102 protein-coding genes and 1 tRNA gene (1 of these 103 only partly in view) are annotated in these 113,760 nt (G+C 66.5%); 55 read left to right on the top strand and 48 right to left on the bottom strand.

The window, feature by feature from the left end:
• Together ACN5W5_RS09900 and ACN5W5_RS09905 are read left to right on the top strand one after the other, a co-directional pair.
• Positions 1-517 carry the 3' portion of a Bug family tripartite tricarboxylate transporter substrate binding protein gene (locus ACN5W5_RS09900; RefSeq protein ID WP_420048372.1) on the top strand. It extends 458 nt beyond the left edge of the window, so the window shows 517 of its 975 coding nt (coding positions 459-975); its start codon lies off the left edge, out of view; the stop codon is at positions 515-517.
• Positions 498-1,751, top strand: coding sequence for a CaiB/BaiF CoA transferase family protein (locus ACN5W5_RS09905; protein WP_420048373.1), 1,254 nt, complete (start codon positions 498-500; stop codon positions 1,749-1,751). Before ACN5W5_RS09900 ends, ACN5W5_RS09905 begins: the two co-directional genes overlap by 20 nt.
• Before the next feature lie 3 nt (positions 1,752-1,754).
• Here ACN5W5_RS09905 and ACN5W5_RS09910 read toward each other — a convergent pair whose 3' ends face one another.
• The 4 genes from ACN5W5_RS09910 to gcl form a co-directional block, all read right to left on the bottom strand.
• Positions 1,755-3,086, bottom strand: coding sequence for a glycerate kinase type-2 family protein (locus ACN5W5_RS09910; protein WP_420048374.1), 1,332 nt, complete (start codon positions 3,084-3,086; stop codon positions 1,755-1,757).
• A gap of 114 nt (positions 3,087-3,200) precedes the next feature.
• Positions 3,201-4,109, bottom strand: a complete 909-nt coding sequence (glxR, locus tag ACN5W5_RS09915; protein WP_420048375.1) for a 2-hydroxy-3-oxopropionate reductase — start codon at positions 4,107-4,109, stop codon at positions 3,201-3,203.
• 34 nt (positions 4,110-4,143) lie between these two features.
• Entirely contained in the window at positions 4,144-4,941 is a 798-nt protein-coding gene (gene otnI, locus ACN5W5_RS09920) for a 2-oxo-tetronate isomerase (RefSeq protein WP_420048376.1), read from the bottom strand.
• A gap of 17 nt (positions 4,942-4,958) precedes the next feature.
• Positions 4,959-6,749, bottom strand: coding sequence for a glyoxylate carboligase (gene gcl, locus ACN5W5_RS09925; RefSeq protein WP_420048377.1), 1,791 nt, complete (start codon positions 6,747-6,749; stop codon positions 4,959-4,961).
• Between the two features lie 125 nt (positions 6,750-6,874).
• Between gcl and ACN5W5_RS09930 the strand changes: the two genes are divergently transcribed.
• The 3 genes from ACN5W5_RS09930 to ACN5W5_RS09940 are packed head-to-tail and all read left to right on the top strand — an operon-like array spanning position 6,875 to position 10,840.
• Positions 6,875-7,780 carry a LysR family transcriptional regulator gene (locus tag ACN5W5_RS09930; RefSeq protein ID WP_420048378.1) on the top strand — a complete coding sequence of 302 codons (906 nt, stop codon included), beginning with the start codon at positions 6,875-6,877 and terminating at the stop codon, positions 7,778-7,780.
• Position 7,781: 1 nt separating this feature from the next.
• Positions 7,782-9,236: an 8-oxoguanine deaminase gene (locus tag ACN5W5_RS09935; protein WP_420048379.1), complete on the top strand. Its 1,455-nt coding sequence runs from the start codon at positions 7,782-7,784 to the stop codon at positions 9,234-9,236.
• Positions 9,237-9,259: 23 nt separating this feature from the next.
• The gene (locus tag ACN5W5_RS09940; protein WP_420048380.1) at positions 9,260-10,840 is read left to right on the top strand and encodes an MFS transporter; all 1,581 of its coding nucleotides are present in this window, start codon (positions 9,260-9,262) and stop codon (positions 10,838-10,840) included.
• A gap of 110 nt (positions 10,841-10,950) precedes the next feature.
• On the opposite strand, the gene ACN5W5_RS09945 is transcribed toward ACN5W5_RS09940, so the two are convergent.
• Together ACN5W5_RS09945 and ACN5W5_RS09950 are read right to left on the bottom strand one after the other, a co-directional pair.
• The gene (locus ACN5W5_RS09945; protein WP_420048381.1) at positions 10,951-11,649 is read right to left on the bottom strand and encodes an alpha/beta hydrolase; all 699 of its coding nucleotides are present in this window, start codon (positions 11,647-11,649) and stop codon (positions 10,951-10,953) included.
• A 148-nt stretch (positions 11,650-11,797) separates the two neighbouring features.
• A complete protein-coding gene (locus tag ACN5W5_RS09950; protein ID WP_420048382.1) occupies positions 11,798-12,502 on the bottom strand; it encodes an alpha/beta hydrolase in 705 nt (234 codons plus the stop codon).
• Between the two features lie 93 nt (positions 12,503-12,595).
• Between ACN5W5_RS09950 and ACN5W5_RS09955 the strand changes: the two genes are divergently transcribed.
• The 5 genes from ACN5W5_RS09955 to ACN5W5_RS09975 all read left to right on the top strand — a co-directional run bounded on the left by ACN5W5_RS09955 (position 12,596) and on the right by ACN5W5_RS09975 (position 17,164).
• Positions 12,596-13,396 carry a 2-keto-4-pentenoate hydratase gene (locus ACN5W5_RS09955; protein WP_420048383.1) on the top strand — a complete coding sequence of 267 codons (801 nt, stop codon included), beginning with the start codon at positions 12,596-12,598 and terminating at the stop codon, positions 13,394-13,396.
• Positions 13,397-13,552: 156 nt separating this feature from the next.
• The gene (locus ACN5W5_RS09960; protein WP_420048384.1) at positions 13,553-15,244 is read left to right on the top strand and encodes an AMP-binding protein; all 1,692 of its coding nucleotides are present in this window, start codon (positions 13,553-13,555) and stop codon (positions 15,242-15,244) included.
• 239 nt (positions 15,245-15,483) lie between these two features.
• On the top strand, positions 15,484-15,819 hold the full coding sequence (locus ACN5W5_RS09965) for a hypothetical protein (protein ID WP_420048735.1): 336 nt from the start codon (positions 15,484-15,486) through the stop codon (positions 15,817-15,819).
• A 12-nt stretch (positions 15,820-15,831) separates the two neighbouring features.
• Entirely contained in the window at positions 15,832-16,353 is a 522-nt protein-coding gene (locus tag ACN5W5_RS09970; protein WP_420048385.1) for an RNA polymerase sigma factor, read from the top strand.
• A 13-nt stretch (positions 16,354-16,366) separates the two neighbouring features.
• Positions 16,367-17,164, top strand: a complete 798-nt coding sequence (locus ACN5W5_RS09975; RefSeq protein WP_420048386.1) for an anti-sigma factor family protein — start codon at positions 16,367-16,369, stop codon at positions 17,162-17,164.
• 6 nt (positions 17,165-17,170) lie between these two features.
• Here the strand turns inward: ACN5W5_RS09975 and fghA are convergent, their stop codons facing one another.
• From fghA to xdhC, 5 genes are all read right to left on the bottom strand, one after another.
• Positions 17,171-18,037 (bottom strand): S-formylglutathione hydrolase, encoded by an 867-nt coding sequence (fghA, locus tag ACN5W5_RS09980; RefSeq protein ID WP_420048387.1) that lies wholly within the window; start codon positions 18,035-18,037, stop codon positions 17,171-17,173.
• Positions 18,038-18,066: 29 nt separating this feature from the next.
• Positions 18,067-18,975 (bottom strand): alpha/beta fold hydrolase, encoded by a 909-nt coding sequence (locus ACN5W5_RS09985; RefSeq protein WP_420048388.1) that lies wholly within the window; start codon positions 18,973-18,975, stop codon positions 18,067-18,069.
• Positions 18,976-19,000: 25 nt separating this feature from the next.
• The gene (locus ACN5W5_RS09990) at positions 19,001-20,107 is read right to left on the bottom strand and encodes an S-(hydroxymethyl)glutathione dehydrogenase/class III alcohol dehydrogenase (RefSeq protein WP_420048389.1); all 1,107 of its coding nucleotides are present in this window, start codon (positions 20,105-20,107) and stop codon (positions 19,001-19,003) included.
• A gap of 72 nt (positions 20,108-20,179) precedes the next feature.
• Positions 20,180-21,376: a urate hydroxylase PuuD gene (locus ACN5W5_RS09995; RefSeq protein WP_420048390.1), complete on the bottom strand. Its 1,197-nt coding sequence runs from the start codon at positions 21,374-21,376 to the stop codon at positions 20,180-20,182.
• A 193-nt stretch (positions 21,377-21,569) separates the two neighbouring features.
• The gene (xdhC, locus tag ACN5W5_RS10000) at positions 21,570-22,403 is read right to left on the bottom strand and encodes a xanthine dehydrogenase accessory protein XdhC (protein ID WP_420048391.1); all 834 of its coding nucleotides are present in this window, start codon (positions 22,401-22,403) and stop codon (positions 21,570-21,572) included.
• Between the two features lie 188 nt (positions 22,404-22,591).
• Here xdhC and ACN5W5_RS10005 point away from each other — a divergent pair, with 188 nt between their 5' ends.
• On the top strand, positions 22,592-23,149 hold the full coding sequence (locus ACN5W5_RS10005) for a hypothetical protein (protein WP_420048392.1): 558 nt from the start codon (positions 22,592-22,594) through the stop codon (positions 23,147-23,149).
• 206 nt (positions 23,150-23,355) lie between these two features.
• On the opposite strand, the gene uraH is transcribed toward ACN5W5_RS10005, so the two are convergent.
• Positions 23,356-23,709, bottom strand: coding sequence for a hydroxyisourate hydrolase (uraH, locus tag ACN5W5_RS10010; protein ID WP_290974175.1), 354 nt, complete (start codon positions 23,707-23,709; stop codon positions 23,356-23,358).
• A gap of 69 nt (positions 23,710-23,778) precedes the next feature.
• Here uraH and ACN5W5_RS10015 point away from each other — a divergent pair, with 69 nt between their 5' ends.
• From ACN5W5_RS10015 to ACN5W5_RS10040, 6 genes are all read left to right on the top strand, one after another.
• Entirely contained in the window at positions 23,779-24,444 is a 666-nt protein-coding gene (locus tag ACN5W5_RS10015; protein ID WP_420048393.1) for a GntR family transcriptional regulator, read from the top strand.
• A 118-nt stretch (positions 24,445-24,562) separates the two neighbouring features.
• Positions 24,563-25,516: an allantoinase PuuE gene (gene puuE, locus ACN5W5_RS10020; protein ID WP_420048394.1), complete on the top strand. Its 954-nt coding sequence runs from the start codon at positions 24,563-24,565 to the stop codon at positions 25,514-25,516.
• Positions 25,517-25,524: 8 nt separating this feature from the next.
• Positions 25,525-27,309 carry a 2-oxo-4-hydroxy-4-carboxy-5-ureidoimidazoline decarboxylase gene (gene uraD / locus ACN5W5_RS10025; protein ID WP_420048395.1) on the top strand — a complete coding sequence of 595 codons (1,785 nt, stop codon included), beginning with the start codon at positions 25,525-25,527 and terminating at the stop codon, positions 27,307-27,309.
• A gap of 7 nt (positions 27,310-27,316) precedes the next feature.
• On the top strand, positions 27,317-28,570 hold the full coding sequence (locus ACN5W5_RS10030) for a M20 family metallopeptidase (protein WP_420048396.1): 1,254 nt from the start codon (positions 27,317-27,319) through the stop codon (positions 28,568-28,570).
• Positions 28,571-28,661: 91 nt separating this feature from the next.
• A complete protein-coding gene (locus ACN5W5_RS10035; RefSeq protein ID WP_420048397.1) occupies positions 28,662-30,959 on the top strand; it encodes an NADP-dependent malic enzyme in 2,298 nt (765 codons plus the stop codon).
• Positions 30,960-30,977: 18 nt separating this feature from the next.
• Positions 30,978-31,850, top strand: a complete 873-nt coding sequence (locus ACN5W5_RS10040) for a hypothetical protein (RefSeq protein ID WP_420048398.1) — start codon at positions 30,978-30,980, stop codon at positions 31,848-31,850.
• Position 31,851: 1 nt separating this feature from the next.
• On the opposite strand, the gene ACN5W5_RS10045 is transcribed toward ACN5W5_RS10040, so the two are convergent.
• Together ACN5W5_RS10045 and ACN5W5_RS10050 are read right to left on the bottom strand one after the other, a co-directional pair.
• Positions 31,852-33,120: a glycosyltransferase family 2 protein gene (locus ACN5W5_RS10045; RefSeq protein ID WP_420048399.1), complete on the bottom strand. Its 1,269-nt coding sequence runs from the start codon at positions 33,118-33,120 to the stop codon at positions 31,852-31,854.
• Positions 33,121-33,180: 60 nt separating this feature from the next.
• Entirely contained in the window at positions 33,181-33,918 is a 738-nt protein-coding gene (locus ACN5W5_RS10050) for a hypothetical protein (RefSeq protein ID WP_420048400.1), read from the bottom strand.
• Positions 33,919-34,467: 549 nt separating this feature from the next.
• On the opposite strand from ACN5W5_RS10050, the gene ACN5W5_RS10055 reads away from it, so the two are divergent.
• The 7 genes from ACN5W5_RS10055 to ACN5W5_RS10085 all read left to right on the top strand — a co-directional run bounded on the left by ACN5W5_RS10055 (position 34,468) and on the right by ACN5W5_RS10085 (position 42,224).
• Complete coding sequence (locus ACN5W5_RS10055) at positions 34,468-35,949, top strand: nucleobase:cation symporter-2 family protein (protein WP_420048401.1); 1,482 nt, start codon at positions 34,468-34,470, stop codon at positions 35,947-35,949.
• A 241-nt stretch (positions 35,950-36,190) separates the two neighbouring features.
• Entirely contained in the window at positions 36,191-37,222 is a 1,032-nt protein-coding gene (locus ACN5W5_RS10060; protein ID WP_420048402.1) for an ABC transporter substrate-binding protein, read from the top strand.
• 68 nt (positions 37,223-37,290) lie between these two features.
• The gene (locus ACN5W5_RS10065) at positions 37,291-38,124 is read left to right on the top strand and encodes an ABC transporter ATP-binding protein (protein ID WP_420048403.1); all 834 of its coding nucleotides are present in this window, start codon (positions 37,291-37,293) and stop codon (positions 38,122-38,124) included.
• 10 nt (positions 38,125-38,134) lie between these two features.
• On the top strand, positions 38,135-38,896 hold the full coding sequence (locus ACN5W5_RS10070; protein ID WP_177136246.1) for an ABC transporter permease: 762 nt from the start codon (positions 38,135-38,137) through the stop codon (positions 38,894-38,896).
• A 118-nt stretch (positions 38,897-39,014) separates the two neighbouring features.
• Positions 39,015-39,488 carry a nucleoside deaminase gene (locus ACN5W5_RS10075; RefSeq protein ID WP_420048404.1) on the top strand — a complete coding sequence of 158 codons (474 nt, stop codon included), beginning with the start codon at positions 39,015-39,017 and terminating at the stop codon, positions 39,486-39,488.
• A 104-nt stretch (positions 39,489-39,592) separates the two neighbouring features.
• Entirely contained in the window at positions 39,593-40,423 is an 831-nt protein-coding gene (locus tag ACN5W5_RS10080) for an urease accessory protein UreD (protein WP_420048405.1), read from the top strand.
• Between the two features lie 82 nt (positions 40,424-40,505).
• Complete coding sequence (locus ACN5W5_RS10085; RefSeq protein WP_420048406.1) at positions 40,506-42,224, top strand: response regulator; 1,719 nt, start codon at positions 40,506-40,508, stop codon at positions 42,222-42,224.
• 131 nt (positions 42,225-42,355) lie between these two features.
• Here ACN5W5_RS10085 and urtE read toward each other — a convergent pair whose 3' ends face one another.
• The 7 genes from urtE to ACN5W5_RS10120 form a co-directional block, all read right to left on the bottom strand.
• Positions 42,356-43,048, bottom strand: coding sequence for an urea ABC transporter ATP-binding subunit UrtE (gene urtE / locus ACN5W5_RS10090; protein ID WP_420048736.1), 693 nt, complete (start codon positions 43,046-43,048; stop codon positions 42,356-42,358).
• A 25-nt stretch (positions 43,049-43,073) separates the two neighbouring features.
• The gene (gene urtD, locus ACN5W5_RS10095) at positions 43,074-43,949 is read right to left on the bottom strand and encodes an urea ABC transporter ATP-binding protein UrtD (RefSeq protein WP_420048407.1); all 876 of its coding nucleotides are present in this window, start codon (positions 43,947-43,949) and stop codon (positions 43,074-43,076) included.
• Positions 43,946-45,067, bottom strand: a complete 1,122-nt coding sequence (urtC, locus tag ACN5W5_RS10100; RefSeq protein WP_420048408.1) for an urea ABC transporter permease subunit UrtC — start codon at positions 45,065-45,067, stop codon at positions 43,946-43,948. The genes urtD and urtC overlap by 4 nt, the downstream gene beginning before the upstream one ends.
• Positions 45,068-45,072: 5 nt before the next feature.
• Entirely contained in the window at positions 45,073-46,698 is a 1,626-nt protein-coding gene (gene urtB / locus ACN5W5_RS10105; protein WP_420048409.1) for an urea ABC transporter permease subunit UrtB, read from the bottom strand.
• Positions 46,699-46,838: 140 nt separating this feature from the next.
• Complete coding sequence (gene urtA, locus ACN5W5_RS10110) at positions 46,839-48,101, bottom strand: urea ABC transporter substrate-binding protein (protein ID WP_420048737.1); 1,263 nt, start codon at positions 48,099-48,101, stop codon at positions 46,839-46,841.
• A gap of 159 nt (positions 48,102-48,260) precedes the next feature.
• Positions 48,261-49,298, bottom strand: coding sequence for a response regulator (locus ACN5W5_RS10115; protein ID WP_420048410.1), 1,038 nt, complete (start codon positions 49,296-49,298; stop codon positions 48,261-48,263).
• A complete protein-coding gene (locus ACN5W5_RS10120; protein WP_420048411.1) occupies positions 49,295-52,915 on the bottom strand; it encodes an ATP-binding protein in 3,621 nt (1,206 codons plus the stop codon). Before ACN5W5_RS10120 ends, ACN5W5_RS10115 begins: the two co-directional genes overlap by 4 nt.
• A gap of 91 nt (positions 52,916-53,006) precedes the next feature.
• Between ACN5W5_RS10120 and ACN5W5_RS10125 the strand changes: the two genes are divergently transcribed.
• The 11 genes from ACN5W5_RS10125 to ACN5W5_RS10175 all read left to right on the top strand — a co-directional run bounded on the left by ACN5W5_RS10125 (position 53,007) and on the right by ACN5W5_RS10175 (position 62,006).
• A complete protein-coding gene (locus ACN5W5_RS10125; protein WP_420048412.1) occupies positions 53,007-53,870 on the top strand; it encodes an SHOCT domain-containing protein in 864 nt (287 codons plus the stop codon).
• A gap of 58 nt (positions 53,871-53,928) precedes the next feature.
• Positions 53,929-54,231 (top strand): urease subunit gamma, encoded by a 303-nt coding sequence (locus tag ACN5W5_RS10130; RefSeq protein ID WP_420048413.1) that lies wholly within the window; start codon positions 53,929-53,931, stop codon positions 54,229-54,231.
• Between the two features lie 152 nt (positions 54,232-54,383).
• Positions 54,384-54,545: a hypothetical protein gene (locus ACN5W5_RS10135; RefSeq protein ID WP_420048414.1), complete on the top strand. Its 162-nt coding sequence runs from the start codon at positions 54,384-54,386 to the stop codon at positions 54,543-54,545.
• 9 nt (positions 54,546-54,554) lie between these two features.
• Positions 54,555-54,860: an urease subunit beta gene (locus ACN5W5_RS10140; RefSeq protein ID WP_177136236.1), complete on the top strand. Its 306-nt coding sequence runs from the start codon at positions 54,555-54,557 to the stop codon at positions 54,858-54,860.
• Positions 54,861-54,878: 18 nt separating this feature from the next.
• The gene (gene ureC / locus ACN5W5_RS10145) at positions 54,879-56,597 is read left to right on the top strand and encodes an urease subunit alpha (RefSeq protein WP_420048415.1); all 1,719 of its coding nucleotides are present in this window, start codon (positions 54,879-54,881) and stop codon (positions 56,595-56,597) included.
• Between the two features lie 23 nt (positions 56,598-56,620).
• Positions 56,621-57,190 carry an urease accessory protein UreE gene (gene ureE, locus ACN5W5_RS10150; protein WP_420048416.1) on the top strand — a complete coding sequence of 190 codons (570 nt, stop codon included), beginning with the start codon at positions 56,621-56,623 and terminating at the stop codon, positions 57,188-57,190.
• On the top strand, positions 57,177-57,899 hold the full coding sequence (locus ACN5W5_RS10155) for an urease accessory protein UreF (RefSeq protein ID WP_420048738.1): 723 nt from the start codon (positions 57,177-57,179) through the stop codon (positions 57,897-57,899). Before ureE ends, ACN5W5_RS10155 begins: the two co-directional genes overlap by 14 nt.
• 50 nt (positions 57,900-57,949) lie before the next feature.
• Positions 57,950-58,633 (top strand): urease accessory protein UreG, encoded by a 684-nt coding sequence (gene ureG / locus ACN5W5_RS10160; protein WP_420048417.1) that lies wholly within the window; start codon positions 57,950-57,952, stop codon positions 58,631-58,633.
• A gap of 66 nt (positions 58,634-58,699) precedes the next feature.
• A tRNA-Ser gene (locus tag ACN5W5_RS10165) sits at positions 58,700-58,787 on the top strand.
• A 298-nt stretch (positions 58,788-59,085) separates the two neighbouring features.
• Positions 59,086-60,045, top strand: coding sequence for an RNA polymerase sigma factor RpoH (gene rpoH, locus ACN5W5_RS10170; RefSeq protein ID WP_420048418.1), 960 nt, complete (start codon positions 59,086-59,088; stop codon positions 60,043-60,045).
• Positions 60,046-60,209: 164 nt separating this feature from the next.
• Positions 60,210-62,006, top strand: coding sequence for a sensor domain-containing diguanylate cyclase (locus ACN5W5_RS10175; protein WP_420048419.1), 1,797 nt, complete (start codon positions 60,210-60,212; stop codon positions 62,004-62,006).
• Between the two features lie 113 nt (positions 62,007-62,119).
• On the opposite strand, the gene ACN5W5_RS10180 is transcribed toward ACN5W5_RS10175, so the two are convergent.
• The 10 genes from ACN5W5_RS10180 to ACN5W5_RS10225 all read right to left on the bottom strand — a co-directional run bounded on the left by ACN5W5_RS10180 (position 62,120) and on the right by ACN5W5_RS10225 (position 73,739).
• Positions 62,120-63,157, bottom strand: coding sequence for a metallophosphoesterase (locus tag ACN5W5_RS10180; RefSeq protein WP_420048420.1), 1,038 nt, complete (start codon positions 63,155-63,157; stop codon positions 62,120-62,122).
• Positions 63,158-63,170: 13 nt separating this feature from the next.
• Positions 63,171-64,718, bottom strand: coding sequence for a lysine--tRNA ligase (gene lysS, locus ACN5W5_RS10185; RefSeq protein WP_420048421.1), 1,548 nt, complete (start codon positions 64,716-64,718; stop codon positions 63,171-63,173).
• Between the two features lie 70 nt (positions 64,719-64,788).
• Positions 64,789-65,505 carry an ABC transporter ATP-binding protein gene (locus tag ACN5W5_RS10190; protein WP_420048422.1) on the bottom strand — a complete coding sequence of 239 codons (717 nt, stop codon included), beginning with the start codon at positions 65,503-65,505 and terminating at the stop codon, positions 64,789-64,791.
• A gap of 12 nt (positions 65,506-65,517) precedes the next feature.
• Positions 65,518-66,288: an ABC transporter ATP-binding protein gene (locus ACN5W5_RS10195; protein WP_420048423.1), complete on the bottom strand. Its 771-nt coding sequence runs from the start codon at positions 66,286-66,288 to the stop codon at positions 65,518-65,520.
• Positions 66,289-66,303: 15 nt separating this feature from the next.
• Positions 66,304-67,389 (bottom strand): branched-chain amino acid ABC transporter permease, encoded by a 1,086-nt coding sequence (locus ACN5W5_RS10200; RefSeq protein WP_420048424.1) that lies wholly within the window; start codon positions 67,387-67,389, stop codon positions 66,304-66,306.
• 17 nt (positions 67,390-67,406) lie between these two features.
• On the bottom strand, positions 67,407-68,336 hold the full coding sequence (locus ACN5W5_RS10205; RefSeq protein WP_226463432.1) for a branched-chain amino acid ABC transporter permease: 930 nt from the start codon (positions 68,334-68,336) through the stop codon (positions 67,407-67,409).
• 227 nt (positions 68,337-68,563) lie between these two features.
• Positions 68,564-69,859 (bottom strand): replication-associated recombination protein A, encoded by a 1,296-nt coding sequence (locus ACN5W5_RS10210; protein WP_420048425.1) that lies wholly within the window; start codon positions 69,857-69,859, stop codon positions 68,564-68,566.
• Positions 69,860-69,887: 28 nt separating this feature from the next.
• Positions 69,888-70,538, bottom strand: a complete 651-nt coding sequence (gene lolA / locus ACN5W5_RS10215) for an outer membrane lipoprotein chaperone LolA (RefSeq protein WP_420048426.1) — start codon at positions 70,536-70,538, stop codon at positions 69,888-69,890.
• A 44-nt stretch (positions 70,539-70,582) separates the two neighbouring features.
• Positions 70,583-72,937 carry a DNA translocase FtsK gene (locus tag ACN5W5_RS10220; protein ID WP_420048427.1) on the bottom strand — a complete coding sequence of 785 codons (2,355 nt, stop codon included), beginning with the start codon at positions 72,935-72,937 and terminating at the stop codon, positions 70,583-70,585.
• Positions 72,938-73,064: 127 nt separating this feature from the next.
• Positions 73,065-73,739 (bottom strand): Crp/Fnr family transcriptional regulator, encoded by a 675-nt coding sequence (locus ACN5W5_RS10225; RefSeq protein ID WP_177136163.1) that lies wholly within the window; start codon positions 73,737-73,739, stop codon positions 73,065-73,067.
• 159 nt (positions 73,740-73,898) lie between these two features.
• Here ACN5W5_RS10225 and trxB point away from each other — a divergent pair, with 159 nt between their 5' ends.
• The 3 genes from trxB (at position 73,899) to rpmG (ending at position 75,474) form a co-directional block, all read left to right on the top strand.
• On the top strand, positions 73,899-74,846 hold the full coding sequence (gene trxB / locus ACN5W5_RS10230; protein ID WP_218179461.1) for a thioredoxin-disulfide reductase: 948 nt from the start codon (positions 73,899-73,901) through the stop codon (positions 74,844-74,846).
• A gap of 211 nt (positions 74,847-75,057) precedes the next feature.
• A complete protein-coding gene (gene rpmB / locus ACN5W5_RS10235; RefSeq protein WP_177136162.1) occupies positions 75,058-75,291 on the top strand; it encodes a 50S ribosomal protein L28 in 234 nt (77 codons plus the stop codon).
• 12 nt (positions 75,292-75,303) lie between these two features.
• Positions 75,304-75,474, top strand: a complete 171-nt coding sequence (gene rpmG, locus ACN5W5_RS10240; protein ID WP_068173845.1) for a 50S ribosomal protein L33 — start codon at positions 75,304-75,306, stop codon at positions 75,472-75,474.
• 188 nt (positions 75,475-75,662) lie between these two features.
• On the opposite strand, the gene ACN5W5_RS10245 is transcribed toward rpmG, so the two are convergent.
• Both ACN5W5_RS10245 and ACN5W5_RS10250 read right to left on the bottom strand, forming a co-directional pair.
• Positions 75,663-76,889, bottom strand: coding sequence for a DesA family fatty acid desaturase (locus ACN5W5_RS10245; RefSeq protein WP_420048428.1), 1,227 nt, complete (start codon positions 76,887-76,889; stop codon positions 75,663-75,665).
• Between the two features lie 165 nt (positions 76,890-77,054).
• Complete coding sequence (locus ACN5W5_RS10250; RefSeq protein WP_420048429.1) at positions 77,055-78,323, bottom strand: RsmB/NOP family class I SAM-dependent RNA methyltransferase; 1,269 nt, start codon at positions 78,321-78,323, stop codon at positions 77,055-77,057.
• Positions 78,324-78,357: 34 nt separating this feature from the next.
• Here ACN5W5_RS10250 and ACN5W5_RS10255 point away from each other — a divergent pair, with 34 nt between their 5' ends.
• A complete protein-coding gene (locus ACN5W5_RS10255) occupies positions 78,358-79,977 on the top strand; it encodes a peptide chain release factor 3 (RefSeq protein WP_420048430.1) in 1,620 nt (539 codons plus the stop codon).
• A gap of 138 nt (positions 79,978-80,115) precedes the next feature.
• On the opposite strand, the gene purN is transcribed toward ACN5W5_RS10255, so the two are convergent.
• A complete protein-coding gene (gene purN, locus ACN5W5_RS10260; protein ID WP_420048431.1) occupies positions 80,116-80,712 on the bottom strand; it encodes a phosphoribosylglycinamide formyltransferase in 597 nt (198 codons plus the stop codon).
• A gap of 14 nt (positions 80,713-80,726) precedes the next feature.
• Here purN and ACN5W5_RS10265 point away from each other — a divergent pair, with 14 nt between their 5' ends.
• From ACN5W5_RS10265 to ACN5W5_RS10275, 3 genes are all read left to right on the top strand, one after another.
• Entirely contained in the window at positions 80,727-81,455 is a 729-nt protein-coding gene (locus ACN5W5_RS10265) for a YceH family protein (RefSeq protein ID WP_420048432.1), read from the top strand.
• Positions 81,456-81,533: 78 nt separating this feature from the next.
• The gene (locus tag ACN5W5_RS10270; protein ID WP_420048433.1) at positions 81,534-82,715 is read left to right on the top strand and encodes an acyl-CoA dehydrogenase family protein; all 1,182 of its coding nucleotides are present in this window, start codon (positions 81,534-81,536) and stop codon (positions 82,713-82,715) included.
• A gap of 10 nt (positions 82,716-82,725) precedes the next feature.
• On the top strand, positions 82,726-83,841 hold the full coding sequence (locus ACN5W5_RS10275; protein WP_420048434.1) for an acyl-CoA dehydrogenase family protein: 1,116 nt from the start codon (positions 82,726-82,728) through the stop codon (positions 83,839-83,841).
• Positions 83,842-84,194: 353 nt separating this feature from the next.
• Here ACN5W5_RS10275 and ACN5W5_RS10280 read toward each other — a convergent pair whose 3' ends face one another.
• Positions 84,195-84,752: an HNH endonuclease gene (locus ACN5W5_RS10280; protein ID WP_420048435.1), complete on the bottom strand. Its 558-nt coding sequence runs from the start codon at positions 84,750-84,752 to the stop codon at positions 84,195-84,197.
• A 153-nt stretch (positions 84,753-84,905) separates the two neighbouring features.
• Here ACN5W5_RS10280 and ACN5W5_RS10285 point away from each other — a divergent pair, with 153 nt between their 5' ends.
• The 6 genes from ACN5W5_RS10285 to ACN5W5_RS10310 all read left to right on the top strand — a co-directional run bounded on the left by ACN5W5_RS10285 (position 84,906) and on the right by ACN5W5_RS10310 (position 93,421).
• The gene (locus ACN5W5_RS10285) at positions 84,906-85,979 is read left to right on the top strand and encodes a bifunctional riboflavin kinase/FAD synthetase (protein WP_420048436.1); all 1,074 of its coding nucleotides are present in this window, start codon (positions 84,906-84,908) and stop codon (positions 85,977-85,979) included.
• 130 nt (positions 85,980-86,109) lie between these two features.
• On the top strand, positions 86,110-89,001 hold the full coding sequence (gene ileS, locus ACN5W5_RS10290) for an isoleucine--tRNA ligase (protein ID WP_420048437.1): 2,892 nt from the start codon (positions 86,110-86,112) through the stop codon (positions 88,999-89,001).
• Positions 89,001-89,507, top strand: a complete 507-nt coding sequence (gene lspA, locus ACN5W5_RS10295; RefSeq protein ID WP_420048438.1) for a signal peptidase II — start codon at positions 89,001-89,003, stop codon at positions 89,505-89,507. The genes ileS and lspA overlap by 1 nt, the downstream gene beginning before the upstream one ends.
• Positions 89,508-89,580: 73 nt before the next feature.
• Positions 89,581-91,239: a Na/Pi cotransporter family protein gene (locus ACN5W5_RS10300; RefSeq protein ID WP_420048439.1), complete on the top strand. Its 1,659-nt coding sequence runs from the start codon at positions 89,581-89,583 to the stop codon at positions 91,237-91,239.
• Positions 91,240-91,300: 61 nt separating this feature from the next.
• The gene (locus ACN5W5_RS10305; protein ID WP_420048440.1) at positions 91,301-92,452 is read left to right on the top strand and encodes an aminotransferase class V-fold PLP-dependent enzyme; all 1,152 of its coding nucleotides are present in this window, start codon (positions 91,301-91,303) and stop codon (positions 92,450-92,452) included.
• Between the two features lie 12 nt (positions 92,453-92,464).
• Positions 92,465-93,421: a lytic transglycosylase domain-containing protein gene (locus ACN5W5_RS10310; RefSeq protein ID WP_420048441.1), complete on the top strand. Its 957-nt coding sequence runs from the start codon at positions 92,465-92,467 to the stop codon at positions 93,419-93,421.
• An 18-nt stretch (positions 93,422-93,439) separates the two neighbouring features.
• On the opposite strand, the gene ACN5W5_RS10315 is transcribed toward ACN5W5_RS10310, so the two are convergent.
• Complete coding sequence (locus tag ACN5W5_RS10315; protein WP_420048442.1) at positions 93,440-94,432, bottom strand: quinone oxidoreductase family protein; 993 nt, start codon at positions 94,430-94,432, stop codon at positions 93,440-93,442.
• Positions 94,433-94,553: 121 nt separating this feature from the next.
• Between ACN5W5_RS10315 and ACN5W5_RS10320 the strand changes: the two genes are divergently transcribed.
• The gene (locus tag ACN5W5_RS10320) at positions 94,554-95,489 is read left to right on the top strand and encodes a DMT family transporter (RefSeq protein WP_420048443.1); all 936 of its coding nucleotides are present in this window, start codon (positions 94,554-94,556) and stop codon (positions 95,487-95,489) included.
• A 3-nt stretch (positions 95,490-95,492) separates the two neighbouring features.
• Here the strand turns inward: ACN5W5_RS10320 and ACN5W5_RS10325 are convergent, their stop codons facing one another.
• From ACN5W5_RS10325 to ACN5W5_RS10355, 7 genes are all read right to left on the bottom strand, one after another.
• Positions 95,493-96,290 (bottom strand): SDR family oxidoreductase, encoded by a 798-nt coding sequence (locus tag ACN5W5_RS10325; RefSeq protein ID WP_420048444.1) that lies wholly within the window; start codon positions 96,288-96,290, stop codon positions 95,493-95,495.
• 23 nt (positions 96,291-96,313) lie between these two features.
• Positions 96,314-97,234: a DMT family transporter gene (locus tag ACN5W5_RS10330; RefSeq protein ID WP_420048445.1), complete on the bottom strand. Its 921-nt coding sequence runs from the start codon at positions 97,232-97,234 to the stop codon at positions 96,314-96,316.
• A 77-nt stretch (positions 97,235-97,311) separates the two neighbouring features.
• The gene (locus ACN5W5_RS10335) at positions 97,312-98,031 is read right to left on the bottom strand and encodes a Crp/Fnr family transcriptional regulator (RefSeq protein ID WP_420048446.1); all 720 of its coding nucleotides are present in this window, start codon (positions 98,029-98,031) and stop codon (positions 97,312-97,314) included.
• Between the two features lie 201 nt (positions 98,032-98,232).
• Entirely contained in the window at positions 98,233-100,053 is a 1,821-nt protein-coding gene (locus ACN5W5_RS10340) for a GspE/PulE family protein (protein WP_420048447.1), read from the bottom strand.
• A gap of 6 nt (positions 100,054-100,059) precedes the next feature.
• Positions 100,060-100,842, bottom strand: coding sequence for a spermidine synthase (locus tag ACN5W5_RS10345; RefSeq protein WP_420048448.1), 783 nt, complete (start codon positions 100,840-100,842; stop codon positions 100,060-100,062).
• A gap of 291 nt (positions 100,843-101,133) precedes the next feature.
• The gene (locus tag ACN5W5_RS10350) at positions 101,134-101,628 is read right to left on the bottom strand and encodes a DNA-deoxyinosine glycosylase (protein ID WP_420048449.1); all 495 of its coding nucleotides are present in this window, start codon (positions 101,626-101,628) and stop codon (positions 101,134-101,136) included.
• Entirely contained in the window at positions 101,625-102,479 is an 855-nt protein-coding gene (locus tag ACN5W5_RS10355; RefSeq protein WP_420048450.1) for a TatD family hydrolase, read from the bottom strand. Before ACN5W5_RS10355 ends, ACN5W5_RS10350 begins: the two co-directional genes overlap by 4 nt.
• Positions 102,480-102,554: 75 nt before the next feature.
• On the opposite strand from ACN5W5_RS10355, the gene ACN5W5_RS10360 reads away from it, so the two are divergent.
• Positions 102,555-103,001: an META domain-containing protein gene (locus tag ACN5W5_RS10360; RefSeq protein ID WP_420048451.1), complete on the top strand. Its 447-nt coding sequence runs from the start codon at positions 102,555-102,557 to the stop codon at positions 102,999-103,001.
• Positions 103,002-103,005: 4 nt separating this feature from the next.
• Here ACN5W5_RS10360 and lolD read toward each other — a convergent pair whose 3' ends face one another.
• Both lolD and ACN5W5_RS10370 read right to left on the bottom strand, forming a co-directional pair.
• Positions 103,006-103,680 carry a lipoprotein-releasing ABC transporter ATP-binding protein LolD gene (gene lolD, locus ACN5W5_RS10365; protein WP_420048452.1) on the bottom strand — a complete coding sequence of 225 codons (675 nt, stop codon included), beginning with the start codon at positions 103,678-103,680 and terminating at the stop codon, positions 103,006-103,008.
• Positions 103,673-104,929 (bottom strand): lipoprotein-releasing ABC transporter permease subunit, encoded by a 1,257-nt coding sequence (locus ACN5W5_RS10370; RefSeq protein ID WP_420048453.1) that lies wholly within the window; start codon positions 104,927-104,929, stop codon positions 103,673-103,675. Before ACN5W5_RS10370 ends, lolD begins: the two co-directional genes overlap by 8 nt.
• A 46-nt stretch (positions 104,930-104,975) precedes the next feature.
• Here ACN5W5_RS10370 and ACN5W5_RS10375 point away from each other — a divergent pair, with 46 nt between their 5' ends.
• Both ACN5W5_RS10375 and recJ read left to right on the top strand, forming a co-directional pair.
• Positions 104,976-105,983: a phosphoglycerate mutase gene (locus tag ACN5W5_RS10375; protein ID WP_420048454.1), complete on the top strand. Its 1,008-nt coding sequence runs from the start codon at positions 104,976-104,978 to the stop codon at positions 105,981-105,983.
• Positions 105,980-107,716, top strand: coding sequence for a single-stranded-DNA-specific exonuclease RecJ (recJ, locus tag ACN5W5_RS10380; protein ID WP_420048455.1), 1,737 nt, complete (start codon positions 105,980-105,982; stop codon positions 107,714-107,716). Before ACN5W5_RS10375 ends, recJ begins: the two co-directional genes overlap by 4 nt.
• Before the next feature lie 316 nt (positions 107,717-108,032).
• Here recJ and ACN5W5_RS10385 read toward each other — a convergent pair whose 3' ends face one another.
• On the bottom strand, positions 108,033-108,776 hold the full coding sequence (locus ACN5W5_RS10385; RefSeq protein WP_420048456.1) for a LytR/AlgR family response regulator transcription factor: 744 nt from the start codon (positions 108,774-108,776) through the stop codon (positions 108,033-108,035).
• 36 nt (positions 108,777-108,812) lie between these two features.
• Complete coding sequence (locus tag ACN5W5_RS10390) at positions 108,813-109,874, bottom strand: sensor histidine kinase (RefSeq protein ID WP_420048457.1); 1,062 nt, start codon at positions 109,872-109,874, stop codon at positions 108,813-108,815.
• 122 nt (positions 109,875-109,996) lie between these two features.
• Between ACN5W5_RS10390 and argH the strand changes: the two genes are divergently transcribed.
• Both argH and ACN5W5_RS10400 read left to right on the top strand, forming a co-directional pair.
• Positions 109,997-111,448: an argininosuccinate lyase gene (gene argH / locus ACN5W5_RS10395; RefSeq protein WP_420048458.1), complete on the top strand. Its 1,452-nt coding sequence runs from the start codon at positions 109,997-109,999 to the stop codon at positions 111,446-111,448.
• Positions 111,449-111,584: 136 nt separating this feature from the next.
• Positions 111,585-112,709 carry an HDOD domain-containing protein gene (locus tag ACN5W5_RS10400; protein WP_420048459.1) on the top strand — a complete coding sequence of 375 codons (1,125 nt, stop codon included), beginning with the start codon at positions 111,585-111,587 and terminating at the stop codon, positions 112,707-112,709.
• Position 112,710: 1 nt separating this feature from the next.
• On the opposite strand, the gene ACN5W5_RS10405 is transcribed toward ACN5W5_RS10400, so the two are convergent.
• The gene (locus ACN5W5_RS10405) at positions 112,711-113,055 is read right to left on the bottom strand and encodes a DUF805 domain-containing protein (protein ID WP_420048460.1); all 345 of its coding nucleotides are present in this window, start codon (positions 113,053-113,055) and stop codon (positions 112,711-112,713) included.
• Between the two features lie 150 nt (positions 113,056-113,205).
• Between ACN5W5_RS10405 and ACN5W5_RS10410 the strand changes: the two genes are divergently transcribed.
• Entirely contained in the window at positions 113,206-113,712 is a 507-nt protein-coding gene (locus ACN5W5_RS10410) for a bacteriohemerythrin (protein WP_420048461.1), read from the top strand.
• The last annotated feature ends 48 nt before the right edge of the window (positions 113,713-113,760 follow it).

A 113,760-nucleotide genomic window follows, 5' to 3' on the forward strand; every position in this document is an offset into this window, starting at 1 on the left:
TGGACTGACCTGCGGCAGCGGCAACGCCGTCACCCAGGTGGCCTGCGAGGTGTTCCGCCTGCAAGCCGGCTTGCCGATGACCAACGTGCCCTACAAATCCAACCCCAACTCGCTCATCGACGTGGCCGGCGGACAGATCTCGTTCGCATTCTCGGACGCTGGCGCTGCCCAGCCCCTGCTGGAGGGCAAACGGCTGCGACCGCTGGCGGTGGCGGCAACCCAGCGGCATGGAACCTACCCCGACACCCCCACCTTCGAAGAGCTGGGCGTGCCGCACTTCGAGTTCACCGGTTGGACCGCGGTGTTCGCGCCGGCCGGCACGCCGGCGCCGGTGATCGAGAAGCTCCACCCGGCGATCCAGAAAGCGATGACCTCGCCCGAAGCCAGGCAGTTCCTGAAGCGCTCGGGCGGCGTGGCCAAGACCATGAGCCTCGCGGAGAGCCGCCATTTCGCGGCCGGCGAAGTGACTCGCTGGACCCGGTACATCAAGGAATCCAATGTCCAACCCGAACAGTGAACTGACCGCCGCACAGGGCCCGCTGGCCGGGCTGCGGGTGATCGACTGGACCCATGTGCTCGCCGGCCCGTTCACCGGCTACCAGCTGGCGCTGCTGGGCGCCGAGGTGATCCGCATCGAACGGGCCGACGGTGACGACATGATCCGCACCAAGTCGCTCGACCCGCACCTGGCCGCCCAGGGCCTGGGCGATACCTTCGTGGCGCAGGGCGGCGGCAAGCAGTCGCTGGCCATCGATGCCCGGGACCCGCGGTTGCAGCAGGCGCTGCACGCGCTCATCGCGTCAGCCGACGTGCTGGTAGAGAACTTCCGCCCCGGCAAGCTGGCGTCGCTGGGTTTCGATCCGGCGGCGCTGATCCGGCGCCACCCTCGGTTGACCGTCTGCTCGATCACCGGCTTTGGCCCGGGCTCTGACCAGCGGGCCTACGACCACGTGATCCAGGCCGCCAGCGGGCTGATGCAGGCCAACGCTTCGGCCGACGGCACACCACAGCGCATCGGCTTTCCACTCGTCGACTACGCCGTCGGCCAGCAGGCCGCGCTCGCCATCATGACCGCGCTGCTGCGCCGCGAACGCACCGATCCGGCGCGGCGCACGCAGGGTGAATGGCTGCAGGTGAGCATGCTCAACGCCGCGCTGACGCTGATGGCCCCGGTCTACGCCAACGAGCTGGTCAGCGGGCACAAGGTCCCGCGCAGCCGCTCGACCGCGTTCTCCGGCAGCCCGCTGTCGGGGACCTTTGCGGTGCGCGACGGCCACCTGGCCATCGTGTGCAACGCCCGGGAACAGACCCTGGGCCTGCTGGCGGCGCTGCGCGATGCGGGTGTGACCGAAACGGACCTGCAAGGCCTGGCCCGCGTGGCAGGTGAGGGCCTGGTGGACGAGGCACAACAACTGCTCGGCAGCTGGCTCGCGCGGGACAACAGCGCGAGCTGGCTGGACCGGCTGTCGCGCCACGGCGTGCCGGCGGCCATGGCGATCGACGCGATACAGGCGGTGCGCGCGGTGTGCCACGACTGGCCCGAGATCGAGCTGCCGACCGCCGAGGGCGGCACACGGCGGGTGCGCGTGCCGGGCATTGGCTTTGCTTCGACCGAGCCGGTGACCATCGGCCTGCGGCCACCACCCCGTCGGGGCGAGCACAGCCGGCAGTGGCTCGAATCGGCCGGCCTCCAGAAAGACGACATCGACCGGCTGTTCCAGGAAGGCAAGGTGCACAGCAGCAACGCCTGAAGCTCAGACCACGAGCACGGCCCGGAAATCGTTCACGTTGGTGTGGGTTGGCCCGGTGATGACCAGGTCACCCAGTGGCTCGAAATAACCGTAGGCGTCGTTGCGGGCCAGGTGATCGGTGACCTTCAGGCCCAGCGCGGCGGCGCGGGCCAGGGTGTCGGGCGCGACCAGCGCGCCGGCGTTGTCTTCCACGCCGTCGATGCCGTCGGTGTCGGCGGCGAGCGCCCACACACCGCCCTGACCGCCCAGCGCGTGGGCCAGACCCAGGCAGAACTCGCCGGCCCGGCCGCCGCGACCTTTCTTCCGGCCTTCGGCGCGCGGGCGCACCGTGACGGTGGTTTCACCGCCGCTGAGGATGACGCAGGGTTTGGCGAAGCTGCTGCGGCCGAGCGCCGTGGAGCGCGCCAGCGCGGCGTGCACCTTGCCGACCTCGCGCGACTCGCCTTCGATCTCGTCGCTCAGCACATAGACATTAAGGCCCAGCGCGCGGGCGGCTTCGGCGGCGGCGTCCAGGCTTTGCTGGGGGGTGGCGATGAGGTGGGTTTCAATGCCGGCGAGCGAGGCGTCGCCGGGCTTGGGTGTTTCAAGCGCGCCGCTCTCCAGCTTCGCGCGCACGGCGGGCGGCACCTCGATGGCGTAGCGGCGCAGGATGTCCAGCGCTTCGGCGCAGGTGGACGCGTCGGCCACGGTGGGGCCGCTGGCGATGACGCTCACGTCGTCGCCCGGCACGTCGCTGATGGTGAGCGTGACCACGCGGGCCGGCGCGCAGGCCGCGGCCAGGCGCCCGCCCTTGATGGCGGACAAGTGCTTGCGCACGGTGTTCATCTCACCGATGTGGGCACCGCTTTCCAGCAGCTGGCGGTTGATGCGCTGCTTTTCTTCGAGCGTGAGGCCTTCGCAGGGCAAGGTGAGCAGCGACGAACCGCCGCCCGAAACGAGGCACAACACCAGGTCGTCGGCGGTCAGGCCCTCGGTGAGTTTCAGGATGCGCTGCGCGGCTTCGAGGCCGGCGGCGTCGGGCACGGGGTGCGAGGCTTCGACCACCTCGATGCGCTCGGGCACGCCCGCTGGGCGCGGCGGGATGTGGTGGTAGCGCGTGACCACCAGACCCGAGAGCGGCGCGTCGGCCGGCCACAGCGCTTCGACCGCCTGCGCCATCGCGCCACCGGCCTTGCCGGCGCCGAGCACCAGGGTGCGTCCCTTGGGCGGCGACGGCAGCCAGGCGGCGGTGTTGTGCAGCGGCAGGGCGCGCTGAACGGCCACGTCGTACAGGTGGCGCAGCAGGGCGCGGGGGTTGGCCAGGCTGGGGGCGGCGTGGGATGTGGTTTCGGTCATGGGCGGGAAGTGTAGAGATATGACCGGTGTCTGGCTGCCGTGTTGTTACGTAGGCGATGACCCTCACACCAGCCCTCTCCCGCGTGCGGTGGACGGTGGAGCCTGTCAGGCACTTCAGGCTGCGGGGGTGGGGGCGATCTGGTGATTCGCCATCAGTTCAAGACTGCGACACAGCGCCGAATGGTCCAGACCGGCCCAGCCGTGCGCGGCACAACTCTGCATCAGCTGCGCAGCGCTCGCCGTGTTGGGCAGGCTCACGCCCAGCTCTTTCGCGCCCTGCAATGCGAGGTTCAGGTCCTTCTGGTGCAGCTCGATGCGGAAACCCGGGTTGAACGTGCGCTTCACCATGCGCTCGCCATGCACCTCCAGGATGCGGCTGGCCGCGAAACCGCCCATCAGCGCCTGGCGCACCTTGGCCGGGTCGGCACCGGCCTTGCTGGCGAACAGCAGGGCTTCGGCCACGGCCTCGATGTTGAGCGCCACGATGATCTGGTTGGCCACCTTGGTGGTCTGGCCGTCGCCGTTGCCGCCCACCAGGGTGATGTTTTTTCCCATGGCTTCGAACAGGGGCTTGACGCGCTCAAAAGCCGCTTCCGGACCGCCGACCATGATGGTCAGGCTGCCGGCCCTGGCGCCCACCTCGCCGCCGCTGACCGGCGCGTCCAGGTAGTCACAGCCCAGGGCGTTGATCTGCTGTGCGAACTGTTGGGTGGCCATCGGGCTGATGGAGCTCATGTCCACCACGGTCTTGCCGGCGCTGAGCCCCTTGGCCACGCCGTTCTCGCCGAACAGCACGTCCTGCACGTGCGGCGTGTCGGGCACCATGGTGATGACCACGTCGGCCCGCTTGGCCACCTCGGTGGCGTTGGTGCAGACCGTCGCACCCGCCTCGGCCAGCTCGGCCGGGATCTTGCTGCGGCTGCTGACGAACAGCCGGTGCCCGGCTTTGATGAGGTTCAGCGCCATGGGCGTGCCCATGATGCCCAGGCCGATGAAGCCGACATTGGTGCCGCTCTTGGTCATTCTTGGTCTCCTTTTTGCGGGGGTTTGCGCGGACTCAGACGGCCGCGTCGTGGCAGGTCATCCAGCCCAGGCCCCGATCGGTGCCGCCGGGCGATGAGTCCTTGGGTTTGTATTCGCAGCCGATCCAGCCGCGATAGCCCAGGGCGTCGACGCAGTGAAACAGGAAGCGGTAGTTGATCTCGCCGGTGCCCGGTTCGTGGCGGCCGGGTGTGTCGGCCAGCTGCATGTGGGCGATGCGCGGCAACAGGTCCTGGATGGTGTTGCACAGCTCGCCTTCCATGCGCTGCGCGTGGTAGATGTCGTACTGCAGGAACACGTTGTCGGCACCGACCTCGTCCATCAGCGCGATGGCCTGGCGCGGGCGGTTGACAAAGTAGCCCGGCATGTCGAAGGTGTTGATGGGCTCGATCAGCAGCGGGATGCCGAGCTTCTTCGCCTCGGCCGCGGCGTAGCGCACATTGGCCACCCAGGTGGCGCGCGCCTGGGCTTCGCTCACGCCGGCGGGCGTGAGCCCGGCCATGCAGTGCCAGCGCTGCACGCCGATCACCGGCGCGTATTCGGCGGCCTTCGCCACGCCGGCGCGGAACTCGGCTTCGCGCCCGGGAATGCAGGCGATGCCCCTCTCGCCTGCGGCCCAGTCGCCGGGCGGCAGGTTGTGCAGCACGAGTTCCAGCCGGTGCTGCCTCAGCAACTGCGCGATGGTCTCGGCCGGGAAGTCGTAGGGGAACAGGAACTCCACGGCCTTGAATCCCGCTTTCGCGGCAGCTTCAAAACGGTCGAGAAAAGGCAGCTCGTTCCAGAGCATGGAGAGGTTGGCGGCGAAACGTGGCATGTTGGTGTTCTTTCAGTTCATTCGAGCAGACCTGCGGCAATCAAGCCCTCTCGGCCTTCGGGATGCAGGCATTCGATTTCTTCAAATTCGTTGATCGCGTTGATTTCGGTGCCCATGGCGATGTTGGTCACTTTCTCCAGGATCACCTCCACAACCACCGGCACACTGTACCGGCGCGCCATCACCTGTGCCTCGCGCAGGGCGCCCTGGATGTTGGCCGGATCGGTGACGCGCAGCGCCTTGCAGCCCAGTCCCTCGACCACGGCCTGGTGGTCCACGCCGTAGCCCTTGAGCGTGGGGTCGTCCACGTTCTGGTTCTCGAAGGCGAGCTGCACGCAGTAGTCCATGTCGAAGCCGCGCTGGGCCTGGCGGATCAGGCCGAGGTAGCTGTTGTTCACCAGCACCTGCACGTAGGGAATGCGGAACTGCGCACCGACCGCGAGTTCTTCCACCAGGAACTGGAAGTCGTAGTCGCCCGAGAGGCCGACCACGGTCTTGGTCGGGTCGGCCGCGGCCACGCCGAGGGCGGCGGGGATCGTCCAGCCCAGCGGGCCGGCCTGGCCGCAGTTGATCCACTGGCGCGGGCCGTAGACGTGCAGGAACTGCGCGCCAGCGATCTGGCTCAGGCCGATGGTGGACACGTAGACCGTGTCGCGGCCGAAGGCGGCGTTCATTTCTTCGTAGACGCGCTGCGGCTTGATCGGCACGTTGTCGAAATGGGTCTTGCGCTGCATGAGCTTCTTGCGCTCGGCGCAGCGGGCGGCCCAGGGGCTGAAGTCTCTCAGCTGCCCGGCTGCCTGGCGCTCGCGCGCCACCTGCACGAAGAGCTCGAGCGCGATCTTCGCGTCGGACACGATGCCCAGGTCCGGGTTGAACACGCGGCCGATCTGGGTCGGCTCGATGTCCACGTGCACAAACGTGCGACCCTGGGTGTAGACCTCGACCGAGCCAGTGTGGCGGTTGGCCCAACGGTTGCCGATGCCGAGCACGAAGTCGCTCGCGAGCATCGTCGCATTGCCGTAGCGGTGGCTGGTCTGCAGGCCGCACATGCCGGCCATCAGCGGGTGGTCGTCGGGGATCGCGCCCCAGGCCATGAGCGTGGGAATCACCGGCACGCCGGTGAGCTCGGCCAGCTCGACCAGCAGTTCGGAAGCATCGGCGTTGATGATGCCGCCACCGGCCACGATCAGCGGCTTCTCCGCCGCGGCCAGCATGTCCAGCGCCTTCTCGATCTGCTTGCGCGTGGCGGCGGGCTTGTAGACCGGCAGCGGTTCGTAGGTGTCGATGTCGAACTCGATCTCGGCCATCTGCACGTCGATCGGCAGGTCGATCAGCACCGGGCCGGGGCGGCCCGAGCGCATGAGATGGAAGGCCTGCTGGAACACGCGGGGCACCAGCGCGGGCTCGCGCACCGTCACGCTCCATTTGGTGACCGGCTTGCTGATGGCTTCGATGTCCACCGCCTGGAAGTCTTCCTTGTAGAGCCGGGCGCGCGGCGCCTGGCCGGTGATGCAGAGGATCGGTATCGAATCGGCGCTGGCCGAATACAGGCCGGTGATCATGTCGGTACCGGCCGGGCCGCTGGTGCCGATGCACACGCCGATGTTGCCGGCGCGTGCCCGCGTGTAGCCCTCGGCCATGTGCGAGGCGCCTTCCACATGCCGCGCCAGCACGTGGGCGATCGTCTGGCGCTCGCGCAGCTGGGCGTAGAGCGGGTTGATGGCGGCGCCGGGCACACCAAAGGCCTGGGTGATGCCTTCCTTTTCCATCACGAGCACGGCGGCCATCGCGGCCTTCATCTTCGGCATGTCTGTCTCCGGTTGGGTTGAATCACTGGAGCCGATGCTATGGACGTCATACCGTCTTGAGAATGCCATTGGGGGTACTTTGATTCGATACTCCAGGTATGGAATCTCCCGGATAACATGCCGCCATGGACCGCTACAAAGAGATCGAAGCCTTTGTGCAGGTGATGGAACACGGCAGCCTGGCCGCGGCCGCGCTGCACGCGGGCATCACCCCGGTGATGATGGGCCGGCGCATCGACGCGCTGGAAAGGCGCCTGGGCACGCAGCTGATCCACCGCTCCACGCGGCGGCTGGCGCTGACCGAGCAAGGCGCGAACTTTCTGGACGAATGCCGCGCGCTGCTGGTGCAGTGGGCGCAGGCCGAGGCCACCGTGTCGGCCCAGAAACACAGCGCCAGCGGCCACCTGATCGTCTCGGCCCCGGCGGCGTTCGGGCGGCTGCACGTGGCGCCGCATGCGGCGGCGTTCCTGAAGGCCAACCCGGCGGTGAAGCTCTCGTTCAACCTCACCGACCGCGTGGTCGATCTGGTGCGCGATGGCTACGACCTGGGCCTGCGCATCGGCGGCGTGATCGATCCGAACTTCGTGGCGATCAAGCTGGCCACCAACCAGCGCGTGGTCTGCGGCACGCCGGCCTACTTCCGCAAACACGGCAAGCCCAAAACGCTGGACGACCTGAAGGCCCATAACTGCCTGGCCTTCAACCTGCAAGGGGGTCAGCAACGCGGCTGGTATTTCCAGGACGGCGGCAAGACGGTGACGGTGCGCGTGGACGGCAACCTGGACTGCAACGACGGCGAGCTGCTGCACCGCTGGGTGAGCGAAGGCATGGGCCTGGGCTGGCGCAGCACCTGGGAGATCCAGGCGCAGCTGCAGCGCGGCGAGCTGGTGACCGTGCTCGACAGCTTCGCCCTGCCGGCCTATGACATCCTGGCCGTGTACCCGCAGCAAAGGCATTTGCCGGCCAAGGTGCGGTTTTTCATCGAACACCTGAAGAAAATCTATTCAAAGCCCGGCTACTGGTTGAAATGACATGAACACCCTGCTGATCCACAACGCCACCTGCATCGCCACCTTCGACCACGCCGACCCATCCAGGGGGCGGGAAATCAAAGACGCATCGCTGTTCGTGCGAGACAACGTGATCGAGTGGATCGGCCCGACAGCCGAGCTGCCGCGCGCCTTGCTCGAATCGGCGGGTGAAACCATCGATGCGCGCGGCCACCTCGTCACACCCGGTCTGGTGAACACGCACCACCACATGTACCAGTCGCTCACGCGGGCCATCCCCGGCGTGCAGGACGCCGAGCTGTTTTCCTGGCTGCGCGGCCTCTACCCGATCTGGACCGGGCTCACGCCCGAGATGGTGCAGGTCTCGACCCAGGTGGCGATGGCCGAACTGCTGCTCAGCGGATGCACCACCAGCAGCGACCACCTCTACATCTACCCCAACGGGGTGCGGCTGGAAGACAGCATCGAAGGGGCACAGCAGATCGGCATGCGCTTCCTGGCCACGCGCGGCAGCATGAGCGTGGGGCAGAGCGCGGGCGGGCTGCCACCTGACAGCGTGGTGGAAAACGAAGACGCCATCCTCAAGGACGGCCAGCGCCTGGTCGAGACCTGGCACAGCGCCGCGCACGGCGCCATGGTGCAGGTGGCACTTGCGCCGTGTTCGCCGTTTTCGGTGAGCCCCGATCTGATGCGCCAGAGCGCCCTGCTCGCGCGCAGCTTCAAGGGCCAGGGCGTGCGCCTGCACACCCACCTGGCAGAGAACGACCATGACATCGCCTACAGCCGCGAGAAGTTTAACCAGACCCCGGCGCAGTACACGCAGGAACTCGGCTGGCTGGGCGACGACGTGTGGCACGCGCACTGCGTGAAGCTGGACGACGAAGGCATTTCGCTCTTCGCCGCCAGCCGCACCGGGGTGGCGCACTGCCCCTGCAGCAACATGCGCCTCGCCTCCGGCATCGCCCCCATCCGCCGCATGCTGAACGCGGGCGTTCCGGTGGGTCTGGGTGTGGACGGCAGCGCCAGCAACGACGCGGCGCACATGGTGAACGAAGCGCGCCAGGCGCTGCTGCTGGCCCGCGTGGGCCGCGCGCTGATGCCGCCCGAGACCCGCAGCGGCAAAACTTTCTTCGGCTGCGACCTCGGCCCGGCCGAGATGACCGCGCGCGACGCGCTGCACATGGCCACGCGCGGCGGTGCGATGGTGCTGGGCCGCCAGGACATTGGCCACCTGTCGGTGGGCATGTGTGCCGACTTCGCGCTGTTCGACCTGCGCACCCTCGGCTTTGCCGGTGGCGCGGTGCACGATCCGGTGGCCAGCCTGCTGCTCTGCGCCAGCCCGCCCGCGGCCTACACCATCGTCAACGGCCGGGTGGTGGTGCGCGAAGGCCAGCTCACCACCGTCGATCTCGGGCCGCTGGTGGAACGGCACAACCGGCTGGCCAGGGTCTTGGCTGAAACGGCACGCACGGCCTGAGCCGCTGCGGGACAATGGACCCGATGACCCCTTCCCACTCCATCTGGAGCCCCCTGCGACAGCCCGCTTTCCGCGGGCTGTGGCTTTGCGGCGCGGTCTTCTTCATTGGCGCGGGCATGCAGACCATGGCGGCGGCCTGGCTCATGGTCGAGCTCACCGGTTCGTCCTTCCTCGCCGCGCTGGTACAGACCGCCGTGTTCCTGCCGATGTTCCTGCTGGCGCTGCCCGCGGGCGTGCTGGCCGACACCACCGACCGCCGGCGCCTGATCTCGGGCGCGCTGATCGCGCAGGTGGTGGCCTGTGTGCTGCTGGCCGGGCTGGTGCTCGGCGGCTGGGGCGGGCCGGCGTCGGTGCTGTTCCTGGTCTTCGTGTGCGGCTGCTGCACGGCCGTGCTGACCCCGGCCTGGAACTCGTCGGTGATCGACCCGGTCCCACGCGACGAATGGCCACAGGCGATCACGGCCATCGGCATCGCCTACAACGCGGCGCGCGCGATCGGCCCCACGCTGGCCGGCCTGCTGTTCGCCTGGATGGGCGCGGGCTGGGTGTTTGTGGTCACGGTGTTCACCACGGGGGTGATGTGGGAGTCGATCCGCCGCTGGCCCCCGAAAGCGCACCCGCCCTCGCGCCTGCCGGCCGAACGCCTCTGGGGCGGCACGCTGAGCGGCCTGCGTTTCGCCTGGCACTCGCGCATCATCCTGGCCCAGCTCGTGCGCGTGATGGCGTACAGCGCGGCCGGCTCGGCGCTGTGGGCGCTGCTGCCGGTGATCGCGCAGCGCCAGCTCGGCACCGGGGCGCAGGGCTTCGGCCTGCTGATGGGCTGCATGGGCACCGGCGCGGTGGCCTCGGGCCTGGTGATCGGCCGCCTGCGCAGCCGCTTCGGGCTCGACGCCATCATCGCCGCGGCCTGCGTGGCGTTTTCCCTCGTCATGCTGCTGGCCGCCTGGGTGCGTGTGCCGCTGCTGGTGTACGCCGCCATGGCGGTGGGCGGCGCGGCCTGGATGGCGGCGATGTCCACCTTCAACACCGCCACCCAGGCCAGCGCCCCGCCCTGGGTGCGCTCGCGCGCGGTGGCGCTGCACATCGTGGCCTCGCTCGGCGCGTTCGCCATCGGCTCGGCGTTCTGGGGCGCGGTGTCCGACATCGCCGGCCTCACCGCCGCGCTGGTGGCCGCCGGGGTGCTGATGGCCGCGGGCCTGCTGCTGGCGCGCCCGTTCCCGCTGCGCGTGGGCGAGGCGCACGAGGTGACCCAGGGCACACCGTGGGACGAGCTGTTTGTGAACGACGAACCCAGCCCCGAGGCCGGCCCGGTGGCGGTGGAAGTGGGCTACCGCATCCGCGCGGGGGAAGACAAGGTCTTCCTCGACACCATCAGCCGCATGAAGGCGCCGCGCCGGCGCGACGGCGCCACCTTCTGGCGCATCTACCGGGACCTGGGCGAACCCTCGCGCTACGTCGAACGTTTCATCGTCACCTCATGGGCCGACTACCTGCACCAGCGCGCCCGCGCCACCGTGGCCGACCACGCGCTCGAAGCCGAGGTGCGCGAGTTCCTGGCGCCCGGCGAGAGTGCGCACATGTCGCACTACATCGCTGAGAGGTGACCCCGTAGCGCTTCGCGCTGCCGCCCAGGGCACCGCCGGGCCGGCTTTGCCGGACGGCCAGTGCCGCCCCCTGGGGGGGTAGCGCGAAGCGCTGCGGGAGGGGGGGCAAGTCAGACCACGCTCAGAACCCCGATCAGCCAGGCCTCCACATCGGCCAGCTCGGTGTCGCTCACCTCGTGGCCCATGGGGTAGCTGTGCCACTCCACCAGGTGGCCCATGACCTGCAGGACGGTGCGCGCGGCCCGGGCGCGGTCAATCGGCACCACCTCGTCGTACTCGCCATGCGCCAGGAAAATGGGCAGGCGCTGGTTGGCGGAATGGGACTCGCTCTGGAGGGTGCGGGCGCCCAGGGGCAGGTAGCCCGAGAGCGCCACGATCGCGGCCAGGCGCTGGGGCGCTCGCAGGCCGGCGTGCAACGCGAGCACGGCACCTTGCGAGAAGCCCATGAGCACGATGCGCTCGGACGGCATGCCCTGGGCTGCTTCCTGCTCGATCAGCGCCTGAACCAGGCTCTGCGAGGCGCGCAGGCCCCCCTCGTCCGCCGGCAGCGGCGCATGGCGCGGTGCGTCGGACGGCGCGGCGTCGTACCAGGCGTGCATGTCGCTGCCGTTGAAGCTCACGGTGCGCAGGGGCGCATCGGGAAACACGCAGCGCACCGGGCCCACGGCGGCCAGGTTCATGCTGCGCAACAGGGGGATGAAGTCACCGCCCGTGGTGCCCAGGCCGTGCAGCACGATGAGGCTGGCCACGGGCGTGGCGGCCGGATCGCGCCCGGTCACGAAGGTCTGCGGCCGAAGGGTCTGGTTCAATGAAAGATCTTGCGCGTACATGCGGCCAGCATAAGCGCCCGCGCGCACCGATGAAACGAAAACAGTCCTTCAGCGGCGCCGCGGTTGCATCCGGATGCAGACTTCACAAACAAAAGCGAAGTCAACACCCGTCAAGGTGGTGGCTGGCTCAGCCCGACGCCAGCACCCGCAGCAAAAAGGCGTTGAGGTCGGCCACCTCTTCGGCGCAGACCGAGTGCCCCATCGGGTAGCTGTGCCAGGCCACGGCGTATCCCAGCGCGGTCAGTGCGTCGCGTGCCGCGGTGCCGCGCGACATGTCCACCACATCGTCTTCTTCGCCGTGGGCCAGGAAGATGGGCGTGGCGCGGTTGGCGGCGTGCACTTCCGATGCGGTGCGATCGGCCAGGGCGAGGTAGCCCGAGAGCCCCACCAGCCCGGCCAGCCGCTGCGGCGCGCGCAGCCCGGCCATGAGCGCGACCACACAGCCCTGCGAAAACCCCATCAGCACGGTGCGCTCGGCGGGCACGCCGCGCCCGGCCTCGCGGTCGATCAGGGCCTGCGCGATGGTCTGGGCCCGGCGCAACCCGGCTTCGTCTTCCCGGCGCGGGACAGCGGGGTCGGCGCCCGGCGGGTAGATGTCGTACCAGGCGCGCATCTCGTAGCCACCGTTGATGGTGACCGGCTGCACCGGCGCGTTGGGAAACACGAATCGCACCGGGCCGATGGCGCTGAGGTCAAGCTCCTGCGCGATCGGCACGAAGTCGCTGCCGTCGGCACCGAGGCCGTGCAGCACGATGATGCTGGCCGCGGGCTGGGCGGCGGGGTCACCACCGGTGACGAATTCGCGAAGCTGGATGGACGGGTTCGGGCTCATGGCACCAGCATAACGCGGTGCGGTCACCCGAGGGCCTGACACGGGGGCCGCGCCAGCCTATGATGCCGAACACCCCGTTTTCAGGCCGCTGCCATGTCGCCTCAGGATCTGCTCACCCACCTCGACCAGGCCCGGCTCTGGAGCGCCCCGCCCAGCGCCGACCCCGCCTTCGATCTGCCCACCGCCTACGCCCGCGCGCTGGCAGTGCGCGCGCTTCGGCAGGCGCGTGGCGAAGTGCCCCGCGGCTACAAGGTCGGTTTCACCAACCGCACGATCTGGCCCCGCTACAACGTGTTCGAACCCATCTGGGGCACCGTCTACAGCAGCACACTGGCCTTCTGCGAGGGCGAAGGCACGGTCTCGCTGGCGGCCACCTGCCAGCCCCGGCTGGAGCCCGAGATGGTGTTCGGCCTGCGGGCCACCCCGGCGCCCGCTGCCACGCTGGCGCAGCTGTTCGATGCCATCGCCTGGGTCGCCCCCGGCTTCGAGATCGTGCAGTCGCACCTGCCGGACTGGAAATTCCAGGCCGCCGACACGGTGGCCGACGGCAGCCTGCACGCGCGCCTGCTGGTCGGGCGCCAGACCCCGGTGCACGAACTGGCCGCCAGCGCCGCCCAGCTCGACGCCCTGCTGGCGCAGACCCTCGTCGTGCTGGACCGGCAAGGTCAGGCCGTTGAACAGGGCCAGGGCGCCAACGTGCTCGACAGCCCGCTGCGCGCCCTGCACGATTTCATGAACACGCTGCGCGCCTGCCCGGGCGCGCCCGACCTGATGCCCGGCGACGTCGTGACCACCGGCACCTGGACCGACGCCTGGCCGGTGCAGCCGGGCGAACACTGGTCGGCCACCTTTTCCCTGCCCGGGTTCAGCCTCTCGGCCACGTTCACGGTCTGATCCCTGCGCAGGCCGTTTGAGCCTGATCAACGATGACCGTCACGCGGCGGTGCATGCTGGGCAATGGCAGGGAAAACCCACTGACCCAAACGCCTGTGACCGGGTAGCTTCCCCGGAGGCGATACGCCCTAGACCAGAAAAACAGGAGACCCCACCATGAGCCTCGTCGCGCCCGAACTGCTGTCCCTGCAACGCCTCTACCATTGGGAGCAGACCGCACCCAACCGCGTGGCCCTCACGCAACCCCTGGGCAGCGGTGCGGTGCAGGACTTCACCTGGGGCCAGATCGGCGACCAGGTGCGGCGCATGGCCGCGCACCTGCAGTCCCGGGGCTGGGAGCCGGGCTCCAAGGTGGCCATCCTGTCGAAGAACTGCGCCTGGTGGATGATGAGCGACCTGGCGATCTGGATGGCCGGCCATGTGTCGGTGCCGCTGTACCCCACGCTGGCGGCCGAGACGGTGCGCCAGATCCTGACCCACAGCGAAGCCAAAGCCTGTTTCATCGGCAAGCTCGACGGCTGGGAGGGCATGAAGCCCGGCGTGCCCGACGGCCTGCCCTGCATCAGCTATGCGCTCTCGCCGCTGGACGCGATCGAAAGCTACGAAGGCTGGGACGCGATCTGCGGCCGCCACGAGCCCCTGCAGGGCACACCGCTGCGCCAGGGCGACGAGCTGGCCACGCTGATCTACACCTCGGGCACCACCGGGAACCCCAAGGGCGTGATGCACAGCTTCGAGAATTTCGCCTGGGCGCTCGACTCGGGCCTCAAGCGCATCCCCATGTCGGCCGACGACCGCATGCTGTCCTACCTGCCGCTGGCGCACGTGGTCGAGCGCATGCTGGTCGAACACGGCTGGCTGCGCACCGGCATGCACGTGTATTTCGCCGAGTCGCTCGACACCTTCGCCGCCGACCTGCAGCGCGCGCGCCCCACCATCTTCTTCTCGGTGCCGCGGCTGTGGGTGAAGTTCCAGCAGGGCGTGCACCACAAAATACCGCCGGCCAAGCTCAACCGGCTGCTGGGCATCCCCATCCTGGGCGGCATCGTGCGCAGGAAGGTGATGAAGGCGCTGGGCCTGGACCAGTGCCAGTTCGCCGCCGGGGGCGCTGCCCACATGCCGCTGGCCCTGCTGCAGTGGTACAGCCGGCTGGGCCTGCACATCAACGAGGGTTACGGCATGACCGAGAACCTCGCGCTCTCGCACATCACCGAGCCGGGCAAGAACCAGCAGGGCACCGTGGGGCCGGTCTACGAGGGCGTCGAGCACCGCATCGACCCGGCCACGGGCGAGGTGCAGATGCGCAGCCAGGCGCTGATGCTGGGCTACTACAAAGACCCGGAGAAGACCCGCGAGGCCTTCACGGAGGACGGCTGGCTCAGGACCGGCGACAAGGGCGAGATCGACGCCCGGGGCCTGCTGCGCATCACCGGCCGGGTGAAAGACCTGTTCAAGACCGGCAAGGGCAAATACGTGGCGCCCGCGCCGATCGAGGACAAGCTGGTCGAGCACGAAGCGGTGGAAGCCTGCGTGGTGACCGGCGCCAACCTGGGCCAGCCGCTGGGCATCGTGATGCTCAACCCCGAAGCCGTGGCCCGCGCGGCCCATCCCGGCGCACGCGCCGAACTCGAAAGCTCGCTGGCGCAACACCTCCAGCGCATCAATGCCACCCTCGACCCGCACGAACAGCTGCAATGCATCGTGCTGGTGACCACCGCCTGGACGGTGGACAACGACGTGATCACGCCAACCTTCAAGGTCAAGCGCAACCGCATCGAAGACCTGTACGCGAAGCACTACGAAGCCTGGGAAAACACCGGCAGCAAGATCATCTGGTCCGATTTCTGAGCCCGGACGCCAAAAAAACAGTTGGGTCATCGGGAATAAACGGGCTCGCTGTGGTGTTCACCGCATGTCAGTCCCTGTTTAACCTCTGTTCAAGGAGCCTGCTCATGCAACGCCGATCCCTCCTGTTTTCAACATCTGCCACCCTGCTGCTGGGCGCCGCCCTGCTGGTGGGCTGCGCCGGCCCCCGAGGCATGGGCGGGCCCGGCTACCACGGCATGATGCAGCGCCCCGGCTACGGCATGGCCCCGGCGGCTGCGGCCTCCGCACCCGCGGGTGCGCCGATGATGGCCAATGGCATGTTGACGGGCCCCAACGGCATGACGCTCTACACCTTCGACCGCGACATGGCCGGCAGTGGCAAGAGCGTCTGCAACGGCCCCTGCGCCGCCAACTGGCCGCCGCTGATGGCCGGCAACGCCGCAGCCGCGGGCGACTACAGCGTGATCACGCGCGATGACGGTGGCAAACAGCTGGCCTACAAAGGCAAGCCGCTGTACTACTGGGTCAAGGACACCAAGCCCGGCGACAAGACCGGCGACGGGTTCAACGGTGTCTGGCACGTCGTCAAGCCCTGAAGGCGGCCAGGTTTGGGTCCGGAAGGCGCGCTGACCCACATTCCCCGACTGCGGCGCTATGCGCGCCTGCTCACGGGGGATGCCAGCCGTGCCGACGACCTGGTGCAGGACACGCTGGAACGGGCCTGCCACAAGTGGTCGCTGTGGCGCCCGCGCGAAGACGGCAGCGGTCTGCGCGGCTGGCTGCTCTCGCTGATGCACAACCTGCACCTGAACCAGGTGCGCGACCAGGTGCACGAGCGCCAGGCGGTGGAACTGGACGAGGGCAACGAGCCCAGCCACGACCCGTTCCGGTACACGCCGGAGCGCATGGACCTGGAGCAGGCGCTGCACCAGCTCAGCCCCGCGCTGCGCGAGGTGGTGTTGCTGGTGTGTGTGGAAGAACTGCCCTACGCAGAAGCCGCCCAGGTGCTGGGCGTGCCGGTGGGCACGGTGATGTCGCGGCTGTCGCGCGGACGCGAACAACTGCGCCACCTGATGGACGGTGGAGCCCCGGTTCAGACCCGGACACCCCGTTTGAAGATCGTGAAATGAAAACGCATCGCGCATGACCACCGACAACCCCACTCCCGTGACCGACGCCGAGCTGCACGCCTGGGTCGACGGCCAGTTGCCCCCCGGGCTTGTCCCTGCGGTGTCGGACTGGCTGTTGCAAAACCCCGACGCCGCTGCCCGGGTCCAGGCCTGGCAGGTCCAGCGCCTGGGCCTGCAGGCGCTGCAGCGCGGTGTGCTCGACGAACCCGTGCCGCTGGCACTGGTGCGCGCCACCCGGCCGCGCCGTTCGCGGCCCTGGTTGCAGGGCCTGGTGGCCAGCCTGATGCTGGGTCTGGGCTTCGCGGGCGGCTGGTGGCTGCGCCCGGTCGACGCGCCGCTCGCCGGCGCTGGTGAACCCGGCTTCGTGCAGGAAGCGCGCGTGGCGCACGCGGTGTATGTGCCCGAAAAACGCCACGCGGTCGAGGTCGGTGTGCAGGAGCAGGCGCATCTGGTGCAATGGCTGTCGCGCCGCCTGGGCACGCCGCTGAAGGCGCCGCTGCTGGAAGATCAGGGCTTCGGGCTGATGGGCGGGCGCCTGCTGCCCGGCCAGGCGGGTGAACCGCGCGCGCTGTTCATGTACGAGAACCCCGCGGCCGGGCGCATCACGCTGCATGTCTCGGTGCTGCCGGGTGACGCCGCCCCGGCGCCGGCGGCGTTCCGCTTCGCGCGGGTGGGTCAGACCGAAACCTTTTACTGGGTCGAGGGTTCGCTCGGCTACGCGCTCAGCGGCGATCTGCCCCGGGAACGGCTGGCGCAGCTGGCCGAAGTGGTCTACCGGCAGCTGCAGCAGCCCGGCGCCCTGCCCGGCTGAGACCGCTCAGGCTTGCGCCAGCGCCTGCGCGTGGTGGCGCAGGTGGTCTTCCATGAAGGTGCCGATGAAATAGTAGCCGTGGTCGTAACCCGCGTGGCGGCGCAGCGTGAGCGGCTGGCCGGCCTGCGCGCAGGCGGCTTCAAAGGCTTCGGGATACAGCTGCTCGGTGAGGAATTTGTCGGCCAGGCCCTGGTCGATCAGGATGCCGCCAGGGTACGGTGCGGTCTTCTGCGCGGCCATGAGCAGGCTGGCATCGTGTTCCGCCCAGAGGCTTTCATCCTGGCCGAGGTAGCCGGTGAAGGCCTTGTGGCCCCAGGGGCACTTCGTGGGCGCACAGATGGGCGCGAAGGCCGAGAGGCTGCGGAACACACCCGGGTGGCGCAGCGCCAGCGTGAGCGCACCATGCCCGCCCATGGAGTGGCCAAACAGACCCAGGCGTTCACGGTCCAGCTGGAACTCGGCGGTCACCGCTGGCTGCAGTTCTTTCAGCAGGTAGCTCTCCATGCACCAGTGGCCCGACCACGGCGCCTGCGTGGCATCGAGGTAGAAGCCGGCACCGACACCGAAGTCCCAGTGGTGGTCTTCGCTGTCCACACCGGTGTTGCGCGGGCTGGTGTCGGGCATCAGCAGCGCCAGGCCGAGCTGGGCGGCCAGCCGCTGCGCACCCGCTTTCATGGAGAAGGTTTCTTCGGTGCAGGTCAGGCCCGCCAGGAAAGTGAGCAAGGGCACTTTTTGCCCGGCCAGCGCCTGCGGCGGCAGGTACAGCGCAAAACGCATCGGCAAGCCGATCTCGCTCGATGCGTGTTTGTAGAAACGCTGCACGCCGCCGAAGCAGCCGTGTTCGCTGACCAGTTCAAGGCGCTCAAAACCCATGGTGTTTTTCTCCGTGAGGGTGCCCGCCCTCAACGGCGGATCAGTTCCAGTATGGCGTCGGCAAAGACGCGCGGCGCTTCCTGCGGCAGGTTGTGACCCACACCAGGCAGGATGCGGTGCGAGCGCGGCCCGGTGAAACGGTGGGCATTGGCTGGCGCCAGCTCGGCCGGCCGCACGCCGTCTGCCTCACCGTCCAGCGTGATGACCGGCACGCCGATCACCGGCTGCGCGGCCAGGCGCCGCTCCACCGCGGCCACCGCCGGGTCGCCCGTCACGAGGCCGAAGCGGTGGCGGTAGGAGTGGATGACCACCTCAACGAAATCGGGGTTGTCGAAAGCGGCAGCGCTGCGCTCGAAGGTGGCTTCGTCGAAGACCCAGGTGGGCGACCACATCTGCCAGAGCAGCTTGCAGAGCGCGCGCCGATCCTGCTGCAGCGCGGCGCGGCCGCGCTCGCTGTGGAACAGGTACTGGTACCAGAGCCGGTGTTCATTGGCCGGCGTGTCCGGCACCATGGCGCGCGCGATGTTCTGGATGTTGTAGCTGTTGACCGAGACCAGCCCCGCGCAGCGTTCGGGCCACAGGGCCGCCACCACGCAGGCCGCGCGGCCGCCCCAGTCGTAGCCGGCCAGCACCGCGCGATCTATGTGCAGCGCATCGAGCAAGGCCAGCAGATCGGCCCCCAGCGCCGCCTGCTCGCCGGAGCGGGGCGTCGAAGCTTCCAGGAACCGCGTGGCGCCGAAACCGCGCAGGTACGGCACCACCACGCGGCAGCCGGCGTTGGCCAGCATCGGCGCGACGTCGACGTAGGCATGGATGTCGTAGGGAAAGCCGTGCATCAGCAGCACCGGCGGGCCGTCGGCGGGCCCGGCCAGGTGGCAGGCCACCTCCAGCACGCCGGCGCGCACGCGGGTGTCAGCGTTCAGGGTGGGCAGCGCCATGGCGGGCTCAAAGGCAGATGGTCTCTTAGAACTCGACCACCGAACGGATCGACTCGCCGCTCTTCATCAGGTCAAAGCCCTTGTTGATGTCTTCCAGCTTGAGCTTGTGGGTGATCAGGTCGTCGATGTTGATCTTGCCTTCCATGTACCAGTCCACGATCTTGGGCACGTCGGTGCGGCCGCGCGCGCCGCCGAAGGCCGAGCCTTCCCACTTGCGGCCGGTCACGAGCTGGAACGGGCGCGTGCTGATCTCGGCACCGGCCTCGGCCACGCCGATGATGATGCTGCGGCCCCAGCCCTTGTGCGTGCACTCCAGCGCGTCGCGCATCACCTTCGTGTTGCCGATGCACTCGAAGCTGTAGTCGGCGCCGCCGTCGGTGAGCTGCACGATCGCATCGACCACGTTGGCATGGTCCTTGGGGTTGATGAAGTGCGTCATGCCGAACTTGCGGGCCATGGCCTCGCGCGCGGGGTTCAGGTCGACGCCGATGATCTTGTCGGCGCCCACCATCCTGGCGCCCTGGATCACGTTCAGGCCAATGCCACCGAGGCCGAACACGACCACGTTGGCGCCGGCCTCCACCTTGGCCGTGAAGATCACGGCACCGATGCCGGTGGTGACGCCACAGCCGATGTAGCAGACCTTGTCGAAGGGTGCATCCTCGCGGATCTTGGCCAGCGAGATCTCCGCCGCGACCGTGTAGTTGCTGAAGGTGCTGGTGCCCATGTAATGAAAGAGGGGCTTGCCGTCCATGCTGAAGCGGCTGGTGGCGTCGGGCATCAGGCCCTTGCCCTGCGTGCCGCGGATCAGCTGGCAGAGGTTGGTCTTGCGGCTCAGGCAGAACTTGCACTGGCGGCATTCGGGCGTGTAGAGCGGGATGACGTGATCGCCTTTCTTGAGCGAGGTCACGCCCGGCCCCACGTCCACCACGATGCCCGCGCCTTCATGGCCCAGGATCGCCGGAAAGATGCCTTCGGGGTCGGCGCCACTGAGCGTGTAGTAGTCGGTGTGGCAGATGCCGGTGGCCTTGATCTCGACCAGCACTTCGCCGAATTTTGGCCCCTCGAGGTCCACGGTTTCGATGGTCAGGGGCTGGCCTGCTTTCCAGGCGACGGCGGCTTTGGTTTTCATGGTGTGGGGGGTGGTGTTGTGACGGCGGCACCGAGGTTACCGCAGATCAAACACGCCCGCCGGGCCGGGCCTTCACTCGGTTTTTGCGCCGTCCATGAACCACTGCGCAAACAGGGCACGCTCGGTGTCGGTGATGCCTGTGGCGTTGTTCATGGGCATGGCCTTCATGAGCACCACCTGCTGGTAGATCATCTGCGCGTGCTGCTTGACGGCGGCTGGCTGGTCCATGCGCACCCCCTTGGACTGCAGGGCTTCGCCGTGGCACATGACACAGCGCTGCTCGATCACCGGCTTGAGCTGCGCATAACTCACCGTCTCAGGAATCGCCACCGCAGCCACCGGCGCGGGCTTGAGCCAGACGATGAGCGCGAGCAGCGCCACCACGCCCACCGCCGCGTAGGGCCAGGGGTGGGCGTTGCGGCCGAGCTTGAAGCCGTGGCGCATGACGAAAAACTGGCGGATGGCGGCACCGGCAAACATCATGCCGATGAGGATCAGCCAGTTGTGTTCGTTGGCGTAGGTGAAACTGTAGTGGTTGCTCAGCATGGCGAACAGCACCGGCAGCGTGAAGTAGGTGTTGTGCACGCTGCGCTGCTTGCCGCGTTTGCCGTGGATCGGGTCCACCGGGCGCCCGGCTTTGATGTCGGCCACCACGGTGCGCTGGCCGGGGATGATCCAGAAGAACACGTTGGCGCTCATCGAGGTGGCGAGCATGGCGCCCATCAGCAGGAAGGCGGCGCGCCCGGCAAACATCTGCGTGGCTGCGTAAGCCGCGATGCATACCAGCACCAGCACCAGTGCGCCGACCTTGGCGTCGCCGTTGTCGGTCTGGCCCAGCGTGCGGCAGATGGCGTCGTAGAGCAGCCAGAACACCACCAGGAACGCCAGCGCCGCAGCAATGGCGCCGGCCGGGCTCCATTGCATGATGTTGGGATCGATCAGGTAGACGCTCGGGCTCCACAAGTATGAAATGAGGAACAGCGCAAAGCCCGAGAGCCAGGTGGAATAACTTTCCCAGTAGAACCAGTGCAGGTGCTCGGGCAGCCTGGGCGGCGCGCCCGAGAACTTGACCGGGTGGTAGAAACCGCCACCGTGAAGCGCCCAGAGCTCGCCGGAGACGCCGTCTTTTTTCAGCTGCTCGTCTTCGGGCGGTGTGAGGCTGCTGTCGAGGAAGACGAAATAGAAGGAGGAGCCGATCCAGGCGATGGCGACGATGACGTGCAGCCAGCGCAACAGCAGGTTGGCCCAATCGAGCAGATAAGTTTCCATGGCACCTCAACACGACGACGGACACCCGCCAGGGTTTGCGACTCACCACCGCGGGCGCTCTGAGCCGACTGAGGGCCGCGTTTGAGCGTCGATGCTGTTGAACGACGCCCGCTCCGCTGCGACCAGACCGTCAAAGTGTATACACTTTTTGCAAACAGTCGACTGCGTGATAACCCGCAGATCCCGCCCCGTTTCAGCCCTTGACGGCCCCGGACCGGACTAGCAACAACTGCGCCACAACCGAGGCCGCGATCACGGCGGGCTCCTTGCCGGTGATGCCCGGCAGACCGATCGGACAGGTGACCCGGGCCAGCTCGGCATCGCCGAAGCCGCGCTCGGTCAGGCGGTGCCGGAAGGTGGCCCACTTGGTGTGGCTGCCGATCAGGCCCACGAACGGCAGGTCGGCCGTGGTGCGCTGGCGCTGCAGGCAGGCCGCCACGATGTCGAGGTCTTCGGCGTGCGAAAAGCTCATGATCAGCACCAGCGAACCCGGAGCGAGATCGCCCACGGCCGCCTGCACCGGGTCGGAATGCTCCGCATGCACCTGCGGCGGCAAATCGCCGGGAAACACCTCGTCGCGGCTGTCGATCCAGGTCACCTCAAAGGGCAGAGGTGCCAGCGCCTGCACGATCGCCCGCCCCACATGACCGCCGCCGAACAGGGCCAGCGGCGTCAGCCGGGGGCTCAGGCGCTGGCGCAGGGAGTCGTGGTCCGCCGCCTGGACCGGCTCGAACCGCAGGCGCATCCGGCCGCCACAACACTGCCCGAGGCTGGGCCCCAGGGCCACCTCAAGCTCCCACGCGCTGCCTCCCGCTCGGTCGCCGGGCAACGCCAGCCGTTCTCGCGCCTGGCGAACAGCGCTCCATTCGAGTTGGCCACCACCGATCGTGCCCACCAGGGCATCGACAAACACCGCCATCCAGGCGCCGCGCTCGCGCGGCACCGAGCCGCGCGTCTCCGACACGCTGACCAGCACCGCCGGCGCTTGGGCCAGGTGCCGAAAAAAACCATCCAGCTCGGGGGTCATGTGTGGTGCGTTTGCCTACAGAAACTGTGTGAATACGTAACGCACGGAGCGTGCTGCGAAGTATCACCGCGACCAGCAATCACGCCCAGGCGAAAGCCACATACACTTCATCAGATTGTCCGTATGAGCCCGACATCGCCACCCCCGCTGGCAGCCCGTGCGGACCTCGCATCAGGAGACCTGGCACCATGAACGACACCACCCCCGCCCACCTGGGACCGGTCGGCCCCGAAAAGACCGACTCCAGCCGCCTGCGCAGCGTCTGGGGATCGCTCGCGTTGTGCGCCGCTGCCCTGTTGGGCGCCTGCGCTTCGCCAGTGGCAGCCCCCCCCACAACACCACCGGCCGTCGAACCCATTGCCTTGCCAACGCCCCCAGCCGAGGTGCCCCCGAGCTTGGTGTCGCAGGCGGACAATCCGCGCGCCTACCGTCAGGACGGGGCCCGCCACATTTATGGGAAAAACGCCCACCGCATCTTCAAAGGCCAGCTGCCGCCGCTGATGCACGCCGTTGGTGTGCTGCAGGTGGATCTGGACAACCGCGGCAACGTTCGGCGCCTGAACTGGATGCGTGCCCCCTCCCATGCCCCCGACGTGGTGCGCGAGATCGAACGCACGGTGCACGAAGCGGCCCCGTTTCCGGCACCGGTACAGCTGGGCAGCGTGATCTACACCGACGTCTGGCTGTGGGACAAGAGCGGCAACTTCCAGCTCGATACGCTGACCGAAGGACAACGCAGCAAGTAGCTGGAGTCACCCCCGCGCCGCCTGCGGCGTCACCCCCCCAGGGTGCAACGCGGTGCGGCCCGGCAAAGCCGGTTCCGCCGCGTTCTGGGTGAAGACACGTCGCACCGGAGGGGGAGTTTGCCCAGGGCACCGCCGGGCCGGCTTTGCCGGACGGCCAGTGCCGCCCCCCTTGGGGGTGACGCCGCAGGCGGCGCAGGGGGCCAGCGTCAGCTGCCTCTGTATGTGGAATAGCTCCACGGACTCACCAGCAGCGGCACGTGGTAGTGCTGGTCGGTGTGCGCCACGCCGAAGTCCAGCGCCACGCGGTTGAGGAAGTTCGGCTCAGGCAGCGCCACACCCCTGGCCGCGAAATACCCCTTCACATCAAACACCAGCCGGTAGGTGCCCACCTTCAGGCTGGCGTTGTCGTAGAGCGGGCCATCGGGGTTGCGGCCGTCGGCGTTGAGTTCGAAACGCTTGACCAGCGTGGCCTGCTCGCCCTCGGTGGTGTAAAGCTCCACGGCCATGCCGGCGGCCGGACAGCCATGCATGGTATCCAGAACGTGTGTACTCAAACCCATCGCAGATCCTTTCAATTGCAGTCGACTGAAAGTGTATACACTTTTTGTTTTTCTGGATATGATGACCGCATGGAAACCTCCAGCACGCGCCAGATCGTCGAGTCCCTCACCAAGGCCATCGTGGAGCACCGGTTGCATCCGGGCACCAAACTGGCCGAGCAGAAACTCGCCGACCACTTCGGCGTCTCGCGCACCTTGGTGCGCCAGGCGCTGTTCCAGCTCTCGCAAAACCGCCTGATCCGCCTGGAGCCCGCGCGCGGCGCTTTTGTCGCGGCGCCCTCGGTGGAGGAAGCCAAACAGGTGTTCGCAGTGCGCCGCATGCTGGAGACCGAAATGACGCGTGCCTTTGTTCGCCAGGTCACGCCAAGCAAGATCAAGGCCCTGCGCGAACACGTGGCGCAGGAAAAGCGGGCCGTGGACAACCAGGATGTGCCGGGCCGCACCGAACTGCTGGGCGATTTCCACGTGCGTTTGGCCGAACTGATGGGCAACCAGGTGCTGGCCGAACTCTTGCGCGAGCTGATCTCACGCTGCGCCCTCATCACGCTGATGTACCAGAGCACCAACGCGGCCGAGCATTCCAACGAAGAACACGTGGACATCGTCAAGGCGCTGGCCGCCAAAGACGAAGAAACCGCCGTGCGCCTGATGAACGAACACCTGATGCATGTCGAAGAAAACCTGACTTTCGACCGCAAGCTCCCGAGCAACGACATCTCCCTGGCGCTTTCTTAGACCACCCCCATCGCTTGCTCGCTTCGCGTAGCCGCTCCGCCCCTCCAGGGGCAACACCAGCGGCCTGGCAAAGCCAGTTCCGCGGTGTTCCTGGACAAGACACTTCGCTCCGACTGACATGACGATTTACGACAGCACCGCCCCCTACCCCCGCGATCTGGTCGGCTATGGCCGGGACGTGCCGCACGCGTGCTGGCCGAATGGCGCGCGCATTGCCGTGCAGTTCGTGCTGAACTACGAAGAAGGCGGCGAGAACTGTGTGTTGCACGGCGACGCGGGCTCGGAGCAGTTCCTCTCGGAGATGTTCAACCCGGCCTCGTTCCCGGAGCGCCACATCAGCATGGAAGGCATCTACGAGTACGGCTCGCGCGCCGGCGTCTGGCGGTTGCTGCGCGAGTTTGAAAAGCGCGGCTTGCCGCTGACCGTGTTTGGCGTGGCGACCGCGCTGGAAAAACACCCCGAGCTGACCGCCGCGTTCCAGGAACTGGGCTACGACATCGCCTGCCACGGCCTGAAGTGGATCCACTACCAGGCCATCGACGAAGCGACCGAGCGCGCCCACATGGCCGAGGCGATGGCGATCATTCAGCGCCTCACGGGCGAGCGCCCGCTGGGCTGGTACACCGGCCGCGACAGTCCGAACACGCGCCGCCTCGTGGCCGACTTCGGCGGCTTCGAATACGACAGCGACTACTACGGCGAAGACCTGCCGTTCTGGATGAAGGTGAAGAAAACCGACGGCAGCGACGCGCACCAGCTCATCGTGCCCTACACGCTGGACTGCAACGACATGCGCTTCGCGCTGCCCCAGGGATACTCTCACGCCGACCCGTTCTTCCAGTACATGAAGGACACTTTCGACGCGCTCTATGCCGAGGGCGACCCGGATGGTTTGGACCGACCCAAGATGATGAGCATCGGCATGCACTGCCGCCTGCTCGGCCGCCCAGGGCGCATCACCGCGTTGCAGCGGTTTCTGGACCACATCCAGTCGCACGACAAGGTCTGGGTGGCGCGCCGTCTGGACATCGCGCGGCACTGGAAGGCCACCCACCCTCTTCTCGCTTCCTGAGCACAGCCATGCCCATCACCCTGGACCAACTCAACGCCGCACCGCTGGCAGAGGCCGCGCTGATGCTCGACGGCCTGTACGAACACTCGCCCTGGATCGTCGAGGCCGCGCTGAAACAACGTCCGTTCGCCTCGCTCGCCGCACTGAAACACGCCATGGTGCGCGTGCTCAATGAAGCCGGCGTCGAGCCACAGCTCGCCCTGATCCGCGCCCACCCCGAGCTCGCGGGCAAGGCGATGGTCAGCAAAACACTGACGGCCGAGTCCACCAACGAGCAGTCGAAAGCGGGCCTGACGAACTGCACGCCCGAAGAATTCGCGCACATCCAGCGGCTCAACGCCGACTACAACGCAAAGCACGGTTTCCCGTTCATCCTGGCGGTGCGCGGCCCGCGTGGCACCGGCCTCAGCAAGGCGGAGATCATCGCCACCTTCGAGCGCCGCCTGCACAACCCGGTGGACTTCGAGCGCGCCGAATGCCTGCGCAACATCCACCGCATCGCCGAGATCCGCCTGAACGACAAGTTCGGCTTCGATCCGGTGCTGGGCAACGCGGTGTGGGACTGGCACGAAGACCTTGCGCGCCACACCGACCCGGGCTACGCCGAACTCGGCCAGCTCACCGTGACCTACCTGACCGATGCGCACCGCACCTGCGCAGCGCAGCTGCAGCGGCAGATGCTTGCGCTGGGGTTTGACGAAGCGCACATCGACGTGGTGGGCAACGTGGTGGGCCGATACCACGGCAACACGCCCGATGCGCCCGCCTTGCTCACAGGCAGCCACTACGACACCGTGCGCAACGGCGGCCGATACGACGGGCGGCTCGGCATCTTCGTGCCCATGGCCTGTGTTCAGCAGTTGAAGCAGGCAGGCCAGCGCCTGCCGTTCGCCATCGAGGTGGTGGGTTTTGCCGAAGAAGAAGGCCAGCGCTACAAAGCCACTTTCCTGGGCTCGGGTGCGCTCACCGGCCATTTCAACCCGGCCTGGCTGGACCAGCAGGATGCCGATGGCATCACCATGCGCGCGGCCATGCAAAACGCCGGCCTGCCCGCAACGCTGGAAGCCATCACAGCGCTGCAACGCGACCCATCGAAATACCTCGGCTTTGTCGAAGTGCACATCGAACAGGGCCCTGTGCTCAACGAGCTCGACCTGCCGCTGGGCGTCGTCACCTCCATCAACGCCAGCGTGCGCTACCTGGGCGAAGTGATCGGCATGGCCAGCCACGCCGGCACCACGCCCATGGACCGCCGCCGCGACGCCGCCTGCGCCGTGGCCGAGCTCGCGCTCTACGCCGAGCAACGCGCCGCGACCGACGGCGACTCGGTGGCCACCATCGGCATGCTGCAGGTGCCCAATGGCTCCATCAACGTGGTGCCGGGCCGCTGCAGCTTCAGCCTCGACCTGCGCGCGCCCAGCGATGCGCAGCGCGATGCGCTGGAAACCGATGTCCTGGCGCAGCTGCAAGCCATCTGCGCGCGCCGCGGTGTGCGCCACACGCGGGAAGAAACCATGCGCGCCGCCGCCGCGCCCAGCGCTCCCGCCTGGCAGGCGCGTTGGGAAGCGGCTGTGAACGCGCTCGGCGTGCCGCTGCACCGTTTGCCCAGCGGCGCCGGCCACGACGCCATGAAGCTGCACGAAGTGATGCCACAAGCCATGCTGTTCGTGCGCGGTCTCAACAGCGGCATCAGCCACAACCCGCTCGAATCCACCACCAGTGACGACATGGACCTCTGCGTGCGCGCCTTCGCGCACCTGCTTGAACAACTCGCCGCCGAACACCCCAACTGAACACCCCATGACCACACCACAACAGCAACTCGACGCCTGGATCGACGCCCACTTCGACGAAGAAGTGGAGTTTCTTCAGGAGCTCGTGCGCGTGCCCACCGACACACCGCCCGGCAACAACGCGCCGCACGCCGAACGCACGGCCGAGCTGCTGGCCGCCATGGGCCTGACCGCCGAAAAGCACGCCGTGCCCGAAGACGAGGTGAAGGCCGCCGGCCTGGAGACCATCACCAACCTGATCGTGCGCCGCCGCTTTGGCGATGGTGGCAAGACCATCGCGCTCAACGCGCACGGCGACGTGGTGCCGCCCGGCGAGGGCTGGACGCACGACCCCTACGGCGGCGAGATCGTGGACGGCAGGATCTACGGTCGCGCCACCGCGGTGAGCAAGTGCGACATCGCCAACTTCACTTTCGCCATACGCGCGCTCGAATCGCTCGGCGCCCCACTCAAAGGCGGTATCGAACTGCACGTGACGTATGACGAGGAATACGGCGGCGAAGTCGGCCCGGACTGGTTGCTCAAGAACGGTCTGACGAAACCCGACCTGATGATCGCCGCCGGCTTCAGCTACCAGGTGGTGGTGGCGCACAACGGCTGCCTGCAGCTGGAGGTGACGGTGCACGGCGACATGGCGCACGCCGCCATTCCCGACAGCGGCACCGACGCGCTGCAGGGCGCGGTGCACATCCTCAACGCGCTCTACGCACTCAACGCCGACTACCTGAAAGTCACATCGGCCGTCGAAGGCATCACCCACCCGTACCTCAACGTGGGCCAGATCAGCGGCGGCACCAACACCAACGTGATCCCCGGCAAGGTGGTGCTCAAGGTGGACCGCCGCATGATCCCCGAAGAAGACCCGGCCGAGGTGGAAGCGGCCCTGCGCCGCACCATCGAGGCGGCCGCCGCCAGCTACAGCCCGCCACGCGGCGGACGCACCATCAGCGTGGACGTGAAACGCATCCTGCTGGCGCGTGCGCTCAAACCCCTGCCCGGCAACCAGCCGCTGGTCGAAGCGATCCAGAAACACGGCCAGGCCGTCTTCGGCGAGCCCATTCCCGCCGTCGGCACACCGCTCTACACCGACGTGCGCATCTACGGCGAACACGGCATCCCGGGCGTGATCTACGGCGCCGGCCCGCGCACAGTGCGCGAGTCGAACGCCAAACGCGCCGACGAGAACCTGCTGCTCGAAGACCTGCGGCGCGCCACCAAGGTGGTCGCCCGCACCCTGCTGGATGTGCTGCAGGCCGCCTGAGCCACCTGTGGAATGTCCCAGCAGATGGCTGGCCGCCTGCGTGCCACAATGACCGCCCGCCCACGCCGGGCGGCCCGATTCTGGAGACAACATGACCCCCGCTGAACAAGCCCTGCGCGACGCCGCGTTCGAATACCACCGCTCGCCCGGCAAGGGCAAGATTTCTGTCCAGCCGACCAAACCGCTGTCCAACCAGCGCGACCTGTCGCTGGCGTATTCACCCGGCGTCGCCTACCCCTGCCTGGCCATCGAGGCCGACCCGTCCCTGGCTTCCGAGTACACCGCGCGCGGCAACCTGGTCGGCGTCATCACCAACGGCACCGCCGTGCTGGGCCTGGGCGACATCGGCCCGCTGGCGAGCAAGCCGGTGATGGAAGGCAAGGGCTGCCTGTTCAAGAAGTTCGCCGGCATCGACGTGTTCGACATCGAACTCGCCGAACGCGACCCGGACAAGCTGGTCGACATCATCGCCGCGCTGGAGCCCACGCTGGGCGGCGTCAATCTCGAGGACATCAAGGCGCCCGAGTGCTTCTACATCGAGAAGAAGCTGCGCGAGCGCATGAAGATCCCGGTCTTCCACGACGACCAGCACGGCACGGCCATCATCTCCAGTTCGGCTCTGATCAACGGGCTTGAACTCGTTGGCAAAGACATCGGCCAGGTGAAGATGGCGGTGTCGGGCGCCGGCGCCGCCGCCATCGCCTGCCTGGACCTGATGGTCAACCTCGGTGTGAACATCGAGAACATCCTCGTCTGCGATTCCAAGGGCGTGATCCAGACCGAGCGCGCCGACGCGCTCGCCGGCAAGCTCGACGAGTCCAAGCAGCGTTACTGCCGCACCTCGTCCGCCCGCACGCTGGCCGACGCCATGAACGGCGCCGACGTGTTCCTGGGCTGCTCCGCCGCGGGTGTGGTGGACGCCGACATGGTGAAAAGCATGGGCACGCAGCCCATCATCCTGGCGCTGGCCAACCCGGAGCCCGAAATCCGCCCCGAAGTGGCCAAGGCCGCGCGGCCCGACTGCATCATCGCCACCGGCCGTTCGGACTACCCGAACCAGGTCAACAACGTGCTGTGTTTCCCCTACATCTTCCGCGGTGCGCTCGATTGTGGAGCGACCAAGATCACGGAAGAGATGAAGATGGCCTGCGTGCGCCAGATCGCGGACCTGACCAAGAGCGAGATCAGCGACGAGGTGGCCGCCGCCTACGCCGGGCAGGAGCTGGTGTTCGGCCCCGACTACATCATCCCCAAAGCCTTTGATACGCGCCTGATCCTCAAGATCGCACCCGCCGTGGCCCAGGCCGCGGCCGACTCCGGCGTTGCCACGCGGCCCATCGCCGACATGGAGGCCTACAAGGAGAGCCTGGGTCGCTTCGTCTACCAGACCGGCATCCTCATGCGGCCGATCTTCAACGCGGCCAAGGCCCTGCCCGACAACCGGAAACGCGTGGCCTTTGCCGACGGCGAAGACGAACGCGCACTGCGTGCTGCCCAGATGGCCATCGACGACCACCTTGCGGTGCCGATCCTGATCGGGCGCCCGGCCGTGATCGCCGCGCGCATCGAAAAAGCCGGCCTGCGCATGCGCCTGGGGGTGGACGTGCAGAACACCAACCCCGAAGACGACCCGCGTTTCCGCCAGTACTGGGAGCACTACCACAAGCTCATGGCGCGCAACGGTGCCACGCCCGAGGTGGCCAAGGCCGCCGTGCGCCGCTCCAACACCATCATCGGCTCGCTGATGGTTTCGCTGGGCGATGCGGACGCCCTCATCTGCGGCCTGGTGGGCAGCTACAACACCCACCTGGAGCGCATCGACGCGATCCTGGGCAAGCAGCCCGGCGTGAGCAACTACGCCGCCGTCAACGCCCTCATGACCGAGCGCGGCCCGATCTTCATTTCCGACACCTACGTCAACGAAGACCCGAGCGCCGAACAGCTGGCCGAGATCGCCTGGATGGCCACGCAGCAGGTGCAGCGCTTCGGCATCCCGCCCAAGGTCGCCTTCCTTTCGCATTCGAGCTTTGGTTCCAGCAAGCGGGCCTCGGCCAAGAAGATGCGCGCCGCGCGCGACCTCTTCGTGGCGCAGCACCCCGGGATCGAATGCGATGGTGAACTGCACGGCGACGCCGCACTGCAGGAAGAAATCCGCCGCAGCTACGACGCGCAGACCACGCTCACCGGTTCGGCCAACCTGCTGATCTGTCCCAACCTGGATTCGGCCAACATCCTCTACAACGTGCTCAAGACCACCACCAGCGGCGGCGTCACCGTCGGCCCGGTGCTCATGGGCGCGGCAGCCACGGCCTACATCCTCACGCCCGCGGCCACGGTGCGCCGCGTGCTCAACATGACGGCACTGGCCGCTGCAAGCCACAAGGCCTGACAGCATCGGAAACCGCGCATGAAAAAGCCGCTCATCGTCAGGCACAAGGGTCGTGCCGGCAATCGGCTTTTCCAGTATTTCTTCTGTGCGGAGCTGGCCAGGCGCTCAGGCAATCACTGCGTCGCAGACGTCTACATTCCGGACCTGGGCATTGAAATCGGCGCCAGGGATGCCGAACACGGCAGCCTCTTCTGCATCGAAGGCATGCACGAGTTCGACATCGCCCGCCTTGCCGCAACGCTGCGCGATGGCGGCTACACGGGAGCGACGTTCCGTGGCTTTGCCATGCGCCTCGAATACTACGACCGCGCCTTCTGCAAGCACCTGCTCAACATGAAGGCGGGTGCGGGTACCGGATTCGGGCCGGAGTTCCTGGTCATCAACATCCGCGCCGGTGACGTCTTCAACGGACCCTACCCTGACCTGGTTTCCCAGGGCTATGGTGGCCCCTATGGGGCCGACCACATGTACAAAGGCGTGCACCCGGACTACCGGCCGCTGCCGCTTTCCTACTATGAAAAGCTGATCAAGGAAACCGGTCTGAAGCCCGTGTTTGTCGGTGAAGCCGGCAGCCACAAGGCTTATGAGGCAGCCTTGCACCGCCGATTCCCCAACGCGGTGTTCACCGGCACGAGGACCCCGAAAGAGGACTTCCTCACGCTCATGGGGTCGTCACACATCGCCTTGGCCATCAGCTCCTTTTCCTGGCTGGGTGCCTGGCTTTCGGAGGCACACACCATTCACATTCCGGTGGCGGGCATGTTCGACCCGCAACAACGGCCGGACGTCAATCTCCTGCCTCCGCCATCCGACACCCGATACGTCAGGCACCCGATGCCCCGACTTCAATGGCAGGGGTCACCGGAGCAGATCGCAGAACTCTTCGCCTGATCTAGCCGACCGGCAGGTCTCGCTCAAGCGGCTCGGTCATGAGGCCTTCTTCGGTCACACCGACAATGTCGAATGTGTCGACGACCACTTCGGGATCGAGTGGAACGAAGGCCTGGAAACCCGAGCCTTCGGGTGCCTGGGGACTCAGGTATCGCTGCGGCCCTTTGAGCTGCGGATCTGGTTTGTGCGCATCAAGCAATGGCGCGGGCTCGAATCGCTGAACGGCATGGATTTGCCCATTGATGACGGCCACCAGCTTCCCGATCTGGTGGCCCCGCCATGCATGGCACCAGCCCCGGATCAGCACGCCCTGCCTGGAGCGTTCGACAACGCCCACGCGCCCCCCCAGGGGGAGACGGTGGTGACCAGATACCCCGGCTGGCGGGTCTGACCATCCTGCCTTGTCCAACGCCGCTTCGATACGATCGATCTCGGCGTGCAACCGCTCCAGATAAGCCGGGTCGGGAAGTGTCTGGACCTCATCGTTTTCATGCCAGAGAAAATAGCTCTGGCTCAGGATGCGGGGGACAAATGCCCGGCCTTTGCTCCGCTTGCGTTGATCGAACTCCTGGTAAGACTTGACCACATAGTGGTTGATGCGGAACCCTTCCCAGCAAACGCGCTCACTTCGGATGTAGCGTTTTTCCGGAATATCGGCGTAGTCCGGGTGGGGTTGTCTGGGGCCGCCATCCGCGTGGAGGTGGCGGCATCCCGGCTTGAGAAGCGCATTGTGGGAACAGGTGAACTCCGCAAATTCGCTCGGACGCAAAATCGATTTGATGGGCGCGTTGGCGAAGTGGTCCTGCTGTGCATGCCAGGTAAATCGTTCAACGACCAGTTCCGGCCTCTGGTGCAGCTGTCCGCTTGACCCATAGGCAGCCCAATTGAGCACCAGCGCGCCCATGTCGGGATGTCGCTGGGCCAAACCCTGCACAAAGGCGGGCAACGAACGCTCTTCACCCATGGGCCAGATGAATTCATCGGCGTCGATGAAAGCCAGCCAGTCCACCTCATGGCCGTGTTCGCGCAGCAGCATCCTGTAGGCCGACAACTGGGGCCCGGCGCCGACCGGGTTGGGAAAGTGGTGACAGGTCAGGAAACCGCAGACAGCCAACGATTGCAGCAGCTCGGCGGTCCCGTCATCGCTGTCGTTGTCGGCGATGAAAAAACGATCGACGCCCAGCAGGCGATGATGGGCAAGCCATTCGACGACATAGGGTCTCTCGTTCTTGAAGATGGCGGCAACGCCGACGGTGGGAAGCCTGCTCATGGGTTCGGGTTGGCAAGGTCTCGCCGGTTGGTTCTCTTGATGAAGAAGTGGCTCATGGGTTCAGGACGGGATCCGACCTGGACGGATCAGTGGCACCTCCTCAGGCAACAGATGCGGATGGCGGTGCAGCTGGAAATGAACGCTGTGGTACAGCGCTGCAAGCCGTGAAAACAGCGCCTGTTCCTGAATCAGTTCCAGGGTAAAGCTGTTCGAGGCATCCGCCTGGTCAACCCGGGACCGCATGTGGCAGACCACTTCCCTGCGGAACTCCGTCGTGCAATGGCGCAAGGGATCTCTGCCAGCGTCGTGAAAAGGAACCACCCTGAGCGCGGGATGCAAGGACAGAAAGGTGGAGAAAAGCCGCTCCGTGATGAAGGGAAGAAAGGGCGCCTCGACCGTGTGGGGCGCCGCATCAAACACGGCCCTGGCTTCGGGAGCATCCGGGTTGGTTTCGAGAAAACGCGCGATCGGGTCCAGCACCCCGCCCACGTACGCCTGCCAGAACGCGGGCGTGCCGACCCAGAAGTTGCCGTAGCACAGGTTGGCCCCGTTGTGTCGCGGCGTGGCCGACAGATCCCAATCGATACCCGACGCCGCCAGAAGCGCCTGCGCGCGCTGCAACAGACCAGGATGCGTCGACTCGCCCTGCATCCAGACGTTGTAGGAGTAATAGGGGATGGTCGGAAAGACGTTGATGAAGCACACATCGGCTTCGGCATGCGATTGGGCGAAGTCGATGAACTGTTGCCCGTTGATGTTCGACTTGAGCTGGAACTTGGGCGAAAAGATGCCGGTCATGTCCGCGTTCGTGTGACCGCCCCGCCGGAAAAAATCGACAAAGATGCGGAACTCGCGCCAGGACGCGTACCGGTTGTCCGGCAGCGGCAAGGGCAGAAATGCCGCGTTCCTCAGGACCTGACCCGGGCGCCAGAGGGGCTCGTGGATGTCGACCCTGAATCGCTGCGATGGAGCGTTGTCGTTTCTGGGCAATGGGGGCACGAAGAACAGCTGGAAGAAAACGGTTGCGATAACACCAGGGGCCCACACGCAGACCATTGATCGAACCGGACTCGGCATCGCTCTTGGTGTTCGCGGGGCCCTTACTGACGAACGGTCAGTATAGAGGCATGAACGGTTATTGACATCACAGGTGTCTGCGCATTGCTACAGCAGGCCTTCCAGTTCGACCGGCACGCCAATTGCAAGGGTTTTCCCTATTCGACGCCCATATCGATGTACACATAATTTGTATACAGTTTTGCATGCGATGTTCGGATGCCATGCCCCGTGTCATCTGATGCGTCCCACCCGTCCCGCCCATCCCCACCCAGCACAAGGAGCTCCCCCATGACAACCACGGTCCATCCGGTTGACGAACGCCTGCCCGCCGGCAAGCTGGCCGCGCTCGGCCTGCAGCACGTGCTGGTGATGTACGCCGGCGCGGTGGCGGTGCCACTGATCGTGGGCCGTGCGCTCAAGCTCAGCCCGGAGCAGGTCGCGATGCTGATCTCGGCCGACCTGTTCTGCTGCGGCCTGGTGACGCTGATCCAGTCGCTCGGCGCCACCCAGTGGTTCGGCATCAAGCTCCCGGTGATGATGGGTGTGACTTTCGCTTCGGTCGCTCCCATGGTGGCCATGGCCAACAGCAACCCGGGCACGCAGGGCGCGGGCCTCATCTTTGGCTCCATCATCGGCGCGGGCGTGGTCTCGATCCTGATCGCGCCCATCGTCAGCCGCATGCTGCGCTTCTTCCCGCCGGTGGTCACCGGCACCATCATCGCGGTGATCGGCATCAGCCTCATGCGCGTCGGCATCAACTGGATCTTCGGCAACCCCTTCGGCCCCACGGCGCCGAGCATTCCCAGTCCTGAACACCTGGCCTGGCTGGAGGGTGTGAAGCAGGCGTCAGCCACCGGCGCCGTGCCCGCGGTGCCGCAGGGCCTGGCCATCGTGGGCAGCGTGCCCAACCCCAAATACGCGCAGCTCCCGCACATCGGCATCGCAGCCATCGTGCTAGCGGCCATCCTGCTGATCGCCAGATTCGCCCGGGGCTTCGTCGCCAACATTTCGGTGCTGCTCGGCATCGTCATCGGCGGCGTGATCGCCACCGCTGCCGGCCTAATGACGTTCGAGAAAGTGGCCAAGGCCCACTGGTTCGACATCGTGCTGCCGTTCGAAATCGCCGCGCCGGTGTTCGACCCCGTCCTGATCCTGACCATGAGCCTGGTGATGATCGTCGTGATGATCGAGTCCACCGGCATGTTCCTCGCGCTGGGCGACCTGACCGGCAAGAAGATCGACCAGAAAATGCTGACCGCCGGCCTGCGCACCGACGGCCTGGGCACCCTCATCGGCGGCATCTTCAACACCTTCCCGTACACCAGCTTCTCGCAGAACGTGGGCCTGGTCGGCGTGACCGGCGTCAAGAGCCGCTTCGTCTGCGTGGCCGGCGGCGTGATCCTGATCGTGCTCGGCCTGCTGCCCAAGATGGCGGCGCTGGTGGAATCGCTGCCGACCTTCGTGCTGGGTGGTGCGGGTCTCGTGATGTTCGGCATGGTCGCCACCACCGGCATCCGCATCCTGGCGGGCGTGGACTACAAGAGCAACCGCAACAACCTTTTCATCGTCGCCATCTCCATCGGCGTCGGCATGATCCCGCTGATCGCCCCCAACTTCAAGCAGTGGATGCCGCACACGATCCACCCGCTGATCGAGTCCGGCATCCTGCTGGCCTCGATCTCGGCGGTGGCGCTGAACCTGTATTTCAACGGCGGTCGGGGCGACGCCTCGGCGGCGATCGAAGCGGCGAAACACGCGGACGCCCATTGAGCAAGGCCCTTCGGGGCCTTTTTTGTGCGCATGCACATCTTGTTTTGGTGCATGCACGCGTCCACATGCACCGTTTCAGGGTTAGTCAGGATGACGCGCGGCGCCTCGCGACCAAGAATGTGTATACACATTTTGTGTGCGCCCGCCCCTGTCGACCGCTGCTGGCATCGTTTTTGCTCGATGACTGGCGTGCACGGGCTGCCGGCCCATGCCCTCAACGCATCCCCCCAACGGAGAAAACATGAACAAGCGCCACTTCATCCAGACCGCCGCCGCCCTCGCCACCTGGGCCGCTTTCGGCTCGGCCCAGGCCCAGACCGCCCTCAAGTTCCAGCTCGACTGGCGCTTCGAAGGCCCGGCCGCGCTGTTCCTGCAACCCGCCGCCAAGGGCTATTTCAAGGCCGCCGGCCTCGACGTGACGATCGACTCGGGCAACGGCTCCGGTGGCACCGTCACCCGCGTGGCCTCGGGCACCTACGACATGGGCTTCGCCGACATGGCCGCGCTGATGGAGTTCCACGCCAACAACCCGGACGCCCCCAACAAGCCGGTGGCCGTGATGATGGTCTACAACAACACGCCCGCCGCCGTGCTGGCGCTCAAGAAGAGCGGCATCACCAAACCCGCCGACCTGAACGGCAAGAAGCTCGGCGCCCCGGTGTTCGACGCGGGCCGCAAGGGCTTCCCGATCTTCCAGAAAGCCAACGCCGTGAGCAACGTGGCCTGGACCTCGATGGACCCGCCGCTGCGCGAAACGATGCTGGTGCGTGGTGACATCGACGCCATCACCGGCTTCTCGTTCACCTCGCTGCTCAACCTCGAAGCGCGCGGCGTGAAGGCCGAAGACGTGGTGATCCTGCCCTACGCCGACCATGGCGTGAAGCTCTACGGCAACGCCATCATCGCCAGCCCCAAGCTGATCAAGGAGAACCCGGCCGCCATCAAGGCCTTCCTGACCGCGTTCGCCAAAGGCGCCAAGGAAGTCATGGCCAGCCCGGCCGGCACCATCGGCACCGTGAAGGAACGCGACGGCATCATCAACGTGGCGCTGGAAACGCGCCGCCTGCAGCTGGCGGTGGACTCGGTGCTGGCCAGCCCCGACGCGCGCAAGGAAGGCTTCGGCCAGGTCAACCCCGGCCGGCTTTCTCTGATGGCCTCGCAGGTGTCGGATGCCTATGGCACCAAGACCCGCGTCGATCCCAAGGCGGTGTGGAACGGCAGCCTGCTGCCCAGCGCCGCCGAACTCAACGTGCTGCCGCCGGCCAAAAAATAAGCCCTTTCCAGACCAGGACCTGGGCCAGACACTCTGCGGAGCGGCTGGCCTTTTTTTCGGAAACCCGCATGTCCAACGCCTCCACCGCCGACAAACCCTTTGTCGATTTCGACCAGGTCTGGCTCGCCTACAACGACGACCTGCTGGCCAAGAACATCTTCGCGGTCGAAGACATCAACCTCAAAGTGAAGAAGGGCGAGTTCATCGCCATCGTCGGGCCTTCGGGCTGCGGCAAGTCCACCTTCATGAAGCTCACCACCGGGCTGAAGATGCCCAGCATGGGCAAGATCCTGATCGACGGCCAGCCGGTCACCGGTCCGCTCAAGATATCGGGCATGGCTTTCCAGGCACCCTCGCTGCTGCCCTGGCGCACCACGCTCGACAACGTGCTGCTGCCGCTGGAGATCGTCGAGCCTTTCCGCAGCCAGTTCAAGGACCGGCGCAAGGAATTCGAAGAGCGCGCCCGGAAGCTGCTGGAATCCGTGGGCCTGGGTGGCATGGAGAAGAAGTTTCCCTGGGAGCTCTCGGGCGGCATGCAGCAACGCGCCAGCATCTGCCGCGCCCTGATCCACGAGCCCAAGATGCTGCTGCTTGACGAACCCTTCGGCGCGCTCGACGCCTTCACACGCGAAGAACTCTGGTGCACGCTGCGCGACCTGTGGGAGGCGCAACGCTTCAATGTCATCCTGGTCACGCACGACCTGCGCGAAAGTGTGTTCCTCGCCGACACGGTGTACTGCATGAGCAAGAGCCCGGGCCGCTTCGTCGTGCAGCGCGAGATCGACATCCCGCGCACGCGCGATCTGGAGGTGACCTACACGCCGCAGTTCACCAACATCGTCCACGAGTTGCGGGGCCACATCGGGGCGATGCGCAAGGCCGGAACCGTGATCAACCAGTGAGAAGCACACCATGAACAAAAAACAAGTCGAACGCTGGTCGCCCTTTCTGCTGCTGATCGCCATCATCGTGATCTGGGAAGTGATCACCAGCGGCTTCGGCGTCTCGGAATTCATCTTCCCCAGCCCCTCGCGCATCTGGGAGCAGACGCTGGAACACAAGGTCACCATCCTGGGCCACGCCTGGCGCACCTACTGGGTGACGATGGCTGGCTTCGGCATCGCCATCGTGGTCGGTGTGCTGCTGGGCTTCCTGATCGGCAGCTCGCGCCTGGCCTACGCGGCGGTGTACCCGCTGATGACGGCCTTCAACGCCCTGCCCAAGGCGGCCTTCGTGCCCATCCTCGTGGTCTGGTTCGGCATCGGCGTCGGCCCGGCCATCCTGACCGCCTTCCTGATCAGCTTCTTCCCCATCATGGTCAACATCGCCACCGGCCTGGCCACGCTGGAGCCCGAGCTGGAAGACGTGTTGCGCGTGCTGGGCGCGAAGCGCTGGGACGTGCTCACCAAGGTCGGTCTGCCGCGCTCCATGCCCTATTTCTTCGGCTCGCTCAAGGTCGCGATCACGCTGGCCTTTGTGGGCACCACGGTGTCGGAAATGACGGCATCGAACGAAGGCATCGGCTACCTGCTGATCTCGGCCGGCAGCTCGATGCAGATGGGTCTGGCCTTCAGCGGCCTGCTGGTGGTGGGCGCGATGGCGATGGCCATGTACGAGCTGTTCAGCTTCGTCGAAAAACACACCACGGGCTGGGCGCACAGGCGGGCTGAATAGGCTCCCCCCCGCGTCGCCTGCGGCGCCACCCCCCAGGGGGCGACACTGGCGGCCCGGCAAAGCCGGTTCCGCGGTGTCCTGGCAAACTGCCCCTCCCTCCGCCGAGTTGGGTCACTACATGAACCAAGATCAAGTTTTACGTCATCTGCGGCGCGCCAACGAGGTGGCGCTGCGTGCGGCCATCATAGGCCGCCACCCTTTCGGAGCCTTGCTGGTCGCACCGGATGGCGAGACGGTGCTGGCCGAGCAGGGCAACATCGACACCGTGAACCACGCCGAGTCCACACTCGCTCGCACGGCGGCGGACAACTGGCCAGGGGAATACCTCGCGCGCTGCACGCTGGTGACCACCTTCGAGCCCTGCGCCATGTGCACCGGCACCGCTTACTGGGCCAACATCGGACGCATCGTCTACGGCGCCAGCGAGGAAACCCTGCTCGAGCTCACCGGCGGCCACGCAGAAAACCCCACGCTGTCGCTCCCCTGCCGCGAGGTCATCGCGCGCGGGCAGAAGGCCATCGAAGTGATCGGTCCGGTCGCCGAACTGGAGGCCGAGCTGCTGGCGCCGCACCGAGACTTCTGGAAATCATAGAGTCACAGAGCCCAAGTCATCCCGAGCCTTGACGGTACGGCCCATCACACCAACAAGAAGCGGGGAAGCCCCCCAGGGCACCGCCGTGAACCTAAACTCACGCTATGCCCTGGCACGCCCAACTCTTGCTCGACTACCGCCTTGACGCCCAGCGCACCGTTCTGCGCCACGAACACAACGGCCCGCTGCGCATCTTCAAGAGCCTCTACCCCGAGGGCGACGCGATCTGCCACAACGTCATCATCCACCCGCCCGGTGGGCTCGTGGGTGGCGATGTACTGGATGTGCGGGTGCACGTGGGCCGCGGCGCCCACGGCCTCATCAGCACACCGGGCGCCACGCGCTTCTACGCCTCCGACGGCCTGCCCACCACACAGCAGGTGAACCTCGTGCTGGACGCTGGTGCCCGGCTCGAATGGCTGCCGCTGGAAGCCATCGCCTACCCCGGCTGCCAGGCCCGCAACAGCCTGAGCGCCACGCTCGCCGAAGGTGCCGAACTGCTGGCCTGGGATGTCACGGCGCTCGGCCTGCCCACCGCCGGCCAGGCGTTTGACCAGGGCAGCTTCAACCAGCGGCTGGAGATCCCCGGCCTCTGGCTGGAACAGGCCCGCATCGACGCGGCCGACACCCGCCTGCTCGAATCGCCGCTGGGCCTGGGCGGTCAGCGCTGCCTGGGCACCCTGTGGCTGGCCAGCGGCACGCCGTTCAGCCGCGAGCGCCGCGAGCAACTGCTTGACGGGGTGCGCGCCATGCTCGACACCGCACCCGCGGGCGTGCAGGCCGGCGCCACCTGCCCCAACCCGCAGCTGCTGGTGGTGCGCGCCGTGGCACCCCTGGTGGAGCCCCTGATGGCGGCCTTGCAGCAGGTCTGGGCCGCCCTGCGTCCACTCGCCTGGGGCCTGGACGGCACCCCGCCTCGCATCTGGCGGGTCTGAGAAAAGCACCCGCATGGCCGGGCAATTCCGGCGATTGCGCGTGCCCGAGGCTGGGCAAAATGCACCAAGACCTCGTCCGCACATGTCCATCCACGCCAGCCCTCCGTTCATGTCCGCCCACCACACCGATCTCCACGATGCGCGTGCCCTGGTCATTGACGGCAATCCGCGCTCGCGCTCGATCCTGCTGTCGCAACTCAAGGAGTTCGGCGTCGGCACCATCGTGCAATGCTCCAGGCTGGTGGATGCCCGCACCAAGCTGGAGATGGGCACTTTCGACGTCGTGATCTGCGAGCACTATTTCGAGCGCGAGGAGTTGACGGGCCAGGACCTGCTCGACGACCTGCGGCGCAACCAGCTGCTGCCCTTCTTCACCGTGTTCGTGATGGTGACGTCGGAGTCGTCCTACAGCAAGGTCGCCGAGGCGGCCGAGTCGGCGCTCGACGCCTACCTGCTCAAACCCCACACCGCCATGGGCCTGGTCAAACGCATCTACCAGGCGCGCAAGCGCAAGATGGCGCTCAAGGACATCTTCACCGCGATCGAGGCCGAAGACTTCGAACTGGCGGGTCAGCTTTGCAAGCAGCGGTTTGACTCGCGCAAACCCTTCTGGCTGTATGCCGCGCGCATTGGTGCCGAACTCATGCTGCGCAGCGGCCACCTGAGCGAGGCCCAGCAACTCTACGAAGCCGTGGTCGCGGCCAAGACCCTGCCCTGGGCCAAGCTCGGCGTGGCGCGCGCGCAGCTCGAAGCCGGCTACCCGCAACGCGCCACCACCACCCTGGAGAGCCTGATCGAGACCGACCCGGGCTACACCGATGCCTACGACGTCATGGGGCGCGCGCAATTCGAGCTCGGCAATTTCCAGAACGCGCTGGCCACGTTCAAGATGTCCACCAAGCTGACGCCCTCGTCGGTCAACCGCCTGCTCAAGCACGGCATGATGGCCTGGTACGCCGGTGAGCGCGAGGAGGGCATCGAGCTGCTCGACAGGGCCACCCGCATCGGCCTGGACTCCAAGCTGTTCGACCCGCAGGCCCTGGTGTTGCTCGCCTTTGCGCGCCTGGACGACAACGACCAGCGGCGCCTGCTGCGCTGCGTCGAACATCTGGAACACCTGCGGGACCGCAACCCGGACAAGCCCCGGATCCCCCGCCTGCTCGACGTCGCACAGGCCCTGGTGGCCATCCAGGAATACCAGACCGCCCGCGCACTCGATGAAGTCCGGCGCATGGCCAAGACCATCCTCGAACCCGGGTTCGATTTCGAGTCCGCCAGCAACCTGCTCGCCCTCATGACCCGGCTGGCGAACAGCTCGATCCAGCTCTACGAAGTGGATGCCGCGGTGGACACCATGGGCCTGCGGTTCTGTACCAGCCGCGCGCTCACCGAATTGCTGGCCTGCGCGGCCACCGGGCGGACAGATTTCATCAACCGCATCCGGGCCGCCCACGGGGACATCCTCAAGCTCACCGAAGAAGCCATGTCACTCAGCCTCAAGGGCGACCCGCAAAGCGCGGTGCAACACCTGCTGGCCGATGGCGAGCGCACGCTGAACGCCAAACTCATCGAGTCGGCCCATCTGGTGCTGCTGCGCTACGAAGGCCGCATCGCGGACCATGCTGAGCTCAAGCAGCGGGCCCAGATGCTGCGTGAGCGCTACCGCACGACCGACATCCACGCGGGACTGGGCGAACAGGCGGCCACGGGCCGGGCGGCGGGCGGCATGTCGCTGCCGGCGGGCTACAAGCCGCCGCAGAAAACCGAAGGTCTGCTGGCGAAAGTCAATGCCACCGGGTAGACATGACCACCCCCATCGCGGCTCACTTCGTGTAGCCGCTCAGCCCCTCAAGAGGCAACAGCAGCGGCCCGGCGAAGCCGGTTCCTCGGCGCCCACTTGGTCAGGCACGCGCGCCGGCCGAGCTTCGGCCATCAGATCGCAACGAGCTGGCGAATGCCCTTGGCCTGCATCTCGCTGCCAGGACCGCTGGCGATGACTTCGCCGCGTTCCATCACCACGTACTGGTCGGCCAGTTCTTCGGCGAAGTCGTAGTACTGCTCCACCAGCACGATGCCCATGTTGCCGCGGTCGGCCAGCATGCGGATCACCTTGCCGATGTCCTTGATGATGTTGGGCTGGATGCCTTCGGTGGGTTCGTCCAGGATCAGCAGCTTCGGCCCGGCGGCCAGCGCACGCGCGATGGCCAGTTGCTGCTGCTGCCCGCCCGAGAGGTCGCCGCCCCTTCGACCCAGCATCTGCTTGAGCACGGGAAACAGCTCGAACAGTTCGGCCGGGATCGGTGTGCCGCCGCTCTTGTAGGCCAGGCCCATCTGCAGGTTTTCCTGCACCGTGAGACGGCCGAAGATCTCGCGCCCCTGCGGCACGAAACCCACGCCCATGCGGGCGCGTTCGTAGGGCGTGGCTTTGTCGATGGCCACGCCGTCGAGCGTGATGCTGCCGCTCTTAATGGGCACCAGGCCCATGAGCGATTTCAGCAGCGTGGTCTTGCCCACGCCGTTGCGGCCGAGCACGACGGTCACCTTGCCGAGTTCGGCGGTGAGGTTGACGTTGCGCAGGATGTGGCTGCCGCCGTAGTACTGGTTGACTTGTTTGACTTCTAGCAGGCTCATGGTGTGCTCCGTGTATGCCTCAACGGCCCAGATAGACCTCGATCACCCGTTCATCCGCCTGCACCTCATCCAGCGTTCCCTCCGCCAGCACCGACCCGTCACACAAGACCGTGACCTTCTCCGAGATGGTCCGGATGAAGCTCATGTCGTGCTCCACCACCATCAGCGAATGTTTGCCTTTCAAGGTGAGGAACAGTTGCGCCGTGCGCTCGGTCTCTTCATCGGTCATGCCCGCCACAGGCTCATCCAGCAACAGCAGCTTCGGGTCCTGCATCAGCAGCATGCCGATCTCCAGCCACTGCTTCTGCCCATGGCTCAGGTTGCCCGCCAGACGCGCCGCGCTGTCGGCCAGGTGGATGGTGGTCAGCACCTCGCCCAGGCGGTCCTTCTCTTCGCCGGTGGGGCGGAACACCATGCTGTGGCGCACGCGCTTGTCGGTCGCCAGCGCCAGCTCCAGGTTCTCGTACACGCTGAGCTGTTCGAACACCGTGGGCTTCTGGAACTTGCGGCCGATGCCCAGCGCGGCGATCTCCGGCTCGCGGTAGCGCAGCAGGTCGATGGTGCTGCCGAAGAACACGTGGCCGCTGTCGGGCCGCGTCTTGCCGGTGATGATGTCCATCATCGTGGTCTTGCCCGCGCCGTTGGGGCCGATGATGCAGCGCAGCTCGCCGGGCGCGATGTCCAGGCTCAGGCCGTTGATGGCCTTGAATCCGTCGAAGCTCACGTGCACGTCTTCCAGGTAGAGGATGCGGCCGTGCGTGGTGTCCACTTCGCCGGGCGTGTGGATGCGGCCGTAAGCCGCGGCGCGGCCACCCGATTCGGTCCGGCCCAGGACGCCCGCGGTCTGCAGTTTCTCGTAGCGCTGCGCGCCTTCTTCCATCAGGTCGGGCGTCATGCTCTCGCTCCACGGATTTTCTTCACCAGACCCACCACACCCTGCGGCATCCACAGCGTGACCGCGATGAACAGCGCGCCCAGGAAGTAGAGCCAGAACTCGGGAAAAGTCACGGTCAGCCAGCTCTTGGCGCCGTTGACGATGAAGGCGCCGATGATGGGCCCGACCAGCGTGGCGCGGCCGCCCACCGCGGCCCAGACCGCGATCTCGATGCTGGCGGCGGTGCTCATTTCACCGGGGTTGATGATGCCGACCTGCGGCACGTACAAGGCGCCGGCGACGCCGCACATCACGGCCGAAATCGTCCAGATCGTGAGCTTGTAGGGCAGCGGGTTGTAGCCGCAGAACATGACGCGGCTCTCGGCGTCGCGCACCGCCTGCAGCACGCGGCCGAACTTGCTGTTGACCAGCCAGCGCGCCCACAGAAAGAAGCCCAGCAGCGTGACACCGGTGAGCACGAACAGCGTCATGCGCATGTTCTGCGTGGCCAACGGCATGCCCAGGATGCGCTTGAAGTCGGTGAAGCCGTTGTTGCCGCCAAGGCCGGTTTCGTTGCGGAAGAACAGCAGCAGCGCGGCGAAGGTGAGGGCCTGCGTGATGATGGAGAAATACACGCCCTTGATGCGCGAGCGGAAGGCGAAGTAGCCGAACACGAAGGCCACCAGGCCCGGCACCAGCACGATCAGCAGCAGCGTGGCAATGAAGCTGTCGGAGAGCGCCCAGTGCCAGGGCAGTTCCTTCCAGTCCAGGAAGACCATGAAGTCGGGCAGCTCGCTCTTGTAGTTGCCATCGGTGCCGATCTGGCGCATGAGGTACATGCCCATCACGTAGCCACCGAGCGCAAAGAACAGGCCATGGCCCAGGCTCAGGATGCCGGTGTAGCCCCAGATCAGGTCCATGGCCAGCGCGCAGATGGCGTAACACATGATCTTGCCCAGCAGGCCCACCATGTAGTCGCTCAGGTGGAACGCGCTGCCTTCGGGCACGAACAGGTTGAGCAGCGGCGCCACGGCGCAGACCACCAGCAGCGCCACGATGAAAGTGCTCCAGCCGGTGCGGGTGAGCAGCGGGCCGGCGTGCGGCAGCGTCACGGACGCAGGAACGGGGGGTGTGGTCATGTTGGTCATGCTTCGGCACTCCGGCCCTTCATGGCAAAGATCCCTTGCGGCCGCTTCTGGATGAAGACGATGATGAACACCAGCACCGCGATCTTGGCCAGCACGGCGCCCGCCCAGCCTTCGATGAACTTGTTGAGCAGGCCCAGGCCCAGCGCGGCGTACACCGTGCCGGCGAGCTGGCCCACGCCGCCGAGCACCACCACCATGAACGAGTCCACGATGTAGTTCTGCCCCAGGTCGGGCCCGACGTTGCCGATCTGGCTCAGCGCACAGCCCGCCAGCCCCGCGATGCCCGAACCGAGCGCGAACGCGTAGGTGTCGATGCGTGCGGTGTTCACGCCCATGCACGATGCGATGGGCCGGTTCTGCGTCACGCCGCGCACGAACAGGCCAAGCCGCGTGCGGGTGATCAGCAGCGTCACGCCGATCAACACGGCCGCCGCGAAGCCGATGATGACGATGCGGTTCCAGGGCAGGTTCAGGTTGCCCAGCAGGGTGACGCCGCCGCTCATCCAGCTCGGGTTTTCAACGCCCACGTTCTGCGCGCCGAACAGGCTGCGCACGCCCTGCATCAGCACCAGTGAAATGCCCCAGGTGGCGAGCAGCGTCTCCAGCGGGCGGCCGTAGAGGAAGCGGATCACGGTGCGCTCCATCGCCGCGCCGACCAGGGCCGAGGCCATGAAGGCCACGGGCAGCGCGGCCAGCAGGTACCAGTCGAACGCGCCCGGCAGGTAATTGCGGAACAGCGCCTGCACGCCCCAGGTGGCGTAGGCGCCGATCATGATCAGCTCGCCGTGGGCCATGTTGATCACGCCCATGAGCCCGTATGTGATCGCCAGGCCGAGCGCGGCCAGCAGCAGGATGCTGCCCAGGCTGATACCGGTGAAGGCCTGCGCCAGCGCGCTGCCGATGGCGAGCGTGCGGTCCAGCGCGTCCAGCGACGATTGCAGGGCGCTTTTGACGGCATCGCTGGTTTCGCTTTCCAGCCGTTGCAGCAACAGCGGGCGCACCTCGGGTTTGCGCGTCTCACCCAGCTTCTGCGCCGCGGCGAGGCGCTGCGCTTCGTCCTCGCTGGCCAGCAGCACGGCGGCCTGCGCCAGTTCCAGCGTCTGTCGGGCCTGGGGGTCGAGATCGGCGGCCAGCGCGCGTTCGATCAGCGGCAACTGCGCCACATCGGGTTCGTCAAAGCTGCCGCGTTGCAGGCTCAGCGCCGCTTCGCGCTGGCGCTCGGGGTCGCCGTCCACCAGCTGCATGCCGGCGAGCGCGGTCTCGAGCGCGCCGCGCATGCGGTTGTTGATGGTCACGTCCTGCGCTTCGTCGGTCAGCGCCACGGCCTCACCGGTCACGGCGTCCACCGCCGTTTCATCGCGCACGATCAGCACCTGCGTGCCCTGCACGCGCACGGCCTCGTCGGCCATGGCCTGGATCAGGGTGGCGGCGGCCTTGTCGTCCGTCGCCACGGCCAGCCGGTTCAGGGTGGCGATGCGCTCGTCGCTCTCGCCGGTGGCGAGCACCTGGGCATCGGCGGGGGTGAGCGCATAGGCCAGGCCGCTGGCCGCCAGGCAGCCCACCGCCAGCAGGCGAAGGGCGCTGTGCAGCAATCGGCCAGAAAAATGGGGGCAAGGACGCATGGGTCCGTCTTTCTCGGTTGGCTGCACAAGGGGCAGAAAGACTCGGGGGAAACAACGGAAAAACCAGGGGCCGGCTTGCAGCAGACACCGCCACACGGCGGCGCCCGCGCACCCGGCCCCTCCAGGGCCGGAGCCCCGGTTTACTTCATCATGGGCACGTTCTTCTTGCCCTTGTTTTCGGCGATGTAGTCGCTCCACGGGTCCGCGACCACCGGGCCCGGCGTCTTCCAGACCACGTTGAACTGGCCGTCGGCCTTCACTTCACCGATGAACACCGGCTTGTGCAGGTGGTGGTTTTCCTTGTCCATGGTGGACGTGAAGCCGCCCGGCGCCTTGAAGGTCTGGCCGGCCATGGCGGCGATGACCTTGTCGGTGTCGGTGCTCTTGGCCTTCTCGACCGCCTGTGCCCACATGTTGATGCCGATGTAGGTGGCTTCCATCGGGTCATTGGTCAGCGGCTTGTCTTTGTGGCCGGCAATGTTCTTGGCCTTGGCGTAGGCGGCCCACTTCTTGGTGAACTCGGCGTTGGTCGGGTTCTTCACGCTCATGAAGTAGTTCCAGGCGGCCAGGTGGCCCACCAGCGGCTTGGTGTCCACGCCGCGCAGCTCTTCTTCACCCACCGAGAAAGCGACCACCGGCACGTCTTTGGCCGACAGGCCGGCGTTGCCCAGTTCCTTGTAGAACGGCACGTTGGAATCGCCGTTGATGGTGGAGACCACGGCCGTCTTCTTGCCGGCGGCGGCGAACTTCTTGATGTTCGCAATGATGGTCTGGTAGTCGGAGTGACCGAAGGGCGTGTACTCCTCCATGATGTCTTCTTCCTTCACGCCCTTGGCTTTCAGGAAGGCGCGCAGGATCTTGTTGGTCGTGCGGGGGTACACGTAGTCGGTGCCCAGCAGCACCCAGCGCTTGGCCGAGCCGCCGTCTTTGCTCATCAGGTATTCGACCGCGGGAATGGCCTGCTGGTTGGGGGCGGCACCGGTGTAGAACACGTTCTTGGACAGCTCTTCGCCTTCGTATTGCACGGGGTAGAACAACAGGTTGTTCTTTTCTTCAAACACCGGCAGCACCGACTTGCGCGAGACCGAGGTCCAGCAGCCAAACACCGCGGCGACCTTGTCCTGGTCGATCAGCTGCTTGGCTTTTTCAGCGAACAGCGGCCAGTTGGAAGCGGGGTCGACCACCACGGGCTCCAGCTTCTTGCCCATCACGCCACCCTTGGCGTTGATCTCGTCGATGGCCATCAGGGCCACGTCTTTCAGCACGGTTTCCGAAATCGCCATCGTGCCCGACAGGCTGTGCAGCACACCGACCTTGATCGTGTCGGCAGCGTGGGCGGAAAGACCAAAAGCGCCCAGGGCGGTGGCGACCGTCAGGGCTTTGAGGGTGAATCGGCGTTGCATCATGAAGACTTCTCCAGGTTCGAAAACATCCGTTGAGGGGGTGACTCTTGCCGCCGTTGTCTCCCTTGTTCGGGCGTTTCACAGCGGACAGACGGATGCTAGGGAGAACCCGGACCAGCGTATGTACGCCGGGTGGCGTATGTGGGGCGTATGGGCGCCTCAGCCTCCGTGCTGCGGCTGCAGCAACGGCACGCGGTTGATCGCCATCGCCGCCGCCGCCGTGCGGGTTTCCACGCCGAGCTTGGCGTAGATGCGCTCCAGATGTTTTTTCACCGTGGCGGGACTCGACCCCAGGATGTCGCCGATGTCGCGGTTGATCTTGCCCTTGGCCACCCAGTACAGCACTTCGGCCTCGCGCGCGGTGAGGCCAAAGGCCTGGCCCATGGCTTCGAGCACGCTGGCGTCCGAGGTTTCCTGCATCACGATCAGCCAGTCGCCGCCTTCGCCCGGCGCTTCGACGGTTTCGCTCCCGTCCTGGTCGCCCACGCGCTGGTGCAGCCGGAAGGTGAGGCGGCGTGGGCCGTGGTCGAGCGTGAGGCGCGGCGGCTCGCGCTGTGCCTGGGCGTCTTGCAGGTGGCGGCGCAGCCACTGCAGCACGGCGGCCGGGGTCTCGGGTGCGGTGGTACCGCAGTAGCGCTGCAGCAGGTCGCGCGCCAGCGGGGTCTGCCACATCAGGCGGCCGTCGCGCTCGCGCACGGTGATGGTGGCGTAACCGAAGGCGTCGAGCGCGTAGCGCGCCTGGCTGCGCTCGACCGCGCCCTGGCGCACGTGGCGCGCGGTGCGCAGGTGCACGCCCATGCGCGCCATCACCTCGCGCGGCTTGATGGGCTTGGTCACGTAGTCGGCGCCGCCGGCGTCGAGCGCGGCCACCAGGTGCTCGGTCTCGGTGAGGCCCGTCATGAAGATGATGGGAATGGCCGCCGTGGCCGGGTCGGCCTTGAGGCGGCGCGCCACCTCAAAGCCGTCGATGCCGGGCATGACCGCGTCAAGCAGGATCACATCGGGCAAGGCCTGCGTGGCACGGCGGATGGCCGACTCGCCATCGAGCGCGACCAGCACGGTGTAGCCGGCTTCGTCGAGCGCGTCGTGCAGCGGTGCCACGTTGTCGGGCACGTCGTCCACGATCAGCACCACCAGGGCATCGGGCGGGGGCAGTTGCGCCGACAGGCGCTCGGGTGAAGGGGTGTCGGTGTTCATGGAAGCGTGGCGCTTTGTTGCAGGCGCTGTTCGATCGCTTCGAAGCGGAACTCGCGCGCCAGGGTGCGCAGACCCTGGGCAAAGTCGGCCTGCTCGGGGCGCTGGCGCACCCAGTCGTCGAGCCAGTTGACGATGCCCTTGTAGTAACCCAGGCGCACCAGTTCCAGCAGCGGCGCCAGCTCGGCCGCGCTGCTGGCGACCGGAGCCTGAGGCGCATGCGCCCGCTGTCCGGCCTGCATCGCGCCCTCTGCCGTGATCCATTGCAGGCCCAGGCGCTGGCCCAGCCAGACCAGCAGGTCTTCGCGCCGCACCGGCTTGACGAAGAAGTCTTGCGGGCTGTGGCCGAGGTCGTTGTCCAGGCCCTTGTCGAAGGCGTTGGCCGAGACGATGGCCAGCGGCACCCCGCCCCAGCCGCGCGCGCGCAGCCGGCGCAGGGTTTCCCAGCCGTCGATGCCGGGCATGGCGAGGTCCATGAAGATGGCGTGGGGCGCGCCCTCGCCCGCCGGGTCGAGCGCCTCGACGATGGCCAGCGCATCGTGGCCGCTGGTGGCGAGCAGCACTTCGAAGCCCAGTGGCTGCAGCCAGCGCGCGATCAGTTCGCGGTCGCTCTCTTCGTTGTCCACCACCAGCACGCGCCGGCGCGCGCCTTCGTAGGCGGTGATCGACGGCGCCACCGTCTCGCGCCGCACCACGGCGCCGTGCAGCTCCGGCAGAAACAGGCGCACGCTGAACACCGTGCCCTCGCCCAGCGTGCTGCGCACCGTCATCTCGCCGCCCATGAGGTCGGTCAGCATCTTGGCGATGGTCAGGCCCAGGCCGGTGCCGGTGCTGCCCGCACCGGTCGCGGCAGCGGCCTCGGCCTGGCCGCGCGCGAAGGGTTCGAACACACGGTCGAGTTCCTGCACGGCCATGCCCGGGCCGGTGTCGTGCACCTCGAAAACGGCCATCTCGCGCGCGTGCGTCACGCGCAGCCGCACCTCGCCCTGGCGCGTGAACTTCACCGCGTTGCCCAGCAGGTTGATGAGGATCTGGCGCAGGCGCTTCTCGTCGGCGCGCACGGCGTCGGGCAGGCGGCTGCCGCTTTCGAACGTGAAGCGCAGCCCCTTGGCCGCGGCCTGCAGCTCGAACATGCTCGCCACTTCCTGCATGGCATCGGCAAAGGCCATGGGTTTCACATCGAGCTTGAGCTTGCCGGACTCGATGCGCGCGATGTCCAGCGTGCCCTCGATCAACGACAGCAGGTGTTCGCCGCCGCGGTGGATGACCTTGATGGCCTGCGCGCGGTGCGGCGCGATGTCGTCGTCTTCCTGCAGCAGCTGGGCGTAGCCGAGGATGCTGTTGAGCGGCGTGCGCAGCTCGTGGCTGATGGTGCTGATGTAACGGCTCTTCGCCTGGTTGGCCAGGTCGGCGGCCTGGCGCGCGCGCTGCAGCTGTTGGTCGGTCTGGCGGTGCGACTCGATCTCGTGCATGAGCAGGCGCGTCTGGCGGTTCGACTCTTCCTGCGCCACCAAGCGGCTCTTGTGCGCCAGCACCAGCCACCAGGCCACCGTCGCGGCGATCAGCAGCAGCGCGGCGTAGACCCGCAGGAAGCCGGTGCGCAACGCGGCTTCAAGCAGGCTGGCGTCGGCCACCGCCTGCAGCCCCTGCCCCAGGCCCTGCACCTGCTGGCGGTACAAGAGCCCAAGCACGGCCGCCAGCACCGGTGCCACCACCAGCATGAGCAACAGGTAGTGCGCGAGGCCCGCTTCGAGATAGCGCCACATGCGCTGCGGCAGCACCGTGCGCAAGGCACCCTGCCACTGCTCGGAGAGGCGCGCGTGGGGTTTGCACAGGTCACCGCAGCGCGCATCGAGCGTGCAGCAGAGCGAACAGATGAAGCCTTGATACGCTGGGCAGTGCGCCATGTCCGGCGCTTCGTACTCGCGCTCGCAAATCACACACTTGAGAACTCCCCCCGCGCTGGACTTGGATGCACCCCCCGCGTCGCCTGCGGCGTCACCCCCCTCCAGGGGGGCAACACCAGCGGCCGGGCGAAGCCCGTTCCGCGGTGTTTCTGGGTGGCCTCCCCCTTTCACGTCGCATCCTTCGCATGATCTTCCTCCGCAGGTTTCGCTTTGTCGTGCGATGTAGTACTTCCCCTGCGTTGCCCATGCGATCAGCGGCGACGCCACCAGCGCCGTCACCATCGCGATCACCGCCGAAAACGCCCGCGCCGTGTCGCCCATCAGGCCCAGGTGTGCCGCAATCGACAGCGCCGAAGCCAGGCCCATGGCGCCCACGCCCACGGGGTTGATGTCGTACAGGTGCGCACGCTTGAACTCGATGCCCGGCGGGCTCCAGCCCAGCGGCTTGTTGATCACCAGATCGGCCACCACCGCCATGATCCAGGCGATGGCGAGGTTGCTGTAAAGCCCCAGCACCTCGCCCAGCGCGCGGAACACGTTCATCTCCATCAACATGAAGGCGATCAGCGTGTTGAACACCACCCACACGACGCGCCCCGGGTGGCTGTGGGTGAGGCGCGAGAAGAAGTTGCTCCAGGCCAGCGAGCCGGCGTAGGCGTTGGTGACGTTGATCTTGAGCTGCGACACCACCACGAACAGCGCCGTCGCCACCACCGCCCAGCCGTAGTTCGGGAACACGTACTCGTAGGCCGCGAGGTACATCTGGTTCGGATCCACCGCGCGGTCGGGCGGCACCATGTGGCTGATGGCCAGGTAGGCCAGCAGCGCGCCGCCCAGCATCTTGAGCACCCCCAGGATCACCCAGCCCGGCCCGCCGGCCAGCACACCGGCCCACCAGCGCCAGCCCTTGCCCGGCTCTTTCGCGGGCATGAACCGCAGGTAGTCGGCCTGTTCGCCCATCTGCGTGATGAGCGCGATGCCAACCGTTAGGGCGGCACCAAAAAGGTGCCAATCAAAAACCGCGCCCGCACCAGATTCGCCACCGTAGTGCACCACATTGGAGAATGCACCGGGATCGAGCGTCCACACCGCCCCGAAGGGCACCAGCATCATCACCAGCCAGAGCGGCTGGGTCCAGACCTGGAAGCGGCTGATGACCGATACCCCGTAGGTCACGAGCGGGATCACCACCAGCGCGCAGATCAGGTAACCCCAGGCCGGCGGAATGTCCAGCGCCAGCTCCAGCGCGTAGGCCATGACCGCCGCTTCGAGTGCGAAGAAGATGAAGGTGAACGAGGCGTAGATCAGCGAGGTGATGGTCGAGCCGATGTAGCCGAAGCCCGCGCCGCGCGTGAGCAGGTCCATGTCGACGCCATAGCGCGCGGCGTAGATGCTGATGGGCAGGCCGGCCAGAAAGATGATCAGCCCGGTGACCAGGATGGCCCAGAACGCGTTGACGAAGCCGTACTGCACCAGCAGCGTCGCGCCCACCGCTTCAAGAATGAGGAACGAGGCGGCACCGAACGCCGTGTTGGCCACGCGCCATTCGCTCCACTTGCGAAAGCGCTGCGGCGTGTAGCGCAGCGCGTAGTCTTCCATGGTCTCGCTGCCCACCCAGCTGTTGTAGTCGCGGCGCACCTTGATGATGCGTTGCGGCGCCTCGCCCAGGGGTGCGGCGCTGACGGGGGCGGGAATGGCGGACTCGGGGTTCACCCCAGGGCCGGTGCAGCTTTCATGCCACGGCTGCCAGAGCGACGGGCATCTGCGAAACTGCAACGTCCATCACCGGACGGACACCTTCAGCATGCGACAACTCTCCCCCCAGGGTCAGCAGACCCTCAACGACATCGCGCAGCGCCACGGCTTCAGTTTCGACGCCACGCTCTCCATGCTCGAATCCGTGATCAACGGCAACGGCAGCATGGCCCAGTTCAACCACCCCGAGTTCAGCGGCTCGGGCCAGTGGATGCGCGGCGGCATGACCATGGTGTCGGACATGTTCAACAACTACCTGAAGGGCCGGGTCGACAACCTGTGCAGCGAGCTGTCCAACCTGATCGCCAACCAGCCCGACCTGCTGCGCAGCGGCAGCTTTCAAAGCCAGAGCCAGGGCGGCAGCGCCTACCACCAGATCCAGGCCAACCACGCTGGCGACGGCGTGCAGAGCCAAAGCGAAAACGGATCACAGGTGAGCGGCTTCGGCGCCAACAGCCTGTTTGTGCCGCCCGCCCCCGGTACCAGCGGCGACTGGTGGCCCGCCGACCTGCGCTGGCCCAACAGCACCGGCGCCCAGAACAACGTGCGCTACGCCTATTTCGCGCAGGCGCGGCGCCTGGCGATCGAAGTCCATGGCTCGGTCACGGTGTACGACACGCTGGACCACCAGATCGGCAGTTTTTCGCAGCAGCAATCGGCGGGCGGCACGCTGTCGTTCTCCAGCCAGTACGGCCTGATCGACGTGGCCAGTCTGCCCGTGATCTCGCGCGACGGCATGGCCGTGCCAGCCCCGGCACCGTTATCAGGCGGCTTTCAGCCCAACAACCCACCCGATGCCGGTTCGCCGGACATCTTTGCCGCCATCGAGCGCCTCGCCGGCCTGCACGCCAAGGGCCTGCTGACCGACGGCGAATTCAGCACCAAGAAAGCCGAGCTGCTGGCCCGGCTCTGAGCGCGACAAGGGCACGGAATTTGCTCACAGGCTTCACCAAACGACCACAGAACGCGCCATGGAACTCACCCCTCGAGAGAAAGACAAGCTGCTGATCTTCACCGCCGCCCTGCTGGCCGAGCGGCGCAAGGCGCGCGGCCTCAAGCTCAACTACCCCGAGGCCGTGGCCCTGATCAGCGCCGCTGTGATGGAGGGTGCCCGCGACGGCAAGACCGTGGCCCAGCTCATGAGCGAAGGCCGCGACGTGCTCACGCGCGCCGACGTGATGGAAGGCATCGCGGAAATGATCCCGGACATCCAGGTGGAGGCCACGTTCCCGGATGGCACCAAGCTGGTAACGGTGCACCAGCCCATACCTTAACCCCCCCGCCGCAGTATTTGACCCACCCCCGCCGCGCTGCACGCGACCCCCTCAAGGGGGCGATGCGAGTGGCCCGGCGAAGCCGGTTCCACCGCATCCCTGGATTCAGACATTTCGCGCCGACCGCCTGCTTTTTATTTTGGAGCCCTGACATGAAATCGCTGCTCACCATCGCCGCCTCCCTGACCGCCCTGCCCGCCCTCGCCCACGACGGCCACGGCCTGTTCGGCAGCCACTGGCACCCCACCGACGCGCTGGGTTTTGTGGCGGTGGCCGGCCTGATCGCGCTGGCGGTCTGGTTGTCGAAGAAGTGAGGGGCGGCCATGATCCCCGGTGAATACTTGGTGGACGCGGGCGAACACGCCCTCAACCCCGGCCGCCGCACGCTCACGCTGGTGGTGCAGAACACCGCCAACCGCCCGGTGCAGGTGGGCTCGCACTACCACTTTGCCGAGACCAACGCCGCGCTCGGCTTCGATCGCGACGCCGCCAAAGGCATGCGCCTGAACATCGCGGCCGGAACCGCCGTGCGCTTTGAGCCCGGGCAACAACGCACGGTGGAACTGGTGGACTTTGCCGGCGACCGCGTCGTGATCGGTTTCCGTGGTCTGGTACAGGGCGCCGTCTAAGCAGTCAGGATCAACAACATGGCAAGCATCCCCCGCAGCGCATACGCCGACATGTTCGGCCCCACCGTCGGCGACCGTGTGCGACTGGCCGACACCGGCCTGATCGTGGAAGTGGAAAGAGACTTCACGCTCGCCGCCGGCGGCTACGGCGAAGAAGCGAAGTTCGGCGGTGGCAAGACCATCCGCGACGGCATGGCGCAGAGCCAGCGCACGCGCGCCGAAGGCGCCGTGGACACGGTGCTGACCAACGCGCTGATCATCGACCACTGGGGCATCGTCAAGGCCGACATCGGCTTGAAGGGCGGGCACATCGTGGCCATCGGCAAATCGGGCAACCCCGACACCATGCCCGGCGTGGACATCGTCATCGGTCCGGGCACCGAGGTCATCAGCTGCGAGGGCAGCATCGTCACCGCCGGCGGCATCGACAGCCACATCCACTTCATCTGCCCGCAGCAGATCGACGAAGCCCTGGCTTCGGGCGTGACCACCATGCTCGGCGGCGGCACCGGCCCGGCCACCGGCACCTTCGCCACCACCTGCACGCCCGGCCCCTGGCACATCGAGCGCATGTTGCAGGCGGCCGACGGCTTCGCCATGAACCTGGGCTTCCTCGGCAAGGGCAACGCCAGCCAGCCCGCGCCGCTGCGCGAGCAGATCGATGCCGGCGTGATCGGCCTCAAGCTCCACGAAGACTGGGGCACCACGCCCAGCGCGATCAGCAACTGCCTCGATGTGGCCGAGGAAACCGACACCCAGGTGGCCATCCACTCCGACACCCTGAACGAGTCGGGCTTCGTCGAAGACACCATCGCCGCCACCAAGGGCCGCACGCTCTGCGCCTTCCACACCGAAGGCGCCGGCGGTGGCCACGCGCCCGACATCATCCGCGTCGTCGGCGAGGCCAACTTCCTGCCCTCGTCCACCAACCCGACCATGCCCTACACCGTCAACACGCTCGACGAACACGTCGACATGCTGATGGTCTGCCACCACCTCGACGCCGGCATCCCCGAGGACCTCGCCTTCGCCGAGAGCCGCATCCGCCGCGAGACGATCGCGGCCGAAGACATGCTGCACGACATGGGTGCCATCAGCATCATGAGCAGCGACAGCCAGGCCATGGGCCGCGTGGGCGAAGTGGTGATCCGCACCTGGCAGACGGCCGACAAGATGAAGAGCCAGCGCGGCACGCTGCCCGAAGACAGCAGCCGCAACGACAACTTCCGCGTCAAACGCTACATCGCCAAGTACACCATCAACCCCGCCATCGCGCACGGCATGTCGCACATCGTCGGCTCGCTCGAAGTCGGCAAGTGGGCCGACCTGGTGATCTGGAAGCCGGCCTTCTTTGGCGTCAAGCCCGCGCTGGTCCTGAAGGGCGGCAGCATCGCGCTGGCCGCCATGGGCGACCCGAACGCCTCCATCCCCACGCCGCAGCCGGTGCACTACCGGCCGCAGTTCGGTGCCTTCGGCCGTGCACTCGCCAAGGGCAGCCTCACTTTCGTTTCGCAGGCCAGCCTGCGCGCGGGTGTGGGCGAGCGCTACGGCCTGCAGAAAGCCACCGTGGCGGTGCAGGGCTGCCGCAGCATCACCAAGGCCAGCATGGTGCACAACAGCTACCTGCCGAAGATGGAGATCGACCCGCAGCGCTACACCGTGCGCGCCGACGGCGTGCTGCTGACCTGCGAGCCCTCCAGCAAACTTCCGATGGCCCAGCGATACTTCCTGTTTTGATAGCAACACGGGAAGGTATTTCAATGCTTCAGGTCTCCAAGTTGGTCCCACAAGGCCAAGGGCTGGCGCCGGTGCTGGTTCGCCGCGCCGCCACCCTCACGCTGGACTGGGACCTTCGCCAGAAGAGCCGTTTTGACGCCGAATCGTCGGACGGACGCCGCGTCGGCGTGTTCCTGCCCCGCGGCACCGTGGTGCGCGGCGGTGATGTGCTGATCACGCAGGATGGTTCGCTCATCCGCGTGGTCGCCGCGCCGCAAACCGTGCTGAAGATCACAGCCTGCACCGCGCACGATCATCACCACGAACACAGCGGCGCCTTCGACCTCATGCGCGCCGCCTACCACCTGGGCAACCGGCACGTGCCCATCGAACTGCAGCCCGACCACCTGAAGATCGAGCCCGATCATGTGCTGGCTGACATGTTGCGCGCGATGCACCTCACCGTGGCCGAGGTGCGCGAGCCGTTCGAACCCGAGAGCGGCGCCTACGGGCAGCAGCACGCCAGCGGGCGCGGCCATGCCCATGGCGACCACCATGCGCACGCGCACCATGCCCACGGACACGATCACGCCGCTGGACATGGACACGGCTGAGGCCAGCGCCGGCTCGTCGCCGCGCTCGGCCGCGGGTTTGCTGCAGATCCTGTGGCTGGCCTCACCGGCCTTGCCAGTGGGCGGCTTCTCCTACTCGGAAGGTCTGGAAGCCGCGGTCGACGCGGGCCTGGTGAGCGACGAGGCCAGCGCGGCCCGATGGCTCATCGACCAGCTCCACCTGGGCCTGGGCAGGACCGACCTGGCCGTGGTGGCCCAGGCCATCCCTGCCTGGCGCATCGACGATCTGGCCCGCATCCAGGCACTCAACGCCTGGGTCCTGCAGACCCGGGAAACGTCGGAGTTCCGCTTGCAGACCGAACAGATGGGGCGCTCGCTGCTGGAGTGGGCGCGCAACCTGGGCGAACTCGGCGCGGGCGTGTTTCAGCGCCTGCAGTCGGCTGCACTCAACCCCGCCAGCTACCCCGTGGCCATGGCCTGTGGCGCCGCCAACACCGACGCCAGCGTGCGCGACAGCCTGATCGGTTTCGCCTTCGGCTGGGCCGAAAACATGGTGCAGGCGGCCATCAAATCCGTGCCGCTGGGCCAAAGCGCGGGCCAGCGCATGCTGGCGCGGCTGGCGCGCGAAATCCCGACCGCGGTGGACCACGCGCTCGGATTGACCGACGACACACGCCAGGCCTTCACGCCCCTGCTGGCCATCCACTCGGCGCGCCACGAAGTCCAATACTCCAGACTCTTCAGGTCCTGACTTTCCCCTTTCGGGCTGAGCCTGTCGAAGCCCCCACCAAGGTACATCCCATGAGCGCCCTGCACCACATCCCGAACCGCACCAAGCACCTGCCCCCGCTGCGGGTGGGCATCGGTGGCCCCGTCGGGTCCGGCAAGACCACGTTGCTCGAAATGCTGTGCAAGGCCATGCGCGATCAATACGACCTGATCGCCATCACCAACGACATCTACACCAAGGAAGACCAGCGCCTGCTGACCGTCAGCGGCGCGCTGCCGGCGGACCGCATCATGGGCGTGGAAACCGGTGGCTGCCCGCACACCGCCATTCGCGAAGACTGTTCCATCAACCTCGAGGCCATCGACCGCATGCTGGCGGAACACCCCAATGCCGACATCGTGTTCGTGGAGAGCGGTGGCGACAACCTCGCCGCCACCTTCAGCCCCGAACTGAGCGACCTCACCATCTACGTGATCGACGTCGCCGCGGGCGAGAAGATTCCGCGCAAGGGCGGACCCGGCATCACCAAGAGCGACCTCTTTGTCATCAACAAGACCGACCTGGCCCCGCACGTGGGCGCCGACCTGGAGGTGATGAAGGCCGACACCGCCCGCATGCGGCCCGACAGCGCGCGCCGCCCCTGGGTCATGACCAACCTGAAGACGCTGGACGGCGTGGCCGAGGTGGTGCGCTTCATCGAAACCCGTGGCCTGCTGCACCAGAAAACACCGGCCAGCGAAACGACCACCGCCTGATTCCCGGGCTTGGGTCTGCGATCAGGCAGGCCACAGGCTAAAATCCCGGTCGCAACAACCGCAACCGGAGACTTGGGTGAGTGGTTTAAACCAGCAGTCTTGAAAACTGCCGACGGGCAACCGTCCGTGAGTTCGAATCTCACAGTCTCCGCCACCCGGCCTCACCTTCTGGGGCCGCCCGGGCAGTCCGATGCCACTGCCCTCACCGCCACCCGTCGCCGCATTGCCGCCGGCATCGCCTGCGGACCCGATGTTCCTGCCGCTCGACACGAGATGAAAGTTGTTTTTAATCAACGACTTACAAATGGACATCCCGGCTGAAGGCCCACTCTCGGGTGGTCTTCAGCCCCCGATAGCCCCCTGGCATCGAGGCCATGGAACTATTCAATTAGCACTCACTCATATGGAGTGCTAATATTTGAGAAAGACCAACCTGAGGAGGGTTCTTCTATATGACCACTGCACTACTTGCACCCAACGCCTTGCCATCCGCCACACTGGCCGTGGCCAGCCCGTGGGCGAGCCGTTCGCTGACGCTGCCCGCGGTGGGCAACCTGGACGCCTACATTTCGGCCGTCAACCGCATGCCGCTGTTGACGCTGGAAGAGGAACAGGGCGCTGCGCGCCGCCTGCGCGACCACAACGATATCGACGCCGCCGGGCAGCTAGTGATGTCGCACCTGCGGCTTGTGGTGTCGATTGCCCGTCAGTACCTGGGTTATGGGCTGCCGCACGGCGACCTGATCCAGGAGGGCAACGTCGGCCTGATGAAAGCGGTCAAGCGCTTCGATCCCGAACAGGGCGTGCGCCTGGTGAGCTACGCCATGCACTGGATCAAGGCCGAGATCCACGAGTACATCTTGAAGAACTGGCGCATGGTCAAGGTGGCGACCACCAAGGCCCAGCGCAAACTGTTTTTCAACCTGCGCTCGATGAAGCAGGGCTTCCGCGCCGAAGCGCTGGACGGCGACACGCACCGGGAAGCGTTTTCTGACGGCGAGGTGGACATGGTCGCTCGCGACCTCAAGGTCAAGCCGGAAGAAGTGCGCGAAATGGAAACGCGGCTTTCCGGCGGCGACGTGGTGCTGGACCCGAGCCCAGGCGATGACGGCGAAGACAGTTACGGCCCCATTGCTTTCCTGGCCGACGCGACGCACGAACCCACGGCGATGATCGAGTCGGCCCAACGCGACGTGCTGGCCACCGAAGGCATCGCCACCGCCATGAGCGAGCTCGACGACCGTTCGCGCCGCATCGTGACCGAGCGCTGGCTCAAGGTGAACGACGACGGCTCGGGTGGCATGACGCTGCACGAACTGGCGGCCGAATACGGGGTGAGCGCCGAGCGCGTGCGCCAGATCGAGGTTGCGGCCATGAAGAAGATGCGCAAGGCGCTGGCCGCTTTCGCCTGAAGCCAGCGGCGCCACGCTCACGCAAAGCCCTGGATGGCCACCGTGCCGTCCGGGGCTTTTTTCTGTCTGGCGCTGTGGTCAACCGGCTGCAACCGCGTCGATATGCAGTGGCTACGCCAACTTTGCACGTTGCGCACGTCCAGCCGCACGCCACAATCCGTGGCATGCCAACCCCGCTCCAGGCACATCTCACCTCCAGCGCCCCTCTTTCCAGACCGCGAGCCTGGTTGTTTCTGCTGGCCTGTCTGGTCTGGCTGGCGCTGTCGTCATCGGGCGGTGCCTTCGCTGCGCACACCCCCGGCAGCAGCTCCACCCCGGTGGTGGTGCTCAACGGCGAGCAGTCCAGCGTGCCGCTGGCGGGGCGCAGCACCTGGTGGGTGGATGCGTCGGGCCAAGCCAGCGTGCAGGAGGTCGCGCAGCGGTACGCTGAACTGCCCTTTGTGGTGCGCGACAGCCTGCACCGCGTGCGCCTCACCGGCGATGCGGCGCTGTGGGTGCGGTTCGAGGCCTGGACGCAAGACAGCCGTTCACACTGGGAGCTGGAGTTGGCCCGCTCGGGCACAGATCGCATCAGCCTGCACAACCAGCGCGCCGACGGCAGCTGGCTGGAACAGCACGCGGGCGACAGCGTGCCAGTGAAGGACTGGGCGTCGCCCGACCGCTATCCGGTGTTTGCGCTGGAACCCCGTGTGGACGGCCCGGTGACCTACTGGGTGCGGATCCAGCACGCGCGGGTCCCGTTTTCGGGTGAGCTGGTCGTGCACAGCCACAGCCGCTTGCGCGAGCAACGCATGGTGCAGCAGTTCCTGCTTGGTGGGTATTTTGGCATGGCCATGCTGCTGACAGCCATCGCGGTCGTCAACGGGCTGGTGTTCCGGGACACCAGCTTCGGGGCCTACGCCATCTACATCACCTTGCTCGGGCTGTCGCTGGCGGCGTCTCTGGGGGTCGGAGGTCAATTTCTGTGGCCCAACGCACCGCAGCTGAACGGTTCGGCCGAGTTTGTTCTGCTCCCGCTGGCGGCCGTCGCGGGCCTGCTATTTGTGCGCCATGTCGTGCAGCCACGCCGCATCGGCCGCTGGCTGGACCGCGTCTCGCTCGCGCTGGCGACCGTCTTGCTGGCGCTGGTGGTCTGGGACCAACTGGTGCTCGACCAATGGAGCTTTCAGGCCATCAACCTGGTTGGGTCGCTGACCATGACTGTGGTCTACGCCATGCTCTGGGCCGCCTGGCGCACCGGGGACCGCTGGGTGCGCTGGATCGCGCTGGGCGTCCTGCCGGTCCTGCTGGCCGGCGCGCTGCCGTTGCTGCGCAACTTCGGCCTGATGTCGTCGGGTTTTCTGTCCCAGTACGGCATGGTGATCGCCGCCGCCATCGAGGCCCCCCTGCTGATGTACGCGCTGCTGCAACGCTCGTCCATGCAACACGAGGCCCAGGCGCGAGCCAAGGCGCTCGCCCTGACGGAACCGCTCACCGGCCTGACCAACCGCCACAACTTCATGCTGCGCCTGCATGAGAGCCTGATCCGGTCCCAACGCTACCGCCACCACAGCGCGCTGCTGCTGATCGACCTGGACAACCACGCCTGGTTCGTGCAGGAGCACGGCCGCGAGGTGGCCGACCGCGCCCTGGTGCTTACCGGCTCGCTGCTGCGATCGGTCGCGCGCGATGTGGACACAGCCGCCCGGGTGGATGACCGCAGCTTTGCGCTGTTGATGGAAGGACCGGTCCGGTCGGCGCAGGCGGTAGCCGCGGCCACGAGCATCGTGGCGGGTGGCCTGCGCCCGTCTTCGCAACTGCCCGTGGGCACCACGCTGCGCTGCAAGGTGGTGGTGGCCCTGCTGCCCGAAGAGACGCTGGGTCTTCAGGAAAACGCCCAGGCACACCTGGACTGGCTGCGCATCACACTGGACGAGTTGAAGAACACCCCGCGCAAGAGCATCCAGACGCTGAACTGCTGAGGCCGCTCATGCCGTTTTGCACTCTGAGTGAGAACAAGGTGCGAAGCCGCAGACGGCTGCTTCAGCACGGCAAGGCTGAGCAACGCCGTTATCGCTTTGAAGGCAAATCGGTATCAGGGCTTGAGTTCGACCAGTTCGATGGTGGGCATCACGGCCAGACGTGCCGGCAAACCGATCGTCCCGATGCCAGGTGTGACCAGCAGCGTGCCCATCGGGGTGTTGTAGAGGCCGTTCCACCAGGGTTGCCGCGTGTTCGTGTTGCGCAGTACCCAGGGGGTGAGACCGGGAATCCAGATCTGTCCACCATGGGTGTGTCCGGCCAGCGAGAGGTGGGCCGCGCCCGGCGGCAGCAGCGCCACCGTGTCGGGCTGGTGGGTCAGCACCAGGCGGTTGCCCGGAGCGGTGGCCGATCCGGACGCCTCAGGCCAGAACGCGCGAATCTGCGCCTCGGGCCGGCCACCCCAGCCGTCGTCCAGACCCACCAGCTCCCAGCCTTTCCAGGCAACGCGCCGGCCTTCCAGCAGTTGCACGCCATGGGTCTGCAGCGCCTCGCGCAGCGGTTCGGTCAGGTCCGGCCCTGGCGCCTCGACATCGTGGTTGCCCAGCACGCCAAACACCGGATGACGGATGCCGGCCAGCGGGGCGAGACCGGTCTTCAGGTCCAAGGGAGGTTCATGGGTCCAGTCGCCGGCCACCAGCACCGCGTCCACCTCCAGCGCATTGAGCTGGCGCACCAGGCGTTCGAGCTGGTGATCGCGGAAGAACAGGCCCCAGTGGATGTCGGCGATGACCGCCAGGCGCACCGGCTGGGCGCCCGGGGGCAAGCCGGTGATCGTCGTCTGCCGCACCCGCGAAAGACCGGGTTCCACCAGCGAGGACCACAGGCCCACCATCACCAGCAAGGCCGCCACCCCGGCTTTCCAGCGCAGGAACCCGCGCCCGGTCACCGCGACCCCCACCAGGCCGATCAGCAGGAAAGGCCCGGCCAGCCGGGGCGCCCAGTAGAGCCAGAGCATCACCAGGTTGCGCAACCAGAATCCCGGCGTGTGCCAACGGTCCTGGTAGTCCCAGAGGCTGACGGCCAGCGCCAGCACCAGACCCAGCGCAAACAGCCGCCAGACCCAGCGCAGCGCCCGGCTCATGGGCGGCATGCCGGAGCCCGCGTCAGGCCTCGCGGCGCAGCGCAGGGAAGAGGATCACGTCGCGGATGCTGGGGCTGTCGGTCAGCAGCATCATCAGGCGGTCGATGCCGATGCCGCAGCCACCGGCCGGGGGCATGCCGTATTCGAGCGCGCGGATGAAGTCGGCGTCGTAGTACATCGCCTCTTCATCGCCGCCGTCCTTGGCCGACACCTGCGCGTGGAAGCGCGCGGCCTGGTCTTCGGCATCGTTCAGCTCGCTGAAGGCGTTGCCGAACTCGCGACCGGTGATGTAGAGCTCGAAGCGCTCGGTCACTTCCGGGCGGTCGTCGTTGGCGCGCGCCAGCGGCGAAATTTCCGTCGGGTGCTCCATGATGAAGGTCGGGTTCCAGAGCTTCTCTTCCACCGTTTCTTCAAAATACAGCACCTGCAGGCTCGCCAGGCTGCGGGTGCTGAGCTGGTGTTTCTGCTCCGACAGGCCCAGCTTCTTCAGCGCGGGAATCAGCCACTCGGCACTGTCCACGCCCTCGCCGGCTTCGGTGTATTTCAGGATCGCTTCGCGGATGGTCAGGCGTTCAAACGGCGAATACACGTCCACCGGCTTGCCGTTGTAGCTCAGCGGTGTGTCGCCGTGCACCTGTTTGACGACATGGCGGATCAGCTGCTCGTTGAAGTCCATCAGGTCCTGGTAGTTCCAGTAGGCCGCGTAGAACTCCATCATGGTGAACTCGGGGTTGTGGCGGACGCTGATGCCTTCGTTGCGGAAGTTGCGGTTGATCTCGAACACACGCTCAAAACCACCGACCAGCAGACGCTTCAGGTACAGCTCGGGCGCGATGCGCAGGAACATTTCCTGGTCGAGCGCGTTGTGGTGCGTCTTGAAGGGCTTGGCGTTGGCGCCGCCGGGAATGGGGTGCAGCATCGGCGTTTCCACTTCCAGAAAACCGTGGCTCACCATGAAGTCGCGGATGCTGGAGAGCGCGTGGCTGCGCGTGACGAAGCGCTTGCGCGCACTCTCGTCGGTCATCAGGTCCACATAGCGCTGGCGGTACTTGATTTCCTGGTCGTGGATGCCGTGGAACTTGTCGGGCAGCGGGCGCAGGCTCTTGGTGAGCAGACGGATCTTGTCGGCGTGGATGGTGAGCTCGCCGGTGCGGGTTCGCATGAGCACGCCTTCGGCCGCGATGATGTCGCCCAGGTCCCAATGCTTGAAGGTGTTGAGCGCCGCTTCCCCCACGCTGTCGGTGTTCAGGTAGATCTGGATGCGGCCGCCCGAGGGACCGAACGACGCGTCCTGCAGCGTCGCAAAGCTGGCCTTGCCCATGACGCGCTTGAGCATCATGCGGCCCGACACGCAGGCGCGCACCGGGTGGGCTTCCAGCGCTTCCTTGGTGGCCTCGCTGTGCGTGGCAAACAGGGCCTCGGCCTTGTCCACCGGCTTGAAGTCATTCGGGAACGCCACGCCCTCGCCGCGCTGCTGCGCCTCACGCAAGGCCTTGAGCTTCTCACGCCGCTCCGCAATCAGCTGGTTGTCGTCGGTGGCAGGGGTGGCGTGGGCGTGTTCGGTGGTCATGGTTTGGGCAAGAAAAAAACGGGTTGCGCCTGAAGAAGCGCAACCCGCTATTGTAAGTTTGTCGATGAACTCAATGCCCGAGGTATGCCTCGCGCACCTTGGGGTCCACCAGGAGGTCCTGTCCCGACCCGGTCATGGTGATCTCTCCGGAGTCCATCACGTAGCCGCGGTTGGCGATCTGCAGAGCGCGCTGGGCGTTCTGCTCGACCAGCAGGATGGTCACACCCTGGGCCGACACATCGCGCACCACCTCAAAGATCTTGTCGACCATGATGGGCGAGAGACCCATGGAGGGCTCGTCGAGCAGCAGCACCTTGGGCTGGCTCATCAGCGCGCGCGCCATCGCCAGCATCTGCTGTTCGCCGCCCGACATGGTGCCGGCCAGCTGGTCCTTGCGTTCTTTCAGGCGCGGGAAGATGCCAAACATGCGCTCGATGTCGTTGGCGATGCCCGCCTTGTCCTTGCGGATGTAGGCGCCCATCTGCAGGTTTTCCGTGATGGACATGCGGGTGAACACGCCGCGGCCTTCCGGCACCATGGCCAGGCCCTGTTTGACCAGGTCCCAGGCGCCCTTGCCCTTGATGCTCTTGCCCAGGTATTCGATGTCACCGCCTTCAAAGGCCAGCGAACCGGTCACGGCCTTCATGGTGGTGGTCTTGCCCGCGCCATTGGATCCGATGAGCGAGATCAGCTCGCCTTCCCGCACTTCCAGATCGACACCCTTGACGGCCTTGATGCCGCCGTAAGAGACCTTCAGGCCGCTGATTTTGAGTAGTGTGTTTGCCATGTTCTTGTGTCCTCAGCTGCCGCCCGTGCCCAGATAGGCCTCGATCACTTTGGGGTCCTTCTGCACATCGGCGGGCGTGCCCGAAGACAGTTGCTTGCCGTAGTCGAGCACGGTCACGCGGTCACACAGGCCCATGACCAGCTTCACGTCGTGTTCGATCAGCAGGATGGTGCGGTTGTCCTTGCGAATGCGGTCGATCAGTTCGCGCAGCAACACCTTTTCGGTGGCGTTCATGCCGGCGGCCGGCTCGTCCAGCGCGATCAGCTGCGGATCGGTGGCCAGCGCGCGCGCGATCTCCAGACGACGCTGGTCGCCGTAGCTCAGGGTGCGCGACTTGTAGTCGGCGAATTTTCCGATGCCCACGTAGTCGAGCAGTTCGCGGGCGCGGGCCGTGATCTCAGCCTCTTCACGCTTGAAACCCGGCGTGCGGAACACCGCACCGATCAGACCGGAGTGGGTGCGCACATGGCGGCCCACCATCACGTTTTCCAATGCCGTCATTTCCGCAAACAGGCGGATGTTCTGGAAGGTGCGTGCGATACCGGCCTTGGCCACCTCGTGCACGGCCGAGGGCGTATAGGGTTTGCCGGCCAGTTCAAACGTGCCACTGTCGGGCGTGTACAGCCCGGTCAACACGTTGAAAAAGGTGGTCTTGCCCGCCCCGTTGGGGCCGATCAGGCCATAGACCTGACCGCGCTGGATTTCAATGCCGACATCGCTCAGGGCCTGCAGGCCACCGAAGCGTTTGGAGACGTTGGCGACTTTGAGAATGGTTTCAGACATGCGTGTTCTCTCCGCTCATTTCGCCAGCGATTTGCCATGCTCCGGCGAAGGCCACAGGCCCTTCGGACGGATCAGCATCACCACCACCATGGCCAGCGCAATCAGCAACTGGCGCAGAATTTCAGGGCCCAGTCGACCACCGGTCCACTCGGTCAGCGGCCCGGCCACGTGGCGCAGCACTTCGGGCAGGCCGGCCAGCAACAGGGCGCCCAGAATGACGCCAGGGATGTGGCCGATACCGCCCACCACCACCATGGCCACCACCATCACCGACTCCATCAGCGAGAAGGACTCGGGCGACACGAAGCGCTGGAATGAAGCGAACAGCACGCCCGAGACACCGCCAAACGTTGCGCCCATGCCAAAGGCCAGCAGTTTGAGGTTGCGGGTGTTCAGGCCCATGGCCTTGGCCGCGATCTCGTCTTCACGGATGGCCATCCAGGCGCGGCCGATACGCGAGTCCTGCAGGCGGTAGGAAAGGATCACCGCACCGACGACGAAAAACATGAACAGGTAGTAATACAGCGTGACCGGCTGGAAGGTGTAGTCGCCAATGGTCAGGCGTTTGCCCAGGTCCAGGCCAAACACCGAAATGGTGTCGATCTGGCTGATGCCCTTGGGGCCGTTGGTGATGTTCACCGGGCGGTCCATGTTGAGCAGGAAGATGCGGATGATCTCGCCAAAGCCCAGCGTGATGATGGCCAGGTAGTCACCGCGCAACTTGAGCGTGGGCGCGCCCAGGATGATGCCGACGAAGCCCGCGATCGCCGCAGCCAGGATCATCACCAGCCAGATGCTGATGTGGATGCCGTTGGGGAACATGGCTGCGATGGCCGGGAAGGTGTCGGTGAGGTGGGGCGAACCCACCAGCGCGAAGATATAGCCTCCCACGGCGAAGAAGGCGATGTAGCCCAGGTCGAGCAGGCCCGCGTAGCCGACCACGATGTTCAGGCCCAGCGCCAGCAGCACATAGAGCAGCGCGATGTCGACAATGCGCACCCAGGAGTTGCTCCCGGTCGATTGCAGCAGGATGGGCAGCAGCAGCAACGCGGCAGCGCCCAGCAGGTAGGCGATGAGTTTTCCGGATTTGGTGTTCATCATGATGTGTTCCTTGGCCCTCAGGCCCGGTCGGCCACACGCTCGCCGAGCAGACCGGACGGACGCAGCGTCAGCACCAGGGCCAGCACGATGAAGGCGAAGATGTCGGTGTACTGGCTGCCCAGCACACCACCGGTCAGCTGGCCCAGGTAACCCGCGCCCAGCGACTCGATCAGACCCAGCGCCACACCACCCACCACCGCACCCGCGAGGTTGCCGATGCCGCCCATGACCGCGGCCACGAAGGCCTTCAGGCCGGGCATGAAGCCCATGGCGTGCTGCACCGTGCCGTAGTTCGAGGCCCACATCACGCCGGCGATGGCCGCGAGCATGGCGCCGATGATGAAGGTGGCGGAGATCACCACGTCGGGCTTGATGCCCATGAGGGCGGCCACACGCGGGTTCTCGGCCGTGGCGCGCATGGCGCGGCCCAGGTTGGTGCGGTTGACCAGCCACATGAGGAACGCCAGCGTGATGACCGTCGTGGCCAGGATCGTGATCTGAGTCACCGAGATCACGGCGCCCCCGAACTCGATCGGCTCACGCGAAAGGGTCGAGGGGTACGACTTCGGATTCGGCGCCCAGATGATCATGGCAAAGGTCTGCAAAAGCAGCGACATGCCGATGGCGGTGATCAGGGGCGCAAGCCGCGGTGAGTTGCGCAGTGGCCGATAGGCCAGCTTCTCGATCGCGTAGTTGAGGGCTCCACAGACCACCATGGCGATCAGCGTGGCCACCAGCAACAGCAGCCAGCCCGGCATGTCCGCCCAGGCGCTCGACATCCAGCCGATCAGCGTCCAGCTGGTGAGCGCACCCACCATGAGCACGTCACCGTGCGCAAAGTTGATCAGGCCGATGATGCCGTACACCATGGTGTACCCCAGCGCCACCAGCGCATACATACTGCCCAGAACCAGACCATTGATGATCTGCTGCAGCAAAACGTCCATACAAACTTCTCCGTGTTTTTTCCAGCCGGGCGGGTGCCCGGTCTGTCTGCCTTGAGTTAGCAAAAAACCCGCCAGGCTCGACCTTGGAACAGGACAGACTGCGGGTTGGTGGGCGGATTGTAGCTAGGCGTTTCAGAGGGCCAGATGCGTGTAAGCCCTTATGCGGCGCGGGTTTACCCTGATTTTTGATTTCCCGGCACGGCTGCATCAGCGCGATTCGCGCTTCATTAGTTATTTTGATTGTTCAGTTTTTTGAGTTCGCGCAGCTTATCGGCGATGCGAATCTCGAGCCCACGCTCCACCGGACGGTAAAAATCAGGCGCGGCCATGCCTTCGGGCAGGTAGCGTTCGCCCGCGGCGAAGCCGCCCGCCTCATCGTGGGCGTACCGGTAGCCTTTTCCATAGTCCAGCGCCTTCATGAGCTTGGTGGGTGCATTGCGAAGGTGCATGGGCACCGGTCGCGTGCCGTCTTTCTTCACAAAGGCCTTGGCTTCGTTGAAGGCCTTGTAGACCGCGTTGGACTTGGGCGCCACGGCCAGGTAGACCACACATTCGGCCAGCGCCAGCTCACCTTCTGGCGTGCCCAGGCGCTCGTACACCTCGGCCGCGTCCAGCGCCAGACGCAGCGCGCGCGGATCGGCCAGGCCAATGTCTTCACTGGCCATGCGGATGAAACGGCGCGCCATGTAGCGCGGATCGGCACCACCGTCGAGCATGCGCACGAACCAGTAGAGCGCGGCGTCCGGGTCGGATCCGCGCACGCTTTTGTGCAGCGCGCTGATGGTGTCGTAGAACTGCTCGCCACCTTTGTCGTAGCGGCGCATGCGTTCACCCAGCACACGCATCAGCCAGGCATCCGTCACCTCGGCGAGTTTTTCGCGCGTGGCCGCCACCGCCAGCGTCTCCAGCGTGTTGAGCAGGCGACGGGCATCGCCGTCGGCGTAGGCGATCAGGCGGTCCGCCGCAGCGGCTTCGACCGCGGGCACCGCCCCGATGCCTTGCGCCCGGGTGATGAGCTGGCGCAAGTCGTCCTCGCCCAGCGGCTGCAGCACGTAGACCGCCGCGCGTGACAGCAGCGCCGAGTTGACCTCGAACGAGGGGTTCTCGGTGGTCGCACCGATGAAGGTGAACAGCCCGCTTTCCACGTGCGGCAGAAAGGCGTCCTGCTGGCTCTTGTTGAAACGGTGCACCTCGTCGACAAACACGATGGTGTGCTGCGCATGAAGCCCATCGCGCGCGATCTGCGCCTGCTCCACCGCCTCCCGGATGTCTTTCACGCCGCCCAGCACCGCGCTGATGGTGATGAACTGCGCGTCAAAGGCGTCCGCCATCAAGCGGGCGATGGTGGTCTTGCCCACGCCGGGTGGGCCCCAGAGGATGCAGCTGTGCGGCTGGCCCGACTCAAACGCGAGCCGCAGTGCCATGCCCTCGCCCAGCAGGTGCTGCTGCCCGATCACCTCGGCGAGCGTGCGCGGGCGCAGGCGCTCGGCCAATGGCGTGTGCGGCGCGGCGGGTGAACTCAAGGCGTCGTTTCCATCGCAGAGGGCGCTCTCAGGGCCGGATCACGTCGGCACCGGCTGGCGGCTGGAAGCGAAACCGCTCAGCCTTCAGCGGCGCGTTGTCCTGCCACTGGTTGAACGTCAGCACCGAGCGCTGGCCCAGGCTGTCGGCGATCTCCAGCGCCGCGAGCTGACCAGCGCGGAATCCCACCCGCACGCTCTGCAACTGCCCGTCCTTGTTGCGCGGTCGGGCTTCCAGCCATTCAAGTCCATCCGCAGCGGGCGCAGCCTTGAGTTCAAACACCTCGGACAGGGCACGCAGGTCGGTGCCCGCCGCGATCAACGCCGCGGGCGTGCTGCCCAGCACGTCCTGCTGCTTGCGCGCAGTCACCTGGTTCAGGTCCACGTCGTACAGCCACAGCGTCTCGCCATCGGCCACGATGGTCTGCTCAAACGGTTTCGTGTACTCGAAGCGGAAACGGTTCGGGCGCAGGAACTCGAAACGCCCGCTGGACGTCTTGCGGCGCGCCACGGTTTCGCCGTTGCGCACCGGGGAGGTCACCACCTGAGTGAAGCCGGCTTGCGCACTGCCCACCTGGCGCAGGAACTGCTCCAGGTCTTTCAGGCCGTCGGCCTGAGCGGGCAGGGCCGCGAATGTCAGCGCAGTGACCGCGGTCACCGTTGAAAGCAATTTTTTGATCATGTGGGATGGGACCCGGCCACGGCCACAAGGTTCAGGCCCGTGCATCATTCGCTGCGCGAGGGCACCAGAATATCGCGTTGACCACTGGAAGTCAGTGCACTGACCATGCCGGCTTTTTCCATGTCTTCGAGCAGGCGCGCGGCGCGGTTGTAGCCGATCTTCAGCTTGCGTTGCACGTAGGAGATGCTGGCCTTGCGATCCTTCAGCACGATCTCCACCGCCTGGTCGTACAGCGCATCTTTTTCACTGCCGTCGCCGCCGCCTTCGCCAAACATGTCGCCGCCCTCGCCATCGCTCGCAGGGCCTTCCAGCACGCCGTCGATGTAGTTGGGTTCGCCGCCCTGCTCTTTCAGATAGGCCACCACGCGGTGCACCTCGTCGTCACTCACAAAAGCGCCGTGCACCCGCACCGGGAAGCCGGTGCCGGAAGGCATGTAAAGCATGTCGCCCATGCCCAGCAGGCTCTCGGCGCCCATCTGGTCGAGGATGGTGCGGCTGTCGATCTTGCTGCTGACCTGGAACGACAGGCGGGTGGGAATGTTGGCCTTGATCAGACCGGTGATCACGTCCACGCTGGGCCGCTGCGTCGCCAGAATCAGGTGGATGCCGGCGGCACGCGCCTTTTGCGCCAGGCGGGCGATCAGTTCCTCGATCTTCTTGCCCACCACCATCATCAGGTCGGCCAGTTCGTCGATCACGACCACGATGTAGGGCAGGCGCTCCAGCGGCTCGGGCTGTTCGGGGGTGAGGCTGAACGGGTTGCCGATGATTTCGCCGCGCGCATTGGCCTCGTCGATCTTGGTGTTGAAGCCCGCGAGGTTGCGCACGCCGAGCTTGCTCATGAGCTTGTAGCGCTTCTCCATCTCGGCCACGCACCAGTTCAGGCCGTTGGCCGCGTGCTTCATGTCGGTGACCACGGGCGCGAGCAGGTGCGGAATGCCCTCGTAGACGCTCATCTCCAGCATCTTGGGATCGATCAGCAAGAGGCGCACATCCTTGGCATCGGCCTTGTAAAGCAGCGACAGGATCATGGCGTTGATACCGACCGATTTGCCCGAACCGGTGGTGCCGGCCACCAGGCAGTGTGGCATCTTGGCCAGATCGGCCACGATGGGCTGGCCACCGATGTCCTTGCCCAGGCCCATGGTCAGCAGCGACTTGGCGTCGTTGTAGACCGGCGAGCCCAGGATTTCGCTGAGCTTGATCATCTGCCGCTTGGCGTTGGGCAGCTCCAGCGCCATCAGGTTCTTGCCCGGAATGGTCTCGATCACACGAATCGACACCAGCGACAAGGAACGGGCCAGATCACGCCCCAGGTTCACGATCTGAGAACCTTTGACGCCCGTGGCCGGTTCGATCTCGTAGCGGGTGATCACCGGGCCGGGCGCTGCAGCCACCACGCGCACGTCGACGCCAAAGTCCTTGAGCTTCTTCTCGATCAGGCGGCTGGTCATCTCCAGCGTCTGGCTGTCCACGCCGGCCTGGTGCAGCGGCGCGCTGTCCAGCAGGTCCACCTGTGGCAGCTTGCTGTCGGGCATTTCGACGAACAGCGGCTTTTGCCGTTCCTTGGCCACGCGCTCACTTTTCGGCACGTCCACCAGGGTGGGCTCGATCAGGACCGGGGTGGGGTGGTGCTCTTCGCTCTCGACACGCTCGACCTTGACCACTTCTTCGCGCTCTCGCGCAGCCACCTCCCCGATGCGCTGGTCTTCGACCGCCTCGCGTTTCTCGCGGCGCGATTCAAACCAGTTGTCCAGCCAGGCGCCCAGGTGCTCGGCCCATTGGCCCCAGGAGAACCGGAACACCCTGGGCAGGCAGATCACGAGCAGCGCCAACATGCCCAGCGCCGAACCGGTGAAACCGAGCCAGTGCACCGCAACAGGGCCGAGCGCATGACCGAGCACGCCACCCGCCGTTCCTGGCAGGTGCGGCTCCAGCCGGTACAGCCGGCTCCACTCCAGAACCACACTGGCGCTCAGCAAGACCAGCAACGCTAGCACGTAGGCAAGACGACGCGCCCAAGGCGTTTGCCACCAGCGCACAGCCCCGTGTTCATCCCGCGAAACTGCCTGGGCTTGCTGGCCACGCAAGCGCCCTGCCAACGCCGACAGCCAGGCCCGCAAGCCGGCGAAAAAGCACCACCAGACCGACCAGCCCAACAGGTAGTAGCTCGCATCGGCCAGCAGCGCACCCAACTGGCCGCCCCAGTTGCCCACTTCGGGCCGCGACCCTGTCGTGCTCCAGGCCGGATCGACCAGCGAATGGCTCAACAACGCAAGCAGCCAGAAGGCCAGCGCCGCGGCGCCCACCACCAGCCCGATTTCCTGCGTGAAACGGGCCACACCACCAGGCGTGGCTTGGGCCCGATCGGTGTTCAGTGTGTTGAGTGAATAGGTCATGGTCCTCGCTGCGGTTCGGCAGCAAGCTTACCCCAAGGCCACACGAGACAGGCGCCGGAAAACCGGTAACACGTGTAGCGCTGGCGAGGAGAACCCGGGGCCGCGACCAGCGCGGCCACGCCGGACTTCAGCCCAGCGAGCTGAGCCGTTCCTTGATCACGGTAGCACCGTCTTCGCCCACTTCGATGAAGCCCCGGTCCTCCAGGTCTTTCATGACCCGGCTGACCATTTCTCGCGATGCGCCGATCATCTTGGCCACATCCTGGCGAGACACCCGCTCCCGAATCACGAGCTGCCCGTCCTTGTCAGGCCGCGCAAACTCCAGCAAGGCCCGGGCGACGCGACCGTAGACATCCATCAACGCCAGCGACTCGATCTTGCGGTCGGCGTGGCGCAGGCGCTGCACCAGTCCTTTCATCACGGCGTAGGCCATGGAGGTGTTCTCGGGCAGGCAACGGGCGAATTCAGGGCGCCCCAGGATCAGGACGTCGGTCTGCACCTCGGCACGCACCGTGGCCGAATGCGGCTGGTTGTCGATCAGACTCATCTCGCCCACATAGTCGCCCGGGTTCATGGTGGCCAGGATGACCTCCCGGCCACGGGCATCGGTGGTCACCACGCGGGCACGCCCCGTCAGCACGATGGCCAGAAAATTGGACTTCTTGCCCTGTTCAACGATGCACTCTCCGCGCTTGAAACGCCGTTTGGTGACCGCATCTGCGACGGACTCGGCCTGCGCCTGCGTCAGCGTGGAAAACAGCGGGACCCGGCGAATCAAATCCAGATTGGACAGGATGGACATGCGTATATACCTCTGGTCAGACTGCTGCCGCAGCGCTCTTCCATACAATGCTTCGAGTAGCCGATCGCCCACCTGGCCAACGGCGCCAGGCCCCGAACGCAACACAGCATTTCTCGACTCTAAACCACACAACCCCACTCCCTGATGGGAATTTGCACCATGAAGCACACCAAAGTACTTATTCTAGGTTCCGGCCCCGCGGGCTACACCGCTGCAGTGTATGCGGCACGTGCCAACCTGAATCCGGTGCTCATCACCGGGATTGCCCAGGGTGGCCAGCTCATGACCACCACCGACGTGGACAACTGGCCCGCCGACGTGGACGGCATTCAGGGCCCTGAGCTGATGCAGCGCTTCCAGGCCCACGCCGAACGCTTCAAGACCGAGATCGTGTTCGATCACATCAATGCGGTCGACTTTTCCAAGCGGCCTTTTGTGCTCAAGGGCGACAGTGGTGAATACAGCTGCGATGCGCTGATCATCGCCACCGGCGCCTCGGCCAAGTACCTGGGCCTGCCCTCTGAAGAAGCCTTCATGGGCAAGGGCGTGTCGGGTTGCGCTACCTGTGACGGCTTTTTCTACCGCGAGCAAGACGTGGCAGTCGTGGGCGGCGGCAACACCGCCGTCGAAGAAGCCCTGTATCTGTCCAATATCGCCCGCAAGGTCACCCTGGTGCACCGCCGCGACACCTTCAAGGCCGAACCCATCCTGGTCGACAAGCTGATGGAGAAGGTCGCTGCGGGCAAGATCGAGCTCAAAACCCATTTCACGCTCGACGAGGTGCTGGGTGACCAGAGCGGCGTGACCGGCGTGCGCCTGAAAAGTGTGAAAACCGGCGAGACCGAAGACCTCGTGCTCAAGGGCTGTTTCATCGCCATCGGCCACAGTCCCAACACCGATATCTTCAAAGGCCAACTCGAGATGCAAGACGGCTACATCGTCACGCAATCCGGGCTGAAAGGCATGGCCACCATGACCAGCGTGCCCGGTGTTTTCGCTGCGGGTGACGTGCAGGACCATGTGTACCGCCAGGCCATCACCAGTGCCGGCACCGGCTGCATGGCGGCCCTCGACGCCCAGCGTTTTCTGGAGCAAAACGAGGCCTGAGCGCTTCCCGCCGGGCGGCGCTGGCCGAACCAGCCTGCCCGCGCTATAATTCAAGGCTTTGCTGCGATTGGCCAGTTCTGGTCATGCGCAGCAAGTTCGGGTTACCGCCACCCTTTTCTGGCGAGGTGAGGCTGGGTTGCCAGATGCGGAACGGGAATACCGTCTCCAGCGTCCTGCGTGACCAGCTGTTTAGAAGTATCGGAGTGTCCTCATGGCACGCGTCTGCGACGTCACGGGCAAGAAGCCCATGGTCGGGAACAATGTTTCCCACGCCAACAACAAAACCAAGCGCCGGTTCCTGCCGAACCTGCAATACCGCCGTTTCTGGGTCGAAAGCGAAAACCGCTGGATTCGCCTGCGCGTGTCGGGCGCTGCCCTGCGCCTGATCGACAAAAACGGCATCGATGCCGTGCTCGCAGACCTGCGCGCACGCGGCCAAGCTTAAGGAGCACGCACCATGGCAACCAAAGGCGGACGCGAAAAGATCAAGCTGGAATCCACTGCGGGTACCGGCCACTTCTACACCACGACCAAAAACAAGAAGACCACGCCCGAGAAGATGCTGATCAAGAAATTTGATCCCAAAGCTCGCAAGCACGTGGACTACAAGGAAATCAAGCTGAAGTAATTCAGCCGGTTCCCCCAACAAAAAAGCCGCTGTGAAAACAGCGGCTTTTTTGTTGCCGACCCAGAAGGCACAACCATATTTCCGGAGCGCAGTGCCTAACCCAGAACGCCGCGGAACCGGCTACGCCGGGCCGCCAGCGTTGCCCCCTTGAGGGGGTCGCGCGCAGCGCGTCGGGGGTGGGTCAAATCCTATGCGTGCGCGGAGCGCAGGCGAATCGAGAAGTCCCGCAGCGCCGCAATGCCGCTTTCCTCCGCCCGGCGGCACCAGGCCTGCAGGTCGCCGGCCAGTTGCTCACGGGTGGCGTTCGTGCTGGACCACAGGGCGCGAAGCTCTTCGCGCATGGTGACCATCTTGTCGAGCACCGGGTGTTCCGCCCGTGCCAGGGCCAGTTGTGGCTTGATGTCCGCGGGCACCTTGTCGTCATCACGGTGCAGCCAGCGGCGGGCCGCATCCAGCACCGAAGCGTCGGCGCTGCGGGCCTTCAGGCCTTCGACTTCACGCTGGCAGGCGGCACGCATCTCACGCGCGTAACCGGCCATCACCTCGTAGCGGTTGGCGATGATGGCTTCCAGGGTCTTTTCGTCGGCCACGGGCTTCACGTCGCCAAACGCCATCCTGGGCGGCAGCTTCTTCACGGTGGCCAGTCCAGCCGACTGCAGGATGGTGATGTACATCCAGCCAATGTCGAACTCGTAAGGCTTGACCGACAGCTTGGCCGACGTCGGGTAGGTGTGGTGGTTGTTGTGCAGCTCCTCGCCACCAATGAGGATGCCCCAGGGTGACACGTTGGTGCTGGCGTCGGTGGCTTCAAAGTTGCGGTAACCCCACCAGTGGCCGATGCCGTTGATGATGCCGGCGGCGGTGATCGGGATCCACATCATCTGCAAGGCCCAGACCGACACCCCCAGCACGCCGAACAGCGCGACGTTGATGATCAGCATGAGACTCACACCCAGGCGCGAGCGACCGGTGTAGAAGTGCCGCTCCACCCAGTCGTCCGGCGTGTTGTGGCCATAACGGTCCAGGGTTTCCTGGTTCTTGGCTTCTGCGCGGTAAAGCTCGCTGCCTTCGAAGAACACCTTCTTGATACCGAAGACCACCGGACTGTGCGGGTCGCCTTCGCGCTCGCATTTGGCATGGTGCTTGCGGTGGATCGCCGTCCACTCCTTGGTCACCATGCCGGTGGTCATCCAGAGCCAGAAGCGGAAAAAGTGCGAGGGAATGGGGTGCAGGTCCAGCGAACGGTGCGCCGAGTGGCGGTGCAGGTAGATCGTGACGCTGGCAATGGTGATGTGGGTGAACACCAGAGCGACCAGCAGCACCTGCCACCAGGCGGCACCGGTCAGACCATGGGCCAGGAACTGGATCAGGCCATCCCACAAACTGGAAAAAAAATCGGAGTCAGAAGCAAACATCAAGGTCCTATTCAACCGCCCACGAAGGCGACAGACTGCCAAACGCCCTGTCCAAGACAGGTTCGCGGCAACTTCTCATTTTAAATCGGAGGGTGCAAATCAACAATCGCCCGGCAGAGCCCTGTGAGGGAACTGCTCAGGCGAAATAGCTCATTTGCCGGGCTTTCAGCCCTTTTTCCGCCAGACGGCAGCAAAAAATCCATCCGTTGCATGCCGATGCGGCCACAAACGGAGCCATTGCCCATCCTCACCCTGGCACAGGCTGTCTGCCTGAGGCACCTGAGCCAGGGCCAGCAGGCCTGCCACCGGCACGGGCTCAAAGTCCTTGTGGGCCTCTGAAAAGGCCGCGGCAACCACTTCGTTCTCTGCCGGCAGCAGGCTGCAGGTGGCATACACCAGCCGCCCGCCCGGCTTGAGCAACCGGGCCGCGCTGTTCAGAATGGCCTGCTGGAGCTCAGCCTGTGCCGCCACCGTCTGCGGCGTCTGGCGCCACTTCAGGTCGGGGCTGCGGCGCAGCGTACCCAGCCCTGAACAGGGCGCATCAACCAGTACGCGATCGATCTTCCCGGCTAGGCGTTTGATGCGGTCATCGCGTTCGTGCGCAATCGCCACCGGGTGCACATTGGACAAGCCGCTGCGCGCCAGCCGCGGCTTGAGCGCATCCAGCCGATGGCCGGAGGTGTCGAAGGCGTAGAGCCGGCCGCTGTTGCGCATGGCCGCGCCGATGGCCAGCGTCTTGCCACCGGCGCCGGCACAGAAGTCCACCACCATCTCGCCCCGTTTGGCATCCAGCAGCAGGGCCAGCAGCTGCGAACCTTCGTCCTGCACCTCCACGTCGCCCTGCACAAAGGCGGGCAGTTTGGCCAGCGAAGGTTTTCCCTGCAGGCGGATGCCCAACGGCGAGTAGGCCGTGGGCTCACACACCAGACCGGCCTGGCGCAACTCGGCCAACACCGCTTCGCGCTTCTTCTTGAGCACATTGACGCGCAGGTCCAGCGGCGCGGGCTGGTTCAGGCTCGCCACCAGCGCGTCGAACTCGTCGCCCACCTGATCACCCAGCGCCGTGGCCAGCCAGTCGGGCAGGTTGTGGCGGTGCTGCGCCATGAGGTCGGCATCTTTCACCGCCAGGCAGTGGTCCCACCAGGTCTTTTCCACCTCGGTCAATGCACTCTTGAGAAAGTCGCGGTCGCCTGGAAAGCCCAGAATAGCCAGGCGCCGCCATTTGGAGCCGGTGCCGGAGCGGGCCAGCCATTCGAACTTCAGGCGCTCGCGCAGGATGGCGTACACCGTGTCCGACAGCGTGGCGCGCTCGCGAGGGCCAAGCGACCGGTTCTCGCGGAAATGGCGCGCGACCACGGCGTCGGTGGGGTGGTCAAATTTGAAAACCTGTTCGATCAGGGCGGAACATTCGTCCAGGAGGGCTTTGGGGTGCATGGCTCTATTGTCCCACCCGCGATAATCATGGGCTATGTCCGAAATTGCCCAACAGGTGAAGCGTCGCCGCACCTTCGCCATCATCTCCCACCCCGACGCGGGTAAAACCACCCTGACCGAGAAGCTGCTGCTGTTCTCGGGCGCCATCAACATCGCTGGCTCGGTGAAGGCGCGCAAGGCTGCGCGCCACGCCACCTCCGACTGGATGGAGATCGAAAAGCAGCGCGGCATTTCCGTGGCGTCGTCCGTGATGCAGATGGAATACCGCGACTGCGTGATCAACCTGCTCGACACGCCGGGTCACCAGGACTTCTCTGAAGACACCTACCGCGTGCTGACCGCCGTGGACGCCGCACTGATGGTGATCGACGCCGGCAACGGCGTGGAACCGCAGACCCGGCGCCTGCTGCAGGTCTGCCGCGCGCGCAACACGCCCATCCTGACCTTCGTCAACAAGATGGACCGCGAGGTGCAGGCGCCTCTGGACCTGATGGACGAAATCGAGCGCGAGCTGGGGATGACGGTCGTGCCGTTCACCTGGCCGGTGGGCATGGGAAAGACCTTCCGAGGCGTGTACGACCGCCGCACCGACCAGATGCGCGTGTTTGCCGCGGGCGAAGACCGCCGTGGCGGTGACGAAGACGTGTTGTCCGGGCTGGACAACCCCGAAAGCCTGAAGCGTTTTGGCGCGGAGTTCGAACAAGCCAAAGGCGAACTGGAACTGGTCGAGGGCGCTTCGCCCGCGTTCGACGAAGAACAGTTTCTGGCGGGCAAACAGACGCCCATGCTGTTCGGTTCGGCGGTCAACAACTTCGGCGTGCGCGAAGTGCTGGACGCGCTGGTGGACCTGGCGCCGCCCCCGGGCGACCGCCCCGCTATCCAGCGTGTGGTGCACCCCGAAGAGCCGAAATTCACCGGCGTGGTGTTCAAGATCCAGGCCAACATGGACCCGGCGCACCGCGACCGCATCGCCTTCGTGCGTGTGGCCAGCGGCCACTTTGAACGCGGCATGAAGCTCAGGGTGGTGCGCAGCGGCAAGGACCTGCGGCCCAATACCGTGGTGAGCTTTTTGTCGCAGCGGCGCGAGCTGCTGGACGAGGCGTTTGCCGGCGACATCATCGGCATCCCGAACCATGGCGTGCTGCAGCTCGGCGACACCTTGACGGAGGGTGAAAGCCTGCAGTTCACCGGTCTGCCCTTCTTCGCGCCGGAAATCATCCGCAGCGTGGAAGTGGCCGATCCGCTGCGCAGCAAGCAGCTGCGCGCGGGCCTCACCCAGCTGGGTGAAGAAGGCGCGATCCAGGTGTTCCGCCCGGTGGCTGGCTCGGTGCTGTTGCTCGGCGCCGTGGGCCAGTTGCAGTTTGAAGTGGTGGCGCATCGGCTGGAACACGAATACGGCGTCAAGGCACGCATCATGAACAGCCCCTACCAGGTGGCTCGCTGGGTGACCTGTGCGCCCGAAGACGGTGGCGAGATCGAACTCAAGAAGTTCATCGACGCCAACAGCCACCGTGTGGCCCTGGACGCGGTGGACGCGCCCACCCTGCTGGTGGACCACGCGGCCACGCTGCGCGCCGTGGAGGCCAACTGGCCGAAGATCAAGTTCCACGCGATGCGCGAGCACGCGGGGCTGGTGTTTCAAAAAGCCATGTAACCCCAGAAACAGGACCCACCCCTGCGTCGCACCTACGGCGCGTCACCCCCTCAAGGGGGCAACGCGAGCGGCCCGGCAGAGCCGGTTCCGCCGCGTTCTGGGCTGACTGCCCTTCGCTGTTCTGCCGGAATGCCTGACCTATGCCGTTTGCGCCAACAAGCGTTCGATTGCTTGCGGGTAAATAATATGCTCCTGCGTCAACACGCGCTCGGCCAGCGTTTTCGCCGTGTCGCCCGGCAGCACCGGCACCACGGCCTGGTCGAGGATGTCGCCGTGGTCGAGCTCGGACGTGACGCGGTGCACGGTGGCGCCGGCGAATCTGCAGCCCATGTCGATGGCGCGCTGGTGGGTGTTCAGGCCGGTGAAAGCGGGCAGCAGGCTGGGGTGGATGTTGATCAGCCGGTCTTCATAGTGCCGGACGAACCCGGGCGTGAGGATGCGCATGAAGCCGGCCAGCACCACCAGTGCCGGATCGTGGCGGTCGATTTCGGTCATCAGCGCGGCATCGAAGGCCTCCCGCGATGCAAACTCCTTGTGATCCAGGACCGCGGTGGGAATGTGGTGCTCGCGGGCAACGCCCAAGCCGCCCGCCTCGGCCTTGTTGCTGATGACGGCCGCCACGCGGGCGCCGTACCGATCACCCCAGTGACGCCGCTCGGCGGCCTTGACGATGGCGGCCATGTTCGAGCCGCTGCCTGAGATCAGAATGACGATGTTTTTATGAACGGCTGACATGGCCACGAAGTGTAATGACCCTGGAACACCCAACCTCTCCCGCCGGTCCCCGCGTGCACCGCTTTGACCTGCGCCCCCTGTCCATCGCCGAGGCCCGTGTCCTGGGGACCTTGATGGAAAAGGCGCGCACCGTGCCCGACAGCTACCCGCTGACGCTCAACAGCCTGCAGAGCGGCTGCAACCAGAAGTCGAGCCGGGAGCCGGTGCTCTCGCTGACCGAGGGTGAAATCGGCGAGGCCATCGACGGCTTGCGTCAGCTGCACATGCTGGTGGAGACCAGCGGTGGCCGCGTCACGCGCTACGAACACAACTTCCAGCGCGCCGTGGGCGTGCCCGAACAGTCCGCTGTGCTGCTGGGCATGTTGGTGCTGCGCGGGCCTCAGACCGCGGGCGAGCTGCGCCTGAACACCGAGCGCTGGTACAAGTTCCTCGACATCGCCTCGGTGGACGCGTTCCTTGAAGAGCTGCAGGACCGTTCACCTGAAAAGGGCGGTGCGCTGGTGGTGAAGCTGCCGCGCGCGCCAGGCGCCCGGGAACAGCGCTGGGCCCACCTGCTCTGCGGCCCCGTGGACGTGAACGCGCTGAGTGCTCCCGCCAGCCACAGCGGCGGCGGCGCCACCGAAGACGAAGTGATCGCCCTCACACGTCGTGTGGCCAGTCTGGAGGAGACGGTGGAGCATCTGCGGGCCCAGCTGCAAAACCTGCACGAGCAACTCGGCTTGTCGCAGCCCGGACAGGGATAAAACGAACGGTCGTGCCAAACTGTGCGCCGTTGAGCGAGAACCCACCACCTGGGCCGCGCCACACACAAGGAGACAAGCATGGATTTGGCATTCACGCCCCAGGAACAGGCGTTTCGCGAAGAAGTTCGCGCCTGGGTCAAGGACAACCTGCCCGCCGACATCGCCCACAAGGTCCACAACGCCCTGCGCCTGAGCCGCGACGACATGCAGCGCTGGGCCAAGATTCTGGGCAAGAAGGGTTGGCTGGGTTACGGCTGGCCGCAGCAGTTCGGTGGCCCGGGCTGGACCGCGGTGCAGAAACACCTGTTTGAAGAAGAATGCGCGCTGGCCGGCGCGCCGCGCATCGTGCCCTTCGGCCCGGTGATGGTGGCGCCGGTCATCATGGCCTTCGGCAACAAGGAGCAGCAGGAGCGCTTCCTGCCCGGCATCGCCAGCGGTGAGGTCTGGTGGAGTCAGGGCTACAGCGAGCCGGGCTCGGGCTCGGATCTGGCCTCGGTCAAGACCCGCGCCGAACGCCAGGGCGACCACTACCTCGTCAACGGCCAGAAGACCTGGACCACGCTGGGCCAGTACGGCGAATGGATCTTCTGCCTGGTGCGCACCAGCACCGAGGGCAAGCCGCAGACCGGCATCAGCTTCCTGCTGATCGACATGAAGTCGCCGGGGGTGAGCGTGCGCCCGATCAAGCTGCTCGACGGCGAGTGCGAAGTCAACGAGGTGTTCTTCGACAACGTCAAGGTGCCAGTGGAAAACCTGATCGGCGAGGAGAACAAGGGCTGGACCTATGCCAAGCACCTGCTCTCGCATGAGCGCACCAACATCGCCGACGTGAACCGCGCCAAGCGCGAGCTGGAGCGACTGAAGCGCATCGCCAAGGCCGAAGGGGTCTGGGACGACAGCCGTTTCCGCGACCAGATCGCGCTGCTGGAGGTGGACGTGGTGGCCCTGGAGATGCTGGTGCTGCGCGTGCTGAGCGCCGAGAAGTCGGGCAAGAACTCGCTCGACATCGCCGGACTGCTCAAGATCAAGGGCAGCGAAATCCAGCAACGTTACGCCGAGCTGATGATGCTGGCCGCCGGCCCCTTTGCCACGCCCTTCATCGAAGAAGCCATGGAAGCCGGCTGGCAGGGCGACTTCCCGGGTGGCGAGGTGGGCAACGCGCCCCTCGCTTCCACCTACTTCAACCTGCGCAAGACCACCATCTACGGCGGTTCGAACGAAGTGCAGCGCAACATCGTGGCCCAGACGGTCCTTGGTTAAGGAGACAGACATGGATTTCGATTTCAGTGACGACCAGGAACAGCTGCGCGACGCCGTCCGCAAGTGGGTGGACAAGGGTTACGACTTCGAGCGCCGACGCGCCATCGTCAAGGCCGGTGGCTTTCACCGCAGTGCCTACAACGAGCTGGCCGAACTGGGCCTGGCCGGCCTGTACATCAGCGAAGCCGATGGCGGCCTGGGCATGGGCCCGGTCGAGGGCATGGTGGTGATGGAGGAGCTGGGCCGCGGTATCGTGCTGGAGCCGCTGGCGCAGACGCTGATCTCGGGTGGCGTGATCGGTGGCTACGCCGGCGCGGACGTCAAGGCCGCCTGGCTGCCGAAGATCGCCTCGGGCGAGGCACTGGTGGTACTGGCGCAGCAGGAGCGCGGTGCGCGCTACCGGCTGGATGCCTGCAAGACCACCGCCACCCCGGCCGGCAGTGGCTGGACGGTGAGCGGCGCCAAGAGCGTGGTGCCCGCCGGTGACCAGGCCGACGCCTTCATCGTGCCCGCCATGGCCAACGGGCAGATCGCCTTGTTCCTGGTGGAACGCCGTGCTGCCGGCGTGAGCACCCAGGGCTACGGCACGCAGGATGGCGGTCGTGCGGCCGAAGTGAACCTGAAAAACACACCCGCCAGCCTGATCACCACCGACGGCCTGGCCGCGCTGGAACACGCGGTGGACATCGGCATCGCGGCTGTTTGCGCCGAGGCCGTGGGCGTGATGGACAAGACCGTGGCGCTGACCGTGGAATACATGAACACGCGCAAGCAGTTTGGCGTGGCGATCGCGAGCTTCCAGGCGCTGCGCCACCGCGTGGCCGACATGAAGATGCAGCTGGAGCTGGCGCGCTCCATGAGCTTCTACGCCAGCCTGAAGCTGAACGCCCCGGCGACCGAGCGCCGCCGCGCGATGGCTCGCGCCAAGGTGCAGCTGGGTCATTCGATGCGCTTCGTGGGCCAGCAGTCGGTGCAGCTGCACGGCGGCATCGGCGTGACCGACGAGTACATCGGCAGCCACTATTTCAAGAAGCTGACCCAGCTGGAGTTGACCTTTGGCGACACGCTGCACCACCTGGGTGAGGTGTCGGCGCGGATGGAGGACACGGCGGGGGTGTTTGCCTGAGTGTTCTGCTGTTGTCTATTCTGGAGGCCCCGCTTTGCGGGGCATTTTTTTCGCTCTAAGGTTTCTGCTGGATCGGTGAGATGCCAGGCCTTACTCCGCTCATGTCCCCCGGTGCCGCTGCGCGGCCCCTCCTCCTTTACTTCGCTGCGCAAGACCTGACACCTCGCCGATCCGCCGACACGTGTGCGCTCCACCGCTGGCACGCCCGGGCGGTCGCGGCCTGAGGGCGCTGGGTGAGTGACGCAGCGAAGTAAAGGAGGATGCAAGGGCGCAGCCCTTGGCGGGGGACATGAGCGTAGTTACTCACCCAGCGCCCTCAGGCCATCGAAGAAGCACAAGCAAGCCCAACAGAGTCAGGCGTGAAGACGGGACGTCTTGGGCAGATGAGACATCAGGAACTCCATCTGGTCCGCCAGGATGCGGCGGTTGCGCAGGATGAAGTCTTCCCACAGGCTGGGCACGTAAGGTGCGTAGATCAGCGGCATGTGGGCCTGCTCGGGCGTCCGGTTGCCTTTGCGGTGGTTGCACGACTTGCAGGCCGTCACCACGTTCATCCAGATGTCCAAACCACGCTGGCCCAGCGGCACGATGTGCTCGCGCGTCAGGTCATCTTCGTGGAAGCGCTCACCGCAGTAACCACACAGGCAACGGTCGCGTGAAAACAGCTTGCTGTTGGTGAGCGAGGGACGCAGGCCAAACGGGTTGATGCGTGGCACGCCCTGGGTGCCGATGATGGAATTGACGGTGATGATCGACTGCCGCCCGGTGACGGCGTTGTGACCGCCGTGAAACACCGCGACCTCGGCCCCCATTTCCCAGCGCACCTCATCCGCGGCATAGTGCAGCACCGCTTCTTCCAGGCTGATCCAGGACTGGGGCAGCCCCTGCGCAGACAACTTCAAGACCTTCAAGACCCACCTCCACGTTGATATTCAACCGGACAATCTGTCTTCAGGTCAGGCCCCGCGCCACTTGGGGCCCGCCTGTCATGTGTCAATATACAGCGCTTCTGTGACAAACACCTTGAACCGCGCCCGACACCCGGCATGGGGCGGGCATCGCCCATGAAAATCATCCGAGGACTCTGGAACCTGCAGCACGGCACCACCAGTGGGTCGCCACCCGGCTGCGCGCTCACCATCGGCAACTTCGATGGTGTGCACCGGGGCCACCAGGCCATGCTGGCGCTGCTGAACAACGAAGCCCGGCACCGCGATGTGCCCAGTTGCGTGATGACTTTCGAACCCCACCCGCGCGACTACTTTGCCGCCCTGCACCACAAGCCCGACCTGGCACCGGCGCGCATCGCCACCCTGCGCGACAAGCTCGAGGAACTGGAGCGCTGCGGTGTGGACCAGTGCGTGGTCCTGCCCTTCAACGCCCGGCTGGCCGGGCAGCCGCCGCAGGCCTTCATCGAAGACATGCTGGTCGCCGGCTTGGGCGTGCGCTACGTGCTGGTCGGCGACGACTTCCGCTTCGGCGCTCAGCGCGCGGGGGATTACGCCATGCTGGATGCGGCGGGCTCCCGGCTGGGTTTCGACGTCGCGCGCATGCAGAGCTACGAAGTCCATGGCATCCGGGTGTCCAGTTCCGCCGTGCGCGATGCGCTGGCCGCGGGCGACATGGACCGCGTGGCCACCCTGCTCGGTCGCCCCTACGCCGTGAGCGGGCACGTGGTGCATGGCCGCAAGCTCGGGCGCCAGCTGGCCGAAAGCCGCCCCGGCGCTGGCGACGGCTTTCGCACGCTCAACCTGCGCTTTGCCCACTGGAAACCGGCGGCGAGCGGCATTTTTGCGGTGCACGTGCACGGACTCACGCCCCAGGGCCAGCCCCTGGCGGGCGTGGCCAACCTCGGCGTTCGCCCTTCGCTGAACCCCGATGACGTGAACGGCGGGCGTGTGCTGCTGGAAACCCATTGCCTGGACTGGCCGGCCGACATGGCCGCCAGCCTGCCCGGCGGGGAGGCCTACGGTAAAATCATCCGCGTGGAACTGCTGCACAAACTGCACGACGAGCTGAAGTACGACGGTCTGGACGCCCTCACCCGGGGCATCGCCAAGGACCGAGACGATGCGCGTGCCTTTTTTGCGTCGCTGCACACCCAGACGCACCGCCAGACCACCCGCGACCGAATTTGAAGCCGCTGCCGGGGCGCCGAGCCCCGGGCCGCGCGCCCTCTGACAGGCTCGGGGCGACCCGCCCCCCCCGTGCGCCACGCCGCACCACCGAGCCCACCTTTGCCGATCCCGAATTCGAAAGCCGACCACCATGTCTGAAAAACCTGCTGCCCCGAAGACCGAGGCCAAGCCCGAAGCCAGCGCCTACCGCGCCACGCTGAACATGCCCGACACGCCGTTCCCAATGCGCGGCGACCTGCCCAAGCGCGAGCCCGCCTGGGTCAACGACTGGAACGGCGGTGGCCTGTACAAACGCCTGCGCGATGCCCGCCAGGGTGCCCCGCTGTTCGTGCTGCACGACGGCCCGCCCTACGCCAACGGCCAGATCCACATGGGTCATGCGGTCAACAAGGTGTTGAAAGACATGATCGTGAAATCGAAACAGCTCGCTGGTTTCGATGCCCAGTACATCCCCGGCTGGGACTGCCACGGCTTGCCAATCGAGAACGCGATCGAGAAGAAACACGGCCGCAATCTCAGCCGCGACGACATGCAGGCCAAGAGCCGCGCCTTCGCCACCGGGCAGATCGATCAGCAGCGCGAAGACTTCAAGCGCCTGGGCGTGCTCGGAGACTGGGAACGCCCCTACCTCACGATGAACCCGGGCAACGAAGCCGGCGAAATCCGCGCCTTCAAGCGCGTGATCGAGCGCGGTTTTGTCTACCGCGGCCTGAAGCCCGTGTACTGGTGTTTCGACTGCGGCAGTTCGCTCGCCGAGTTCGAAATCGAATACGCCGACAAGCAGAGCGACACGCTGGACGTGGCCTTTGAAACCGACGACGCGGTCAAGCTGGCCGCCGCTTTCGGGCTGACCGGCCTGCCCGCGGGCAAAACCGCCTTCGCCGTCATCTGGACCACCACCGCCTGGACCATCCCCGCCAACCAGGCGCTCAACGCCCACCCCGAATTGATCTACGCCCTGGTCGACACACCCATGGGCTGCCTGGTGCTGGCCGAAACCCTGGTCGAGAAGTGCCTGGAGCGCTTCGGCCTGCAAGGCAACGTGCTCGCCACAACCCAGGGCGACCAGCTCGGCGGCCTCAACTTCCGCCACCCGCTGTACGATGTGGACGCGGGTTACCAGCGTCTCGCCCCTGTCTATGTGGCCGACTACGTGAGCGACAGCGACGGCACCGGCATCGTGCACTCGGCGCCGGCCTACGGCGTGGACGACTTCAACTCCTGTGTCGCCAACGGCCTGGCCTACGACGACATCCTGAACCCGGTGCAAGGCAATGGCGCCTACGCGCCCGACTTCCCGCTGTTCGGCGGCCTGCACATCTGGAAAGCCGTGCCGGTCATCCTGGACGCGCTGAAGAACGCCGGCCGCCTGCTGGCCACGGTGAAGATCACCCACAGCTATCCGCACTGCTGGCGCCACAAGACGCCGGTGATCTACCGCGCCGCCGCGCAGTGGTTCGTGCGCATGGACGAGGGTGAAGGGGTGTTCACGAAAGACAAGGCGCCCAAGACCCTGCGCCAGCTGGCGCTCGACGCGATCGACCACACCCACTTCTACCCCGAGAACGGCAAGACCCGCCTGCGCGACATGATCGCCAACCGGCCCGACTGGTGCATCTCGCGCCAGCGCAGCTGGGGCGTGCCCGTACCCTTCTTCCTGCACAAGGATACGGGCGAGCTGCACCCGCGCACCATGGCCATCCTGGACCAGGCGGCCGACATCGTGGAACAAGGCGGCATCGAGGCCTGGAGCCGCGTGACGGCCGAAGAGATCCTGGGGGCTGACGCCCCGCAGTACACCAAGAGCACCGACATCCTCGAAGTCTGGTTCGACTCCGGCTCCACCTTCTGGCACGTGCTGCGTGGCAGCCACGCCCACGCCTACCCCAACGGCGCCGCGCACGCAGAAGGACCCGAGGCCAACCTCTACCTCGAAGGCCACGACCAGCACCGGGGCTGGTTCCACAGCTCACTGCTGCTGGCTTGCGCCATCTATGGCCGCGCGCCGTATCGCGGCCTGCTCACCCATGGCTTCACCATCGACAGCCAGGGCCGCAAGATGAGCAAGTCACTGGGCAATGGCCTGGACCCGCAAGAGGTCAACAAGAAGCTGGGCGCCGAGATCATCCGCCTGTGGGTTGCCTCTTCCGACTATTCGGGCGATATCGCCGGCGACGACAAGATCCTCGCCCGCGTGGTCGATGCCTACCGCCGCATCCGCAACACGCTGCGCTTCCTGATGGCCAACGTGTCGGACTTCGACCCGGCCACCGATGCCGTGCCGCTGGACCAGATGCTGGAGATCGACCGCTACGCGCTGGCCCGCGCCAGCGAGCTGCAGGCGCAGATCCTGGCGCACTTCGATGTCTACGAGTTCCACCCGGTGGTGAGCAAGCTGCAGGTCTACTGCTCGGAAGACCTGGGCGCGTTCTACCTCGACGTGCTGAAGGACCGCCTGTACACCACGGCGCCCAAGAGCCTGGCGCGCCGCTCGGCCCAGACCGCACTGCACCAGATCACCAACGCCATGCTGCGCTGGATGGCGCCGTTCCTGAGTTTCACGGCCGAAGAGGCCTGGGGCCATTTCGCCGGTGAAAAGAGCCAGGGCTCGATCTTCTTTGAGACCTTCTCGCCACTGCCATCAGCGAACGAAGCACTGCTGGCCAAGTGGAACCGCATCCGCGCCATCCGCGACGTGGCCAACAAGGCCATCGAAGACCTGCGCACCGCGGGCCAGGTCGGCGCCTCGCTGCAGGCCACGCTGGTGATCACCGCCGGCGCCGACGACGCGGCTCTGCTGCGCTCGCTGGGCGACGACCTGAAGTTCGTCACCATCACGTCCGCCGCCACGGTGATGGACGGTGCCGAACTGCAGGTGGCGGTGGCGCCCAGTGCGGCTCAGAAATGCGAGCGCTGCTGGCACTACCGCGACGACGTGGGCGCCGATGCGGCCCACCCCACGCTCTGCGGCCGCTGCGTGAGCAACCTGCACGGCAGCGGTGAACAGCGGGTGATCGCCTGATGGCCAGGATCAAAGGCTCTCTCTGGCCGTGGCTCGGACTGGCGGTCGCCATCGTGCTGCTGGACCAGTTCACCAAGGTGCTGATCCTCGGCAACTACCGCCTCGGCGACAGCACCACCGTCACCAGCTTCTTCAACGTGGTCCGCGTGCACAACACCGGCGCCGCGTTCTCCTTCCTGGCCTCGGCCGGGGGCTGGCAGCGCTGGTTCTTCACCGCCGTGGGCGTGGCGGCGGCGGTGTTCATCGTCTGGATGCTGCGCTCGCACCCGGGGCAAAAGCTCTTTGCGTTTGCGCTGGCCTGCATCCTGGGTGGCGCCATCGGCAACGTGGTGGACCGCGTGCTGCACGGCTACGTGGTGGACATGCTGGACTTTCACTGGGGTTTCCTGTCGGGCCTGTTCCCGGGCGGGCACTTCCCAGCCTTCAACATCGCCGACACGGGCATCACCATCGGCGCGATCGCGCTGATTCTGGACGAGATCCTGCGCGTCAGGCGCAGCCGCTGATCCTGCCGGGGCTCACGGCCAGTGGGCACCCGCGCCAGGGGCGTTCTGGCGGGGCGTATAGTTTTCCCCAGACATGAAACACTTGCTGAATCTGCTGGCGGCCATTGCGCTGCTGGTCTGGGGCACCTACCTTGTTCGCACCGGCGTGCTGCGCGTCTTTGGCAGCAACCTGCGCCAGATGCTCGCCGCGAGCATGGGCAACCGCTTCACCGCCGCGCTCTCCGGCCTGGGCGTCACGGCCTTGGTGCAGTCGAGCACCGCCACCGCGCTCATCACCGCGTCCTTTGTGGGCCGCGGGCTCATTGCCTTGCCCGCCGCGCTGGCCGTGATGCTGGGCGCCGACATCGGCACCAGCCTGATGGCGGTGGTGTTTTCCTTCGACCTCTCCTGGCTTTCACCACTGTTCATCTTCGTCGGTGTCACGCTGTTCATCTCGCGCCAGGGCACGCAGGTGGGCGACGTGGGCCGCGTGCTGATCGGCCTGGGCCTGATGCTGCTGGCCTTGCAGCTGGTGAGCCAGTCCACCGCCGTGCTCACGCGCAACCCGGCGGTGCAGCTGATGCTGGAGTCGCTCACCAGCGACCGCATGCTGGAGATCCTCGTCGGCGCCACGCTGTCGGTGCTGGCGTATTCGAGCCTCGCCGTGGTGTTGCTCACGGCCGCGCTGGCCCTGCAGGTGGTGGGCGTGGACGTGGCGCTGGGTCTGGTGCTGGGTGCCAACCTCGGCAGCGGCCTGCTGGCCGTGATCACCACCGCCCAGACCAACCGCGCCACGCGCCAGGTGCCCATCGGGAACCTGCTGTTCAAACTGATGGGCGTGGCCATAGCGCCCTGGCTCATCCCGATCTGGCTCGCGCTCGTGCAACCCCATGTACCCGACCCGGCGGCGCTCACCGTGCTGTTCCACCTGAGCTTCAACCTCATGGTCGGCCTGTTCTTCATCGGCCTCACGCAGCCTGTGGCCGGCTGGGTGGAGAAGCTGCTGCCGCTGCAAGAGGCGGGCGGCGCCCTCAACCGGCCCAACCACCTGGACCCTTCGGCCCTGGCCACGCCGTCGCTGGCCATCTCGTGCGCGGCGCGCGAAGCGCTGCACCAGGCCGACGTGGTGGAGACCATGCTGCGCGGCGTGATGACCGTCATCAAGACCAACGACCTGCAACTGGCGCAGGACCTGCGCAAGATGGACGACACGGTGGACAGCCTGTACTCGGCCATCAAGTACTACCTGACCAAACTCTCGCGTCAGCAATTGAGCGAAACCGAGAGCCGGCGCTGGACCGACATCATCAGCTTCACCATCAACATGGAGCAGATCGGCGACACGGTGGAACGCGTGCTGCTCGACATCGAGGACAAGAAAATCCGCAAGGGCCGCGAATTCTCGGAAGCCGGCCTGACCGAGATCAGCGCCATGCACGCGCGCCTGCTCGACAACCTGCGCCTGGGCATGAGCGTGTTCCTCGACGGCAACGTGCGCGATGCGCAGCGCCTGCTCGAAGAGAAAGTGCGCTTCCGGGAAATGGAGCGCGCCTACGCCAGCAGCCACCTGGAGCGGCTGTCCGATCAGACCATGCCCAGCATGGAGAGCAGTTCGTTGCACATCGACCTGATCAGCGACTTGAAGCGCATCAACTCGCACATCTGCTCCATCGCCTACCCCATCCTGGACTCGGCCGGCGTGCTCGCACCCAGCCGCCTGCGCACCCCACCGCCGCCCGCCAGCCGACACTGATTTCGGCTTGCTGTGCTAATCTGACAGACCCGCTTCCAGAGCGACCTGCCAGGAGACACACATGCCCGGATTGCTGCCCCACATCGACCCCGATGGCTTGCTCGAATTTTCGGTGGTCTACACCGACCGCGCGCTCAACCACATGTCCAAGCGCTTCCAGGGCGTGATGACCGACATCTCGGCCATGCTCAAGCGCGTCTACGGCGCGCACTCGGCCGTGCTGGTGCCGGGCAGCGGCACCTTCGGCATGGAATCGGTGGCGCGCCAGTTTGCGCACGGCCAACATGTCATGGTGATCCGCAACGGCTGGTTCAGCTACCGCTGGACGCAGATCTTCGACATGGGCTCGATCCCCGCCAGCCACACCGTCATGAAAGCGCGCCGCACCGCCGAGGGCGCGCAGGCCGCCTGGGCGCCTGCACCGATTGAAGACGTGAAGGCCACCATCGCAAAAGAGAAACCTGCCCTGGTCTTTGCGCCGCACGTGGAAACCGCCGCCGGCATGATGCTGCCCGACGACTACCTGCGCGCGGTGGCCGACGCGGTGCACGCCGTGGGTGGCCTGTTCGTGCTGGACTGCATCGCCTCGGGCGCGATGTGGGTGGACATGAAAGCCACCGGTGTTGACATCCTGATTTCAGCGCCGCAAAAGGGCTGGAGCAGCTCACCCTGCTGTGCCATGGTGATGCTGAGCGAACGCGCCCGAAAGGCCATCGACACCACCCAGAGCACCACCTTCGCCATGGACCTGAAGAAGTGGCTGCAGATCATGGAAACCTACGAAGGCGGTGGCCACGCTTACCACTCCACGCTGCCGACCGACGCCCTGCTGCGGCTGCGCGACACCATGAAGGAAACCGAGGCCTACGGCTACGCCAAAGTGCGCGATGAACAGATCGCCCTGGGTCGCGCCGTGCGCGCGTTGCTGGAAGAACACGGCTTCCCCAGCGTGGCGGCGCCGGGCTTCCAGGCGCCGGGGGTGGTGGTGAGCTTCACCACCGATCCCGACATCCAGTCGAGCAAAAAATTCCTCGCCGCCGGCCTGCAGACCGCCGCAGGCGTGCCGCTGCAGTGCGACGAAGGTGCGGACTTCAAGACCTTCCGCATCGGCCTCTTTGGTCTCGACAAGTGGCACGACGTGGACAGCACCCTGGACCACCTGCGCACGGCCTTGCGGACCGTGGCACAGCAACCGGCGGCGGCGCTGGCCTGATGGGAGAACACGGTGCGCTGGCGGCAGACCTTGCTGACGCTGGCCACACTGGCCGGCGCGGTGCCGGCGGTGGGCGCTGAAACCGGCATCGTCATTGCCTTGCGCACCCTTGGCGACCACACCCCTGAGGTGGCCACCGACGGCGGGCCTGCCCTTCCCCAGTTGCTGGAGCAAGGCCAGGCGGCCATGGGCGCATTGGACTTTCATCTGGCGGCGCAACACTACTGCAGCGCTGCGCGCCAGGGCAGCGTGGACGGACAGTACCGTCTCGGCCGCCTGCTGCTGCTGCAGCGCAGCGTGCCGAAAGCGCAGGCCCAGGGGCGCTTCATGCTGGCGCTGGCGGCCCGGAATGGCCACGCCGAAGCCCTCCAGTTCTTCGACGAGCCCGGCCTGGTCCCAATGGACGAGCAGCGCCCGCAGTGCCTGCCCGAGCCGGTGGCCGGGTCGCTGGAGGACCGCACCGAGCCCGTGAGCCACGAAGTGGTGAAACGCTATCTGGACCAGCTGAACCGGGAACGCCGCCGCTGGGCCCAGCGGGTGCAGGAACGCGCGCCCTACTACGGCGTGGACCCGCGCCTCGCGGTATCCATCGTGCGCGCGGAGTCGAACTTCAACCCGTTAGCGGTGTCGCCCAAGAACGCCCAGGGGCTGATGCAGCTCATCCCCGCCACGGCCAAGCGGTTTGGGGTGCGCAACCTGCTGGACCCCCAGCAGAACATCGAAGGCGGACTGGCCTACCTGCGCTGGCTGCTGCTGCGTTTTGACCACGATGTGGTCAAGACCTCGGCAGCCTACAACGCCGGCGAAGGCGCGGTCGATCGCCACCAGGGTGTGCCACCCTTTCCCGAGACGCAAGCCTATGTGGCGCGCATCCTGGGTTTCTATCTGGCCACACGGCACCAGCCGCCGCCAGCCCCCAAGGGCAAGGCGGCGCCGCTCAAGACCGACCGGTCCTCACCCAGGGGCTGATCGCCCCTGGCGGCCCGGCTATGGCAGCAGGATGGTGCAGCCCGTGGTCTGGCGCGCCTCCAGGCTGCGGTGCGCGGCCTGCACGTCGGTCAGCGCAAAACGCTGGTCGATGCGGATCTTCACGTCGCCGCTGCCCACCACCGCGAACAGCTCGTCGGCCATGGCCTGCGTGCGCTCACGGCTGGTGATGTGGGTGAACAGCGTCTGGCGCGTCACATACAACGAACCCTTGGGGCCCAGGATGCCGGGCGCGAACGGCGCCACCGGGCCGCTGGCGTTGCCGAAACTCACCATCAGGCCAAACGGCATGAGGCAGTCGAGCGATTTGTCGAACGTGTCCTTGCCCACCGAGTCGTAGACCACCTTCACGCCTTGGCCACCGGTGATCTCTTTCACGCGGGCGGTGAAGTCCTCGGTCCGGTAGTTGATCGTGAACTCGGCGCCATGCTCGCGTGCCAGCGCGCATTTTTCGTCCGAACCCGCGGTGCCGATCAGGCGCAGACCCAGCGCACGTGCCCACTGGCAGGCGATCAGTCCGACGCCTCCGGCCGCGGCGTGGAACAGCACGAAATCACCCCGCTCCAGTCCCTCGACCGGCTTGCAGCGCTTCAGCAGGTACATCGCGGTCAGGCCCTTGAGCATCATGGCCGCGCCGGTCTCGAAGCTGATCGCGTCGGGCAGCTGGCAGACGTTCATGGCTGGCATCACGCGCACATCGCTGTAGCTGCCTGGCGGATTGGCGGCGTAGGCCGCGCGGTCACCCACTTTCAGGTGCGTCACTCCCTCGCCCACGGCCTCGATCACGCCCGCGCCTTCCATGCCCAGGGCCAGCGGCATGGCGTTCGGGTACAGGCCGGAGCGCTGGTACACGTCGATGAAGTTCAGGCCGATGGCTTTGTGGCGGATGCGCACCTGGCCCGGGCCGGGCTCGCCCACGTCCAACGTGTCGATCACCAGTTGTTCGGGGCCGCCGGTGGCGTGGATGCGCACGGCGCGGGTGGTCTGGGTCATGGGAATCTCCTGTTTTTTTGAAACGACCCACATGCTGCCACGAAACGGCCGTGTCGCCTGCGGGGCAGATGCACAGGCCCCGCTCCAGCGCGGGACATGACCGTGTGGGTACAGTCGCCGCATGTCCGCACACGCACCGCGCCTCACGCCGTCCACCATCGCCCTGCTGCTGATCCCGCCACTCATGTGGGCGGGCAACGCCATTGTCGGGCGGCTGATGCAAGGCAGCGTGCCCCCCATCACCTTCAATTTCCTGCGCTGGGTGGTGGCGCTGGTGCTGCTGTTGCCCCTGGCGGGTGCGGTGCTGCGACCCGGCAGCGGCCTGTGGAGCCATTGGCGGCGGTTTGCCCTGCTGGGTCTGTTGAGCGTGGCGCTGTACAACGCGCTGCAATACATGGCCCTCAAGACCTCCACCCCGATCAACGTCACCCTCGTCGCGGCGAGCATGCCGGTCTGGATGCTGCTGCTCGGGCGTGTGTTCTATGGCGTGCCGATTGCGCGCCGTGCCGCGCTGGGCGCCGCGTTGTCCATCACCGGTGTGGCCGTGGTGCTGGCGCGCGGCGACTGGCGCCAGCTGATGAGCGTGCAGCTGGTGCCGGGCGACGCCTGGATGCTGCTGGCGGCCATCACCTGGGCCGCTTACAGCTGGCAGCTGGCGCGCCCACCGGCGGGCAGCGAACCGACCCATATCCGCACGGATTGGGCCGCTTTCTTGCTGGCACAGGTGGTGATGGGCCTCGTCTGGTCCGGCGCCATGACCGCCGGCGAATGGGCCCTGCTGCCCGCGCCGCCCGAAGGCCAGCACCACCTGCAATGGGGCTGGCCGCTGGCGCTGGCCCTGCTGTATGTGGCCGTGGGCCCTTCGCTGCTGGCCTACCGCGCCTGGGGCGCCGGCGTGGCCCGCGTCGGCCCGACCACCGCCGGCTTCTTCAGCAACCTCACGCCACTGTTCGCCGCCGTCATGTCCGCCACGTTACTGGGCGAGTTGCCGAAGCTGTACCACGCGGCAGGATTTGTGCTGATCGTGGGCGGGATCCTGGTCAGCTCGCGGCGGTGAGCCTCAGAAGGTGCCGGGAAACGCTCCGCCGTCGGGCAGGATGTTCTGGCCATTGAGATAGCCCGCCGGCACGCTGCAGAGGAAGGCGCAGATGGCGCCGAACTCGGCCGGCGTGCCAAACCGTTTGGCCGGAATCTGCGCCATCTGTGCCGCGCGCACCTCGTCCACGCTCCGGCCGGTCTTGCTCGCCGCGCCAGCCAGCGTGCCTTTCAGACGGTCGGTATCGAACTTGCCGGGCAGCAGGTTGTTGATGGTCACGCCTTGCGCCGCGAGGCCGCTGCGCGCCACGCCGGCCACGAAGCCGGTCAGGCCGCTGCGCGCACCGTTGGAGAGGCCCAGGATGTCGATCGGCGCCTTCACCGCGCTGCTGGTGATGTTGACGATGCGGCCAAAGCCGCGCGCCGCCATGCCGTCCACCGTGGCCTTGATGAGTTCGATGGGCGTGAGCATGTTGGCGTCCACGGCCTTGATCCAGGCTTCGCGGTCCCAGCTGCGGAAGTCGCCGGGCGGCGGGCCACCCGCGTTGGTGACCACCATGTCGAATGCCGTACCCGGCCCGCCGGCCACGCCCAGCGCCGCGGCCCGGCCTTCCGTGGTGGTGATGTCGGCGGCCACGGCGATCACCTGCACGCCGGGCGATGCGGTGCGGATGCCGGTGGCCGAAGCTTCCAGCGCCTCACGCCCACGTGCCACCATCACCAGGTTCACGCCCTCGCCCGCCAGCGCCTGCGCGCAGCCCAGCCCCAGTCCCTTGCTCGCGCCGCAGACCAGCGCCCACTTGCCTTTGATGCCGAAATCCATGTCTGTGTCTCCTTGTCAAAAAATCACTGGCCCACTGCGGGCTTGCCAAAGCGCGTCACCAGGAACACGCCCGAGAGCACCAGCGCCGTGCCCGCCACGATCCAGCCGTTGAACGGTTCGTCCAGGATCAGCACGCCCATGGCGATGGTGGACATGGGGCCGATCATGCCGGTCTGCGCCGCCAGACCCGCGCCGATGCGCTCGATCGCCATCATCACCATCAGCACCGGCGCAAAGGTGCACAAGGTGGCGTTGAGCAGCGAGAGCCAGATCACCTCGGGCGCCACATCGGCCGCGCTCAGCGGGCGCAGGAGAACGAACTGCAGCAGGCACAGGCCGCAGGCGACGCTGGTGGCCAGGCCCACCAGACGCAGCGAGCCCAGGCGTTTGACCAGTTCACCGCTGTAGACGAGGTAGATCGCGTAGCTGATGGCGCTGCCGAACACCAGCAGCGTGCCCAGCACGGCGTTCGGCCCCTGGAAGCCGGCCTCGTGACCGAACACCAGCAACACGCCCGCGTAGCTCACGGCCATGGCCAGCGCCTGCAGGCCGCTGATGCGCCGCTGGTAGACGAACCAGCCGAGCACCAGCACCAGCGTGGGGTTGAGGTACAGGATCAGCCGCTCCAGGCTGGCGCTGACGTATTGCAGACCCCAGAAATCGAGAAAGCTCGCGAGGTAGTAACCGGTGAACCCCAGGCCGGCGATGCCGAGCCAGTCCTTGCCGGTGAGCGCGGCCTTGCCCCGGCTGGCCCACCAGGCCAGCGCCAGGAACAGCGGCAGTGCGAACAGCATGCGGTACATGATCAGCGTGACCGCGTCGACGCCGTGGCGGTAGGCCAGTTTGACAATGATGGCTTTGCCGCTGAAGGCGATGGAGCCTGCGCTGGCGAGCAGAAGACCGGTGGCGAGATGGGGGGCGGGAGTCACGGAGGGAGCAGGCATTGCTCCGATTATCGGTAGACCCCGCGCGACCCGCTGTCGCGCCAGGGCATGACCGCTCGGGAGAGCGGGTCCGCCCCTCAGGCTTTGGGCGCCGACAGCAGCGCGGCATCCACCACGCGGTAGGTGCGGCCCTGCTTGTCGAGTGGCTCGATCAGTCCCTCGCGTTCGAACGCGGAGATCGTGCGGCTCACTGTCTCCAGCTTGAGGTCGAGCATGGCACCCATGTCTTCGCGCGAAAACAGGTTGGCCACCGTGGGGTCGTGCTCCGCCCGCATCTTGAGAATGAGGCCGGCCACGCGCTGGCGCGCGTTGCCGAAGTTGAGCTCGGCCAGCCAGTCGTCCGCTTCTTTCAGGCTGCGGTGCCACTGCTCCATCAGGCGCTGGTGCAGGCGCGGCGTTTCGCGGTTCAGGCGCTGGATCACCTGCAGCGGCAGGCGGCACACCTTGATGCTGGTCAGCGCAATGGCGTCGGAGTCGTACACCGGACCCATCAGGGCTTCCAGGCCGATCACGTCGCCCGAGCGCAGCACGCGCACGATGCGCTGGCGCCCGTCGACGGTGTTGCGTACCAGCTTGATCACCCCCGAACGCAGGGTGTAGAGCGACGTGGCCGTCTCGCCCATGCGCACCAGCGGCTGACCCGCGTTGAATTCGAGGTCATCGATGGGCGCGTGGATCAGGTTGAAGTCCTCTTCGCGCAGGTCGGCAAACAGCACCATCTCGCGGATGCCGCAGTTGCGGCAATCGGCGGTGCCGCGCCAGGCGGATTCGGTCTTGATCGGGATCATCTCGGACATTTCAGCAAGCGGACGTGTGGAGACCGGAATATAAGCCCTTGCTGAAAATCATGGACAACGATCCGGTCAAACGTTTGGCACATCGCGCAGCCGCGGCGTGAGGGGCATCGTTTCGCCGCAGGGCCGCCCCAAGGCGAAACAGCCCCCTCGGGGGCAGCGACCCGCGCAGCGCGGTGACAGTCCGCAAGGGGACCATGGCCCTCACCCGCTCACAGGCGGCGTGCAGGCCAGCACCTCGTCCATCGTCGTCAGGCCTTCGGCCACGCGCGCGGCCCCGGCCAGGCGCAGCGGCCGCATGCCGTCCTTCACCGCCTGGCTGCGCAAGGCTTCGAGCACGGGCTCGCGGCTCACCTTGCTCTTGAAAGTTTCGGTGACCACGAGCAACTCGTACAGGCCCGAGCGACCGTGGTAACCGGTCATGCGGCAATCGACACAGCCCACCGGCCGGTAGGGCTGGTACTTGCCGCTGACCTGCCAGGGTTTGACCAGCTCGGTCAAGGCTTCGCGCGATGCGTTGGTTTCGGCATCGTCCTCGCGGACGCGGCAGACCGGGCAGAGGGTGCGTACCAGGCGCTGCGCCAGCACACCGAGCACGGTGGCGTTGATCAGGTAGGGTGGGATGCCCAGCTCCATCAGTCGCATGATGGCCGACGGGGCGTCGTTGGTGTGCAGCGTGGTGAACACCAGGTGGCCGGTGAGCGCAGCCTGCACCGCCATCTCGGCGGTGGGCAGGTCGCGCACCTCGCCCACCATGATGATGTCGGGGTCCTGCCGCATCAGGGCACGCAGGCCCTGCGCGAAGTCCAGGTCCAGGTGCGGTTGCACCTGGGTCTGGTTGAAGGCCGGCTCGATCATCTCGATCGGGTCTTCCACCGTGCTCACGTTGACCTCTTCGGTCGCCAGGCGTTTGAGGGTGGCGTACAGCGTGGTGGTCTTGCCCGAGCCGGTCGGACCGGTCACCAGCACGATGCCGTGCGGCTTGCTGGTGAGCGATTCCCAGCGCTGGGCATCGTGCGGTGAAAAACCCAGCGCGCTCAGGTCTTTCACCGTGGCTTCGGGGTCAAAAATGCGCATCACCAGTTTTTCACCAAAAGCGGTGGGCAGCGTGGACAGGCGCATTTCAACTTCATCGCCCCGCACCGCCCCAACGCCGGGGCGCAGGGTCTTGATGCGGCCATCCTGCGGCCGGCGCTTTTCGACCACGTCCATGCGGCCGAGCAGCTTGATGCGCGCGATCATCGCGTTCATCACGCCCATGGGCATCTGGTACACCGGGTGCAACACGCCGTCGATGCGGAAGCGGATCACGCCCTGCTCGCGCCGCGGCTCCAGGTGGATGTCGCTCGCGCGCTGGTCGAAGGCGTATTGCCAGAGCCAGTCCACCACCTGCACCACGTGCTGGTCGTTGGCGTCGAGCTGCTTGTTGGCCTTGCCCAGCTCCACCAGTTGCTCAAAGCTGCCAAAACCCGCCTGGCCACCCAGCTTGCTCGCCGCGCGAACCGATTTGGCCAGCGCAAAAAACTCGGCCGTGTAGCGCGCCACGTCCTGCGGACTCGCCAGCACCAGGCGCACGCTCTTGCGCGTCTGGCGCTCCACCTCGGGCACCCAATCCTGGATGAAGGGCTCGGCCGTGGCCACCACCACCTCCGCCACACCCACCTGCACCGGCAACACCTTGTGGCGCTCGGCGTAGGCCGCGCTCATCACGTCGGCCACCTTGCCCACGTCAACCTTCAGCGGGTCGATGCGGAAGTAATCGATACCGCTGCGCCTGGCCAGCCACTGGGTAAGCTGCTCGATGTCAAGCACATGGCCATCGGCCTCGCGCGCCACGCCCACCACCGCGAGCCGCTGCAGCGGGTGCTGGGCGCTGTGCGCCGAGGCACAACGCGCCACCGTGCGGGCCGCCTCGTCCGCCGAGATCACGCCATCATCGCGCAGCCAGCCCACCAGCGTGCGCCAGTCGAGCGGCCCAGGTTGATGAACAGGCTTGGGCGTCGGGGCCTTGGTGGTGGTCTTCATGGGGGTTCAGGCAACCGGTTTGAAAATGCGCAACCATTTGACCGCTGGCAGGCGCCAGCGCGACTGGATCTCTTCGGCCCGCGCCAGCAGCGCCATGCGTGTGGGGCGGTCGGCGGTGCGCTGCGCCAGCACGATGGTGTTGCCCTCGCGCGTGGGCTTGAAGGCCCACACCGCGTCATCACCAAACGCCGCGCAGATGCTTTGCAGCGAGCGCTCGTAGCTCGCATCGCGGCCAAAGAGATTGACCGTCATGACGCCCTCGTCGGTCAGCACCGAGCGGCAGTCGGCGTAGAAATCGGGGCTGTCGAGCACGGGCGCTGCGGCTTCGTGGTCGTACAGATCGACCTGCAGCGCGTCGATCTGGCCGGTGTGCGCCGGATTGCGGATTTCCTGCTCCGCATCGGCCAGCAGCACGCGCAGGCGCGGGCCGTCGGGCGGCAGCTTGAACCAGCCACGGCAGGCAGCCAGCACCTGCGGGTTGATCTCGATCGCCGTGGTGTCCATGCGCAGCTGCTTGTAGTGGAACTTGGTCAAAGCGGCCGAGCCCAGCCCGAGCTGCATGGCCCGGCGCTTGCCCACGGAATCGGGCTCCACGAACAGCAGCCAGGCCATCATGCGCTGCACATAGTCGAGCTCGATATCGAACGGCGCGTCGATGATCATCGAGCCCTGGATCCACTCGGTGCCCAGGTGCAGGAAACGCACTTCGCCGTCTTCGGACATGGTCACGTCGGGCAGCGTCTGCGGCCCGGTGCGGCGGCGGGCCGCTGCGTTGGCTCCGCTCTTCATGCGCGGACTCCTGTGCGGTCACCGCCCAACAGGCGGGGGAACCATGCCCCGGGGTGGCGGGCGGGCAAACCCCCTGAATCCGTCGCTGCGCGGACCGGCAACCAATACTGCATCTTTGTCACTTCTGGAACTGCAAAGCGATCATTATGAACATGGAGTTCGTCATGGCTTTCTCGCGCCGGGTGGCTTTTCTCCTGGGCCCGTGTTTCTGGCCTGCATGGTGCCGGGACGATGAAGCCGGGCCGGGGGACATGAGCGGCGCAGCAAGCCCGCGAGGTCTACGCCCTGGACCTACGCAACCCCATGCCGCCGCAACACCTCAGCCCAGGCCATCAGCTTGCGATCAAACGACCAGCTCGCGTTCGCCGGGCTGGTCGATGGCAACTTGTACACCGGCAGCCCGAACGCCGACGTGTGCTTGGCGTGCCGGTAACTCTCACCCCCGTTGTGCGCAATTCCCTCCAGCAACGGACACTGCCGCTGCGCCCACGCGAAGTCATTGAGTTCGGCGGCGCGGATGTCGGCGTCCAGACTGCCCTCGCGTTCACAGGCGCCGTACACGTCCCACAGCCCCAGACCGTGCCCGTGCAGCGCGGCGATGCGTTCGGCATACGGCAGCGTGATCAGTGGCTGCTGCCAGAGCGCCCCCAGGATCTTCCAGAACTGGTTCTGCGGGTGGCCGTAATACTGCTGCGCGCGCAGCGAAGCCACGCCCGGAAAACTGCCCAGCACCAGCAGGCGCGTGCGCGCGTCCAGCACCGGCGGCAAACCCTGCAGGCGGCTCAAGCCACGGCCCCGCCAGCCGCCAACGCCGCCAGTTTGGGCAGCGCCACCAGGGCGTTGGCACTGGTTGCCCGCGCCAGCGCGTCGGCCGGCACACCCCGCAGATCTGCCACCACCTGCCCGATGTGCGGCACTTCGGCGGGCGTGTTCACGCCCTGCGAACGGCCCGCAGCGCGCTCGGCCGCCGTTGCATACAGCCAGTGCGGCGGGATGTCGGGGGCATCGGTTTCCATCACCAGCGCCGACAGCGGCAGTTCAGCCGCCAGCCGACGCAACTTCAACGCAGCCTCAAACGTCACCGCACCACCAAACCCGAGCTTGAAGCCGAGATCCAGAAAGGCCTGCGCCTGCTGCGCGCTGCCGTTGAAGGCGTGCGCAATGCCGCCCGCCACCGGCAGCTCGCGCAACGCGCCCAGCAAGGCGTCGGCGCTGCGCCGCACGTGCAGGATCACCGGCAGGCCGTGCCGGCGCGCCAGCCGCAGCTGCGCGCGGTAAAAGCGGGTCTGGCGCTCGCGCATGGCGGGCTCGCACAACGCGGGCAAGAAGAAGTCCAGCCCGATCTCGCCCACCGCCACCAGCTGCGGATCGCCGCGGTGTTCGGTCAGCGCCGCGTCCAGCGCATCCAGGTCTTCGTCCCGCGCGCGCGGCACGTACATCGGGTGGATGCCCAGCGCGTAGGCGTCGCCCAGCCGGTGCGCCAGCAGGTGCACAGTGTCAAAGTTGCTGCGCTCCACCGCCGGGATCACGCACCAGCCCACGCCCAGCCCGCGCGCGCGCTCACGCGCCTCCACCGCCAGCGCATGGTCGGCGCCGAATTCGGGGGCATCAAGGTGGCAATGGGTGTCGATCCACATGGCGGTATAACCGCGATTGTGCCGCCTGGTCCTCGCCCGTTGGCGGGGCGACCGACACAACCTCAGAGGATCTCCATGAACACTGCGCTCCCCAACCTTCTTCGCCCTTTCGCCTGGCTGGGCCTGTTGCTGGCCGTTTCCCTGGCCGCCTGCGCCGGCCAGCCCGCCGCCGCACCCTCCCCGGTCTCGCTCGTCGGCACCGAATGGCGGCTGGAAGCCCTGGGCGACAGCGCCGTGATGGAGCGCTCGCAGGCGACGCTGACCTTCCCCGAGGCGGGTCGCGTCGCCGGCAACGGTTCGTGCAACCGCTTCTTCGGTTCGGTCCGCATCACGCAGGGCCACATCGGCTTCGACCAGATGGGTTCGACCAAGATGGCCTGCATGGGTCCGGCGAACGAGCAGGAGGTGCGCTATCTCGCGGCCCTGCAGAAGGCCGAGCGCTACGAGCTGCGGGGCCGCACGCTGCTGATCCACGTGAAGGGCATGGCGCAGCCGCTGCGCTTCGCCCAGACCGCGCCCTGAGTACTCAGGTCAGCACGCCGGCCGTCAACCGCAGGACGCGCCCGCAGCGCGCGGCCAGGGTCTCGTCGTGCGTGACGACGATGAAGGCCGTGCCCTGGTCGCGGGCGAGCTGCATCATGAGCTCGAACACGCCGTCGGCGGTGCTGCGGTCGAGGTTGCCGGTGGGCTCGTCGGCCAGCACGCAGGCCGGCTGTGTCACCAGCGCGCGCGCGATCGCCACCCGCTGACGCTCGCCGCCCGAGAGCTCGGACGGCCGGTGGTGCAGGCGGCCAGCCAGTCCGACGCGCGTCAGGGTCTGGGTGGCGATCTCGGCCGCTTCGGCGCGTGGCAGGCGGCGGATCCACAGCGGCATCGCCACGTTGTCGCGTGCGCTGAATTCGGGCAGCAGGTGGTGGAACTGGTAGACGAAGCCGAGGTGCCGGTTGCGCAGCGCGCCCTGCTGCGCCGCGCTCAGGCCCGACATTGTCTGCCCCATGAGCTGCACGCTGCCGCTGGTGGGCGCGTCCAGGCCGCCCAGCAGGTGCAACAGCGTGCTCTTGCCCGAGCCGGAAGCGCCGACGATGGCCACGGTTTCGCCCTGGCGCACCGACAGGTCCACGCCTTGCAGCACCGTCACGTCGAGCCGGCCTTCGGTGAAGCGCTTGGTGAGGCCGGTGGCCTGAAGTACAACTTCACTCATAGCGCAAGGCCTCTGCGGGATTGACGCGACTTGCGCGCCAGCTCGGGTAAATGGTCGCAACGAAAGACAGCGCCAGCGAAATCAGTCCCACCGGCAGGATGTCACCCTGCTGTGGGTCGCTGGGCATGCGGCTGATGAGGTACACGTCCTGCGGCAGGAAGCTCGCGCCCAGCAGGCGCTCCAGCGCAGGCACCAGCGTGTCGATGTTGAACGCCACGCCCAGGCCCAGCAGCAGGCCGGCGCCGGTGCCGATGATGCCCACCATGGCGCCCTGCACCATGAACACACCCATGATGCTCTGCGGGCTCGCGCCCAGCGTGCGCAGGATGGCGATGTCGGCGCGCTTGTCGGTCACCGTCATCACCAGCGTGGACACCAGGTTGAACGCCGCCACCGCCACGATCAGCGTGAGGATGATGAACATCATGCGTTTTTCCAGCTGCACGGCGGCGAACCAGGTGCGGTTCTGGCGCGTCCAGTCGCGCACCAGCAGACCCGGATCGAGGTCGGCGGCGATGGCAATGGCCACCTCGCGCGCTTCGTGCAGGTTCTTGATCTTCACACGCACCCCCGTCGGCCCCTCGACGCGGAAGATGCGCGCGGCGTCGTCCTGGTGCAGCAGCGCCAGCGCCGAGTCGTACTCAAAGTGGCCCGAATCGAAAGTGCCCACCACGGTCATCTGCCGGATGCGCGGCACCACGCCCGCGGGCGTGACCTGCCCGCTGGGCGCGATCAGGGTCACCGTATCGCCAGTGCCCACGCCCAGACTGCGCGCCAGCTCGCCACCGAGGATCACGCCAAATTCGCCCGGCACGAGCCGCGGCAGCACGGTGTCGGCGAGGTCGGCCACGAGGTCGGTCACCTTGGGCTCCAGCGCCGGGTCGATGCCGCGCACCAGCGCGCCCTTCATGTCTTCGCCGCGCGCGATCAGGGCCTGCGCCCCCACGAACGGCGCCGCGCCCAGCACTTCGGGGTGGCGCTCGATGATGGCCAGCGTGTCGGCCAGATTGGGGATCGCCTGGCCACCCGGCTCGAAGACCTCGATGTGGGAGAGCACGCCCAGCATGCGGTCGCGCACCTCTTTCTGGAAACCGTTCATCACCGACAGCACGATGATGAGCGCGGCCACGCCCAGCGCGATGCCCAGCATGGACACGCCCGAGATGAAAGAAATGAAGCCGTTGCGCCGGGTGGCGCGGCCGGCGCGCGTGTAGCGCCAGCCGAGAATGAGTTCGTAAGGGGTTTGCATCGTTGGAGTCCAGCCGGAGATTGTGGCATCCCCGACAATCGCCTCCATGCCCGTTGCCCCCATGGCCCCAGAAGCCCCGCCTCCATTGCCCAACCGCCTGCTGATCCCGTTTGCCAGCGCCAGTGCGCCGGAGTGCCTGGCGGTGCTGAACGGCCTGCGCCTGCCGAACCTGCAGGCCCTGCTGGCCGAACTGGCGCCCGCAACCACCGACACTGGCGACGACCACAGCCTGAGCCTGCCGCACGAGCGCGCGCTGGCGCGGGCGCAGGGGCTGGTGAAGGCGGACGGATCCGCCTGCGAAGACGGTCAGATCCCGTGGGCCGCCGCCGCCAGCGCCGACCCGACCACGCCGCAAGCCTGGTTCAGCCCCTGCCATTTCCAGATCGGCACGGACCATGTGAGCCTGCTGCCGGGCGATCAGATCGGCTTGACCGATGAAGACGCCCGCGGCCTGTTCGACGCGTTCGCGCCCTATTGCGCGGAAGACGGCATCACCCTGCGCTTTGAGAGCGCCACGCGCTGGCACGCCAGCGGCGAACCGCTGCGCGGCATCGCCTGCGCCAGCCTGGACCGTGTGAGCGGCCGCCCGGTCGACGGCTGGATGCCCCAGAGCCCCGCCAACCCGACCGGCAGCCAGTTGCTCAAGCGCCTGCAAAGCGAGGCGCAGATGCTTTTCTACACGCACCCGGTGCACGATGCGCGCACCGCCCGCGGCCTGCTGCCGGTCAACGGTTTCTGGGTCAGCGGCGCGGGTGCCCTGGAAACGCCCACACCCTTGCAGCCGGCACCAACCGTTCCCGACACCCTGCGCCAAGCCGCGCTGCGCGCCGACTGGGCCGCCTGGCAACAGGCCTGGGCGCAGCTGGACGCCACAGCCATCAAAGCCCTGCTGGAAGCCGCGCGCCGTGGCGAGCCGGTCACACTCACACTGTGCGGCGAGCGTGGCGCGCAAACCTGGGTCAACGCACCACGCGGTGCCGGCCCACGCCTCGGCCGCCTGTTCAAAAACCTGCTGGGCACGCCCCCGGCCTGGAAAGCCCTCGAAACCCTATGAAGATCATCACCCGCGATGTACCGCCCCGCGCCGCCTGGGCGCTGGAACAGGGCGGCGTGCACCCGCTGCTGGCCCGCCTGTTCGCCGCGCGCGGCATCACCAGCAAGGAGCAGCTCGACGACGCGCTCTCGCTGCTGCTGCCGCCCGCTTCCATGAAAGGCGCTGCCGAAGCCGCCCGCGCGCTGGCCGACGCCATGGCCGCGAACAAAGCCATCTGCATCGTGGCCGACTACGACTGCGACGGCGCCACCGCCTGCGCGGTCGGCCTGCGCGGCCTGCGCCTGCTGGGCGCACCCACGGGTTTTGACCGCGTGAACTACCTCGTGCCCGACCGCGTGACCGACGGCTACGGCCTCACACCCGCCATCGCCAGGCGCGTGAAGGCCCAGGGTGCCGACGTGCTGGTGACGGTAGACAACGGCATCGCCAGCCTCGATGGCGTGCGCGCCGCGCGCGAGCTGGGCCTGCAGGTGATCGTGACCGACCACCACCTGCCCGCGCTGAAAGGCGGCGAAGTCGTGGTGCCTGCCGACTGCGTGATCGTCAACCCCAACCAGCCGGGTTGCGACTTCGAGAGCAAGTCGATCGCCGGCGTGGGTGTCATGTTCTACGTGCTGCTGGCGCTGCGCGCCGAATTGCGTGAGCGCGGCGTGTTCGATGCGCAATCACAGCCCAAGATCGACACGCTGCTGCCCCTCGTGGCGCTCGGCACGGTGGCCGACGTGGTCAAGCTCGACGCCAACAACCGCCGCCTCGTGGCCCAGGGCCTCAAACGCGTGCGCGCCGGCGCCATGCCGCCGGGCATGACGGCGCTGTTCAACGTGGCGGCTCGGCAGCCGCAAAAAGCCACCAGCTTCGACTTCGGCTTCGCCCTCGGCCCGCGCCTGAACGCCGCCGGGCGTCTGGCCGACATGACGCTGGGCATCGAATGCCTGACCACCGACGACGGCCTGCGCGCCGACGAATTGGCGCGCACACTCGATGGCATCAACCGCGAGCGCAAGGCGATTGAAGGCGAGATGCGCGACCAGGCGCTGCTGCTGGCCGAAGAAATGTTCGACGAATCCGAAGAGCCGCCGCCGGCACTGATCGTGTTCGACCCGGACTTCCACGAAGGCGTGGTCGGCATCGTCGCTTCGCGTCTGAAGGACAAGATGCACCGACCCACCTTCGTGTTCGCCGCCAGCGGCGCCGAGGGCAAGGAAAACGAGCTGAAGGGCTCGGGCCGGTCCATTCCCGGCTTCCACCTGCGCGACGCGCTCGACCTCGTGGCCAAACGCCACCCGGGCGTCTTGTTGCGCTTCGGTGGCCACGCCATGGCGGCGGGTTGCACCATCGACGAGGAACACCTGGACATCTTTGAGGCCGCGCTGCAGCAGGTGGCCCACGAGTGGCTGGATGCCGCCACGCTGCAACGCCGCATGGAGGCCGACGGTGTGCTGGACAAGCAGTACCGCCGCACGGATCTGGTGGACACGCTGCACAAGGAGGTGTGGGGCCAGGGTTTTGCGCCGCCGGTGTTCTGCGAAGAGCTGCAGATCGTGTCGCAGCGTCTCGTGGGTGAGAAGCATCTGGCGCTGAAGATGAAGCACCAGGGCGATCCGGTGGACGGCATCTGGTTTGGGCACACCGAGCCGTTGCCCGAGCGCGTGAAACTGGCGTTCCGGCTGGATGCGGACGAGTGGCAGGGGCAGCGGCGGGTTCGGTTCTTGATTGAGGCTGCGGAGGTCTGAGGTCGAGGGTCATTCCTCTCGCCGAACTTGCACGCTGGCGAGACCATGGCGCTCTGCGCCGCTCATGTCCCCCGGCCCGGCTTCGCCGGCCCTCCTCCTTGACTTCGCTCTGCAGAACACCATGGTCTCGCCAGCAAGAGTCGGGCGGGCACTCAAGCATTGAGCCGTCCGAGCGCAGGTGAGGTCATCGGCGAGCGGGGTGACTGATGCAGCGAAGTAAAGGAGGAGGCGGCTTCAGCCGCCGGGGGACATGAGCGGAATCGGTTACCCCGGTTGCCGATGACCGAAGCTTCCGGAGCCCCAAGCCGCAAAAAACTCAGCTCATCAGCGCTTCACGAACAGCCGCCAGCTGACGACGCGAAACCGACAACCGCTCGTCCACCCCATCGAGCCTCACCGTCCAGCCCTCACCCTCCACCGGGTCGGTGTACTTCTCCACCGCCCGCACTGCGCGGCGCGCCACCAGCGCATTGCGGTGCACACGCACGAACAGGTGCGCGTATTTTTGCTCCAGATCGCTCAAGGCACCGTCGTAGATGTGCTCCTTCTCCGCCGTGCGCACTGTGATGTATTTCAGTTCGGCCTTGAGGTAGATCACGTCCGACAGCGCCACGCGCTCGCTGCGCCCGCGCTCCTGGATCAGCAGGCTGTCCACGGCGCCAGAAGCTTCCGCGCCCTCGCCGCCCACATTGCGCAGGCGCTGCGCTTTCTGCAGCGCCTGCTGCAGGCGCTCCAGCCGGACCGGTTTGGTCAGGTAATCGATGGCCTCCAGGTCAAAAGCCCGCACCGCATGCTCGGCATAGGCCGTGACAAAAATGATCTGCGGCGGCGATGCCATCTGGCGCAAACTGGCGGCCAGCGCCATGCCGTCGACACCGGGCATGTGAACGTCCAGCAGCACCAGATCACAGGCCGTGCGCTGGATCTGCTCCATCGCCTGCACCGCGTTGGCCGCTTCGCCCACGATCTCGGTGCGCGGATCGGCGCAATCGCCCAGCAGCGTGCGCAGCCGCGTACGGGCCAGTGTCTCATCGTCGACGATCAAAACCTTCAATGCCATGCCACGCTCCCTTGCTGTCAGGCTCGAAACAACAGCTTATACCGGTATTTCAAGGCGAACCTGAAACACGTCATCGACCAGTGCGCTCTGAAACCGGCCCTGCACGTCGTGCAACAGGGCCAGGCGCTGGCGCACGTTGTCCAGCGCCAGCCCGTTACCCCTGGTGCCGCTGCCCGCCGGCACGGTGTTGGTCACCTTGATCACCACCACGCTGCCACGCCGCTGCGTGCTGATGCGCACCACGGCACCGGTGGGGCTGGGCTCCACGCCGTGCTTGACCGCGTTTTCCACCAGCGGCTGCAGGATCAGCGGCGGCAGCCGGGCCCCGGAGGCCGACTCGTCGATGCTCCATTCCAGCCGCAGGCGAGCACCAAAACGCACCTGCTCGATCGCCAGGTAGTGCCGTGCCAGCTCCAGTTCCTGGCTCAGCGGTACCGCTTCTTTGGAGTCGGCCAGCGCGTGCCGGAACAGTTCGCTCAGGTCTTCGAGCAGGCGCTCGGCCTTGGCAGGCTCAGCCCGCACGAGCGCGATCGCGCTGTTGAGCGTGTTGAACAGAAAGTGGGGCCGGATGCGGGCCTGCAGCTCCGCCAGCCGAGCCGTGGTGCTCGCCGGTGTGCGGGCGCGGGCGCGCCAGACCAGCGCCGCCACCAGCACCGCCGCCAGCAACGCACCCGAGGCCGCGCTGGCCAGCCAGGGCGCCGGATCCACCAGCCCCATCCAGTACAACAGTGCGCAGCCATACAGCGCAGCCAGCGCACCGAGCGTGACGCCCGCGGTCCACTGCGCCGGCATCGGCAGGGAGCCCAGGGGCCGCTTGAGCGCGCAAACGCCCAGCAACCAGACCAGGGTCGCAGGCAGGGCAGCGCCCGTCAGCATGGCCATCTGGCCGGCCCAGGCCCACAGACCCTGCGCGCCGAACAGCGCCGCCACCCACACAACGGCCTGCACGAACAGCACCGCCCGCAACACCACGCCGACCTTGCAGGTGTCGAACACCAGTTCGCTGGCGCGCACCGGCTCGGGCATGCGCCGCAAGGGCCGCATGCCGGCCGCTGGCGCCAGGTCCTGGAAGCTCGATAAAATTCGGGAGTCTTGCATGGCTCGCACTATAGGCTGCGACCGCCCGGATATGGGCAGCACAGATCCGTTTGTAAAACCCGGCCAGCCCGGCCCGGCGCACCCGCCGCCCTCCAATTCCCTACCCAGCCGCTGGCACCACCATGTCCACCAACCAACTCGACAAGAAATCCGAAGCCTGGTCCGCCCTATTCTCGGAGCCCATGAGCGAACTGGTCAAGCGCTACACCGCCAGCGTGTTTTTTGACAAACGCCTCTGGCTGGCCGACATCACCGGCAGCCTGGCCCACGCTGAAATGCTGGCTGCCCAGGGCATCATCGGCGCCGACGACCGCGCGGCCATCGAACGCGGCATGGCACAGATCCGCTCTGAAATCGAAGCCGGCACGTTCGAATGGAAGCTCGACCTGGAAGACGTGCACCTGAACATCGAAGCGCGCCTGACCCAGCTGGTGGGCGACGCCGGCAAGCGCCTGCACACCGGCCGCAGCCGCAACGACCAGGTGGCCACCGACGTGCGCCTGTGGCTGCGCAGCGAGATCGACCTGATCAGCGACCTGCTGGTGGAGCTGCAGACCGCGCTGGTGGACGTGGCCGAGCAGAACGTCGAAGTGATCCTGCCCGGTTTCACCCACCTGCAGGTGGCGCAGCCGGTGAGCTTTGCGCACCACCTGCTGGCCTACGTGGAAATGTTCGCGCGCGACGCCGAGCGTTTGGCCGACGTGCGCCGTCGCACCAACCGCTTGCCACTGGGCAGCGCAGCCCTCGCCGGCACCACCTACCCGCTGGACCGCGAGCGCGTGGCCGTCACGCTGGGTATGGTCGATGAGCAGGGCAACCCGCAGGTCTGCCAGAACAGCCTGGACGGCGTGAGCGACCGCGATTTCGCGATCGAATTCACCGCCGCCGCCTCGTTGTGCATGGTGCACATCAGTCGCTTCAGCGAAGAACTGATCCTGTGGATGAGCCAGAACTTCGGCTTCGTGAAGATCGCCGACCGCTTCACCACCGGCTCGTCGATCATGCCGCAGAAGAAGAACCCGGACGTGCCCGAACTCGCGCGCGGCAAGACGGGCCGCGTGGTCGGCCACCTGATGGGACTGATCACGCTGATGAAGGGCCAGCCGCTGGCCTACAACAAGGACAACCAGGAAGACAAGGAGCCACTGTTCGACACGGTGGACACCCTGAAAGACACGCTGCGCATCTTTGCCGAGATGGTGGGCGGCCAGCTCAACCCCGCCACGGGCGTCAAGGAAGGCGGCATCACCGTCAACGCCTTGGCCATGGAGGAAGCCGCCAAGAAGGGCTACGCCACCGCCACCGACCTGGCCGACTATCTGGTGAAAAAAGGCCTGCCCTTCCGCGATGCCCACGAAACCGTGGCCCACGCCGTGAAGGCCGCCACCAGCCACGCCTGCGACCTGTCCGAACTGCCGTTGGCCGTGCTGCAGGGCTTCAACGCCAGCATCGAAAAAGACGTCTACGAGTGCCTGAGCCTGCGCGGCAGCCTCAACGCCCGCAACACCCTGGGTGGCACCGCGCCGGCCCAGGTGCTGAGCCAGATCGCGCGCCACCGCACCCGCCTGGCCTGAGCGTTCACACCGGGCGGCTGTCGGCCGGGCAGCCGCCCTGGGGCAGGCTCAAGACCGCGCCAAGGGCGCCGATACACAGGGTCAGAACGAAAGTCCGCCGCACGCGGGCGATAACCCTTGAGTCGGAGGCTCCCCCATGTCTTCAGAGTTTCTGTGGATCGCTGCTGTACTGGCTTCTGCCATGGCATGGTGGTTGCTCCGCCGCCCGGTCGGGCGCGCCCCAGCCAGTGCACCCCGTGAATTGGCCACCCTGCGCAGTGCCCTCGGTCCCGTGCCGGCTTCCTCGCCGCACCCGGCACCTGCCTTTGTCGCCACCGTGCAGCCCTTGCCGGACGCGCTGGCGGGGTTCCAATGGCGCACAGAATCCGATCTCGATGGCGAACACCGCGCCACCCTGATCGCGGCCGTGCGCGGCATCCCGCGCCCACCGCGCTCCATGCAGCAGCTGCTCTCGCCCGAATTCGTCACCCGCGCCAGCTCTGCCGAACTCAGCGAGCTCGTGATGGGCGAACCGCTCATCGCGGCCAGGGTGTTGTCCACCGTGAACTCGCCCCTGTACGGCCTGCACAGGCCCGTCACCAACATCGGCCAGGCCGTCACTTTCCTGGGCATCAGCAGCGTGCGCAGCCTCTGCCTGCAGTACATGCTGGCCGATGCCTTCAAGCCCACGCTGGCCGAGGCACAAAAAGCGTTCGATGCCATCTGGAAAGCCAGCGCCATGGCCAGCGAACTGGCCGTGCGCCTGGGCAAGGCGCTGAACCTGCCCGACCAGGCGTCGATGTCCACGCAAGTGGTTCTGGGTTTCGTGGGCCAGCTGGCCACCGCTTCGCTCATCCCCGCCGCCGGCATGCCGCGGTGGCTCGGTCGCAACCGGCTCGAACGCGCGCGGCTGGAGCAGGAGCTGCTGGGCCTGAACGCCGTGGAAATCGGCGGCCTGCTCATGAAATCGTGGGAACTGCCCACCGCGCTGGTGGACGATGTGAACGACATGGGCTGCCTGCTGGTCACCCCGCCGGCCGCCATCGAACCCGAGCGCCTGCCGCGCATCGCGCTCGGCTATCTCTGCGCCCACCTGGGCGAAGGGCTGGCGCAAGGCCGCATCCCGTCGCCCGAAGCACTCACCATCGGCGACGCCGTGGACACCCACCATCTGCGCGCCTGCCTCGCCCACCCCACGCTCGCGCGCCTGCCCGCTGCGCTGCAGTCGCCCGAACTGCAGGCCGCCGTGCGCCAGATGCTGGGCGAGCCGGTCGAGGCCTGATTCAGATTCCGGCGGTCAGCGGCCCGGCCGAACCGTATTCGTTGTCCCCCTGGCTGGGCTGCACGGTCCAGTAGATCATCAGGATCAGTCCCAGCAAGGGAATGAAACCCACCAGCTGCCACCAGCCACTCTTGCCGATGTCGTGCAGGCGACGAGTCGCCGCCGCGATGGAAGGCACCAGGATGGCGAGGCCGAAAACAGCGTTCAGGCCATCGTTCACGATCCCGGTGACCACACCGCCCAGCACCACAAACAACACCCACCACCAGTATTCAGAGCGTGTTGCACGGCCGCTGAAACTGGCGTACTTGGAAAAACAGGTCTTGATTGCGTCAACGAATCCCATGGGTTCCTCCCTGGCGGTGGTGACTGGAAAGCGCGGCCCGACGGGTACGCCGTTGCCATCATAGACGGCACCCACCGCGGCACAATCGGGGTCCGGCGGCACTTGACCTTCATCAAGCCTCCCGACCCACCCACCCCGTACAGTTGCCCCATGAACACCACCGCCACGCCCGAAGCCCCCGCCACCACCACCGGCCTGGAATGGGCCCCCAGCCTGCAGACCGGCGACGACCGCATGGACGAAACGCACGAAGAGTTCGTCACCATGCTCAACCAGCTGCTCGCCACCCCGCAAGCCCAGCAGCTGCCGCTCTACCGCGAATTCGTCGAACACACCGCCGCCCACTTCGCGCAGGAAGAACGCTGGATGCTCGCCACCGGCTTCACCGCCGACAACTGCCACGCCTCGCACCACGCGACCATCATGGAAACGCTGCACGCGGTGATTCCCCATTACGAAAACGACGACCCGGAAATCATCACCCGCCTGGCCGAAGCGCTGGTCGAATGGTTCCCGCAGCACGCCGCCAGCATGGACGCCGGCCTGGCCCTGCACCTGAAAGACGTCGGATTCGATTCCCGCACCGAAACCCTGGCCGATCCCGACCGGGTGCGCCCGGCGACGATGAGCGGCTGCGGCAGCGTTTCCTGCAGCTGAGCGGGCGGCGGTCCTCGGCCGAGCCACCCTGCGGGGTGGCTTTTTTGT

Source organism: Hydrogenophaga sp. ZJX-1 (genome assembly GCF_048590325.1).
Taxonomy (GTDB): domain Bacteria; phylum Pseudomonadota; class Gammaproteobacteria; order Burkholderiales; family Burkholderiaceae_C; genus Hydrogenophaga.

Coding starts and splice junctions, on each gene's coding strand:
- ACN5W5_RS09905 (WP_420048373.1), top strand. CDS start 498: ATGTCCAACCCGAACAGTGAACTGACCGCCGCACAGGGCCCGCTGGCC.
- ACN5W5_RS10375 (WP_420048454.1), top strand. CDS start 104,976: ATGCCCGTTGCCCCCATGGCCCCAGAAGCCCCGCCTCCATTGCCCAAC.
- ACN5W5_RS10300 (WP_420048439.1), top strand. CDS start 89,581: ATGAAACACTTGCTGAATCTGCTGGCGGCCATTGCGCTGCTGGTCTGG.
- ACN5W5_RS10065 (WP_420048403.1), top strand. CDS start 37,291: ATGTCCAACGCCTCCACCGCCGACAAACCCTTTGTCGATTTCGACCAG.
- ACN5W5_RS10035 (WP_420048397.1), top strand. CDS start 28,662: ATGACCCCCGCTGAACAAGCCCTGCGCGACGCCGCGTTCGAATACCAC.
- trxB (WP_218179461.1), top strand. CDS start 73,899: ATGAAGCACACCAAAGTACTTATTCTAGGTTCCGGCCCCGCGGGCTAC.
- ACN5W5_RS10345 (WP_420048448.1), bottom strand. CDS start 100,842: ATGAAGAGCGGAGCCAACGCAGCGGCCCGCCGCCGCACCGGGCCGCAG.
- lolD (WP_420048452.1), bottom strand. CDS start 103,680: ATGAGTGAAGTTGTACTTCAGGCCACCGGCCTCACCAAGCGCTTCACC.
- ureC (WP_420048415.1), top strand. CDS start 54,879: ATGGCAAGCATCCCCCGCAGCGCATACGCCGACATGTTCGGCCCCACC.
- ACN5W5_RS09995 (WP_420048390.1), bottom strand. CDS start 21,376: ATGGAAACTTATCTGCTCGATTGGGCCAACCTGCTGTTGCGCTGGCTG.
- ACN5W5_RS09985 (WP_420048388.1), bottom strand. CDS start 18,975: ATGGCGCTGCCCACCCTGAACGCTGACACCCGCGTGCGCGCCGGCGTG.
- ACN5W5_RS10205 (WP_226463432.1), bottom strand. CDS start 68,336: ATGGACGTTTTGCTGCAGCAGATCATCAATGGTCTGGTTCTGGGCAGT.
- ACN5W5_RS10265 (WP_420048432.1), top strand. CDS start 80,727: ATGACCCTGGAACACCCAACCTCTCCCGCCGGTCCCCGCGTGCACCGC.
- ACN5W5_RS10400 (WP_420048459.1), top strand. CDS start 111,585: ATGTCTTCAGAGTTTCTGTGGATCGCTGCTGTACTGGCTTCTGCCATG.
- ACN5W5_RS10335 (WP_420048446.1), bottom strand. CDS start 98,031: ATGTCCGAGATGATCCCGATCAAGACCGAATCCGCCTGGCGCGGCACC.
- ACN5W5_RS10285 (WP_420048436.1), top strand. CDS start 84,906: ATGAAAATCATCCGAGGACTCTGGAACCTGCAGCACGGCACCACCAGT.
- ACN5W5_RS10320 (WP_420048443.1), top strand. CDS start 94,554: ATGTCCGCACACGCACCGCGCCTCACGCCGTCCACCATCGCCCTGCTG.
- fghA (WP_420048387.1), bottom strand. CDS start 18,037: ATGGGTTTTGAGCGCCTTGAACTGGTCAGCGAACACGGCTGCTTCGGC.
- urtD (WP_420048407.1), bottom strand. CDS start 43,949: ATGACGCCCGACCTGATGGAAGAAGGCGCGCAGCGCTACGAGAAACTG.
- ACN5W5_RS10220 (WP_420048427.1), bottom strand. CDS start 72,937: ATGACCTATTCACTCAACACACTGAACACCGATCGGGCCCAAGCCACG.
- ACN5W5_RS10005 (WP_420048392.1), top strand. CDS start 22,592: ATGAACGACACCACCCCCGCCCACCTGGGACCGGTCGGCCCCGAAAAG.
- argH (WP_420048458.1), top strand. CDS start 109,997: ATGTCCACCAACCAACTCGACAAGAAATCCGAAGCCTGGTCCGCCCTA.
- ACN5W5_RS09940 (WP_420048380.1), top strand. CDS start 9,260: ATGACCCCTTCCCACTCCATCTGGAGCCCCCTGCGACAGCCCGCTTTC.
- ileS (WP_420048437.1), top strand. CDS start 86,110: ATGTCTGAAAAACCTGCTGCCCCGAAGACCGAGGCCAAGCCCGAAGCC.
- ACN5W5_RS10305 (WP_420048440.1), top strand. CDS start 91,301: ATGCCCGGATTGCTGCCCCACATCGACCCCGATGGCTTGCTCGAATTT.
- ACN5W5_RS10225 (WP_177136163.1), bottom strand. CDS start 73,739: ATGTCCATCCTGTCCAATCTGGATTTGATTCGCCGGGTCCCGCTGTTT.
- ACN5W5_RS10245 (WP_420048428.1), bottom strand. CDS start 76,889: ATGTTTGCTTCTGACTCCGATTTTTTTTCCAGTTTGTGGGATGGCCTG.
- ACN5W5_RS10180 (WP_420048420.1), bottom strand. CDS start 63,157: ATGCCGCCCATGAGCCGGGCGCTGCGCTGGGTCTGGCGGCTGTTTGCG.
- ACN5W5_RS10155 (WP_420048738.1), top strand. CDS start 57,177: ATGGACACGGCTGAGGCCAGCGCCGGCTCGTCGCCGCGCTCGGCCGCG.
- urtA (WP_420048737.1), bottom strand. CDS start 48,101: ATGCAACGCCGATTCACCCTCAAAGCCCTGACGGTCGCCACCGCCCTG.
- ACN5W5_RS10360 (WP_420048451.1), top strand. CDS start 102,555: ATGAACACTGCGCTCCCCAACCTTCTTCGCCCTTTCGCCTGGCTGGGC.
- ACN5W5_RS10330 (WP_420048445.1), bottom strand. CDS start 97,234: ATGCCTGCTCCCTCCGTGACTCCCGCCCCCCATCTCGCCACCGGTCTT.
- ACN5W5_RS09975 (WP_420048386.1), top strand. CDS start 16,367: ATGACCACCGACAACCCCACTCCCGTGACCGACGCCGAGCTGCACGCC.
- ACN5W5_RS09965 (WP_420048735.1), top strand. CDS start 15,484: ATGGCCCCGGCGGCTGCGGCCTCCGCACCCGCGGGTGCGCCGATGATG.
- ACN5W5_RS10325 (WP_420048444.1), bottom strand. CDS start 96,290: ATGGATTTCGGCATCAAAGGCAAGTGGGCGCTGGTCTGCGGCGCGAGC.
- ACN5W5_RS10315 (WP_420048442.1), bottom strand. CDS start 94,432: ATGACCCAGACCACCCGCGCCGTGCGCATCCACGCCACCGGCGGCCCC.
- urtC (WP_420048408.1), bottom strand. CDS start 45,067: ATGACCACACCCCCCGTTCCTGCGTCCGTGACGCTGCCGCACGCCGGC.
- otnI (WP_420048376.1), bottom strand. CDS start 4,941: ATGCCACGTTTCGCCGCCAACCTCTCCATGCTCTGGAACGAGCTGCCT.
- ACN5W5_RS10060 (WP_420048402.1), top strand. CDS start 36,191: ATGAACAAGCGCCACTTCATCCAGACCGCCGCCGCCCTCGCCACCTGG.
- ACN5W5_RS09960 (WP_420048384.1), top strand. CDS start 13,553: ATGAGCCTCGTCGCGCCCGAACTGCTGTCCCTGCAACGCCTCTACCAT.
- ACN5W5_RS10195 (WP_420048423.1), bottom strand. CDS start 66,288: ATGTCTGAAACCATTCTCAAAGTCGCCAACGTCTCCAAACGCTTCGGT.
- uraH (WP_290974175.1), bottom strand. CDS start 23,709: ATGGGTTTGAGTACACACGTTCTGGATACCATGCATGGCTGTCCGGCC.
- ACN5W5_RS10340 (WP_420048447.1), bottom strand. CDS start 100,053: ATGAAGACCACCACCAAGGCCCCGACGCCCAAGCCTGTTCATCAACCT.
- ACN5W5_RS10250 (WP_420048429.1), bottom strand. CDS start 78,323: ATGCACCCCAAAGCCCTCCTGGACGAATGTTCCGCCCTGATCGAACAG.
- lspA (WP_420048438.1), top strand. CDS start 89,001: ATGGCCAGGATCAAAGGCTCTCTCTGGCCGTGGCTCGGACTGGCGGTC.
- recJ (WP_420048455.1), top strand. CDS start 105,980: ATGAAGATCATCACCCGCGATGTACCGCCCCGCGCCGCCTGGGCGCTG.
- ACN5W5_RS10175 (WP_420048419.1), top strand. CDS start 60,210: ATGCCAACCCCGCTCCAGGCACATCTCACCTCCAGCGCCCCTCTTTCC.
- ACN5W5_RS10085 (WP_420048406.1), top strand. CDS start 40,506: ATGTCCATCCACGCCAGCCCTCCGTTCATGTCCGCCCACCACACCGAT.
- ACN5W5_RS10045 (WP_420048399.1), bottom strand. CDS start 33,120: ATGAGCAGGCTTCCCACCGTCGGCGTTGCCGCCATCTTCAAGAACGAG.
- ACN5W5_RS10140 (WP_177136236.1), top strand. CDS start 54,555: ATGATCCCCGGTGAATACTTGGTGGACGCGGGCGAACACGCCCTCAAC.
- ACN5W5_RS10255 (WP_420048430.1), top strand. CDS start 78,358: ATGTCCGAAATTGCCCAACAGGTGAAGCGTCGCCGCACCTTCGCCATC.
- lolA (WP_420048426.1), bottom strand. CDS start 70,538: ATGATCAAAAAATTGCTTTCAACGGTGACCGCGGTCACTGCGCTGACA.
- ACN5W5_RS10385 (WP_420048456.1), bottom strand. CDS start 108,776: ATGGCATTGAAGGTTTTGATCGTCGACGATGAGACACTGGCCCGTACG.
- ACN5W5_RS10125 (WP_420048412.1), top strand. CDS start 53,007: ATGCGACAACTCTCCCCCCAGGGTCAGCAGACCCTCAACGACATCGCG.
- ACN5W5_RS09955 (WP_420048383.1), top strand. CDS start 12,596: ATGTCGCCTCAGGATCTGCTCACCCACCTCGACCAGGCCCGGCTCTGG.
- ACN5W5_RS09935 (WP_420048379.1), top strand. CDS start 7,782: ATGAACACCCTGCTGATCCACAACGCCACCTGCATCGCCACCTTCGAC.
- rpoH (WP_420048418.1), top strand. CDS start 59,086: ATGACCACTGCACTACTTGCACCCAACGCCTTGCCATCCGCCACACTG.
- ACN5W5_RS10275 (WP_420048434.1), top strand. CDS start 82,726: ATGGATTTCGATTTCAGTGACGACCAGGAACAGCTGCGCGACGCCGTC.
- glxR (WP_420048375.1), bottom strand. CDS start 4,109: ATGACCAAGAGCGGCACCAATGTCGGCTTCATCGGCCTGGGCATCATG.
- ACN5W5_RS09990 (WP_420048389.1), bottom strand. CDS start 20,107: ATGAAAACCAAAGCCGCCGTCGCCTGGAAAGCAGGCCAGCCCCTGACC.
- ACN5W5_RS10355 (WP_420048450.1), bottom strand. CDS start 102,479: ATGTGGATCGACACCCATTGCCACCTTGATGCCCCCGAATTCGGCGCC.
- urtB (WP_420048409.1), bottom strand. CDS start 46,698: ATGCGTCCTTGCCCCCATTTTTCTGGCCGATTGCTGCACAGCGCCCTT.
- ACN5W5_RS10405 (WP_420048460.1), bottom strand. CDS start 113,055: ATGGGATTCGTTGACGCAATCAAGACCTGTTTTTCCAAGTACGCCAGT.
- ACN5W5_RS10200 (WP_420048424.1), bottom strand. CDS start 67,389: ATGATGAACACCAAATCCGGAAAACTCATCGCCTACCTGCTGGGCGCT.
- ACN5W5_RS10015 (WP_420048393.1), top strand. CDS start 23,779: ATGGAAACCTCCAGCACGCGCCAGATCGTCGAGTCCCTCACCAAGGCC.
- ACN5W5_RS10040 (WP_420048398.1), top strand. CDS start 30,978: ATGAAAAAGCCGCTCATCGTCAGGCACAAGGGTCGTGCCGGCAATCGG.
- ACN5W5_RS10080 (WP_420048405.1), top strand. CDS start 39,593: ATGCCCTGGCACGCCCAACTCTTGCTCGACTACCGCCTTGACGCCCAG.
- purN (WP_420048431.1), bottom strand. CDS start 80,712: ATGTCAGCCGTTCATAAAAACATCGTCATTCTGATCTCAGGCAGCGGC.
- ACN5W5_RS10190 (WP_420048422.1), bottom strand. CDS start 65,505: ATGGCAAACACACTACTCAAAATCAGCGGCCTGAAGGTCTCTTACGGC.
- ACN5W5_RS10050 (WP_420048400.1), bottom strand. CDS start 33,918: ATGACCGGCATCTTTTCGCCCAAGTTCCAGCTCAAGTCGAACATCAAC.
- ACN5W5_RS10410 (WP_420048461.1), top strand. CDS start 113,206: ATGAACACCACCGCCACGCCCGAAGCCCCCGCCACCACCACCGGCCTG.
- ACN5W5_RS10030 (WP_420048396.1), top strand. CDS start 27,317: ATGACCACACCACAACAGCAACTCGACGCCTGGATCGACGCCCACTTC.
- ACN5W5_RS09910 (WP_420048374.1), bottom strand. CDS start 3,086: ATGACCGAAACCACATCCCACGCCGCCCCCAGCCTGGCCAACCCCCGC.
- gcl (WP_420048377.1), bottom strand. CDS start 6,749: ATGCCGAAGATGAAGGCCGCGATGGCCGCCGTGCTCGTGATGGAAAAG.
- ACN5W5_RS10070 (WP_177136246.1), top strand. CDS start 38,135: ATGAACAAAAAACAAGTCGAACGCTGGTCGCCCTTTCTGCTGCTGATC.
- ACN5W5_RS10115 (WP_420048410.1), bottom strand. CDS start 49,298: ATGAACACCGACACCCCTTCACCCGAGCGCCTGTCGGCGCAACTGCCC.
- ACN5W5_RS10135 (WP_420048414.1), top strand. CDS start 54,384: ATGAAATCGCTGCTCACCATCGCCGCCTCCCTGACCGCCCTGCCCGCC.
- puuE (WP_420048394.1), top strand. CDS start 24,563: ATGACGATTTACGACAGCACCGCCCCCTACCCCCGCGATCTGGTCGGC.
- ACN5W5_RS10270 (WP_420048433.1), top strand. CDS start 81,534: ATGGATTTGGCATTCACGCCCCAGGAACAGGCGTTTCGCGAAGAAGTT.
- rpmG (WP_068173845.1), top strand. CDS start 75,304: ATGGCAACCAAAGGCGGACGCGAAAAGATCAAGCTGGAATCCACTGCG.
- ACN5W5_RS10075 (WP_420048404.1), top strand. CDS start 39,015: ATGAACCAAGATCAAGTTTTACGTCATCTGCGGCGCGCCAACGAGGTG.
- ureG (WP_420048417.1), top strand. CDS start 57,950: ATGAGCGCCCTGCACCACATCCCGAACCGCACCAAGCACCTGCCCCCG.
- lysS (WP_420048421.1), bottom strand. CDS start 64,718: ATGACCACCGAACACGCCCACGCCACCCCTGCCACCGACGACAACCAG.
- ACN5W5_RS09950 (WP_420048382.1), bottom strand. CDS start 12,502: ATGAGCCCGAACCCGTCCATCCAGCTTCGCGAATTCGTCACCGGTGGT.
- ACN5W5_RS10130 (WP_420048413.1), top strand. CDS start 53,929: ATGGAACTCACCCCTCGAGAGAAAGACAAGCTGCTGATCTTCACCGCC.
- ACN5W5_RS10370 (WP_420048453.1), bottom strand. CDS start 104,929: ATGCAAACCCCTTACGAACTCATTCTCGGCTGGCGCTACACGCGCGCC.
- ureE (WP_420048416.1), top strand. CDS start 56,621: ATGCTTCAGGTCTCCAAGTTGGTCCCACAAGGCCAAGGGCTGGCGCCG.
- ACN5W5_RS10055 (WP_420048401.1), top strand. CDS start 34,468: ATGACAACCACGGTCCATCCGGTTGACGAACGCCTGCCCGCCGGCAAG.
- ACN5W5_RS09930 (WP_420048378.1), top strand. CDS start 6,875: ATGGACCGCTACAAAGAGATCGAAGCCTTTGTGCAGGTGATGGAACAC.
- rpmB (WP_177136162.1), top strand. CDS start 75,058: ATGGCACGCGTCTGCGACGTCACGGGCAAGAAGCCCATGGTCGGGAAC.
- xdhC (WP_420048391.1), bottom strand. CDS start 22,403: ATGACCCCCGAGCTGGATGGTTTTTTTCGGCACCTGGCCCAAGCGCCG.
- uraD (WP_420048395.1), top strand. CDS start 25,525: ATGCCCATCACCCTGGACCAACTCAACGCCGCACCGCTGGCAGAGGCC.
- ACN5W5_RS10390 (WP_420048457.1), bottom strand. CDS start 109,874: ATGCAAGACTCCCGAATTTTATCGAGCTTCCAGGACCTGGCGCCAGCG.